This window comes from Mycolicibacterium austroafricanum (assembly GCF_902705885.1).
In the GTDB taxonomy this organism is placed as follows: Bacteria; Actinomycetota; Actinomycetes; order Mycobacteriales; family Mycobacteriaceae; genus Mycobacterium; species Mycobacterium vanbaalenii_A.
The window spans coordinates 1-86,361 of record NZ_CACSIP010000024.1; the positions used below are offsets into that span (position 1 = coordinate 1).

Annotated in this window: 91 protein-coding genes and 2 pseudogenes; 51 read left to right on the plus strand and 42 right to left on the minus strand. The window is 67.2% G+C overall.

Annotated elements, in window-relative coordinates; genetic code table 11:
- Window positions 1-124 precede the first annotated feature (124 nt).
- Window positions 125-895, plus strand: coding sequence for an SDR family NAD(P)-dependent oxidoreductase (locus tag BEMPMBAN_RS17010; RefSeq protein ID WP_159232149.1), 771 nt, complete (start codon window positions 125-127; stop codon window positions 893-895).
- On the opposite strand, the gene BEMPMBAN_RS17015 is transcribed toward BEMPMBAN_RS17010, so the two are convergent.
- From BEMPMBAN_RS17015 to BEMPMBAN_RS17035, 5 genes are all read right to left on the minus strand, one after another.
- Complete coding sequence (locus BEMPMBAN_RS17015; RefSeq protein ID WP_159232151.1) at window positions 892-1,704, minus strand: class I SAM-dependent methyltransferase; 813 nt, start codon at window positions 1,702-1,704, stop codon at window positions 892-894. The genes BEMPMBAN_RS17010 and BEMPMBAN_RS17015 overlap by 4 nt on opposite strands.
- Before the next feature lie 40 nt (window positions 1,705-1,744).
- A complete protein-coding gene (locus tag BEMPMBAN_RS17020) occupies window positions 1,745-3,271 on the minus strand; it encodes an amidase (RefSeq protein WP_159232153.1) in 1,527 nt (508 codons plus the stop codon).
- Window positions 3,271-3,987: a TetR/AcrR family transcriptional regulator gene (locus BEMPMBAN_RS17025; RefSeq protein WP_234897531.1), complete on the minus strand. Its 717-nt coding sequence runs from the start codon at window positions 3,985-3,987 to the stop codon at window positions 3,271-3,273. The genes BEMPMBAN_RS17020 and BEMPMBAN_RS17025 overlap by 1 nt, the downstream gene beginning before the upstream one ends.
- 84 nt (window positions 3,988-4,071) lie before the next feature.
- Window positions 4,072-4,716 (minus strand): TetR/AcrR family transcriptional regulator, encoded by a 645-nt coding sequence (locus BEMPMBAN_RS17030; RefSeq protein ID WP_159232155.1) that lies wholly within the window; start codon window positions 4,714-4,716, stop codon window positions 4,072-4,074.
- 114 nt (window positions 4,717-4,830) lie between these two features.
- Window positions 4,831-5,520, minus strand: coding sequence for a TetR family transcriptional regulator (locus BEMPMBAN_RS17035; RefSeq protein ID WP_159232157.1), 690 nt, complete (start codon window positions 5,518-5,520; stop codon window positions 4,831-4,833).
- A gap of 69 nt (window positions 5,521-5,589) precedes the next feature.
- On the opposite strand from BEMPMBAN_RS17035, the gene BEMPMBAN_RS17040 reads away from it, so the two are divergent.
- Both BEMPMBAN_RS17040 and BEMPMBAN_RS17045 read left to right on the plus strand, forming a co-directional pair.
- Entirely contained in the window at window positions 5,590-6,642 is a 1,053-nt protein-coding gene (locus BEMPMBAN_RS17040) for a ferredoxin reductase (RefSeq protein WP_159232159.1), read from the plus strand.
- Between the two features lie 105 nt (window positions 6,643-6,747).
- The gene (locus BEMPMBAN_RS17045; protein ID WP_159232161.1) at window positions 6,748-7,866 is read left to right on the plus strand and encodes a fatty acid desaturase family protein; all 1,119 of its coding nucleotides are present in this window, start codon (window positions 6,748-6,750) and stop codon (window positions 7,864-7,866) included.
- A 102-nt stretch (window positions 7,867-7,968) separates the two neighbouring features.
- Here the strand turns inward: BEMPMBAN_RS17045 and BEMPMBAN_RS17050 are convergent, their stop codons facing one another.
- The 4 genes from BEMPMBAN_RS17050 to BEMPMBAN_RS17065 are packed head-to-tail and all read right to left on the minus strand — an operon-like array spanning window position 7,969 to window position 12,090.
- Window positions 7,969-9,228 carry an MFS transporter gene (locus tag BEMPMBAN_RS17050; RefSeq protein WP_159232162.1) on the minus strand — a complete coding sequence of 420 codons (1,260 nt, stop codon included), beginning with the start codon at window positions 9,226-9,228 and terminating at the stop codon, window positions 7,969-7,971.
- The gene (locus BEMPMBAN_RS17055) at window positions 9,225-9,950 is read right to left on the minus strand and encodes a glucosamine-6-phosphate deaminase (RefSeq protein ID WP_159232164.1); all 726 of its coding nucleotides are present in this window, start codon (window positions 9,948-9,950) and stop codon (window positions 9,225-9,227) included. Before BEMPMBAN_RS17055 ends, BEMPMBAN_RS17050 begins: the two co-directional genes overlap by 4 nt.
- The gene (locus BEMPMBAN_RS17060) at window positions 9,947-11,317 is read right to left on the minus strand and encodes a 6-phospho-beta-glucosidase (RefSeq protein WP_159232166.1); all 1,371 of its coding nucleotides are present in this window, start codon (window positions 11,315-11,317) and stop codon (window positions 9,947-9,949) included. The genes BEMPMBAN_RS17055 and BEMPMBAN_RS17060 overlap by 4 nt, the downstream gene beginning before the upstream one ends.
- Window positions 11,314-12,090, minus strand: a complete 777-nt coding sequence (locus tag BEMPMBAN_RS17065) for a DeoR/GlpR family DNA-binding transcription regulator (protein WP_159232168.1) — start codon at window positions 12,088-12,090, stop codon at window positions 11,314-11,316. Before BEMPMBAN_RS17065 ends, BEMPMBAN_RS17060 begins: the two co-directional genes overlap by 4 nt.
- A gap of 175 nt (window positions 12,091-12,265) precedes the next feature.
- On the opposite strand from BEMPMBAN_RS17065, the gene BEMPMBAN_RS17070 reads away from it, so the two are divergent.
- The 6 genes from BEMPMBAN_RS17070 (at window position 12,266) to BEMPMBAN_RS17095 (ending at window position 18,082) form a co-directional block, all read left to right on the plus strand.
- Entirely contained in the window at window positions 12,266-13,228 is a 963-nt protein-coding gene (locus BEMPMBAN_RS17070; RefSeq protein WP_159232170.1) for a carbohydrate kinase family protein, read from the plus strand.
- Window positions 13,225-14,577 carry an extracellular solute-binding protein gene (locus BEMPMBAN_RS17075; protein WP_159232172.1) on the plus strand — a complete coding sequence of 451 codons (1,353 nt, stop codon included), beginning with the start codon at window positions 13,225-13,227 and terminating at the stop codon, window positions 14,575-14,577. The genes BEMPMBAN_RS17070 and BEMPMBAN_RS17075 overlap by 4 nt, the downstream gene beginning before the upstream one ends.
- Before the next feature lie 5 nt (window positions 14,578-14,582).
- Window positions 14,583-15,518: a carbohydrate ABC transporter permease gene (locus BEMPMBAN_RS17080; protein WP_234897532.1), complete on the plus strand. Its 936-nt coding sequence runs from the start codon at window positions 14,583-14,585 to the stop codon at window positions 15,516-15,518.
- A complete protein-coding gene (locus BEMPMBAN_RS17085; protein WP_159232176.1) occupies window positions 15,515-16,339 on the plus strand; it encodes a carbohydrate ABC transporter permease in 825 nt (274 codons plus the stop codon). Before BEMPMBAN_RS17080 ends, BEMPMBAN_RS17085 begins: the two co-directional genes overlap by 4 nt.
- Window positions 16,340-16,363: 24 nt before the next feature.
- Complete coding sequence (locus tag BEMPMBAN_RS17090; protein WP_159232178.1) at window positions 16,364-17,431, plus strand: ABC transporter ATP-binding protein; 1,068 nt, start codon at window positions 16,364-16,366, stop codon at window positions 17,429-17,431.
- A 228-nt stretch (window positions 17,432-17,659) separates the two neighbouring features.
- The gene (locus BEMPMBAN_RS17095) at window positions 17,660-18,082 is read left to right on the plus strand and encodes an MTB12 C-terminal domain-containing protein (protein ID WP_159232180.1); all 423 of its coding nucleotides are present in this window, start codon (window positions 17,660-17,662) and stop codon (window positions 18,080-18,082) included.
- A 36-nt stretch (window positions 18,083-18,118) separates the two neighbouring features.
- Here BEMPMBAN_RS17095 and BEMPMBAN_RS17100 read toward each other — a convergent pair whose 3' ends face one another.
- The 3 genes from BEMPMBAN_RS17100 to BEMPMBAN_RS17110 form a co-directional block, all read right to left on the minus strand.
- Window positions 18,119-19,039 carry a type IV toxin-antitoxin system AbiEi family antitoxin gene (locus BEMPMBAN_RS17100; protein ID WP_159232182.1) on the minus strand — a complete coding sequence of 307 codons (921 nt, stop codon included), beginning with the start codon at window positions 19,037-19,039 and terminating at the stop codon, window positions 18,119-18,121.
- A 111-nt stretch (window positions 19,040-19,150) separates the two neighbouring features.
- Window positions 19,151-19,903: an endonuclease VIII Nei2 gene (gene nei2, locus BEMPMBAN_RS17105; protein ID WP_159232184.1), complete on the minus strand. Its 753-nt coding sequence runs from the start codon at window positions 19,901-19,903 to the stop codon at window positions 19,151-19,153.
- On the minus strand, window positions 19,903-24,435 hold the full coding sequence (locus tag BEMPMBAN_RS17110) for an ATP-dependent helicase (RefSeq protein ID WP_159232186.1): 4,533 nt from the start codon (window positions 24,433-24,435) through the stop codon (window positions 19,903-19,905). The genes nei2 and BEMPMBAN_RS17110 overlap by 1 nt, the downstream gene beginning before the upstream one ends.
- A gap of 765 nt (window positions 24,436-25,200) precedes the next feature.
- Between BEMPMBAN_RS17110 and BEMPMBAN_RS17115 the strand changes: the two genes are divergently transcribed.
- The 4 genes from BEMPMBAN_RS17115 to BEMPMBAN_RS17130 all read left to right on the plus strand — a co-directional run bounded on the left by BEMPMBAN_RS17115 (window position 25,201) and on the right by BEMPMBAN_RS17130 (window position 26,615).
- Window positions 25,201-25,413, plus strand: a complete 213-nt coding sequence (locus BEMPMBAN_RS17115) for a hypothetical protein (protein ID WP_159232188.1) — start codon at window positions 25,201-25,203, stop codon at window positions 25,411-25,413.
- Window positions 25,414-25,475: 62 nt separating this feature from the next.
- Window positions 25,476-25,853, plus strand: coding sequence for a heme-binding protein (locus tag BEMPMBAN_RS17120; protein WP_159232190.1), 378 nt, complete (start codon window positions 25,476-25,478; stop codon window positions 25,851-25,853).
- Between the two features lie 50 nt (window positions 25,854-25,903).
- Entirely contained in the window at window positions 25,904-26,212 is a 309-nt protein-coding gene (locus BEMPMBAN_RS17125) for a hypothetical protein (RefSeq protein ID WP_159232192.1), read from the plus strand.
- Window positions 26,213-26,240: 28 nt separating this feature from the next.
- Window positions 26,241-26,615 carry a heme-binding protein gene (locus BEMPMBAN_RS17130; protein ID WP_159232201.1) on the plus strand — a complete coding sequence of 125 codons (375 nt, stop codon included), beginning with the start codon at window positions 26,241-26,243 and terminating at the stop codon, window positions 26,613-26,615.
- A 13-nt stretch (window positions 26,616-26,628) separates the two neighbouring features.
- Here BEMPMBAN_RS17130 and BEMPMBAN_RS17135 read toward each other — a convergent pair whose 3' ends face one another.
- Window positions 26,629-27,273 (minus strand): TetR/AcrR family transcriptional regulator, encoded by a 645-nt coding sequence (locus BEMPMBAN_RS17135; RefSeq protein WP_159232203.1) that lies wholly within the window; start codon window positions 27,271-27,273, stop codon window positions 26,629-26,631.
- A 48-nt stretch (window positions 27,274-27,321) separates the two neighbouring features.
- On the opposite strand from BEMPMBAN_RS17135, the gene BEMPMBAN_RS17140 reads away from it, so the two are divergent.
- The gene (locus BEMPMBAN_RS17140; protein ID WP_159232205.1) at window positions 27,322-28,698 is read left to right on the plus strand and encodes a cytochrome P450; all 1,377 of its coding nucleotides are present in this window, start codon (window positions 27,322-27,324) and stop codon (window positions 28,696-28,698) included.
- Between the two features lie 164 nt (window positions 28,699-28,862).
- Window positions 28,863-29,222, plus strand: a complete 360-nt coding sequence (locus tag BEMPMBAN_RS17145; RefSeq protein WP_159232207.1) for a carboxymuconolactone decarboxylase family protein — start codon at window positions 28,863-28,865, stop codon at window positions 29,220-29,222.
- A 70-nt stretch (window positions 29,223-29,292) separates the two neighbouring features.
- On the opposite strand, the gene BEMPMBAN_RS17150 is transcribed toward BEMPMBAN_RS17145, so the two are convergent.
- Together BEMPMBAN_RS17150 and amaB are read right to left on the minus strand one after the other, a co-directional pair.
- Window positions 29,293-30,102 carry an SDR family oxidoreductase gene (locus BEMPMBAN_RS17150; protein ID WP_159232209.1) on the minus strand — a complete coding sequence of 270 codons (810 nt, stop codon included), beginning with the start codon at window positions 30,100-30,102 and terminating at the stop codon, window positions 29,293-29,295.
- 98 nt (window positions 30,103-30,200) lie between these two features.
- Window positions 30,201-31,745, minus strand: a complete 1,545-nt coding sequence (amaB, locus tag BEMPMBAN_RS17155) for an L-piperidine-6-carboxylate dehydrogenase (protein WP_159232211.1) — start codon at window positions 31,743-31,745, stop codon at window positions 30,201-30,203.
- Between the two features lie 51 nt (window positions 31,746-31,796).
- Here amaB and BEMPMBAN_RS17160 point away from each other — a divergent pair, with 51 nt between their 5' ends.
- Window positions 31,797-32,288, plus strand: a complete 492-nt coding sequence (locus BEMPMBAN_RS17160; RefSeq protein ID WP_159232213.1) for an Lrp/AsnC family transcriptional regulator — start codon at window positions 31,797-31,799, stop codon at window positions 32,286-32,288.
- Between the two features lie 29 nt (window positions 32,289-32,317).
- The gene (gene lat / locus BEMPMBAN_RS17165; RefSeq protein WP_159232215.1) at window positions 32,318-33,667 is read left to right on the plus strand and encodes an L-lysine 6-transaminase; all 1,350 of its coding nucleotides are present in this window, start codon (window positions 32,318-32,320) and stop codon (window positions 33,665-33,667) included.
- Here lat and BEMPMBAN_RS17170 read toward each other — a convergent pair.
- The 7 genes from BEMPMBAN_RS17170 to BEMPMBAN_RS17200 form a co-directional block, all read right to left on the minus strand.
- Window positions 33,636-34,208, minus strand: a complete 573-nt coding sequence (locus BEMPMBAN_RS17170; RefSeq protein ID WP_159232217.1) for a restriction endonuclease — start codon at window positions 34,206-34,208, stop codon at window positions 33,636-33,638. The two genes, lat and BEMPMBAN_RS17170, sit on opposite strands and share 32 nt — an antisense overlap.
- A 187-nt stretch (window positions 34,209-34,395) precedes the next feature.
- Window positions 34,396-34,827, minus strand: coding sequence for a hypothetical protein (locus tag BEMPMBAN_RS17175; protein ID WP_159232219.1), 432 nt, complete (start codon window positions 34,825-34,827; stop codon window positions 34,396-34,398).
- Between the two features lie 84 nt (window positions 34,828-34,911).
- The gene (locus BEMPMBAN_RS17180; RefSeq protein WP_159232221.1) at window positions 34,912-35,175 is read right to left on the minus strand and encodes a hypothetical protein; all 264 of its coding nucleotides are present in this window, start codon (window positions 35,173-35,175) and stop codon (window positions 34,912-34,914) included.
- 79 nt (window positions 35,176-35,254) lie between these two features.
- Window positions 35,255-35,842: a carbonic anhydrase gene (locus BEMPMBAN_RS17185; RefSeq protein WP_159232223.1), complete on the minus strand. Its 588-nt coding sequence runs from the start codon at window positions 35,840-35,842 to the stop codon at window positions 35,255-35,257.
- A 24-nt stretch (window positions 35,843-35,866) separates the two neighbouring features.
- The gene (locus BEMPMBAN_RS17190; RefSeq protein WP_159232225.1) at window positions 35,867-36,187 is read right to left on the minus strand and encodes a P-II family nitrogen regulator; all 321 of its coding nucleotides are present in this window, start codon (window positions 36,185-36,187) and stop codon (window positions 35,867-35,869) included.
- On the minus strand, window positions 36,184-38,739 hold the full coding sequence (locus BEMPMBAN_RS17195; RefSeq protein ID WP_159232227.1) for a DUF2309 domain-containing protein: 2,556 nt from the start codon (window positions 38,737-38,739) through the stop codon (window positions 36,184-36,186). Before BEMPMBAN_RS17195 ends, BEMPMBAN_RS17190 begins: the two co-directional genes overlap by 4 nt.
- Complete coding sequence (locus BEMPMBAN_RS17200) at window positions 38,736-40,259, minus strand: proton-conducting transporter transmembrane domain-containing protein (RefSeq protein WP_159232229.1); 1,524 nt, start codon at window positions 40,257-40,259, stop codon at window positions 38,736-38,738. The genes BEMPMBAN_RS17195 and BEMPMBAN_RS17200 overlap by 4 nt, the downstream gene beginning before the upstream one ends.
- Window positions 40,260-40,512: 253 nt before the next feature.
- Between BEMPMBAN_RS17200 and BEMPMBAN_RS17205 the strand changes: the two genes are divergently transcribed.
- Window positions 40,513-41,472 (plus strand): TerC family protein, encoded by a 960-nt coding sequence (locus BEMPMBAN_RS17205; RefSeq protein WP_234897533.1) that lies wholly within the window; start codon window positions 40,513-40,515, stop codon window positions 41,470-41,472.
- Window positions 41,473-41,508: 36 nt separating this feature from the next.
- Complete coding sequence (locus tag BEMPMBAN_RS17210; protein ID WP_159232232.1) at window positions 41,509-41,892, plus strand: helix-turn-helix transcriptional regulator; 384 nt, start codon at window positions 41,509-41,511, stop codon at window positions 41,890-41,892.
- 63 nt (window positions 41,893-41,955) lie between these two features.
- On the opposite strand, the gene mbp1 is transcribed toward BEMPMBAN_RS17210, so the two are convergent.
- Window positions 41,956-42,195: a microaggregate-binding protein 1 gene (mbp1, locus tag BEMPMBAN_RS17215; RefSeq protein ID WP_159232234.1), complete on the minus strand. Its 240-nt coding sequence runs from the start codon at window positions 42,193-42,195 to the stop codon at window positions 41,956-41,958.
- 256 nt (window positions 42,196-42,451) lie between these two features.
- Entirely contained in the window at window positions 42,452-42,607 is a 156-nt protein-coding gene (locus tag BEMPMBAN_RS17220; protein ID WP_200846017.1) for a hypothetical protein, read from the minus strand.
- A 127-nt stretch (window positions 42,608-42,734) separates the two neighbouring features.
- On the opposite strand from BEMPMBAN_RS17220, the gene BEMPMBAN_RS17225 reads away from it, so the two are divergent.
- Window positions 42,735-43,169, plus strand: coding sequence for an ATP-binding protein (locus BEMPMBAN_RS17225; protein ID WP_159232235.1), 435 nt, complete (start codon window positions 42,735-42,737; stop codon window positions 43,167-43,169).
- Window positions 43,166-43,954, plus strand: a complete 789-nt coding sequence (locus BEMPMBAN_RS17230; protein WP_159232237.1) for an RNA polymerase sigma factor SigF — start codon at window positions 43,166-43,168, stop codon at window positions 43,952-43,954. The genes BEMPMBAN_RS17225 and BEMPMBAN_RS17230 overlap by 4 nt, the downstream gene beginning before the upstream one ends.
- Here the strand turns inward: BEMPMBAN_RS17230 and BEMPMBAN_RS17235 are convergent.
- Window positions 43,925-44,356 (minus strand): STAS domain-containing protein, encoded by a 432-nt coding sequence (locus BEMPMBAN_RS17235; RefSeq protein ID WP_159232239.1) that lies wholly within the window; start codon window positions 44,354-44,356, stop codon window positions 43,925-43,927. The genes BEMPMBAN_RS17230 and BEMPMBAN_RS17235 overlap by 30 nt on opposite strands.
- A 265-nt stretch (window positions 44,357-44,621) precedes the next feature.
- Between BEMPMBAN_RS17235 and BEMPMBAN_RS17240 the strand changes: the two genes are divergently transcribed.
- Window positions 44,622-45,158, plus strand: a complete 537-nt coding sequence (locus tag BEMPMBAN_RS17240; protein WP_200846018.1) for a nucleotidyltransferase family protein — start codon at window positions 44,622-44,624, stop codon at window positions 45,156-45,158.
- A gap of 61 nt (window positions 45,159-45,219) precedes the next feature.
- Here BEMPMBAN_RS17240 and BEMPMBAN_RS17245 read toward each other — a convergent pair whose 3' ends face one another.
- Window positions 45,220-45,540 (minus strand): hypothetical protein, encoded by a 321-nt coding sequence (locus BEMPMBAN_RS17245; RefSeq protein WP_159232244.1) that lies wholly within the window; start codon window positions 45,538-45,540, stop codon window positions 45,220-45,222.
- 264 nt (window positions 45,541-45,804) lie between these two features.
- On the opposite strand from BEMPMBAN_RS17245, the gene BEMPMBAN_RS17250 reads away from it, so the two are divergent.
- Complete coding sequence (locus tag BEMPMBAN_RS17250) at window positions 45,805-46,158, plus strand: VOC family protein (RefSeq protein ID WP_159232246.1); 354 nt, start codon at window positions 45,805-45,807, stop codon at window positions 46,156-46,158.
- Window positions 46,159-46,204: 46 nt separating this feature from the next.
- Window positions 46,205-47,194 carry an NAD-dependent epimerase/dehydratase family protein gene (locus tag BEMPMBAN_RS17255; protein WP_159232248.1) on the plus strand — a complete coding sequence of 330 codons (990 nt, stop codon included), beginning with the start codon at window positions 46,205-46,207 and terminating at the stop codon, window positions 47,192-47,194.
- Between the two features lie 83 nt (window positions 47,195-47,277).
- Here BEMPMBAN_RS17255 and BEMPMBAN_RS17260 read toward each other — a convergent pair whose 3' ends face one another.
- Both BEMPMBAN_RS17260 and BEMPMBAN_RS17265 read right to left on the minus strand, forming a co-directional pair.
- Window positions 47,278-49,080 carry an acetyl-CoA carboxylase biotin carboxylase subunit gene (locus tag BEMPMBAN_RS17260; RefSeq protein ID WP_159232250.1) on the minus strand — a complete coding sequence of 601 codons (1,803 nt, stop codon included), beginning with the start codon at window positions 49,078-49,080 and terminating at the stop codon, window positions 47,278-47,280.
- 126 nt (window positions 49,081-49,206) lie between these two features.
- A complete protein-coding gene (locus BEMPMBAN_RS17265) occupies window positions 49,207-50,055 on the minus strand; it encodes a DeoR/GlpR family DNA-binding transcription regulator (protein WP_234897534.1) in 849 nt (282 codons plus the stop codon).
- 110 nt (window positions 50,056-50,165) lie between these two features.
- On the opposite strand from BEMPMBAN_RS17265, the gene BEMPMBAN_RS17270 reads away from it, so the two are divergent.
- Genes BEMPMBAN_RS17270 through BEMPMBAN_RS17310 form a run of 9 tightly spaced genes read left to right on the plus strand, consistent with a single transcriptional unit; the run spans window position 50,166 to window position 60,081 of the window.
- Entirely contained in the window at window positions 50,166-51,053 is an 888-nt protein-coding gene (locus BEMPMBAN_RS17270) for a class II fructose-bisphosphate aldolase (protein ID WP_159232252.1), read from the plus strand.
- Window positions 51,050-52,375: a D-tagatose-bisphosphate aldolase, class II, non-catalytic subunit gene (locus BEMPMBAN_RS17275; protein ID WP_159232254.1), complete on the plus strand. Its 1,326-nt coding sequence runs from the start codon at window positions 51,050-51,052 to the stop codon at window positions 52,373-52,375. Before BEMPMBAN_RS17270 ends, BEMPMBAN_RS17275 begins: the two co-directional genes overlap by 4 nt.
- Window positions 52,372-53,508: an SIS domain-containing protein gene (locus BEMPMBAN_RS17280; RefSeq protein ID WP_159232256.1), complete on the plus strand. Its 1,137-nt coding sequence runs from the start codon at window positions 52,372-52,374 to the stop codon at window positions 53,506-53,508. Before BEMPMBAN_RS17275 ends, BEMPMBAN_RS17280 begins: the two co-directional genes overlap by 4 nt.
- On the plus strand, window positions 53,508-54,506 hold the full coding sequence (locus tag BEMPMBAN_RS17285; RefSeq protein ID WP_159232258.1) for an N-acetylglucosamine kinase: 999 nt from the start codon (window positions 53,508-53,510) through the stop codon (window positions 54,504-54,506). Before BEMPMBAN_RS17280 ends, BEMPMBAN_RS17285 begins: the two co-directional genes overlap by 1 nt.
- Before the next feature lie 58 nt (window positions 54,507-54,564).
- On the plus strand, window positions 54,565-55,893 hold the full coding sequence (melA, locus tag BEMPMBAN_RS17290; protein WP_159232260.1) for an alpha-galactosidase: 1,329 nt from the start codon (window positions 54,565-54,567) through the stop codon (window positions 55,891-55,893).
- Window positions 55,894-55,905: 12 nt separating this feature from the next.
- Window positions 55,906-57,183 (plus strand): ABC transporter substrate-binding protein, encoded by a 1,278-nt coding sequence (locus BEMPMBAN_RS17295; protein WP_159232262.1) that lies wholly within the window; start codon window positions 55,906-55,908, stop codon window positions 57,181-57,183.
- A gap of 9 nt (window positions 57,184-57,192) precedes the next feature.
- Window positions 57,193-58,071 carry a carbohydrate ABC transporter permease gene (locus BEMPMBAN_RS17300; RefSeq protein ID WP_234897535.1) on the plus strand — a complete coding sequence of 293 codons (879 nt, stop codon included), beginning with the start codon at window positions 57,193-57,195 and terminating at the stop codon, window positions 58,069-58,071.
- Window positions 58,068-58,970 (plus strand): carbohydrate ABC transporter permease, encoded by a 903-nt coding sequence (locus BEMPMBAN_RS17305; RefSeq protein WP_159232264.1) that lies wholly within the window; start codon window positions 58,068-58,070, stop codon window positions 58,968-58,970. The genes BEMPMBAN_RS17300 and BEMPMBAN_RS17305 overlap by 4 nt, the downstream gene beginning before the upstream one ends.
- A 4-nt stretch (window positions 58,971-58,974) precedes the next feature.
- Window positions 58,975-60,081: an ABC transporter ATP-binding protein gene (locus BEMPMBAN_RS17310; RefSeq protein WP_159232265.1), complete on the plus strand. Its 1,107-nt coding sequence runs from the start codon at window positions 58,975-58,977 to the stop codon at window positions 60,079-60,081.
- A gap of 6 nt (window positions 60,082-60,087) precedes the next feature.
- Here the strand turns inward: BEMPMBAN_RS17310 and BEMPMBAN_RS17315 are convergent, their stop codons facing one another.
- Entirely contained in the window at window positions 60,088-60,444 is a 357-nt protein-coding gene (locus tag BEMPMBAN_RS17315; protein ID WP_159232267.1) for a hypothetical protein, read from the minus strand.
- Window positions 60,445-60,594: 150 nt separating this feature from the next.
- Window positions 60,595-61,722 carry a GGDEF domain-containing protein gene (locus BEMPMBAN_RS17320; RefSeq protein WP_159232276.1) on the minus strand — a complete coding sequence of 376 codons (1,128 nt, stop codon included), beginning with the start codon at window positions 61,720-61,722 and terminating at the stop codon, window positions 60,595-60,597.
- A 165-nt stretch (window positions 61,723-61,887) separates the two neighbouring features.
- Here BEMPMBAN_RS17320 and BEMPMBAN_RS17325 point away from each other — a divergent pair, with 165 nt between their 5' ends.
- Window positions 61,888-63,669, plus strand: coding sequence for an SLC13 family permease (locus BEMPMBAN_RS17325; RefSeq protein WP_159232278.1), 1,782 nt, complete (start codon window positions 61,888-61,890; stop codon window positions 63,667-63,669).
- An 18-nt stretch (window positions 63,670-63,687) separates the two neighbouring features.
- Here BEMPMBAN_RS17325 and BEMPMBAN_RS17330 read toward each other — a convergent pair whose 3' ends face one another.
- Both BEMPMBAN_RS17330 and BEMPMBAN_RS17335 read right to left on the minus strand, forming a co-directional pair.
- Window positions 63,688-64,101, minus strand: coding sequence for a SufE family protein (locus BEMPMBAN_RS17330; RefSeq protein WP_200846020.1), 414 nt, complete (start codon window positions 64,099-64,101; stop codon window positions 63,688-63,690).
- Window positions 64,098-64,991, minus strand: a complete 894-nt coding sequence (locus tag BEMPMBAN_RS17335) for a sulfurtransferase (protein WP_159232280.1) — start codon at window positions 64,989-64,991, stop codon at window positions 64,098-64,100. The genes BEMPMBAN_RS17330 and BEMPMBAN_RS17335 overlap by 4 nt, the downstream gene beginning before the upstream one ends.
- Window positions 64,992-65,263: 272 nt before the next feature.
- Between BEMPMBAN_RS17335 and BEMPMBAN_RS17340 the strand changes: the two genes are divergently transcribed.
- The 3 genes from BEMPMBAN_RS17340 (at window position 65,264) to BEMPMBAN_RS17350 (ending at window position 69,117) form a co-directional block, all read left to right on the plus strand.
- On the plus strand, window positions 65,264-66,643 hold the full coding sequence (locus BEMPMBAN_RS17340; RefSeq protein WP_159232283.1) for an MFS transporter: 1,380 nt from the start codon (window positions 65,264-65,266) through the stop codon (window positions 66,641-66,643).
- Window positions 66,640-68,106 carry an NAD-dependent succinate-semialdehyde dehydrogenase gene (locus BEMPMBAN_RS17345; protein ID WP_159232284.1) on the plus strand — a complete coding sequence of 489 codons (1,467 nt, stop codon included), beginning with the start codon at window positions 66,640-66,642 and terminating at the stop codon, window positions 68,104-68,106. Before BEMPMBAN_RS17340 ends, BEMPMBAN_RS17345 begins: the two co-directional genes overlap by 4 nt.
- A 159-nt stretch (window positions 68,107-68,265) precedes the next feature.
- Entirely contained in the window at window positions 68,266-69,117 is an 852-nt protein-coding gene (locus BEMPMBAN_RS17350) for a type IV toxin-antitoxin system AbiEi family antitoxin (protein WP_159232287.1), read from the plus strand.
- Between the two features lie 7 nt (window positions 69,118-69,124).
- On the opposite strand, the gene BEMPMBAN_RS17355 is transcribed toward BEMPMBAN_RS17350, so the two are convergent.
- The 3 genes from BEMPMBAN_RS17355 to BEMPMBAN_RS17365 form a co-directional block, all read right to left on the minus strand.
- Entirely contained in the window at window positions 69,125-69,790 is a 666-nt protein-coding gene (locus tag BEMPMBAN_RS17355) for a GntR family transcriptional regulator (RefSeq protein WP_159232288.1), read from the minus strand.
- Entirely contained in the window at window positions 69,787-70,506 is a 720-nt protein-coding gene (locus tag BEMPMBAN_RS17360) for a maleate cis-trans isomerase family protein (RefSeq protein WP_200846021.1), read from the minus strand. The genes BEMPMBAN_RS17355 and BEMPMBAN_RS17360 overlap by 4 nt, the downstream gene beginning before the upstream one ends.
- A gap of 83 nt (window positions 70,507-70,589) precedes the next feature.
- Window positions 70,590-71,312, minus strand: a complete 723-nt coding sequence (locus tag BEMPMBAN_RS17365; RefSeq protein WP_234897536.1) for a maleate cis-trans isomerase family protein — start codon at window positions 71,310-71,312, stop codon at window positions 70,590-70,592.
- A gap of 81 nt (window positions 71,313-71,393) precedes the next feature.
- Here BEMPMBAN_RS17365 and BEMPMBAN_RS17370 point away from each other — a divergent pair, with 81 nt between their 5' ends.
- From BEMPMBAN_RS17370 to BEMPMBAN_RS17380, 3 genes are read left to right on the plus strand one after another with little or no spacing between them, the layout of a single operon-like run.
- Window positions 71,394-72,374, plus strand: a complete 981-nt coding sequence (locus tag BEMPMBAN_RS17370; RefSeq protein ID WP_234897537.1) for a D-2-hydroxyacid dehydrogenase — start codon at window positions 71,394-71,396, stop codon at window positions 72,372-72,374.
- The gene (locus BEMPMBAN_RS17375) at window positions 72,371-73,783 is read left to right on the plus strand and encodes an amidase (RefSeq protein WP_159232291.1); all 1,413 of its coding nucleotides are present in this window, start codon (window positions 72,371-72,373) and stop codon (window positions 73,781-73,783) included. The genes BEMPMBAN_RS17370 and BEMPMBAN_RS17375 overlap by 4 nt, the downstream gene beginning before the upstream one ends.
- Window positions 73,780-74,286 (plus strand): DUF3830 family protein, encoded by a 507-nt coding sequence (locus BEMPMBAN_RS17380; protein ID WP_159232293.1) that lies wholly within the window; start codon window positions 73,780-73,782, stop codon window positions 74,284-74,286. The genes BEMPMBAN_RS17375 and BEMPMBAN_RS17380 overlap by 4 nt, the downstream gene beginning before the upstream one ends.
- A 28-nt stretch (window positions 74,287-74,314) precedes the next feature.
- Here BEMPMBAN_RS17380 and BEMPMBAN_RS17385 read toward each other — a convergent pair whose 3' ends face one another.
- A complete protein-coding gene (locus BEMPMBAN_RS17385; RefSeq protein ID WP_234897538.1) occupies window positions 74,315-74,578 on the minus strand; it encodes a hypothetical protein in 264 nt (87 codons plus the stop codon).
- A gap of 78 nt (window positions 74,579-74,656) precedes the next feature.
- Entirely contained in the window at window positions 74,657-75,955 is a 1,299-nt protein-coding gene (locus BEMPMBAN_RS17390) for an acyltransferase family protein (RefSeq protein WP_159232298.1), read from the minus strand.
- 51 nt (window positions 75,956-76,006) lie between these two features.
- Between BEMPMBAN_RS17390 and BEMPMBAN_RS17395 the strand changes: the two genes are divergently transcribed.
- The 4 genes from BEMPMBAN_RS17395 (at window position 76,007) to BEMPMBAN_RS17410 (ending at window position 77,982) form a co-directional block, all read left to right on the plus strand.
- Complete coding sequence (locus BEMPMBAN_RS17395; RefSeq protein ID WP_234897540.1) at window positions 76,007-76,264, plus strand: hypothetical protein; 258 nt, start codon at window positions 76,007-76,009, stop codon at window positions 76,262-76,264.
- A 22-nt stretch (window positions 76,265-76,286) separates the two neighbouring features.
- The gene (locus tag BEMPMBAN_RS17400; protein WP_159232301.1) at window positions 76,287-76,652 is read left to right on the plus strand and encodes a hypothetical protein; all 366 of its coding nucleotides are present in this window, start codon (window positions 76,287-76,289) and stop codon (window positions 76,650-76,652) included.
- 363 nt (window positions 76,653-77,015) lie between these two features.
- The gene (locus BEMPMBAN_RS17405) at window positions 77,016-77,369 is read left to right on the plus strand and encodes a hypothetical protein (protein ID WP_159232303.1); all 354 of its coding nucleotides are present in this window, start codon (window positions 77,016-77,018) and stop codon (window positions 77,367-77,369) included.
- Between the two features lie 220 nt (window positions 77,370-77,589).
- Window positions 77,590-77,982: a PASTA domain-containing protein gene (locus BEMPMBAN_RS17410; protein ID WP_159232305.1), complete on the plus strand. Its 393-nt coding sequence runs from the start codon at window positions 77,590-77,592 to the stop codon at window positions 77,980-77,982.
- Window positions 77,983-78,013: 31 nt separating this feature from the next.
- Here BEMPMBAN_RS17410 and BEMPMBAN_RS17415 read toward each other — a convergent pair whose 3' ends face one another.
- The 5 genes from BEMPMBAN_RS17415 to BEMPMBAN_RS17435 all read right to left on the minus strand — a co-directional run bounded on the left by BEMPMBAN_RS17415 (window position 78,014) and on the right by BEMPMBAN_RS17435 (window position 81,215).
- A complete protein-coding gene (locus tag BEMPMBAN_RS17415) occupies window positions 78,014-78,259 on the minus strand; it encodes a hypothetical protein (protein WP_159232307.1) in 246 nt (81 codons plus the stop codon).
- 175 nt (window positions 78,260-78,434) lie between these two features.
- Complete coding sequence (locus tag BEMPMBAN_RS17420; RefSeq protein ID WP_159232309.1) at window positions 78,435-78,578, minus strand: hypothetical protein; 144 nt, start codon at window positions 78,576-78,578, stop codon at window positions 78,435-78,437.
- A complete protein-coding gene (locus tag BEMPMBAN_RS17425; RefSeq protein WP_159232312.1) occupies window positions 78,575-79,204 on the minus strand; it encodes a Maf family protein in 630 nt (209 codons plus the stop codon). Before BEMPMBAN_RS17425 ends, BEMPMBAN_RS17420 begins: the two co-directional genes overlap by 4 nt.
- Window positions 79,205-79,265: 61 nt before the next feature.
- Entirely contained in the window at window positions 79,266-79,547 is a 282-nt protein-coding gene (locus BEMPMBAN_RS17430; protein WP_159232314.1) for an acyl-CoA carboxylase subunit epsilon, read from the minus strand.
- A gap of 42 nt (window positions 79,548-79,589) precedes the next feature.
- The gene (locus BEMPMBAN_RS17435) at window positions 79,590-81,215 is read right to left on the minus strand and encodes an acyl-CoA carboxylase subunit beta (RefSeq protein WP_159232316.1); all 1,626 of its coding nucleotides are present in this window, start codon (window positions 81,213-81,215) and stop codon (window positions 79,590-79,592) included.
- Window positions 81,216-81,418: 203 nt separating this feature from the next.
- Between BEMPMBAN_RS17435 and BEMPMBAN_RS32695 the strand changes: the two genes are divergently transcribed.
- The 7 genes and pseudogenes from BEMPMBAN_RS32695 to BEMPMBAN_RS17460 all read left to right on the plus strand — a co-directional run.
- Entirely contained in the window at window positions 81,419-81,640 is a 222-nt protein-coding gene (locus tag BEMPMBAN_RS32695) for a hypothetical protein (RefSeq protein ID WP_234897541.1), read from the plus strand.
- Window positions 81,641-82,036 (plus strand): endonuclease/exonuclease/phosphatase family protein, encoded by a 396-nt coding sequence (locus BEMPMBAN_RS33180; protein ID WP_234897542.1) that lies wholly within the window; start codon window positions 81,641-81,643, stop codon window positions 82,034-82,036.
- Between the two features lie 30 nt (window positions 82,037-82,066).
- Window positions 82,067-82,411 carry a hypothetical protein gene (locus tag BEMPMBAN_RS33185; RefSeq protein ID WP_425294985.1) on the plus strand — a complete coding sequence of 115 codons (345 nt, stop codon included), beginning with the start codon at window positions 82,067-82,069 and terminating at the stop codon, window positions 82,409-82,411.
- A 212-nt stretch (window positions 82,412-82,623) separates the two neighbouring features.
- Window positions 82,624-83,049, plus strand: coding sequence for a hypothetical protein (locus BEMPMBAN_RS17445; protein WP_159232318.1), 426 nt, complete (start codon window positions 82,624-82,626; stop codon window positions 83,047-83,049).
- Between the two features lie 232 nt (window positions 83,050-83,281).
- Window positions 83,282-85,000 carry a DUF4012 domain-containing protein gene (locus BEMPMBAN_RS17450; RefSeq protein ID WP_159232339.1) on the plus strand — a complete coding sequence of 573 codons (1,719 nt, stop codon included), beginning with the start codon at window positions 83,282-83,284 and terminating at the stop codon, window positions 84,998-85,000.
- 130 nt (window positions 85,001-85,130) lie between these two features.
- Window positions 85,131-86,141 (plus strand): annotated as a pseudogene (locus BEMPMBAN_RS17455) (YveK family protein); the annotation flags it as partial.
- Between the two features lie 81 nt (window positions 86,142-86,222).
- Window positions 86,223-86,361: pseudogene (locus BEMPMBAN_RS17460) on the plus strand (IS3-like element ISMyma8 family transposase); the annotation flags it as partial.

An 86,361-nucleotide genomic window follows, 5' to 3' on the forward strand; every position in this document is an offset into this window, starting at 1 on the left:
GCCCCCGCCCCCGCCACCGGAGCCGGTCTACGTCCCGAGACCGAACGTCGAGGTCTGCGCCGACGTGGGCCGTCGGATCAGCGTGGGGGGCTGCATCTAGGTGGATATCTAGGTGGATATCTAGGTGGACCGATCCTCATTCGACCGGCTCTTCGACATGACAGGCCGGACGGTCATCGTCACCGGCGGCACCCGTGGCATCGGGCTGGCGCTGGCGCAGGGCTACGTGCTGGCCGGGGCGCGGGTCGTCGTTGCCAGCCGCAAGGCCGACGCCTGTGAGCAGGCGGCAGCGCAGCTGCGTGACCTGGGCGGGGAGGCGATCGGCGTGGCGACGCACCTGGGCGAGGTCGACGACCTCGCGGCGCTGGTCTCCCGCACGGTGTCCGAGTTCGGCGGGGTGGACGTGCTGGTCAACAACGCCGCCAACCCGCTGGCCCAGCCGCTGGGGCAGCTGACGGTCGATGCGCTGACGAAGTCGTTCGAGGTGAACCTTCGCGGGCCGGTGCTGCTGGTCCAGGAGGCGCTACCGCACCTGAAGACCAGCCCGCATGCCGCGGTGCTGAACATGGTGTCGGTCGGCGCGTTCATCTTCGCGCCGATGCTGTCGATCTATGCGGCGATGAAGTCGGCGCTGATGTCGTTCACCCGCTCGATGGCCGCCGAATTCGCCGGCGACGGTATCAGGGTCAACGCGTTGGCGCCGGGCCCGGTGGACACCGACATGATGCGCAAGAACCCGCAGGAGGCGATCGACGGCATGGTCGCCGGAACACTGATGGGACGGCTGGCCTCAGCCGACGAGATGGTCGGCGCCGCACTGCTGTTGACGTCGGAAGCGGGCAGCTACATCACCGGCCAGGTGATCATCGCCGACGGCGGCGGGACGCCCCGCTAGGAGGACCGCTCAAAGGTGTGAACACGGTACCCGTCCCGTAGCGTGCGCAGCGCGGTACGCATCGCGACGGCGGGGATGCGGAATGCCTTGAACTCGCGTGCCCGGTCCACGATCGACACCGGCGGGCGTGGTTGCCGGTATCCGAGGTGGACGAAGGTCTCCTCTGGCCGCTGTTCGACGAACTTGAATTCACTGCCCAGCGCCCGGATCTGCTCATACAGCTTGCCCATATGCCTGTCGAAGAACACCCGGTCCATCAGGTCGCAGATCAGCGTGTGGTCGGGGAAGATGTCCGACAGCGTCGTGAGCAGTTGGTGCACTTGGGTTTTGTCCAGATACATGAACACACCCTCGATCACGATGAGTGTTTCAGCGGTAGGGTCGCATTCGCGTAGCGCGGCGGGGAGTTCGCCGGCCGAGAAGTCGACGGCTATGCGCCGCAATACGTTCGGACACGACTCAGTCGCCAGGATGGTGTTCTTGTGTTCGATGATGGCCGCTTCATCGAACTCGAACCAGCGACCACCGGCCAATCGATAGGCGCGGCTGTCGAAGCCGGTGCCGATGTTGATGATCTGCAGGTCTTTGTTCGCCTTGAGGCGTCTGGCCATCTCGTCGTAGAAGATCCGCGCCCGCACGACGTTGCTGGCATTTCGCCGGGTGCTGCCGGAGAACGGGGCATAGACCGCCATGCCCTCACCGGTCATGAAGTCCTCGGCGTAGATGTCAGAACATATCGACGCTGGCGAGCGGGCGTCGTCGGCGCGAATCCCGCAGCAGAAGAAGGCGGTCTTGGATATCGGGTTCATCTGGGCTCCAGTGCATCTCGTCGCGGGTCGTGGATGTGCGCTACGCGTGGATCGGCGGCCGGCCGATCAGGGCCCCGGCCCCCTCGATCTGGGCGGCGACGCGGAGCAGCAGGTCCTCCCGTCCGTAGCCGGCGACGAGTTGCACGCCGATCGGCAGGCCGCTCTCGCTCAGGCCGACCGGCAGTGAGATGGCCGGTTGTCCGGTGATGTTGAACGGGATCGTGAACGCGAGCAATGAAGCGGTACGCATCCACGCGTCGAGGGGCTTGCCGGGGTCCGGGCGCAGCGCACCGAGTCGCGGCGGCAGGTCGGTGAGGGTGGGAGTGACGAGCAGGTCGAACCCGTTCTCCCACCACGCCGCCATGCTTCTCGTGAAGGTGTTCAAGCCGGAGAGGGCGGTGAGGTAGTCGCTGCCCATGGTGCGCTGGCCCACGTGCGTGATGAGCCAGTTGTCGGCGTCCATGTCGGCCTCACCGATCGGACGACCGAGTGTGACGCCCATTCGCTCGACGAAGTTGGCCTGGCTGCAGGCGAGGAGGGGAACCACGAAGACCCCGGCGCCTGCTACCACCGGCGCGGGGAAGGACGGCTCCACATCGTGGCCGAGCTCTTCGAGCAACTCGGCCGTGCGCATCACAGCGGTGCTGCACTCGGGGTGGACGGACGCGGTGGGGGTGTCGGGTACGAAGCCCAGGGCTTCGACGAATCGTCCGAGCATGGGCAGGGCCTCCGCCGGGAATTCGGCTTCTCCTGCGTTGGTGGGGAACTCGGCGACGAAGCCGATGCGCAGGCGTCCGGGATCGGCCCCGACCTCCTCGCGGTATGGCCGGGTGGGTGTGGGTGCGACGACGGTGTCACCCGGCATGGGTCCGGAGACGAGATCGAGCACCGCGGCCGTATCGCGCACGCTGCGGGTCACGGCTAGCTCCGCCGCCAGGCCGGCCCACATTGCGTCTGAGGACTCGGGGCCGACCGAGACCCTTCCGCGGGAGGGCTTGAGCCCGACGATGCCGCATTGACTCGCAGGGTTGCGGATGGAGCCGCCGCCGTCGCTGGCGTGCGCCAGCGGCACCATGCCGGAGGCGACGGCGGCCGCCGCGCCACCGCTGGAGCCGCCACTGGCGTACTCGGTGTTCCAGGGGTTGCGGGTCGGTCCGTAGGCATCCGGTTCCGTGGTCGCCCAGGCGCCGAGTTCGGGCACGTTGGTGCGTCCGATGTCGATGAATCCTGCGTCGAGGAACTTCTGCACAAGATGCGACGTGCCCGGCGCGCGGTAGTCGGCGTCGCGCAGAAACCGGGTGCCCCAGTGGTAGGGATCGCCGGCTCGATTCCCGGCTGCGATGTCCTTGAAGAGAATCGGTACGCCGCAAAACGGCGCTTCCGATCGCATGGACCGGGCCTCCCGACGCGCCCGCTCGAAATTCCGGTGGATGACCGCGTTCAGCTGCGGGTCGATCTGCTCCAGCCGTGTGATGGCCGCGTCGATGAGTTCATCGGCCGAGACCTTCCCCGCGCGCACCAGTTCCGCCTGGCCGACGGCGTCGAGTCCTGCAAGTTCGTCGGGCATTAGTTCTCCTGTGTCGGGTGTGTGGTGGGGTTCTGTCCGCCACCGGAGCGGGGTAGGAGCGTGGTGAGATCGAGGCCGGCGACGGCTTGGCCGAGGCAGACCGAACGGAGAACGCTGCTGGCGAACGCTTCGGTGTCTCCCCACGGCAGATACGGTCTGGTGACCAACAGGGAGGCGACGCCGTGCGCGGCGGCCCACAGTTGCAGCGCCGGCCCCAGGGAGTCGGTCGGCGGAAAGAAGGCTTCGTCGATGAGCTCCTGCACGGTGTGTTGCAGATGGACGAAGGCCGAGTTGACGAGCGTCTCGTCGAATTCACTGGGTTGCCGGGGGGCGGTGTCGGTGGCGACGCGGTACATCAACGGGGTCTGCACGGCAAAACGCACGTAGGCCATCCCCAGGGCGTGCAGCCGTTCCAGGGCGGTCGGCAGGCCGCGGGTGGCGTCGCGCATCGCCTGGCCGAGCTGCCGATAGTACTTTGCGCACACCGCATCCAGAAGCTGGTCCTTGTCCGCGAAATGTCGATAGAGCGAGGGCGCGGTGATGCCGAGCGCGCGGGTCACCTCCCGGGTCGAAGGCGCCTTGGCGTCCTGCGACGCCAAGATCAATTCGGTTGCGGCATCGATGATCTGGTCGCGGAGCAGGTCGCCGGATCCCTTGGGTAGCCGCGGGCGTGACGGCGTGCCGGGCACCGCTTTCTTCACACGCGACCGCTTCAACACCCCTCCTGACGTAGCAGCGCTACCGTAGCGTCGCTATCCTATGGGCGTCAAGACCAGAGCCGGCGCAGCGGTCGGGTAGTGCTAGGAGTCGTCGTCGAGGCCGATCAGCGGGCCCAGCAGCGGCGCGTGCCGCGGGTAGACGATCGCGGGCCCGATCCACCGGGACAGGAACTCGCGCAGTTCGGCGGCGGTGCGCTTGGGGTTGCCGGCGTCGATGAGGAACGAGTTCAGCACCCGCAGCGAGAATTCGTTCAATTCGTTGAGGGCGGGCTCGTCGAAACCGTGGGCCAGCCAGTCGACGTCGAGGCGGTGCAGCATTGAACGGCCGAAGGTGTAGGCGGTGTCGGAGGTGAAGGAGCCGCCGACGGAATGCGTGCCCCGCTGGCTGAGCAGGAAACCGATCTGGGGGTCGTCAGCGAGCGACTCGATGGTGAACGACATACCCTCGACCATCGCTCGGACGGGGTCGGTCTCGCCGCGGACCCGTCGTTCCAGTCGATTCAGGAACCCGTCGGCCTGCTGCATCGCGCAGGCGACCAGCAGCGCCTCGGTGCTGGGGAAGTAGCGGTAGACGGTCTGGCGGGTGACGCCGAGGTTGCGCGCCACGTCGGCGATGCGCATCGCGGATCCGCGTTCGGTGACGATCCGCTCTGCCGAGCCGAGGATGCGCGCAATCGCCTCCTCGTCCGACGCAGGAGGATTGCCTGACCAACCGTGGCTTCGCATCGCTCGTCCCCTTCCCCGCCGGAACTGTATTCCACGCGCTGTTTTTTGCGAGATCGACGCGTGGAATACCGTTCCGGCGGGGCTTCTTGCGCTGCGACGTCAACTGCAGCGACGTCAACTGCTGCGCCAGCCCGCCACGCCGACGGTGATCATCCGCAATTGTTTGATGGCGACCCGCCTGATCTCCTGGATCGTCGCCGGGTCGTTGGTGTCCTCGAGGGACTCGGCGATCACGATCATCGAGTTGACGAACACGCTTGCCAGGATGTTGAGGTCTTCGCTGCTCCAGGCGTTGAGGCCGGGGAAGCGGGCCAGGTCGATCGCGAGTTCTGAGGTGATGAGCCGGATCTCGGTGCGGATCGCGTACCTGAGCACAGCGACCCCGGTGTTGCGCTCGCGGCCGATGAAGCGCCAGTGTTCCCGGCGTTCCTGCACACCGTCGATGAGGATGTCGACCGAGGACTCGATGACGCGGTTCGGGTCGAGCTTGCCGGCGCGGGCTCCACGCAACATGTCGCGCAGGGCACGAAACGATTCGTCGATCAGCACCAGCCCGAGCGCTTCCATCGACTCGAAGTGCCGGTAGAACGCGGCGGGCACGATCCCTGCCTCCCGGGTCACCTCGCGCAGGCTCAGCGCGCCGAAGCTGCGCTCGTCGAGCAGGTGGAGGGCTGCGGCGACGATCGCCCGCCGGGTGGCTTCCTTGCGCTGGTCGCGCGACAGGGTCTCCCTGCTGCTGCTGCGGGAATCCCTCGAACGCCTGCTCGAAGAACTCGAGCGTGAGCTGGGCGTACGGTCGTTCACTGTGTGAAAACTACCACAGCCTGGTGATACCTCTTGACGTACTGGTCCGATCAGGCGCACGGTGTACACATGTTCACTGAAACGTTGACCAAGCGACGGCGAGGGTCCGCACTGCTGGACCTGCTCACCGGTCCTCATGGTGTCGACCGCTTCACCGAGCTGGTCGACCCCACCTGGACACGCGGCGACGCCCGCGCCCGAATCGTCGGGGTGCAGCGCAGCACCCCCCGCAGCGTCACGCTGACGCTGGAACCCAACCGTGCGTTCGCCGGATTTCGCGCCGGCCAGCACATCAACCTGTCGGTCGAGATCGACGGTCGTCGCCGCACCCGGCCGTACTCGCCGGCCAACGCCGAGAACGACCGGTACATCGAGCTGACCATCGGTCACCACGAGGGCGGCCTGGTGTCACCGTTCCTGTTCGAGCACGCCCGCAAGGGCATGGTCGTCGGCCTCGACTCCGTCGGCGGCGAGTTCACGCTGCCCGCTCGCCCGTCGGGACGCCTGCTGTTCGTCTCCGGCGGCAGCGGCATCACCCCGGTGATGTCGATGCTGCGCACACTGCGTGCACGGCGCTACCCCGGCGACGTCACCTTCATCCACTACGCCCGGTCCGCCGAGGAGGCGTGCTACCGCGCCGAGTTGGCCGACATCGCGCGAGCGATGCCGAACGTCACGGTGCTGCACGGCTACAGCCGCACGCCGCAGGGTTCGGACCTGCACGGCCGCTTCGCCGCCGCGCATGTGGAGACGGACCCGGACCACGTGTTCGTGTGCGGGCCGCCCGAGCTCGCCGACGCGGTCCGGTCGATCTACCCGGATGCGGCGGCGGAGAGCTTCGTGCCGCCGGTGTTCTCGGGTGAATCCTCGGGTGGCCGAGTGACTTTCGCCGACAGCGGCGTGGAGATCACCGACGACGGCCGACCGCTGCTGGACCAGGCCGAGTCCGCGGGCCTGACACCGGAGAGCGGTTGCCGGATGGGCATCTGCTTCTCCTGCACCCGACGCAAGACCAGCGGTGCAGTGCGCAACGTGATCACCGGTGCGATGTCGAGCACCGAGGAAGAGGATGTGCAGATCTGCGTGTCCGCCCCCGTCGGCGACGTCGACATCGCCCTGTAAAGACATCGCCCTGTAAACCCCCGTGCCGGAACGGTATTCCAGCAGCGGATATTCACCCAAACCCCGCTCTGAATGCAGTCTCGGCGATACCGAGAGGTGACAAACATGACCGACATTCTGGAAACCCCGACCACCACCCCCCAAGCCAAGACGCTCGAGAAGATGGTCGGCGGCCGCAAGGTCACCCTGACCCCCGAGCAGGCCGAGGAATTCGGCCGCGAGCTCGACGCGCTCAAGGACAGCATCATCGCCGACCTGGGCGAACGCGACGCCACCTACATCCGCAACATGATCAAGGCGCAGCGCACCCTCGAGGTCGGCGGTCGGGCCCTGCTGTTCGGTGGGATCTTCCCGCCGTTCTGGCTCGCCGGCACGGCGATGCTGGGCCTGAGCAAGATCATCGACAACATGGAGATCGGCCACAACGTCATGCACGGCCAGTACGACTGGATGGGCGATCCGGCGATCTCCAGCAAGGGCTTCGAGTGGGACAACGCCTGCCCGGGCGACCAGTGGCGCCACTCGCACAACTACATGCACCACACTTACACCAACATCGTCGGCCTGGACCGCGACATCGGCTACGGCATCCTGCGGATGAGCGAAGAGCAGAAGTGGCGGCCGTACTACCTGGGCAACCCGGTATACGCGTTCCTGCTGATGGTGCTGTTCCAGTACGGGGTGGCGCTGCACGAGATGGAGAGCGAGAAGATCACCACGGGTCAGATCTCGATCAAGGACAAGAAAGAGATCCTGGCGGGCATCTGGCAGAAGACCAAGCGTCAGACGCTCAAGGACTATGTGGCGTTCCCGTTGCTGGCCGGGCCGTTCGCGCCGTGGGTTTTCACCGGCAATCTGACCGCCAACCTGATGCGCAACGTGTGGTCGTACATGATCATCTTCTGCGGGCACTTCCCCGAAGATGTCCAGGAGTTCTCGATCGAGGAGACCAAGGCCGAGACGCGTGGGCAGTGGTACTTCCGCCAGATCCTCGGGTCGGCGAACCTCACCGGTGGAAAGCTGTTCCACATTCTGTCCGGCAACCTGTCGTTCCAGATCGAGCACCACCTGTTCCCGGACATCCCCGCCTTCCGGCACGCGGAGATCGCGCCCAAGGTTCAGGAGATCTGCGAGCGTTATGGCGTGCCGTACAACACCGGCCCGTTGCCGAAGCAGTTCGCGACCGTGGTGCGCAAGATCGTCAAGCTCGCCCTGCCGTTCTAGCCACGATTTTTCGTGGTTCCGGCAGCGCCGCATCCGACGTCAAGCCCGCGGACTACCCGCCTGTCGGCCGGTACGGAGCGCGACGAGACTGAGCAGTCCGCGCTAACCACGTGACAGCACGCTGTGCAGCTCAGGTGCCGGCGCCCGGGCGGCGCCGGCACGTCGCCCTTCTCGAATCACCATCGCCATCCCGAGAATCCAGAACGGCACCTGCACCAGCTCCGCGTACCGAAAGGCGTCCAGGGTGTATGCGTCACCGCCGTGGGAATGCAGCCGCAACGCCCAGCCCATGAGCAGGATGACGAGCACGCTGGACAGGAAACCGCCTCCGTTGACGATGCCGGTGGCCGTGCTCAACCGGTACGGCGGATTGTGGTCGCGGGCGATGTCGAAGGCGACCATCGATCCCGGGCCACCGATGCACAGGGCCGCCGCCAGCAGCACCAGTAGCGCGAGCGGTGCCGGCCCGGAACCGACGAGGACCGCCAACCACGCCGCGGCCTGCACGGCCACCACGACGCCGACCAGGGCCACTCGCCGTTGGGGCATTCGCGCTGACAACCCGCCGATCACCGGCGCGATCAGAATGCCCACCAGCACGTAGACGGTGAACAACCCCTGGGCGGTGGTCTGCGCCAGCCCGAGGCCACCGACCAGGAACGGGTACCCCCACAGCACCGCGAAGGTGTTGCCGGCAAACGGCGTCACGAAGTGAGCCCAGAATGCCAGCCGGGTTCCGCTTTCCGCCCACGCCTCGGACAACCGGGTGCGCATGGCGACCGCCTGAACTCGTTCGTGCCGGTTCTCCCTCACCACGACGAACACCAACACCGCCACCAATGCCGACGTGCCGGCGAGCGCCAGGAAGCCACTGACCCACCCCGCGACGTGCACCAGTGCCGCGAACGGGATGACGCTGATGAGTTGGCCGAACTGCCCCAACAGTCCGGTGGCCTGCACCGCGACCGGCGCGAGCCGGCGCGGGAAGCGGATCCCGATGACTCGTAGCACGCTGGGAAAGATCATCGCGTCGCCGGCGCCGAGTACGACGCGCGCCGCGATGCCGACGGCAACATTGGGCGCCAACGCCAACACCACCGACGAGCAGGCCAGCAGCGTCATCCCGACCGTCAGCACTGCCCGTGGCCCGAACCGGTCCAGCGCCAGGCCGGCCGGGATCTGCATCACCCCGTAGACGGCGAGTTGCAGGACCGCGAACAGCGACAGCGTCGCGGGGTCGACCGCGAAGTGCTCGGCGGTCTCCAGTCCCAGCGCGGCCAGTGAGGTGCGGTTGGTGATCGAGACGGTGTAGGCCGCGATCCCCGCGCACCAGACGGCCACGACGCCGGTCGTCTTGCTCACCGGCGTGCGGTGCTCAGTTTCGTGGCGGCCGTCGGATCGAGGGTGATGTGCACATCCGGGTGCCGCTGCAAGATGCTGGCCGGACAGGATTCGGTGACCTCACCCAGCATGGCGGCCACCGCCGCGGCCTTGCGCGTGCCGATGGCAACCAACTCGATCCGCGCGGCCCGCATGATCGTCGCGAGTCCCTGCGTCTGACATTCGGTGGGGACGTCTTCCAGTCGGGTGAAGAAGCGGGCGTTCGCGCGACGGGTGGATTCAGCGAGCGTGGCCCGGTGCGTGACGGCGGCGAACGACGTGCCCGGTTCGTTGAACCCGATGTGCCCGTTCTCCCCGATACCGAGAAGTTGGACGTCGACCCCAGCCGCGGTGATCGCTTCCTCGTAGTCCTGCACCGGGCCGTCGGGAACATGAAGAGTCGCCGGATCCGCGCCCAGCGGTTCGATGAGCACTCGTTCCAGCACCGATCGGTAGCACTGAGGATGCCCCGCCGGCAGGCCCAGGTACTCGTCGAGCGCATACCATTGCACCCCGGCCACATCCAGCCCCTCGCGGACCCGGCGGGCCAGCGCCCGGTAGACCGGTTCCGGCGATGAGCCGGTGGCCACACCGATCACCGCGTTCGGCTTGTCCTCGATGATCGCGGCGATCCGGGCGGCGACCTGTTCACCAACAGCCGCTGGGTCGGGCGCCACCTCGATCGTCGTGGTGGGACTGGTCATGCAGGGACCATCCCGAGCACCGTGGCGATGGCCGGGTTTGCGGCGGTGTATCCGTCGAGCAACTGACGGGCCACCGTCACCGAGTCCACCAGCGGATGGAGGGCGAACGCCTTGAGGGCCTCTGCCGGCGAACCGGTGACCGCCGCCGCGATCGCGTGCCGCTCGACCGCCTTGACCTGCTGCATGAGTCCGAGCTGGTGCAGGTCGGGCTGGCTGGCCAGCGACAGCGGGTGCACCCCGTTGGCGTCGACCATGGTGGGCACCTCGACGACGGCGTCGTCGGGCAGACCCGCGACGGTGCCGCGGTTGCGCACGTTGAGGATCATCGTGGCCCTCTCATTGCGGGCGATCGAGGTCATCACTCCGAGCGCGACACCGGCGTAACCGAGGTGGGCGGGATCGGCCTCGTGCTCACGTTCGGTCGACGGAGCACCTTGTACCCCGCCTTTCGCCTCGGCCATGTAGCTGGCGCCGCGTTCGTCGACGGCGGCCGACCACACCTGAGCGGCGCGCGGTCCGGCCGCGGCGGCCTCGGCGAAGAATCGGCTCTGCGAGTCCAACAGGAAGTCTCCGCGGGTCTGCGGCGACTCCAGGATGCGTCGCACCGCGTCCCGGTTGAAGTAGTAGTAGTACAGGTATTCGTTGGGGATCAGACCCAGTTCGCGGATCCAGTCTTTCCCGAAGACCAGCGCCTCTTCCATCCGGCTCAGCCGGGGTTCGTCGGCGAGGAGTTCGGGGAGCACATCGCGACCGCCCACCAGGACACGGCGCATCCAGCCCAGGTGGTTGAGGCCGACGTAGTCCATCTGCACCCGGGTGTGGTCGTGGCCGAGCGCATTGGCGACCCGGCGACCCAGCCCCGAGGGCGTGTCGCAGATGCCCAGCGCGCGGTCGCCGAGCACGCTCTGCAGCGCCTCGGTGATGATGCCGGCGGGGTTGGTGAAGTTCAGGAAGTACGCGTCCGGTGCGACGCGGCGCACCACCTCGGCGATGTCCAGCATCACCGGCACGGTGCGCAGCGCGTAGGCGATGCCGCCCGGGCCGGTGGTCTCCTGGCCGAGGACGTTGAGGTCCAGCGCAACGTGCTCGTCGCAGCAACGCCCTTCGACACCACCCACCCGGATCGCGGCGAAGACGAACTGCGCACCGGCAAGGGCGGGTTCGAGTTGAGTGTGCGTGCTCAGCACCGGCGCCTCGGCGAACCCCTCGGAGAGTTGATCGAGGATCGCCGTCATCGTGGTCAGGCGGGACTCGTCGACGTCGTAGAGCGCGACCTCGGTCACCCGCGGGAAACCTTGGTCGCGGACGAGTGCCTGCCACACGTAGGGGGTCCGGAATCCGCCACCGCCGAGGATCGTGAGCTTCATGCGATGATCACCTTTCTGCCGGCTTCGCGGCTGCCTTCGAGTTCGTGCTCGGGTGTTCCCGGTGTTGTGATCAGTACGTCGACTTCGTCGAGGGTGCACAGGCGCATGGCGCCGGTCCCGGGGAACTTGAGTTCGCTGGCCAACAGCACGATGCGTTGCGACGCCGCGATCAGCGCCTGTTTGATCGGCGCTTCCACCGCCATGTTGTCGACCACTCGTCCTCCGCGGACACCTGTGCAACTCAGGAACATGGTGTCGGCACTGAGTTGGCCGATGACCTGCTCGGCCAGCGGGCCGACCAACGACTGGTAGTTGCGCCGCAACACTCCGCCCAGCAGCACCAGTTCGACGGCGTCGTCGTCGCGGAGCTCGTCGAAGACCGCCAGGTTCGAGGTGATGACGGTGACCGGGCGGCCACGCAGTGCGCGGGCCACCAGCGGTGTGGTGGAACCGATGTCAAGCACCACCACCTCACCGTCGGACACCAGTTCCGCAGCCTGATGGGCCATCCGTTGCCGCAGATCGGCATCAGGGGACGCGTCGGTTCGCAACGGGTCCTCGATCACCCCCGAGTCGGTGATGTTGGCGCGGCTGCCGGTCGTCAGGATCGCGCCGCCGTACATCCGCTCCAGACGGCCCGCCCTGGCAAGGATGTCCAGGTCGCGGCGGATGGTCGACTCACTGACCCCCAGTGATTCGGCCAGCCTGCCAACCGTCTGACCACCGCCGGCCAGCGCGGCCAGGATTCGTTCGTGACGTTCGGCGAAGAACATGGCGTCGATCGTATACCGAACTTGCTCAACTTTGCACAACTCTGACTATCTCCGACCAATTTCGTCGAAATAACACGCGATTGACCGTCACGAAACATCATTGACATTCAACGGCTCCACAGTGACACTCCACAAACAATCAAACTCAGTCAATCCTGATAGGAGGTGAGCAAGTGTGACCGACGTCCTGGTGGTCGGGCGCATCTACAGCGACCTGATCTTCACCGGCGTCCACGCCCCCGCTCCCGGGGCCGAGGTGCTGGCCGACGGTTTCTCGATCTCTCCCGGCGGCGCCGCCAACCGGGCCGTCGCCGCCGCCCGCCTTGGCGCGGACACCGCACTGCTCAGCGAGTTCGGTGACGATCCCATCGGCTCCATCGTCCAGCGCAGCCTGCGCGACGAATGCGGCCTCGACCTGAGCGCCACCGCGACCCGTCCCGGCCATCAGATTTCCATTTCGGTCGCCATCACCGATGGCCACGACCGTGCTTTCGTCACCTACCAGGCCGATGGGGACCTCCCCGAATGGCCGGCGGACCGACCCTGCCGGGTCGCGCATCTGGGTCTGGCCGGAGACCTTCCCGACTGGGCCGTCAACCTCCGGCGCCGGGGCACCACCTTGGTCGGCGGGGTCGGTTGGGACGCTTCCGGCGAATGGTCGCAACGCCTGCTCGACCGGCTCGGCGATGTCGACGTCGTCATCGTCAACGACGCCGAGGCGCTCGGATACACCCGCGCCGAAACGGTCGACGACGCCCTGGGCATCCTCGCCCGGTACGTCGACATCGCGATCGTGACGCTGGGCCGCGCCGGTGCCATCGCCGCGCGGGGGAGCACCCGGGTACAGGTACCCGCGCTGGTGGTGCACGCCGTCGATCCGACCGGCGCGGGTGATTCCTTCGCCGCCGGGTTCATGGCCGCGACCGCATGGGGCTGGGATCTCGAACAGCGTCTGCGGCTGGCCGCGGCCAGTGCCGCCTGCACCGTCCGGTCCGCCGGCGGGGCCGCCAGCGCTCCCCGCCCCGAAGACATCGCCACCCTGCTCGACCAATGCCACGCCGACGAAGGCTGGGCATTCATCCGTCGGTGGACCCGCCGACACCACACTGCTGCACCAGAAGGAGTCCTGTCGTCATGAGAAGCTCACTACGCACCATTGCGGCCGCCGCCGCCGCGTTATTGGCGCTGAGCGCCTGCGCACCGGGGCCCTCCGGCTCACCGGAGGACACCGCGGCTCCCACCGGTGCGGTGTCCCAGGACGTCGCCGCCGCGGGCGACGTGACGCTGACGGTCTGGGACCAGAACACCGATGGCGGCATCGTGGCCGCCCAGGAGCAGCTCAACTCGGCGTTCGAGGAAAAGTACCCGAACGTCAAGATCGAGCGCACCGCCCAGTCGTTCAGCGATCTGAAGACCACGCTGAAACTCGCGCTGTCCAGCAACACCCCGCCCGACGTCGTCCAAGCCAACCAGGGTTACCCGGACATGGGCGCGTTCGTTTCCGCAGGAATGCTGCGCCCGATGACCGACTACGCCGAGCTCTACGACTGGAGCTCCTACTACCCGGAAAGCCTGCTCAAGCAGAACAGCTTCAGTTCCGATGGCAAGACCTGGCAGGGCGACACCCTGTTCGGGGTGTCGCAGACTGGTGAGATCGTCGGCGTCTACTACAACCGCGCCAAGCTCGAAGAACTCGGGCTGGCCGTCCCCACCACGCTGGCCGAACTGGACAGCGCGATGGACACCGCCCACGCCGAGGGCATGCTGCCGCTGGCTTTCGGCAACCTGGAGAAGAGCCCCGGCATCCACCTGTTCGGTGTCACCCAAGCTGCCATCGCCGGACCCGAAGCCGTCTCCGAGCTGGTCAGCGGTCAGGGCGGAGCCTGGACTGATGCGCCGACTGTGCAAGCGGCCCAACAGATCTCGGATTGGGCCAAGGGCGGGTATTTGACCCCGGGCGCCAACGGTGTGTCCCGCGACGATGCCATCGCCGCCTTCGCCAGGGGGGATGCACTCTTCACCATCACCGGCACCTGGAAGGAACAGGACCTGCGCAGCGCAATGGGCGACGACGTCGGCTTCACGACGTTGAGCACCGCCGACGCCACGCCGTCGACGACCGGCGGGCAGGGGCTCGCCTGGGCGATCACCTCGAAATCGGCTCACCCGGATGTGGCCGCGGCCTACATCGACTTCATCACCAACGCCGCCGCGGCCGAGGTTCTCATCGACACCGGCAACCTGCCGACCGTCCTACCTGACGATTACCAGCCGGCCGCGGGCACGCTGGCCGCTGACGTGGCCACCCAGTACCGCGACGTGCAGGACGCCGACGGCACCGTGCCCTACCTGGACTACTCGACGCCGACCTTCTACGACACACTCACCGCGGCGGTCCAGGAACTGGTCGGTGGGCAGTCCGATCCCGGACAGTTCACCTCGACGCTGCAGACCGACTACGCGGCGTTCCTGAACAGCCGAAAATGACGTCGGTGCTGTCGAGGGTAACGGTGCGTGGCGGCGATTCGGGGGCCGATTCAGGGGCCGCCCCGGGTCGCCGGCACCGCCGTCGCCTCATCCCGTACCTGTACGTGGCTCCGGCGTTGCTGGTGTCGGTGCTGTTCCTCGGGGTGCCGATGGTGCAGACCCTGCAGTACTCGTTCTTCAACTGGGACGGGTTGGGTGCGTCGACATCCGCGGGAATCACCAATTACCTCAGCATCTTTCGCGACGAACAGCTGCGGGATTCGTTCCTGCACGCCGGCGTGCTGATGCTGTTCTACGCGGCGGCCCCCGTCGTGCTCGCGCTGTTCCTGACAGCGCTGATCTCCCGGGCGCATGGGATGGCATCGATGTCGTTCTTCCGCACGGTGCTGTTCCTGCCGCAGGTGATCGCCTCGGTGGTGGTGGCCACCATCTGGGTGTCCATCTACTCGCAGAACGGGTTGCTCAACCAGATACTGGGCTCGGTCGGCCTGGAGTCGCTGACCCGGGTCTGGCTGGGCGACCACAGTACTGCGCTGATGGCCATCGGGCTGGTCGGCACCTGGGTGAACATCGGGCTGTGCCTGGTGCTGTTCCTGTCCGGTATCGGCAACATCGCGCCGGAGCTGTTCGAGGCCGCCCGCCTCGACGGCGCCGGTCGAACCCGGGAGTTCTTCGCGATCACACTCCCGGCGCTGCGTGGCCAGATCGCGGTAGCACTCACCTTGACTGTCGTCTCGGCGCTCAAGACCTTCGATCTCGTCTACATCACCACCCGCGGCGGCCCTGGCAACGCCACCACCGTGCCCGCGTTCGAGGCCTACAACCGGGCCTTCAACACCGGCCAGGTCGGACTGGCCGCAGCGGTGGCCGTCGTGCTGACTCTGGTCATCATCTCGGTCACCGTGTTGATCAACCGCATCGAACCCAGGGACGTCTCGTGACATTGTCCCGGCGCGAACGCATTCTCAACGAGATCATTCTCGGCGTGTTCGCGACCTTCGCGGTGGTGCCGCTGCTCGGTGTGCTGCTGTCCTCGGTGACACCGGCCAAGGAGAACACCGGCGGGTTCGCCATCCCGTCGCACCTCGCGTTCGGCAACTACGCGCAAGCTTGGACCCGAGGCAACTTCGCCACCTATCTGTCCTCCAGTGTGCTGGTGGCGGCCGCCGTCGTCGCGCTGACCGTGGTGTTGGCCATCCTTGCCGGATTCGCCTTCGCCCGAATGCAATTCGTCGGCTCGTCCGTCCTGTTCTATACGCTGCTGATCGGGCTGACCCTGCCGGCTGAGGCATTCATCATCCCGCTGTACTTCAACTTGCGCACAGCCGGGCTGACAGACTCCTATCTGGCCTTGATCCTGCCCCAAACCGCGCAGTCGCTGGCGTTCGCGACGTTCTGGATGCGCAATCAATTCCGCACGTTCCCCGGCGAGATCATCGAGGCGGCCCGCCTCGACGGTGCCCGCGACCTGAAAGTGCTTTGGCGGGTGATGGTCCCGGCCTGTATCGCGCCGATCATGACGATGGCCGTGTTGGTCACGATGTGGACGTGGAACGAGTTCTTGCTGCCGCTGGTGCTGATCGTCTCCGAGGATCGCCGGACCGCTCCCTTGGGCCTGGCGTTCTTCCAAGGTCAGCACCTCACTGAGTACTCACTGTTGTCCGCGGCCGGCGTCATGGTCGCGCTACCGATCGCCGTTCTGTATTTCGCGCTGCAGAAGCGCTTCATCAGCGGGATGGTCGGCGGTATCTCCAGCCGCTGACCCAACTAATCGAGGGAGATACCCATGGCCGCAGTCCGTTTCGAAAATGCACAGCGCCACTACCCCAAAGCCGACCGGCCGGCGGTGGCCGGCATCGACCTGTCGATCGCCGACGGTGAGTTCATGGTGCTGGTCGGTCCGTCCGGCTGCGGCAAGTCCACCACGCTGCGGATGCTGGCTGGGCTGGAAGAGGTGACCTCGGGCCGCATCTTCATCGGCGACCAAGAGATCACCGACACCGCCGCCAAGGACCGCGACATCGCGATGGTGTTCCAGAATTACGCCCTGTACCCGCACATGACGGTGGCCCAGAATATGGAGTTCTGCCTCAAGAACGCCAGGATGCCCAAAGCCGAGCGTCAGCGCAGGGTGCAGGTTGCCGCAGAGACTCTCGGACTCACCGAGTACCTCGGGCGCAAACCCAAAGCGCTGTCCGGCGGTCAGCGACAACGGGTCGCGATGGGCCGAGCCATCGTGCGCAACCCACAGGTGTTCTGTATGGACGAGCCGCTGTCCAACCTCGATGCCAAGATGCGGGTACGCACCCGCACCGACATCGCCAAACTGCAGCGCGAACTCGGTGTGACCACCGTCTACGTCACCCACGACCAGGTCGAGGCGATGACCATGGGTGACCGGGTCGCCGTCATGCGAGACGGTGCGCTGCAGCAGGTCGGTACCCCGATGGATCTCTACGACCGACCAGCCAACGTGTTCGTCGCGGGCTTCATCGGATCACCGGCCATGAATCTCTTCGAGAGTCGCTTGGCAGACCGCAGCGTGACCCTCGGCGACCACCTCCTGACGGTCGGGCCGGGCGTCGACCACGCCGGAGGACCGGTGACGATCGGCGTGCGCCCCGAGTCGTGGCGCCGTATCGGGCCCGGCGACGGCATGCCGGTGCGGGTCTCGGTGGTCGAGGAGCTGGGATCTGATGCCTTCGTGTACGGCACGGCGGTCTCTGGAGATCACGACGTGATTGTTCGGGTCAACGGCCGCGATCACGTCCGGATGGGCGACATCATCCACGTCACCGCGGCATCGCCGGACATCCATGTCTTCGATACCGCCTCCGGCGTGCGAGTCGGCTGAGCGCCGAGCCGGAACAACGGCAGAACATCACCCACACCGAGAAATGGAACGTCGGCTGACGCGGCGTTAGCCAAGCCGCCTAAGTGTTGCACTGACCCCTTTGCCATAGCCTCGAGGCTTCGCGCCTGGAATACCGTTCCGGCGCTGGTCCAGACGTAGGCCTTGTGGGGTTGAGGTGCGCGTGGTGGAGTCTGCTTCGGTCGGGCAATGTTCGGAAGGAATGTGTTGATGCGTGCTGCGTTCGCGGCGATGACGGTCTTGGCGGCAGGTGCTCTCAGCGGAGCGGGGGTCGCGCTGGCGCAGCCGGTGCCCAGCGCCGGCGAGTTGACGTCGGACCTGCAGCAGGTGCTGAACACCGGTGCGCCGGCCTCCGAGCGGGCCGCGCTGCTGGCCGGCGGCGAGGCCGCGGTGCCCACCGCCGACAACATCGCCAACCGGTTGAACACCTACGGCGGCATGGTCAACTGGCAGGTGCAGAACCCGGTGCTCAACGGCGACCGGCTGGACGCGCAGATCGCGGTCACCATCCCGATCTTCGGCACCAAGACCCACAACATCTACTGGGTCAACTCAGACGGCGCCTGGAAGCTGTCGAACCCCTCGGCGTGTGTGATCGCCACCGATGTCGCAGGCGTCGCCTGCACCGTCTGACCCCACTCCCCGCCGGAACGGTATTCCAGCAGGTTCCTACTCGAACTCAGGCTGCGTAGAAGCAATCTGGGTGCGCCAACGGCTGTAGGCATACGGCGGTATCTCAATGCGGCCGCGCCACCCGCGCGCGGTCATCGCATCGTGCAATCTGTGGATGACGTCCACAGGGTCGTCCTCCCGGACGACGCCGAGAACGTTCCAGCCGAGTCGCTCGAGCGCGGGCAGGACCCGTCGGTCCTTCAGATACTGGGCACGGTCTACCTGGTGCTGTTCACCGTCGTACTCGATCGCGACGTTGAAGTCCTCCCAGCCGAAGTCGAGCACGCGCACGGGCCGGCCGTCGGCGTCGACGACGGGGATCTGGGTGGCGGGTGCCGGGAATCCGCAGTCGATGACCAGCAACCGCCAGAACGTCTCCATCGGGGACATGGCACCACCGTCGACGAGCGGCAGCACTGCCTTCAGCCGCGCGACTCCGTGATGACCGCGGTAACGCTTCACCAGCATGAGCGGATCCTCCAAGGAATACGGACGCACCCGCATCAGCGCGTCGAGCTGGGCGACAGCATGGTCGCGACGTTGAAACCTGCCGAGGTCAAACGCCGTCCGGGCCGGAGTGGCGACCGGCAGGCCGTCGAGCATCTGCCATTCCTCTGACCCGATGTGCTCATTGCGGGTGATGATGCCGCCGGGTGATCGAGTGCAGTTGTAGATGAGCTCGATGTCGACGTCATCGTCGATCCAGCGTGACCCGTGCAGCGCGGCTGCAGCCAGGCCGGTGATGACGCCTGCGCGCTTGGACCACAGCCATGCGGCCACAGTGCGGTCGCGCAGTGTCAGCTCGGAGGTCCGCGGAGCGTGGACGTTCGGATAGACCCGGCGGTACCAGCGGCGCAACTGATGCCGGGTGACGACGCCGTTGGCCACGGCTTCGGTGCCGATGATGATGTTTCCCATGGCCGAAGACTGCTCACGTGGACCGACAAACCGCGGCGATGATCGCCCAGATTGCTTTCAGGCTGGGGATAACTCGCGATTCGCGTGCTGGAATACAGTTCCGGCGGGGGGTCAGCGTTGGCAGGTGGGGCACCAGTAGGTGACCCGCTCACCCGACTTGTCCGTTTCGATCGGCGTGCCACACCGCCGGCACCCCAGCCCGGCCCGCCCGTACACCCACATGTCCTGACCGGGCCGGGTGTTGCCGGTCGTGGTGCGGTTGACCCGCAGCCGGTTGGCCCACAACATCTGCTGCGCCCGGTTGGCCACCCGCAGTGGGTCGGACACCGCGCCGACGGCGGTGCCGGGCCGCAGACCGAAGACAAAACCCAACTCGTTGGCGAAGACGTTGCCCACCCCCGCCATCACCCGCTGATCCAGCAAGGCCTCGGCGAAAGCCCGCTCCGGGTCGGCCATCAGGTTCGCCGCGGCTGTCTCGGCTGACCAGTCCTCGCCGAGCAGATCCGGACCCAGGTGCGCGACGGCCTCCATGTCATCAGCGCGCTCCAGGACCTCCAGCACGCCGAGGTCGACGCCGCAGGCACGGGAATCTGCGGTCTCCAACACGATTCGAATCTTGTACGCCGGAGCCCGCACCCGGCCGATGATCCACGCGCCGTCCATCTTCAGGTGTGAGTGGATGCTGGCCGACCCCACCCGGATGAACAGGTGCTTGCCTCGGCTGACGACTTCGTCGACTATCTGCCCGGACAGATCGACCGCCGCGTAGCGGGGAACGCGGACGTCGCAGCGGGTCAACTGCTTGCCCGCCAATGCCTCCCGCAGTTTCGCGGCCGTGCGGAAGACGGTGTCGCCTTCGGGCATCAGCGCAGCCGAAGCCCGCGTGGTGTCCGGGCGAAACCGGCTTCGGTCAGTGCCACCGCCACCGCCGAGTCGCGGTCCTCGAGCACCCCCACTCCGTCGACCCGTTCGACCAGCAAGGCCGGAACCCGTTGGCGGGTCACCATTTCGGCCAGCGCGACCGCGGCGACATGGTGGGTCTCGTGGTCGGTGGTGAAGCTCAGCAGCGAACGGCCGCCCCGTTCGATGAACCAGGCCAGCTCGCCGTCGACGAGCACCACCAGCGCACCGGCCTTGCGCCCCGGCCGGTGAGCGGTATCGGTGTCCCCGCGCGTCGGCCATGACAGTGCCGCACCGAACGGATTGGCCGGGTCGGTCGCGGCCAGCGCCACCGTGCGCAGCGCGCCCTGCCGGTCGTCGATGCTGTCGGCGTGGGTGCGCAGCCGGTCGACGGTGCTGGCCGTGGCGAACTGGGCACCGCCGAGAGACTCGACGAAGTAACCGCGTTGACAACGGCCCGCCTCTTCCAGCGCGGTCAGCACCTTGTACAGCGAGGCGAAGCCGCCGGGGATGTTCCCGCGGATGTTCTCACCGGCCACTGCCCCCTTGGTGAGCACGCCGTGACGGGCCAGCAGTTGGTCGGCCTGGAAATGTGCGCGCACGGTGGTATCGGTCTCTGCGGCCGGCAGCAGCGACCAGCGGCCTGCGACCGTCGGGTCGGAGTCACGGTGCGCGCCTGAGCTGATGCTGTAGCGGCTCAGCCGCGGTGCCCGGCGATGACGGTGCGACGGTGCGGTGCTCCGCCGGGCGCCCCGGGTTCCGGCCAGCAGCGCCCGCACCGGCGCGAATGTGTCACCGCTGACGTGGCCGGACCAGATCAGTTGCCACAGAGCTTCTTTGAGGGCTGTGGCGCTCACGCCGTCGACGACGATCTGGCGGAAGAAGTAGGCGCCGCCGCCGCTCAACGCCTCCAGTACCTCGTGATGTAGGTCGGTGAGATCGGTGTCCGACGGCGGGACCAGCGACAACGGAGCGGTATCGGCGGAGTGGAACGCCACCCACCCGTCGGCCGCCGACAACGCGCCGACCCCGGACCACAGCACCTCGCCGGAGGCCAGCAGTTCGTCGAGCATGCCCGGCTGATAGTCACGCACCCGCTGGCCGAAGATCAGCGGCTCCACCGCTGAGGCGGGCACCGGCGCCCCGGCGAGCTGATCGATCACCGCGGCCAGCCCGTCGACACCCGACACCGCCTCGCTGCCCATCATCTGCCATGCCGGCAGGAAGCGGCCCAGCGCGGCGGTGCTCACCGGTTCGATCTGCGCGCGCAATGCGGCCAGCGAGCGCCGGCGCAGGATGCGCAACACCTCGGCGTCGCACCACTGCTCACCGGAATCAGCTGGTGCGTCGATGAACTCGCCGCGCATCAGCTTGCCGTCCGCGGCCAGCCGGCCCAGCACATCGGCGGCGACCCGCAATCCGAGGCCGAACCGGGTGGCCGCCTCGACCGTGGTGAACGGACCCCTGGTGCGCGCAAACCGCGACATCAGCTCACCGAGCGGGTCGACGACAGGTTCGAGGAACGCCATCGGCACGCCCACTGGCACCGCGACCCCGACACCGTCGCGCAGCCGGCCGATGTCCTCGACCGCCGCCCACCAGGCCTGCCCGGCGAACGACACGGTGACCACGCGCTTGGCTGTCAGCAGGCCCTCCAGCCACCCGCCGACGTCGTCCTCGGTGCACCGCGCGGCGATCTCGTCGGCGGTCAAGGGCCCCAGCAGCCGCAACAGATCCGCCACGCCCTCGGCGTCGCGGACCGCGCGCTCGGCGGTCAGATGCTGCAGCTGGCGGCTGGTGTTGGCGACGACGTCGGCGTCGAGCAGCTCCCGCAGTTCGACGCGGCCGAGCAGTTCGGCGAGCAGCTTGGGGTCCAGGGCGAGGGCGGCGGCGCGGCGTTCGGCCAGCGGGCTGTCGCCCTCGTACATGAACGCACCGACGTAGCCGAACAGCAGCGACGCGGCGAACGGCGACGGTGTCTGCGTCTCGACCTCGAGGATCCGCACCCGCCGCTGGGCGACCTGCGCCATCAGCGAGACCAGCGTGGGCACGTCGTAGACGTCCTGCAGGCACTCACGCACCGCCTCGAGCACGATCGGGAAGTCCGGGTAACCGCGGGCCACGTCCAGCAGCTGTGCCGCGCGTTGCCGCTGATGCCACAGCGGTGAGCGCTTGCCCGGGTTGCGACGAGGCAGCAGCAGCGCCCGGGCAGCGCACTCCCGAAAGCGCGACGCGAACAGCGCCGAACCGCTGACCTCGGTGGTGACCAGCGGTTCGATCTCGTCGGGGTCGAAGACGAAGATGTCGGCCCCCGGCGCCGTATCGTCGGTGTCGGGCAGTCGCACGATGATGCCGTCGTCGGAGGCGGTGGGCTTCTCGTCGATGCCGTAGCGCTCGTAGAGCCGTTTGCCGACCGCCAACGCCAGCGGTCCGTGCACCCGTAGGCCGTAGGGGGAGTGCAGGATCACCCGCCAGTCGCCCAGTTCGTCGCGGAAGCGTTCCACGATCAGCGTGGTGTCCGAGGGGACGGCGGCGGTGGCGCTGCGCTGCTCATCGATCAGCTGCCACAGGTTGTCGATCGCGAACCCGTCAAAACCGACTGTGTGGCAACGCTGTTCGAACGATTCTCGGTCCAGCCGCGCCAGCTCGCCGGTGAACGCGCCGATCGCCGCGCCCAACTCCGCCGGGCGGCCGACGCCGTCGCCGCGCCAGAACGGCAGCCGCGCCGGCTCGCCGGGAGCGGGGATGACGAGCACCCGGTCGTGGGTGATCTCGGTGATGCGCCAGCTCGTCGCACCCAGCGAGATGACGTCGCCCGGGCGGGACTCGTAGACCATCTCCTCGTCGAGTTCACCGACTCGCGAGGGCTTTTCGGAGTCGGCGTTGGAAGCGAGGTACACGGTGAACAGGCCGCGGTCGGGGATCGCGCCGCCTGAGGTGACCGCCAGCCGTTGCGCGCCGGGGCGGGAGGTGAGCGTGCCGGAGTCGCGGTCGTAGACGATCCGGGGCCGCAGTTCGGCGAACTCGGTGGACGGGTACTTGCCCGACAGCAGATCCAGCGTCGCCTCGAATGCGCTGCGGGGCAGGGTCGCAAACGGAGCGCTGCGGCGCACGGTGTCGAACCACCGGTCGGCGCTGATCGGTTCCAGCGCGCAGGCGGCGACGGTGTGCTGGGCCAGAACGTCGAGCGGGTTGGCGGGCACCCGCATGGTCTCGATCTGGCCGGCCAGCATCCGCTGCACGCTCACCGCGCATCCGATCAGATCGGTGCGATGCTTGGGGAACAACACGCCCTGGCTGATCTCGCCGACCTGGTGACCGGCCCGGCCGACGCGTTGCAGCCCACTGGCCACCGACGGCGGGGTCTCCACCTGGATCACCAGATCGACTGAGCCCATGTCGATCCCGAGTTCCAGGCTGGAGGTCGCGACGACAGCCTTGAGGCGTCCGGTCTTCAGCGCGTCCTCGACCTCGGCGCGGGCTTCCTTGCTGACCGACCCGTGGTGTGCGCGGGCGAGCACCGGCTCGGCGCCGTAGGTCTGTCCGCTTCCCATCAGGTGGGCGGGTGCACCGCCGGCCACACCCGGATTGGGTCCGCCCAGCTCAACTCCGGTGCGTTCGGCGTGGATCTCGTTGAGCCGGGCGGTCAGCCGTTCCGCGAGCCGCCGCGAGTTGGTGAACACGATCGAGCTGTTGTGCGCCTCGACCAGGTCGACGATGCGTTCCTCGACATCGGGCCAGATCGAGTTGTTCTCCAGATTCGCCATGTCGGGGACGGGAACCTGCACGGTCAGGTCGAATGTCTTGGCGGCCGGTGGCGCGACGACCGTCGTCGGGGCGGTGCCGGACAGGAAGCGCGCCACCTCCTCGGGTGGGCGAACCGTCGCCGACAGCCCGATCCGTTGCGCGGGTGTCTCCAACAGCTCGTCGAGACGTTCCAGCGACAGCGCCAGATGCGCGCCGCGCTTGGTGGCCGCGACGGCATGCACCTCGTCGACGATCACCGTCTGCACGTTGGCCAACGTCTCCCGGGCGGCGGAGGTCAGCATCAGGAAAAGCGACTCCGGGGTGGTGATCAGGATGTCGGGTGGCTTGGTGATCAGTTCGCGGCGCCCGCTGGGGGTGGTGTCTCCGGAACGCACGCCGACGCTGATAGATGGCGGCTCGACCCCGGTGCGCTCGGCGATGCGGGAGATCCCGGTCAACGGAGTGCGCAGGTTGCGTTCGACGTCCACGGCCAGCGCCTTGAGCGGGGAGACGTAGAGCACCCTGGTGCCCTTGCCGGCCTGCGGGGCCCTGGCCAGGCCGTCGATCGCCCACAGGAACGCCGCCAACGTCTTGCCCGAGCCCGTAGGGGCGATGACCAGCGTGTTCTCCCCGTCGGCGATCGCGTTCCAGGCCTGCGCCTGAGCGGGTGTGGGCTCCAGGAACGTGCCCGCGAACCACTCCCGCGTCAGCGGACTGAAGCGGGAGAGCGGATGGGCCTTCGCGGGCATCCCTCCATGGTGCCCCTACCCACCGACACCCCCGTTCCGCGAGCTCGCCGTCCCGCGAGCACCCCCGTCCCGCGAGCTCGCGTGTCTGCACGCCTGCGCGCGGCGTGTCGCGTACATCAGCGCGCGCTCGCGACCGTCGAGAGCGACACTTTCGTGCGACAGGGCCGGTGCGAACCATCCACGGCACGGTCCTCGACATCCTCGCGGTGGTGTCGCACCAGCCACATCAGCAACAACCCGGTAACTGAGGGCCCGCCGGTTGAGTCCGCAGCGGCAAAGCATCAGTTGACGATCGTGACGACCTGGCGCTCGCTCGGGGTCCGGCTCAGCGTGGGCGCAGGCCAGGGGTATTGCGTGGAACGTGGAAACCTGTCGCACGTGGTCCGTGCAACGACGCCCTGTGAAACGCGTCGCTGCACACAGCAACTGGCCGGAGTCCGGATGTGATGAGCCCGTCGCAAGGGGCATCGGTCCCATGCCCCCGGGCTGACCGACTGTGCCCCTTGACTGTCGAGCGCCGCGCTAGGCTGCGGCGGCCAGGCCGCTTGCGGCCCCGTCGTAGCAAATAGTCAGGATGTGTTGGCGCACTGCGGACCTCGCCAGAACAGTCGAGCCTGTTTCCAAGCCGTGGTGTCCGGCACGTTCAATTTCTCGTAAGCGTTCCCAGAATCCGGGTCCGATTGCTACGCTCCCAGCTGTGATGATGGACTCAAGTGTGGATCGTCATGGCCGCGTTCGTGATCAACTCGGTAAGGGAGTGCAGTGATGAAGCTATGGTGTTTGGTCGTCGCCCCTTTCCTGGTCATCGCAGGCCTCGCCGCCGCGCCAACCGCAGCAGCTGATTGCACGACCACCGGGAATCAGACGTTCTGTTCCTTCGGGGGGCCGGGTGACACCGGGCCCGTGGTGCCCTACGAGTGCGTCAACGCCTATGACTACTACTGCAATGACAGCTACGGCAGCTGGGATCTATTCTGAGCACCATTCGGGACCGTGGTGGTAGCGACAACGTTGATTCAACCAAGGCAGAGGAGTAACTAATGGTGTCTCACAAGAGTTTTGCGGGGCGGATGCTGGTGGCGACGGTAGGTTCCGGTGCTGTGTTGCTCGGCACCGCGGTCTCTGCCAGCGCGCAACCGGCACCGCCGAACTGTACGGCGGCAGATCTGGCGGGCATCATGTCGGGCGTCACCGCATCCACGTCTGCGTACTTGTTCACCCACCCGCCGGTGAACGACTTCTTCACCAATCTCGGCAAGGTGCCAAACGATCAGAAGCGCGAAGCGCTGGCCAGTTACCTGGATGCCAACCCGCAGGTGAAGGCTGATCTGAGCGGCATCCGTCAGCCCGCCAAGGACTTCCGTGCCCGCTGCGGTGGTGGCCCGGGCCCGCTGGCTGAAGTCGAGGGCGAGGGCTGAGCCCGGCCCGCAGCGTCCACATCGCCGAACGGCAGGCGCGGAGAACAACGATGCGAGTTCAATGCCTGCTAGTCGCGCCGGTCATCGCGCTCTCCGGCCTCCTGATGGCACCGACGGCAGCGGCCGACTGCACCAGTTCCGGCGGCACGACGATCTGCGCGCAGGGGGAGTCCCGCGGTGCGGACACCGGTGATGGTCCCAGCGGATCCGGTCCCTACGTGCCCTATCCGTGCGAATATGACTGGTACTGCAACGACTACTACGGGTGGGAATGGGATCTGGACCTCGATCCCGGTCCGGGTATCGGTTTGCCGGGCAGGCCCGGCAACCGGCCAGGGATCGGAATCGGCGGCGGATAGCGCCTTCACCCGGATCGAGGAGCGACCAATGACGTCCCACAAGACTCACGCGCGACGGTTGATGCTGGCTGCGGTCGGTACGGGCGCGGTGTTGCTCGGTACCAGCGCGCCCGTGTCTGCTCAGCCGCCGCCACCGAACTGCACGGCGGCAGATCTGGCGGGTGTCATGTCCGGAATCACCGCCGCGACGTCGGCGTATCTGTTCACCCATCCGCCGGTCAACGAGTTCTTCACCACGCTCAAGGACGTTCCTGCGGAGGAGAAGCGGGCGACGTTGCAGACCTATATGGATGCCAATCCGCAGGTGAAGGCCGACCTCACGGGTATCCGCCAGCCCGCGGTGGACTTCCGCAACCGTTGCGGCGGAGGCCCCGGCCCGGTGGGGCCCATGGGCGAGGGCTGATCCCAGTCGGTCCCTACCGGTTCCGCATCGCGTCAGCGAGCTCCGAGGGGAGTCCCGGCACCCGTCCGATGGCGTCGAGAAGCCCGTGCGCACACAGATCGGCGATGAGCTCGGCGTCCAGCGACGCGTCGATCAGCCGTTGCCGGCACAACTCGAACGTGAACGCCAGCCAGCCGTAGACGGTGGCCCGTAGGTCCCGTTCCACCTTCGAATCCAGTGCGCCACCGGTGGTCTCGGTGACGCGATCGATGATGCGGTTGGCCTGCCTGTCGTTGTCGATGTCCTCGATGCCGCGCAGCACCGGGTCCGAGCGCCCCATCCCCATGTACGCGGCCCAGGCGCCGTGCGGATGCTGTTCGTCGTACTGCAGATAGGCCAACACGCCCGCGCGGACTTGCCCGAACAGCGTCAGGCCGGGCTCGGGCGGGGTGTTGGTGGCCTGGAACAGGCGCTCGCCCTCGGCACGCACCACCGCGGCGAAGAACGCCCGTTTGTCGGGGAAGTAGTGGTACATCAACGCGCGGGAGACGCCGGCGCGTTCGGCGATCTCGTCGATGCGCACCTCGTCGTAGGGGCGCTGGCCGAAGACCTCGGCGCCGAGTGCGAGCAGTTCGTTGCGCCGATCCTCCGGTGAGAGACGGCGCCGGGATTCAGCCATGTGCCCATACTACTTGACACATGTATAACAGCTGCGGAGGCTGGAGGGATGACCGCTGTAGATCACCGGAGGTCCTATCCCGCGCTGCCGCATCCGCGCCGTCGGCTGCCACTGCTTGGTGACGTGCTGGGGTTCAGCGCGGACAGTCCGTCGCAGTCGACGATGGCGCTGGCCGACCTCGGTCCCCTCTTCGAGTTCCGGTTCCTGGGCGCGCGCTACGTCGTCGCCGCCGGCCCGGAGGTGGTCGCTGAACTCAGCGACGAAAGCCGGTTCTGCAAGCATGTCGGCCCCGACATCGACGCGCTGCGCATTCTCGGCGGTGACGGTCTGTTCACCGCGTACAACGACGAACCGAACTGGCAGAAAGCCCACGATGTGCTGATGCCGGCGTTCAGCCAGCAGGCGATGCGGCGCTACCACTCGATCATGTTCGACGTCGCCGACGAACTCACCGCCCGTTGGGATGGCCGGGCGGCCCGCGGAGTGACGGTCGACGTGTCCGTCGACGCCACCCGGGTGACGTTGGAGACCATCGGACGATGTGCGGCCGGGCATCCGTTCGGATGCTTCGAATCCGAGGCCGTGCACCCGTTCGTCGAGCACATGGTGGCTGGGCTGAAGGGGTCTGATCGGGTCGGGGTGCTGCGGCAGACGTTCCTGCCGGATTTTGTCGCACGGCGGGCCGAGCGCCCAGTGCGTCATCACGCCGCGAGATTGCACGCGATCGCCGACGAGATCATCGCCGAGCGGGTGCGCGGCGGTCTGGGGCGCCACGACGACCTGCTCGAGCTGATGCTGACCTCCGATCTGCAACTGGCCAACATCCGTTACCAGCTGATCAACTTTCTGGTCGCCGGCCATGAAACCACTTCGGGAGCATTGTCTTTCGCTCTGTACTATCTGTCGCAGCATCCCGAGGTGGTGAAGAAGGCGCGTGCGGAGATCGCCGAGGTGTGGGGCGACGAGGTGCGGCCGGGTTTCGAGAATATCGCCAAACTCCGTTATGTCCGGCGGGTTTTCGACGAGGCGTTGCGGCTGCAGCCCACAGTCCCCGGCTACTACCGGGAGGCCCGGGAGGATACGGTGCTCGCCGGTGTGCATCCGATGCGCAAGGGCGACTGGGTGCTTGCGCTCATCGGGAGCCTGCACCGCGATCCGCAGTGGGGGCCCGATCCCGACGCGTTCGACCCGGACCGGTTCGCTCCCGAGAAGGTCAGGGCGCGTCCGGCAGGCCTGTACAAGCCGTTCGGGACCGGCCCGCGCTCGTGCATCGGACGGCAGTTCGCGTTGCACGAGGCCGTGCTGCTGCTGGCAGTGCTGATTCGTCGCTACGACGTGATCGCCGACCCGGATTATCAGCTGCAGATCACCGAGCGGTTGACGTTGATGCCCAAGGACTTCCACCTGTCTCTGTCCCGCCGCTAGCCCCGTTTCGCCCCGCGAGCGCGCGGGTCTGTACGCCGACACGCCGCGCCGGGCGTACAACAGCGCGCACTCGTCGACGTTCACGACGCGCTCAACGCACACAGCCCCCGCGATGGTTACTTTCGACTCTTTCTGCGGGCGGAGCGCACGGTCAGACTCACAGGATGAACGGCGACCAGCACTACCACGACGTCCTGTCCGAACTGCGCCCTGAGCATCGAGCCCTGCGACAGAAGATCCCGGAGGTCTACAGCGCTTTCAACGCGATCAGCGCGGCCGCGTTGGCCGACGGGGCGCTCAGCGCACACGTCAAGGAGTTGATGGCGATGATGATCGGGATCGTGCAGGGCTGTGATGGCTGCATCGCCTCACACGCTCGGGGTGCGGCCCGGGCCGGCGCCACCGAGGACGAAGCCGCCGAGGCGATCGCGGTGAGCATCATGATGCACGGCGGCCCGGCCACCGTATATGGCGCGCGGGCGTTCTCGGCGTTCCGCGAGTTCAATCCCGCAGACGATCAGTAGTCCCGCGAGCGCGCGGGTCTGCACACCGACACGCCGCAACGGCCGTACCACAGCGCGCGCTCGTCGCCGCTCAGGTCGCGCGTAACGCCCGCTGGTACCGGCGCATCCCGGCGATCCAGCGGTCGTAGTCAGAGCCCTTGTGCCGGTACATCTCCAGCACCTGGGGGTGGGGCAGCACCAAGAACCGGTTGTCCTTGATCGCGTCGACGGTCGCCGACGCGACCTCCGACGGTGCGAGCACATCGCCTGACTGCAGGATCGACTGCGCACCGGCGCGTGCCCCCGGGTCGGTCTCCGCGCGGATCCCGTCGAGTAACGGGGTGTCCACACCCAGCGGGCACACGCAGCTGACGCCGATGCCGTCGTCGCCGTAGGTGATCGACAGCCACTCGGCGAACCCCACCGCCGCATGTTTGGTGACCGCATAGCCTGCCGCGCCGATCTGCGACAGCAACCCGGCCGCCGAAGCGATCGACACGAAGTAGCCCGAACCGCGTGACTGCCATTGCGGCACAAACAGTTCTGCAGCTCGCACGTGCGCGCGCAGGTTGACGGCCAGGATCCGGTCCCAGTCCGAGTCGGTGCCGATGCCTGACGCCCCGGTGATGCCGGCGTTGGCGACGTAGATGTCGACGGGCCCGAACTCGCCGGCGGCGAGGGTGTCGAGCGCATTGATGCCCTCTGTCGTCGCGGCATCGGCTTGCAGGGCGACGGCTGCGCCGCCGGCGGTGCCGATCGCCGCGGCCGCCGCATGGGCGCTGTGTTCGTCGACGTCCCCGATCACGACGCGCGCGCTGTGCTCCGCGAGTGCCGCTGCCAGCGCCTGCCCGATACCTGAGCCGCCGCCGGTGACGATGGCGACCTTGCCGTCCAGTTCCATGCACCGAGTGTGCCCTCGTCGCCCGCGAGCGCGCGGAAAATGTACGCGTGCCGCGGCGTGTCGACGTGCAAACGCGCGCACTCGCGGGGCGAGGGGGCTCAGCCGAACGTGACGCCCTGGGCCAGTGGCAACTCCGCGGAGTAGTTGACGGTGTTCGTGGCCCGCCGCATGTAGGCCTTCCACGAGTCCGAACCCGACTCGCGCCCGCCACCGGTCTCCTTCTCGCCGCCGAAGGCGCCACCGATCTCCGCTCCCGAGGTGCCGATGTTGACGTTGGCGATCCCGCAGTCCGACCCGTCGGCGCCCAGGAAGCGTTCCGCCTCGCGGATGTCCAGCGTGAAGATCGACGACGAAAGACCCTGCGGCACGGCATTGTTCATAGCAACAGCCTCGTCCAAGGTCTCGTAGGTCAACACGTAGAGGATCGGCGCGAACGTCTCGGTGTGCACGACGGCGCTCTGACCCGGCATCCGCACCACCGCCGGGGTGACGTAGAAGGCACCTTCGTCGCCGACGTCATGGCGCTCACCGCCGGTCACCTCGCCACCTTCGGCCTCGGCCTGCTGAAGTGCGCCGACCATGTCCCGGTAGGACCTCTCGTGGATCAGCGGCCCGACCAGGGTGCCCTCGGCGAACGGGTCACCGACCGGCAGCTGCCGGTAGGCCGCGACGATCTTCGCCACCAGTTCGTCGGCGATCGACGAGTGCACGATCAACCGGCGCAGCGTGGTGCACCGCTGCCCGGCGGTGCCGGCCGCCGAGAACACGATGCCCCGCACCGCCAGGTCGAGGTCGGCCGCCGGGGTCACGACCGCCGCGTTGTTGCCGCCGAGTTCGAGCAGCGCACGGCCGAACCGCGCTGCCACCCGCGGCCCGACCTGGCGACCCATCCGCACCGATCCGGTCGCCGACACCAGCGCCACCCGCGGGTCGTCGACCAGCTTCTCGCCGATCTCCCGCTCACCCAACACCAGCCGGCTCACCTCGACGGGCGCACCGACGTCGGCGCACGCGCGCTGCAGCAGCGCCTGGCATCCGAGTGCGGTCAGCGGCGTCAACTCGGAAGGCTTCCACACCACGGTGTCACCGCAGACCAGCGCGATGGCGGTGTTCCACGCCCACACCGCGACCGGGAAGTTGAACGCGGTGATGACGCCGACGACGCCGAGAGGATGCCAGGTCTCCATCAGCCGGTGCCCGGGCCGCTCGGAGGCGATGGTCTTTCCGTACAGCTGCCGCGACAGGCCGACCGCGAACTCGCAGACGTCGATCATCTCCTGCACCTCGCCGAGCGCCTCGGAGGTGATCTTGCCCGCCTCGATCGTGACCAGCGCGGCCAGTTCCGCCTTGTGCTCGACGAGCAGTTCACCGAGCCGGGCCACCAACGCACCGCGCACCGGCGCCGGCGTCAGCCGCCATGTCGTGTACGCGTGTGCGGCTTCGGCGATTGCGGCGTCAACGTCCCCGATCGACGACTCGCGGAGGGTGAACAGCACGTCGCCGTTGATCGGTGAGCTGGCGGTCAGCCCGCCGGCGCCGGGGTCGCCGAGCGTGACCGAAGAACCGACGGCAGTCAGGGCGTCGCGCACCCGGGAGCGCAGCGCGTCGGAGGTGGGCAGCGGTGTTTTCACGGTGGTGGTCATGAACAGGCCTCATCGAGCTTGTAGGGGTAGAGGTTCCGATACAGTGCGGCCATGAGCGGTCTCGACGAACCTGCGCAGCTCGACGAGATCGATCGGGTGCTGGCCCGGGAACTGGTTGCCGACGGCCGCGCGACGCTGGCGCATCTGGCTGCCGCCGCGGGCCTTTCGGTGTCGGCGGTGCAGTCGAGGGTGCGCCGGCTGGAGTCGCGCGGCGTGGTCGCCGGGTACACGGCCCGGATCAACCCGGAGGCCGTCGGCAGCATGCTGTCCGCGTTCGTCGCCATCACCCCTCTTGATCCTTCACAACCCGATGATGCACCCGCCCGGCTGGAACACATCCCCGAAATCGAGGCGTGCTATTCGGTGGCCGGGGAGGAAAGCTATGTGCTGCTGGTCCACGTCGAATCTGCGCGGGCGCTGGAGGGTCTGCTCCAACGGATCCGCACCGCAGCCGACGTGAAGACGCGCACGACGGTCATCTTACAGAAATTTTATGGCGAGAGACGCCACATACCGGAGACAACATCTGTGCAGGGGCAGTAAAACCACAAAATATCCTCTAGCATGGTGGTATGACTGATCTTCTTCCGGTCGCCAGCCATGCCCGACTTGCTCCTGCCGACGTGCGCGAGGTGCTGTCGCGCAGCATTCTCGCCGACGGCCTCGACCTCGTCCTCGACATCGAGCGCTCGCAGGGCTCGTATCTCGTTGATGCCCGCACCGGGCGCGGCTACCTCGACATGTTCACCTTCTTCGCGTCCTCGGCGCTGGGGATGAACCACCCCGGCCTGGCCGACGACGACGACTTCCGCGCCGAACTCACCGCGGCCGCGCTGAACAAGCCGAGCAACTCCGACGTCTACAGCGTCCCGATGGCCCGCTTCGTCGACACATTCGCACGGGTGCTCGGCGACCCGGCGCTGCCACACCTGTTCTTCGTCGACGGTGGGGCGCTGGCGGTGGAGAACGCACTGAAGGTCGCGTTCGACTGGAAGAGCCGCTTCAACGAGGCCCGCGGACTGGATCCGGCGCTGGGAACCAAGGTGTTGCACCTGCGCGGCGCCTTCCACGGACGCAGCGGATACACCATGTCGCTGACCAACACCGATCCCAACAAGGTGGCGCGCTTCCCGAAGTTCGACTGGCCCCGCATCGACGCGCCGTATCAGCGCCTCGGCGCGAACATGGATGCGCTGGAGGCAGAATCGATCCGGCAGGCGCGCGCGGCGTTCGAAGCCGCTCCACATGACATCGCGTGTTTCATCGCCGAACCGATCCAGGGGGAGGGCGGCGACCGGCACTTCCGTCCGCAGTTCTTCGCCGCGATGAGGCAATTGTGCGACGAGTTCGATGCGCTGCTGATCCTCGACGAGGTTCAGACCGGCTGCGGTATCACCGGAACCGCTTGGGCCTACCAGCAGTTGGGGGTGCTGCCCGACGTGCTGGCCTTCGGCAAGAAGACCCAGGTCTGCGGCGTCATGGCGGGGGGTCGGGTCGACGAGGTCCCCGACAACGTGTTCGCGGTCAGCTCGCGGATCAACTCGACGTGGGGCGGCAACCTCGTCGACATGGTCCGGTCGCGCCGGATCCTGGAGGTCATCGAGTCCGACGGGTTGTTCGAGCGGGCCGCGGTGAACGGGCGGTATCTGCGAGAGCGGCTGCAGGAGTTGGCTGTCGAGTTCCCCGCACTGGTGCGTGACGCGCGCGGCCGCGGCCTGATGTGCGCGTTCAGCATGCCGACAGCGGCGCAGCGGGACGCGCTGATCGCGCGGCTGTGGGACAGCGGAGTCGTCATGCTGGGCTCCGGCGCCGACAGCGTGCGGTTCCGGCCCGCGCTGACGGTTTCGCGAGACGAACTCGACGCCGCGGTGGACGCGGTGCGCGACGTGCTCACGGGGATGTCGGTTCGGCAGGCAGGGTGAGTCGGCGGATCGTCGAGCGCAGCCTCGGCAGATCCGCGCCCCCGACGAGTACACACCCGTGCAGCTCGGCGAGTTTGCGTGCGGCGGGCGTGAACTCGTTGTTGGTGACGACCATGGTCGCCGTGCAGTCCTGCATGGGCGCCCCGGCGACCACCTCCTGGACTGCGCTGGCTCCGACCGGGCGTGCGCGCCGTTTGCACTGAACCGCCAGCCGGTTGGGTCGGTGTCCGATGATCAGGTCGACGCCCCAGTCGCCGGTGAGCGAGGTCATGATCACCGGGACGCCGCAGGACCGTGCGATCCTGGCGACGTAGTCCTCGAAATCGGTGCCCGACATGTCTTCCCCGACGGCACGCTCCGCCGCCCCCGGGGTGGCCGCGCCGACGAGGGTGGCCAGAAAGAAGCGCGGAGCGGTGGTGACGACGAGGGGGACCAGCACCGCCAGCGCCACGCTGACGGTCAGGCCGGCGCCGATCAGGTAGGCAGTCACGCCGACCGCCACGCCCAGCACGGCGTACAGCTTCCACCGCAGCCTGGTCACGGACGAATGGTAAACACCCGCAGTGACAAGCCAGTCACAATGCCGTGGTAAGCACGGCTGATGATGCTCATCAACGGTCCGACCGGCAATGTCGGTCACGAGCTGGACGCCGCGGCGTCGACCCGCCTCCCCAACGCGAACCCGCCTGCGCCGGCGACCAGTGCGCCCACGGTCGCCGCCAGCGAGCTCAGGACGAACCGGCGTCGGTCGAGTCCGGTCGCCGGGGCCTCAGCGGGGGCGGCGCCAGTAACGCCAGCCGGCCGGTGGCCTGTTCGTGCACGGCCAGCACCCCGATGACCCCCAGCACGACGATCGCGGCGAGTCCCGGCGCCAGGCTGCGACGGGAGATCAGCCCGATCAGCAGTCCGGCGAGCGCGAGCACCACGGCCATGCCGACCAGCAGGGCGGGCTTGTCGTTGGTGCCGAAGTAGGTGATCGCGAAGTCCTTGACGGCCGCGGGCGTGCGATCGATCGTGGCGTTGCCGACGGCCAGAAACGGCGACCCGGCGGGGATGAGGATGAGCCCGGCGACCAGGTGACCCACGCCGAGAGCGGCGATCACTGCGGTCAGCCCGGTGAGTGCAGCGCGGACAGCGGGCACCCGGGTGGTCGACGTCATAGTGGTAGTTCGTTGCGGTCAGCCATCGGGATGGCAGAGACATCGCCGGGACCCTCCCGGGCAGAGCCCAGAAGCCCTCCGGGGTCAGTCGGTGCGGATATGCCGCACCGTGGCGCGGCACCACCGGTCGAACATCCGCACCGCTGCCGGCGCCCACCGCTGTCCCAACCTGTCGAGGACGGCGACGGTGACGAGCAGTGCGACCAGTAGCGTCATCAGCCCGAGAAGCGGATGCAGAGCTGCCGAGACGGCTGTCAGGTTGAACGCGGCCACGAGGGTGACCACCGCGACGGCAATGAGTTTGGCGCCACCGAAGTTCGGTTCGACAACAGGATGCGGGCTGGTCATCTGCTACTCCTCGGGACTCTGAGATTAACGAAATTGGATTCACGTGTCAAGGGCCGCCAAACAGCTTGCACGCCTGGGTTCATACGACCTCCGCGAGTGGGTCCGCATGATCGTCGACGGCACCGATGGTGGCGTGCACCCGGACCCGCAGATCGGTCGAAGCATATGTGGCGCAGATGATTCCGCATGTCCGCTGGTCCACACGCGTGGACAGCGCAGGGGAGCGTTGGGCCAGCGCGACACCGGTCTCGACGACGTGGGCGGCGGCCACCGACTGGACCGAGTCGGCGGCGGTGCCGCGCCGTACCACCGAGAGCAATGCGTGCTCGACGACCCGGCGCATCGACCCGCCCGGCAGCTCGGCGTGCTCCCAGGCCTTCAGCGCCGACTGCATGGCCGGGCAGTCGTCGTGGCCGAGCACAACGATGAGTGGAACCTCGAGTATCTCGACGGCGTACTCGAGGCTGCCCAGCACGCCGGCGTCCACGGCGTGGCCCCAGGTGCTGATGTCGAGCAGTGCGCCGGGAGCCTGGCCCAGCACAGCCTCATTGGTGAGCCGGGCGTCGGCACACCGGAAGACGGCGGCAACAGGCTGATCCGCTGACTGCACGCTGACGAGCCGGTTGCCGGCACGCAGTCGCTGCCAGATGGCGAGTGGGGTGTTCATCGACGACGTCCTTTCGTGGTGGGTTCAGCTGAAATAATCGGGTCTGCTGACGTAGGTCTCGGTCACGAACATCACGCCCGAGGACGCGTCCAGCATCGGCCGCAGTCCCGCGAGCAGTGCCTCGACCTTTGCGTCGGGCACCACGGTGATGATCAGTTCGAGGGTGGCCTGCTGGTTGAACAGCAGCCGGCCCTGGTGGTAGCCGTGATGGCCGAGTCCGGAGACCCCGGACAGGCTGGTGTACCCGGTGGCACCGACGCTGCCGATGAGCTCCCGGACCGCGGGCGCGTCCGTTCCGCTGACAACGACTTCGATCTTGGTCATCTTGGTCAGGGCGGGTGTCATGGAATCATCTCCTCGTCGTGAACGGGTTGTGGACAACGGATTTCGGCCCAGGGCTGCCAGCCGGCCCGGGTCCAGCGCTGCCATGGGTGGGTCGGGTGCTCGCGGGCGGCGACGGAGACCCAGTCGTTGCCGAACAGCTGTTGCAGAATCGGATTGCGCCCGATCACGGCGTCGATACGCGCCAGCGGGGCCTGGACGACGGCAAGAAGCCGTTGGGGCTCATGCAGCATCCCGTCGCGGTAGCTGACCGATTGCCACGGCAGCCCCAGACGAAGGTCGCCGACATGGCCGGTGATCACCCCGACATTTCCGACAACGTTGTGGACGGTCTTGGTTCCCGCGCCGAAGACATCCGGGGCCACGGTGGAGAAGTAGTACTGGCAGTTGATCCACTGGGCCACCACCAGGGGCGCGGTCAGGATGGTCTCCAGCGCGGTGCCATCGGAGTCGGCCCCGGCGTCGTAGGAGTGCAGGAATGTTCGGCGTTGCAGGTCGAGCCCGCGGGTGACGTCGCGCGGCGCGATCACGAACGCGGCGTTGCCGGCCAGTCCCCACTCGGGGTACACCTGCGCCCAGTCGACCGATCTGCGCCCGACGTGCCTGGCGGCGGCGCCCGGTGACCGGTGCCGCTGGGCGCCGGGCAGCACCGCGCACCGTTCGGCCGCCAGGGCGCGTCCGGCACGGGACAGGTCGGCTCGGAGGCGGTCGACGTCGGCGCGGTGGTCGGGAGGGATCAGGTGGGTGTCGAGAATGGTGACGCGGTCGGTGGCGGTGTCATGCAGGGCCGCGACGACGTGGGTGCCCTCCGGGATCGTGATGCCCGCCCTGCGCAACTCGTCGCGGACTTCGGTCTGGTTGAGGATGTGTGCCGCAGTGCGGGCATTGGGCCCGCCTCCCTGCCCGCCGCACGCGCCGCAGTCCAGCGACGCCTGATACGGGTTGTTCTCCGTGTCGCTGTGGTGGCCGCACAGGACGACCAACCTTCCGAATCCCGTTGTCAAACCGATGGTTTTGAGCATCACCTGCGCGAATAGGACCCGCTCTTCGAGTGGCATCGATTCCACGGTCAGCAGTGTCTGCGCGGCGGGGGCGATCGCGTCACGAAGCCTGCGGCGCACACCGGCCACGGCTGACGGGGTCAGGGTCTTGGCTGCCGACAGGGGTGCGGCGAAGCAGCCGGCGGCTTCGGCGAGGGCGAAGGGGGCGGTCGCAGACTCCTTGGCGGAGTGGAAGGCCGACTCGGCCCCGGCCAGGATGGTGGCGCCGCTCAGCCGACGCTCGGCGGCGCGACGGGCTTGGGGGGCAGGCTCTTCGGCGATGAGGTGGTTGGGTGAGATCAGCACCGGACACAGATCAGCGGGTGCCCCGGCCAGCAGATCGGTGAACCGGATCGCGACGGCGAAGAACCCGGCGAATCCCAGGGTCTGGTAGTCACCGCACGCCTCGAGGTGGCGCCGCAGTCCTTCCGAGCGGGTGTCGATGCACGTGATGAGCTGAGTGTGCGCGGGCCGGGCACCACACGGTGAGTGGGAAGCCAAGTCGGCGAGCAACTGGTCCTGGTAGTGGGCCTCGAAGGCGTTCTGCCAGATCATCAAGCGGGCCGGGGTGGGCAACGCGGCCAGGATCCTGGCCGCCCTCGCCAGGTCGCACCCGGCGTCGGCGATGCCCCACATCCGGAACAAGTGCGCGGCGCGGTCCCTCGCGGTGCACAGCGCAGGCAGGGGAGGCTCCGTGATCTGGCTCCCGTGGTCTCGCAGAAGCGCCGCTTCGTAACTCAGCCGCATCCCCAGGTACTGCAGCAGGTCGACACCGACGTCGCGGTCGGCACACCAGTTGACGTGTGCGGCCCAGCCCGGCAGCCGGGTCAGATGGGCCTGCAGATAGGTGACCCGTTCGTCGTCAGTGACGCCGAGAGCGTCCAGCGCCTGCAGAACGGCGTCGTCGGGTCGGTCGGCGACACCGCGAAGCCGGGTGCGCACGGTGCGCGGCAGAGTGCGGTCGGTCGGTGCGAGTGCCCGCCACGCCCGGTAGAAGCCGCGTTCGCGGCCGGGCATCGCCCAGCCCGCGTCGCCGAGGAACGCGGCCAGCCATTTCGCGGCCTGCGCGTCGACGGTGCCGGCCGCGGCAGCGGCCCGCTCTTCGGATCGAGTCCGGCGACGGCGCAGTGGTTCTGGGGCGGGCGCGCCATGCAGAAGGTCGGCGCGCAGCAGCGCGGTGGTGGTGACGCGGCGGTTCGCGAGCTGCAGATCCGGTTCTTCGGCGAGTATCGGGTCGCGGCGGATGAGTGCGCGGTCCAGGTCGTCATCGGTGATGCGGCCCTGGTGGTAGAGCGTGCGGAACACGCTCTCGGACAGGGTGCCGGGTGTGCCGTAGAGGTCGCCGGCGCGCCGGATGGCCTGCTCGAAGGGCATGGCTTGCAGACCTGCCAGCGGATTGACCGCGATGAAGGTGTCCAGCGGGTAGTGGGTGGGCAGTACCCGCGCGGAAAGCCGGATGTCGCTGCGCAGCCGGGCGCGGCTCGAGTCCGGTCGGGTTGATGTCGTCTCGGTCATCGGAGTGCCCCTGCGGTCGTCGGGTGGATGGTGCCGGCGCTGAGTGCGTGGGTGTAGACGGCGCGTCGCAGGGCCGCGGCGGCCGGCGACCAGCGCAGGCTCGCCAGCGCACCGAGTAGGAGCACCGCGGCGATGACGGTGACCCAGACGGCAGACGGGGCGGCCGTGGTATCGGGCAGCGCTGGCGTGAGAAAGGTGGTGGCGGCGCTGATCAGAGCGACGTAGCCCACCGCAGCCGGCAGCAGTACGGCCCCGGCAGTCAATGCGCCCGCGATGTCGGGCCGACGCTGCAACCAGCCCCAGGTGGCGGCCGCGCCGGTCACCCAGGCGAACAGCAGCAGCGCCTGCTCTGCGGCGTGGGTGTGCGTCCAGGTAGGGAACAACTCGGTAGCGGCGTACAGCGCGGCCAGGGGGAGTACCGCGGCGGTGAGCAGGCTGAACCGCCGGCGGCCCCCCGTCTGCTGCGGCGCGGCGGGCAGCGCGGTGGACCGGCGGTGGCGGGCGATCGCCGAGCCGGAGGACAGAAACAGCGTGGCCTTGTAGAAGCCGTGAGCCACCAGGTGGATCACCGTTGCGGCCCACAAGCCGAGTCCGCAGGTGAGGATCATGAAGCCCATCTGGGCCATGGTCGAATATGCAAGCGCGCCTTTGATATCCGGCTTGACGAGCATGACGGCTGCGCCGTAGACCATCGTGGTGGTGCCCGCGACGACGAGCAGCCCGGCAGCCAGCGCGGGGCTGGGCAGCGGGCTCAACCTGATCAGCAGGATCCCGCCGGCGTTCACCACCCCGGCGTGCAGCAACGCCGACACCGGGGTCGGTGCGGCCAGGGTGGCGGGCAGCCAGCGGTGGAAGGGCAGCTGCGCGGACCGGGACAACGCCGCGACCACGATCAGTACCGCCACCACCGGCGCCAAGGCGCCCTCGAGCCGTGCGGCCGGGAGGTCGGCCAGGTCGACGGTGCCCGTGCGGACGTTGATCAGACCCACGGCCACCCACAGGGCGCCGTCGCCGATCAGGAATGCCAGCCCGGCACGGCGCACCCCGTCCCGCGCGCTCGGCAGATGCCAGTAGGTGCCCAGCAGCAGGCACAACGCGATACCGGCGGTGGTCCAACCGGCAGCGATGCCGACCAGCGTGGTGGCGGTGACCATCACCGCTGACGCTGCGGTCAGAAGGCTGGCCCCGCCGGTGAACCACCAGGCCCGCGGGTCACCGGCGAGATAACGCACCGCGAACTCCTGTGCCACGGTGCTCACCCCGAAGATCAGCAGAAGCGCCGCCACCGCGAGCCGGTCGGCGGCGACGGCGAACACACCCGTTGCGGCGGTGGCCTCCTCGCCGCGGGCGGCGCCGGCCGTCAGCGCTGCGGCGAGGAGGAATCCTGCTCCAGCGGCTACAGAGCCGAGGCGCGACGTGAACACCGGGAACCTCGGGCCGATCGTCGCTGCCACCAGGGCGGCTGCCATCGGCGCCACGAGCAGTGCCACCAGGGTGGCTGTGTCGTCCCACACCAACATGCGAAGAAAAATACGTGTAATGCACTGCACATGTCAATCTGCAGTTTTCCGGAACGCCCGGACTCCAGACGTTCCACAACTAGTGAATAGTATTTCGTGTGTTAATGTTCGTGGCACCTGGTTTGGCCGAGAGGGCGACATGTTGTGTGGCGGAGATGTCTTGAGCTGCCTGTGGTCTCGGTGCGGCGCTCGACGCGGCCGTGTCCAGTGCGGCTGACTTGATTGCGACAGACACGAGACTCGAGGAGAAGTGGTGGCAGCCGACGCAATAGTCGTTCCGCTGTGGGGCTGGGTCGCACTGACGGCGGCCATCGCCGTCATGCTGGCGATCGACCTTTTCATGCACCGCGACAACCATGTCATCGGCTTCCGCGAAGCAGCGGTGTGGTCGTCGATCTGGATCGCGGCGGGACTGGGCTTCGGCGGAATCGTCTGGTGGGCCTATGGCGCCGAGGTCGCCGGCACCTACTACGCCGGCTACCTCATCGAGAAGGCCCTGTCGGTCGACAACGTCTTTGTCTTCGCGCTGATCTTCACCTACTTCGCGGTTCCGGATCGTTACCAGCACAAGGTCTTGTTCTGGGGCGTCGTCGGGGCGCTGTTGTTCCGGCTGGTGTTCATCTTCGTCGGCGCCGAACTGCTTGCGGCGTTCTTCTGGACGGCCTACCTCTTCGGGGCTTTCCTGATCTACACCGCCTACAAGATGGCCTTCCAGCACGACAAGGAGATCGAACCGGACAAGAACCTGGTGGTGCGGCTGGTGCAGCGGCTGATCCCGACCGATCCGCGCTACCACGGCGATCGGCTGTTCACCCGGGTCGACGGCAAGCGGGTGGCCACGTTGCTGTTTGTGGTGCTGGTCGCCATCGAGGCGACCGACCTGATCTTCGCGATCGATTCGGTGGCCGCGGTGCTGGCGATCACCACCAGTACTTTCATCGTCTGGACCGCCAACGCCTTCGCAGTTCTCGGGCTGCGCAGCCTGTACTTCTGTCTGGCCGGTCTGCTGCGCAGGTTCACTCACCTGCACTACGGTCTGGCGGTGCTGCTGGCCTTCGCCGGCGTCAAGCTCGTGCTGTCGGAGACGCCGGTCGGCAAACTGCCGATCTCGCTGACCCTGGGCGTCATCGTCGTCACCCTGACCGTCTCCATCGTGTGGAGTCTGTTCGCCACCCGCACCGACAAACCGGCGCGCGACCCGCTGGATTACTGAAACCCATCACACGAATGGGGCAGTACCATATCGGCGATGGTCGCCTCGAGACGAACGCCGAAGAAGTCGCCGTCGGCCCGCACGCCGGGATCCGGGGCGGCCGGCCGCGCGCGGCCGAAGAAGGCGCCGCAGGCGGCCGTCGAGCCCGGCCAGCCGCGCGGGTGGACATTTCTGACCAACCACGCCCACGTCCTGCTGTGCCTGGCGCAGGGTTCACGGACCGCGCGTGAGCTGAGCCTGCTCATCGGGATCACCGAGCGTTCGGTGCAGGCGATCCTGGCTGATCTGATCGCCGACGGCTACCTGGAGAAAACCAAGGTCGGCCGCCGCAACAGCTACTCGGTGAACCCGTCGGGCCGGTTGCGCCACCCGCTGGAATCGGCGCACACCGTCGGCGAACTGATCAACGCGCTGACCTGATCGAGCAGACACACGACAGTGGGCCCAGCCGGAGAACCGGCNGGGCCCACTGTCGTGAAGCTCTTACTGATTGGACTCCTGGCGCTGCTCGGCGGCCTTGGCGCCGGCCCGAGCCGATTCGGCCTCGGCTTCCTTCTCGGCCACGTCGCGCTGCGCGTCGGCCTTGTCCTGCTGGGCCTTGCCCTCGCGAACCATGTCATCGCGTCCGGCGACGGTGCCGACCGTTTCCTTGGCCTTGCCCTTCACGTCCTCGACGACGCCCTTGATGCCTTCTTCGGGTCCACTGTTGTTCTTGTCGCTCATGCTCTACCTTCCGCTCGTGGGATCAGGTCTCATACGCCCAACTTCTCGAGCTGGCGTACCCGCGATTCAGTCATCGCCGGACGCAGTGAGACTTCCCGGAACACCCGGCCGCTAAACGGGTGACATGGGTCTCAACCAACGCCACTCTGCGGCAACGCAATTGCCTGCGCCCCGCAGGTGGGTTTGGGCTGCACCGCAGACGGGGTATTGCACCCGAACCATGACGACATCCGGATCGGGTCGCAGTTGTTCGGGATCACTGCATCATCGGCGCGAGCGCGAGGAACGCGACCGCGTAGATCGCCGCCGCGGCGAGGACGAGGATCGCCAGCACCACGCCGGCAGTGACCAGCGTCCCGCGCAGCGGCTTGCGTTTCGGTCTGGTGCCGGTCGGCGGGATGTTTTGTTCCATGGCGGCTGGTTACCCGACCCGGGTCATCGCCTAACGTTGTCCACCGCTACCTTCAGCACCCTCAACGCCCATGAATAGCCAGGGCAACGGCTGGGGTAGTCTCGCTTGCAAGTTTCCGGGAGGTCAGATGGCCGATAGCGCGAGCCACAGCAACGGGCAGAGCCAGGGCGCCCAATCGGTGGAGCTTCGAGTTGCCGCCACGCTGGAGAATCTCGCGGTGCTGCGGACCCTGGTTGCCGCCATCGGCACTTTCGAGGATCTCGACTTCGACGCGGTCGCCGATCTGCGGCTGGCCGTCGACGAGGCGTGTACCCGGCTGATCAGGTCCGCCGTGCCTGACGCCACCCTGCTCCTGGTGGTCGAGCCGCAGCCCGAGGCCCTTGTGGTCCATGCGTCGACCACCTGCGACAGCACCGACATCCTTGCGCCGGGCAGCTTCAGCTGGCATGTGCTCAGTTCGCTGACCGACGAGGTGTCGACCTTCTCCAACGGCCAGTCGGCGGATCACGATCAGCAGTTCGGCATCTCGATGACAACGAGGCGAGCGAGTTCGCTGCGGTGACACGATCGCCTTCGCAGGGTTCGTCGAAACGGTCGAGCTCTGAATATGCGGACGTGGCCGACATGTTCCGCCAGCTCGCCGATCTCGACGAAGGGTCGGCGAAGTTTCAGCGGCAGCGTGATCGCATCGTCGAGCGCTGCCTGCCGCTGGCCGATCACATCGCCCGGCGTTTCGACGGTCGCGGCGAGCCCCGCGACGATCTGGTCCAGGTAGCCCGGGTAGGCCTGGTCAACGCGGTCATCCGGTTCGACGTCAACGCCGGGTCGGACTTCGTGTCGTTTGCGGTGCCCACCATCATGGGCGAGGTCCGCAGGCACTTTCGCGACAACAGTTGGTCGGTCAAGGTGCCTCGGCGGCTCAAGGAGCTGCATCTTCGGTTGGGCGGGGCGACCGCAGACCTGTCACAGCGGCTGGGCCGCGCCCCGACGGCCAGCGAACTGGCCGCCGAGTTGGAGATGGACCGCGACGAGGTGATCGAGGGCCTGGTCGCCGGCAGCTCGTACAACACGTTGTCGATCGACAGCGGCGGTAGCGGCAGCGAGGAAGCCCCCGCGATTGCCGACACGCTCGGCGACGTCGACACCAGCCTCGATCAGATCGAGAACCGGGAGGCGTTGCGGCCCCTGTTGGCGGCGTTGCCGGAGCGTGAGCGGACAGTCCTGGTGCTGCGCTTCTTCGAGTCGATGACGCAGACTCAGATCGCCGAGCGGGTCGGCATCTCGCAGATGCACGTGTCCCGCCTGCTGGCGAAGTCGCTAACTCGTCTCCGGGACCAGCTGCAGTAGCCGGGGCGGGTCGTTGTGCACCGCGGTCAGCGCGGCGGCGACGTCGTCGCAGATCGGCAGGGTCGAATCCGGGTCGCAGATCCGAAGCAGCCGGTCGACCGCGGGGCTGGCCACCAGTGCCCAGTGAATCTCTTCTGCCACGCACTCGACATTGAGCGTGTGCAGCGCGGTGAAGCCCGCGGTGGCGAAGAAGGTGAGCCCGGACAGGTCGATGACCACTCGGTCGGTGTCCGGGGCGTGGAGCATGGCGTACTCGACAAAACCGGCGACATTGGCCGCATCGAGTTCACCGTGCGCGGCGACCACCGCCGTGCGGGGTTGTGGCCAGGCGATCTCGAACTGCGCAGTGTGGCAGTCGACGCGCTCAGCGGGGGTGGGAGGGGTATCGATGATTTGGGACATTTTGTGACTCCATCAGTCGGAATGCGTGATTCGGACTTTGGTTCACGTCAAGGTGGGCCCTTGGTCTCAAAGCCTGCACGAACGATGTCCGTGTGACGATGACGCTTCCAGAGGCTGTTGATTTCAACCCGTGCTTTGAACCCTACGCCCTCGGGCCGATCTTGGACAATGGAACCCTTGCCTTCCTAACGATATCCTCAGGTGGAGAGTGACGGCTACGTCACAAACTCCCGTATTTAAGGCGAAACGCGCTGTGACACAAAGCATGTCGGTATCAGGAGTGCTGCTCGCGGCAGGCGCGGGCGCGCGATACGGGCAGCCGAAGGTGGACGCCGAGGGCGGGCGGTGGCTGCGGCTGGCGGTGTCGGCCCTGCACGACGGCGGCTGCGGCGACGTCGTCGTGGTTCTGGGCGCGGCCGTCGTCGACGTCCCCCAGCCGGCGCGCGCCGTGGTCGCCGAACGGTGGGCCGACGGGGTCAGCGCGTCGGTGCGCGCCGGACTGCTCGCGCTGCCCGCCACCACCGAATATGCGGTGCTGACCACCGTCGATACCCCCGACATCGGTGCCGCGGCGGTGCGCCGGGTGCTGGCCGCGGCCCGGTCGTCGGACTCGGGGTTGGCCCGGGCCCGCTACGGCCAGCGCCCCGGCCATCCGGTGGTGATCGCCCGCAGGCACTGGCCGCAGCTGCTCGAGGTGCTCAGCGGCGACGAGGGCGCCGGGCCGTTCTTACGGGCTCGTGACGACGTAATCGCGGTGGACTGCGGTGATCTGGGCTCGGGTATCGACTTCGACGAGCGCTGATCCGCGGTGATTTCGGCGCAGTTCGTCACGCAGGCGTTGACGAACTGCGCCCGATCCGCCGCTATCGGCCGAAGACGGCCTGCGCGAACCGCGCCACCGCGTCCGCCCCGGTCTGCGCGGCATTCTCATGGCCCGGGCGGGCCCGGGTGCCGATCGCTCCGGTCGCCGGATCCAGCGTCACCTCGGCGAGCAGCTCGCCGGTCGTCGGCTCGCACACCGCCCATGAGCACAAGGTCTCTGAATCCCACTGTGCGGCTTGCTTGTCCACGTAGTCGGGGGCGTGTTCGCCGAGGTCGGCGAGCGCGGGTCGGTCGTCGACGCGGTCATCGGCGCGTAGCGCACGCAGGTACCAGTTGCCGGCATTGATCTCGACGGGCTCCACCCGCTCAGCTTGCCATGAGAAGGGACAGGCCCCGTTCCCGCCACCTTCGCGACGAAAACGGGGCCACTCCACCCCTCAGCAAACCGGGCTACTGCCGTGAGCAAACCCTATAAGACGGCGGCGGCGCACGAAAGGGTTAATCACGCCAGAGGTCAATGGCATTCCCGGAGGCGCCGGCAAGCTCGATTGGCTAGCCAAGCGAACTATCGATGAGTTTTCGGTCCGTCGCCGGTCATAACAACGAGCGACGGAAAGGAACAGGCGATGGCGATCGACCATCTGTTGGCTGTGGTGGCGGTGTCCGACCTGCAGGCCGGCCGCGAGTGGTACAGCTCGCTGTTCGGCAGGGCGCCCGACAACGAACCCATGCCGACGCTGGCTGAATGGCAGGTGGTGCCTCAGGGCTGGCTGCAGGTGTTCCTCGACCCGGGCCGCGCCGGGTCGAGCCTGTTCAACCTCGCGGTCGACGACCTCGACGCGCACCTCGCCGCGGTGGCCGGCAGGGGGCTGGAACCCGACGCCGTCGTGGAGGCCAACAAGGGTGTGCGGTTGTCGACGTTGACCGATCCCGACGGCAATCTGATCCGGCTGATCGGCGGCTTCCGGGTCCGCTATTGACCCTCGGTACGGTTGCGGGCGACAGCGACCGCACCGGAGGGGCCAGATGAGGGTACTGATCACGGGGGGCACCGGCTTCGTGGGCGCGTGGACCGCAAAAGCCGTCCAGGACAGCGGCTACGACGTGCGGTTCCTGGTGCGCAGCGTCGAACGGCTGGCGGCCAGCGCGGGCAGCATCGGCGTCGACGTCGCCGACTCCGTCCTCGGCGACATCTCCGACGCCGACTCGGTCAGCGCCGCCCTGGACGGATGCAACGCGGTCATCCACTGCGCGGCAATGGTTTCCACCGATCCCAGCCGTGCCGACGAGATGCTGCACACCAACCTCGAGGGTGCCCGTCACGTGTTGGGGGGAGCGGCCGGCAAGGGACTGGACCCGATCGTCCACGTCTCGAGCTTCACCGCGCTGTTCCGCCCGGACCTGGAGGTGCTGCACGCCGATCTGCCGGTGGTCGGGGGCAGCGACGGTTACGGCAAGTCCAAGGCCGTCGTCGAGGCGTACGCCCGCGGCCTGCAGGACGGCGGGGCGCCGGTCGACATCACCTATCCGGGCATGGTGCTCGGGCCGCCGGCCGGTGAGCAGTTCGGCGAGGCGGCCGAGGGTGTCGAGGCGGCGATCAAGATGCACGGCGTGCCGGGGCGCAGCGCGGCGTGGATCGTCGTCGACGTCCGCGACCTGGCGGCGCTGCACGTCGCGCTGCTGGAGCCGGGGAAGGGCCCGCGCCGCTACATGGCCGGTGGTCGGCGGATCCCGGTCGACGAGCTGGCGTCGCTGATCGGCGCGGCCGCGGACCGCTCGCTGGCAGTGTTCCCGGTGCCCGACACCGCGTTGCGCGGGGTGGGCGCGCTGTTCGACACGATCGGCGCCTACCTGCCGTTCGAGACGCCGATCAACTCCGCGGCGATGCAGTACTACACCCAGATGCCGCCGTCAGACGACGGACCCAGCGAGCGCGAACTCGGCGTGACGCAGCGCGACCCGGCCGAGACACTGGCCGACACCGTGGCCGGACTGCGGCGGGTCGGACGGAGCTGACCCGCTCGCCGCCGACGAGCGCGACGTCTTGTACGCGACACGCCGCGTGAGGGCGTGCAAACCCGCGCGCTCGCGGGGCGAAGTTACTCGCTGCTCTTGATCTCGCAGAGCACGGTGCCCTGGGTGGTAGCCGCGCCGGGCTCGACGGACAGCCCGGTGATGACGCCGTCCTTGTGGGCGGTGACGGGGTTCTCCATCTTCATGGCCTCCAGCACCACCACCAGGTCACCGGCCGCGACGGTCTGGCCCTCCTCGACGGCGACCTTGACGACGGTGCCCTGCATCGGCGCGGTCACCGAGTCACCCGACGCCGCGGCGCCGCCGCCGCCACCACGCTTACGCGACTTGGGCTTCTTCCGGATGGCCCCGTGCGCCGGGGCGCCGCCGTTGCCGAGCGCGAGGTCGCCGGGCAGCGACACCTCGAGGCGACGGCCGCCGACCTCGACCACGACGGTCTGGCGCGGGATGGTGTCTTCCTCGTCGATCGGGTCACCGCCGGTGAACGGCTCGACGGTGTTGTTCCACTCGGTCTCGATCCAGCGGGTGTGCACGTCGAACTTGGTGCCGTCGCCGATGAAGGCGGGGTCGGCGGTCACGGCGCGGTGGAACGGGATGACGGTGGCCAGACCTTCGACGGTGAACTCGTCGAGGGCCCGGCGGGAGCGGGCCAGCGCCTCTTCGCGGGTGGCGCCGGTGACGATCAGCTTGGCCAGCATCGAGTCGAACTGACCGCCGATGACCGAGCCGGTCTCCACGCCGGAGTCCATCCGCACGCCGGGGCCGGTGGGCGGCTCGAACTTGCTGACCGGGCCGGGGGCGGGCAGGAAGCCGCGGCCGGCGTCCTCACCGTTGATCCGGAACTCGAAGGCGTGCCCGCGCGGCGTCGGATCCTCGGTGATGTCGAGGGGCTCGCCGTTGGCGATCTTGAACTGCTGCAGCACCAGGTCGATGCCGGAGGTCTCCTCGGTGACCGGATGCTCGACCTGCAGACGGGTGTTGACCTCGAGGAAGCTGATCAGACCGTCCTGGCCGACCAGGTACTCCACGGTGCCGGCGCCGTAGTAGCCGGCCTCCTTGCAGATCCGCTTGGCCGACTCGTGGATCTCCTTGCGCTGCGGGTCGGTCAGGAACGGCGCCGGCGCCTCCTCGACCAGCTTCTGGAAGCGGCGCTGCAGCGAGCAGTCTCGCGTGCCCGCGACGACGACGTTGCCGTGCGTGTCTGCGATGACCTGGGCCTCGACGTGGCGCGGCTTGTCCAGGTAGCGCTCGACGAAGCACTCACCGCGGCCGAAGGCGGCGACGGCCTCGCGGGTGGCCGAGTCGAACAGCTCGGGGATCTCTTCGATGGTGCGGGCGACCTTCATGCCGCGCCCGCCGCCGCCGAACGCCGCCTTGATCGCGATCGGGACGCCGAACTCCTTGGCGAACTCGACGACCTCGTTGGCGTCCTTGGCCGGCTCGGCGGTGCCGGGCACCAGCGGGGCCTCCGCGCGGGCCGCGATGTGGCGGGCGGTGACCTTGTCGCCGAGGTCGCGGATGGACTGCGGGCTGGGCCCGATCCAGATCAGCCCGGCGTCGAGGACGGCCTGGGCGAAGTCGGCGTTCTCGGACAGGAAGCCGTAGCCGGGGTGGATGGCGTTGGCGCCGGACTTCGCGGCGGCGTCGAGCAGCTTCTCGAACACCAGATAGGACTCCGCCGAGGTCTGGCCGCCGAGGGCGAACGCCTCGTCGGCGAGCCGGACGTGGGGAGCGTCGGCATCTGGTTCGGCATAGACCGCCACGCTCGCCAGTCCGGCGTCCCTGGCTGCTCGGATCACCCGGACCGCGATCTCCCCGCGGTTGGCGACGAGCACCTTGGAGATCTTTGAGCTGGCGTGACTGGCCACTGCGCCTCCTGATGGCATCGTTTTCTAAGAGCGTCTTTAAGAATGTATCTCGGGAAGTTTAAGCGGCCTAGCTGAGGCGTCGGCGAGCCGGTCCCTTACCCGTCGGTAACTCTGTGCGCGGCGGCTTCACTGCCCCGCTGCCCCGCCGTCCCCCGTGCCGTCCCCCGTGTCGACGACGTGAACGTGCACCCCGGCGGCCGCGATGCGCTCCAGTTGGGAAGCGTCGGCGGTGGAGTCGGTGACCAGATGGTGGATCTGTCCGAGGGAGACCATCTTGGCCAGCGTGACCTTGCCGATCTTGGAGCCGTCCACGGCGACGACGACGCGCTGGGCGTTGGCGGCCATCGCGATCGCCGTGCGGGCCTCTGCCTCGTCGAAGGTGGTCGCCCCGATCTCGGCGCTCATCCCGTCGGCGCCCAGCACCGCGGTCCCCACGGTGATCACCTGGAAGGCGTGTTCGGACATCGGGCCGACGGCTTCCAGAGAGTTGGCCCGTACCAGTCCGCCGGTGGCGATCACCTTCATGTGGGCGTCGACGGCGCAGTCGGCCGCGATGGTCAGCGAATTCGTGACGATGGTGATGTTCGGCCGCCCCTTGAGTGACCGGGCCACCTCGCCGGTGGTCACTCCACCGGTCAGCGCGACCGCCTGCGGGCCTGCGGGCACCAGCGCCGCGGCGTGCTGGGCGATGCGTCGCTTGATCGCGACCATCCGGTGATCGCGGAGCCGGACCGGGATCTCGCTGCCACTGGGGTCCAGGGCGCGGGCCCCGCCGTGGGTGCGCATCAGCAGGCCCTGCTCTTCGAGTTCGGCGAGGTCCCGGCGCAAGGTGGCCGCGGATACGCATAGCTCCGCACACAGCGCGTGGGACGCGATCTCGCCGCGCTCCCGCAGCAGCGAGAGCACGGCGCGCATCCGGTCGGTGCGCTTGATCGACACCTGCGGGACCTCCTTCGACGGGCTGCGGCGCGCCACCAACAATCAGTTTTACTGATCGTTTGTCCGTTTCGTATTGCGCGCTGTGAGCGAGCTTCTCATGCTCGACTGATGTTCCACACGTCACATCCCCGGCAGCGGATGACCCGATGACCCTGGCCGCCACCGCCGACATCGTCTCCTTGGCGACCGCGAGGGACACCGCCGTCCTCGCGTTCAACGCCATCACTGTCGAGCACGCCGAAGGCATTGCCGAGGGGGTGGAACGTGCCGGCGCCACCGCACTGATCCAGATCAGCGAGAACACGGTCCGCTTCCATGGCGGCCGGATCGCGCCACTGGCGACGGCGTGCGCGCGGATCGCGGCGCAGTCCAGCGTGGCTCTGGCGGTACACCTCGATCACCTCCAGGACGCCGCTCTGATCGACGAAGCGCTGGCGACCGCAGCCGATCTCGGCGTCAGCTCGATCATGATCGACGCGGCCCACCTGTCCTACCGCGACAACGTCGAGGCGACCCGGGCGTGCGCCGACCGCGCGCACACCGCCGGGTTGTGGGTGGAGGCCGAGCTCGGCGAGGTCGGCGGCAAGGGGGACAAGGCGCTCGGCGCCCATGCGCCGGGGGTGCGCACCCGCCCCGACGAAGCGGCTGCTTTCGTCGCGGCGACCGGGGTCGACGGACTCGCCGTGGCCGTCGGCAGCACGCATGCGATGACCACCCGGGACGCCCACCTCGACGTCGAGCTGATCCGCGACCTCGCCGCGATCATCCCGATTCCCCTTGTCCTGCACGGTTCCTCGGGGGTGCCCGACGACCAGCTCCAGGCCGCCGCGCGGGCGGGCATCCGCAAGATCAACGTCGGCACCGCGCTGAACCTGGCTTACACCGGCGCCGTCCGGACCGTCCTCGATGCCCACCTGGACGTGTCGGACCCCCGCAAGTACCTGGCCGCCGGGCGTGCGGCCATCGGCGACACCGTGGCCGGGTTGTGCCGGGTCGTGGCCATTGCCTCACCGGCTGCGATGGAGGCGCGATGACGTCCGCTGCGCCCGCCCTGCGACGGGTCGACCGGTTGGCCGACACGGTCGCCCGGCACAAGGCCGGCGAACCCGTCGGCGTCTACTCGGTGTGCTCGGCGCACCCCACGGTGCTGCAGGCGGCCATCACGCAGGCGGCCGCCGACGACGGCTACGTGTTGATCGAGGCCACCTCGAACCAGGTCGACCAGTTCGGTGGCTACACCGGGCTGCGGCCGGCGCAGTTCCGGGATCTGGTTCTCGGCATCGCCGACGAGAACGGGTTCGCGCGAGACCGCGTCGTGCTAGGTGGCGACCATCTCGGGCCCAACCGCTGGCAACACGAGCCATCAGATGTGGCGCTGAGGCACGCCGAGGATCTGATCGCCGCCTACGTCGAGGCGGGGTACACCAAGATCCATCTGGACTGCAGCATGCGCTGTGCGGACGACCCCGAGGTGCTGCCCGACGCGACGGTGGCGAGCCGCAGCGCCCGGCTGCTGCAGGTCGCCGAGAACGCCGCTCACCGCATCGGCGCCGACGGCCCGGCGTACGTCATCGGCACCGAGGTGCCCGTGCCCGGCGGCGCGCACGAGACGCTGGACCGTCTGACCCCGACACCGGCGGACCGCGCGCGGGCCACCATCGCCGCACACCGCGCGGCGTTCGCCGAGGTGGGTCTGGACCACGTCTGGCCGCGGGTGATGGCGCTGGTGGTGCAGCCCGGCGTGGAGTTCGACCATCTGCAGGTGATCGACTACGAGCACCACGCCACCGCCGAACTGCGCGGTGTTCTCGCCGCCGAGAACACCCTGGTCTTCGAAGCGCACTCCACCGACTACCAACGTCCGGCGCAGTTGCGCGAACTCGTCGAAGACCACTGGGCCGTGCTCAAGGTCGGACCGGGCTTGACGTTTGCGATGCGCGAGGCGCTGTTCGCGCTGGCGCTGATCGAGACCGAACTCGTCGCCCGACCCTCCCGGTCGAACCTGATCGAGGTCGTCGAGCGCAGGATGCTTGCCAAGCCACGGTACTGGCAGAGCTACTACGAAGGGGACCCTGTGGTGCAGCGCACCGCGCGCCGGTACAGCTACAGCGACCGGCTGCGCTACTACTGGGCCGACGACGAGGTCGACGCCGCCCGGCGGATGCTGCTGTCCAACCTGGACCGTGTCGGCATCCCGCTGCCGCTGATCAGCCAGTTCCTGCCGCTGCAGTACGAGCGCATCCGTGCCGGCGAACTCGACGCCGACGCGCAGGCCCTGGTGGTCGACCGCGTCCGTGACGCGCTGCGCCCGTACGCGACCGCGTGCCGCGCGCTGACCCCCGGAGGTGAACAGTGACCAGCAATACCACGGTGCCCGCCCAACAAGACGGTGGCGCAACGATTCTCGAGATCGGTCAGCAGCCCGACGCCTGGCGGGAGGTGGCCGGCCGCTCCGATGAGCAGGCCGCTGCGTTCCTGGGCGAGCTGCTCCGGCGCCCCGATCTGCGGGTCGTCCTGACCGGCGCGGGCAGTTCGGCTTTCGCGGGGGAGATCGCGGCCCCGGCGCTGCGCCGCCAGCTGCGCCGTCGGGTCGACGCGATCGCCACCACCAGCATCGTCGCCAACCCGCTCGACCATCTGCAGCGCGGTGTTCCGACGCTGCTGGTGTCCTTCGCCCGCTCCGGGAACAGCCCGGAGAGCCTGGCCGCCACCGCGCTCGCCGACTCGATCGTCGACGAGGTGTGGCATCTGGTGCTCACCTGCGACCCGGACGGCAAGCTGGGCCGGGCGCACAGCGGCCGCGCCGACTCGCTGGTCGTGTACATGCCCGAGCGCACCAACGACTCCGGCTTCGCGATGACCTCGAGCCTGACCTCGATGTTGTTGACGTGCCTGATGCTTCTGGGGCCGGCGGTGCCCGCCGACGCCGAGGCGCTCGCCGGCGCCGCGGAACACGTGGTGGGCTTGCAGTCCGACATCCGGGCGCTGGCGCAGACCAGCAGACAGCGCTTCGTGTACCTCGGCAGTGGGCCGTTGGAGGGGCTGGCACGCGAATCTGCGCTCAAACTGCTGGAATTGACCGCCGGTGAGGTGTTCACCTATTTCGAGTCCCCGCTGGGATTCCGGCACGGACCCAAGTCCGTGCTCGACGCGGACACCACGGTGGTGGTGTACGTCTCGACCGATCCGTACACCCGTCGCTACGACCTCGACATCATCGCCGAGCTTCGCGCACAGCTGGGCCGCGACGCGGTCACCGTCATCAGCGCCGAGCCGATCCCGGCGGAGCTGGGGCCGGCGGTGGTCATCCCCGGTCTGTACGGCCTGCCCGACGCCCTCGTAGCCCTCAGCTATCTGGTGTTCGCCCAGTATCTGGCGCTGTTCACCGCGCTGAAACACGGTAAGACACCGGACAACCCGTTCCCGTACGGTGAGGTCAGCCGCGTGGTGCGGGGCGTGACCATCTATCCGATGAACGGCGGTGTGTGATGCCCGCCCACTATCTCGGAGTCGACGGCGGCGGCTCGAAGACGGCGTTCGCCCTCCTCGATGACACCGGCCGGGTCCTGGCCCGCGTCACCACCAAGACGTCCTACTACTTCAACGAGGGCATCGAGGTCGTCGAAAACGTTCTGGCGCAGGGTGTCAGGGACATCTGCGGCCAGGCCGGACTCGCCACTTCCGACATCGACGCGGCGTTTTTCGGGCTCCCCGGGTACGGCGAGGCCAGCGCCGATATCGCGGCGCTCGACGCGGTGCCGGCGCGGGTCCTCGGGCACGATCGTTACAGCTGCGACAACGACATGGTCTGTGGCTGGGCCGGATCGCTGGCCGGACAGGACGGCATCAACGTCATCAGCGGCACCGGGTCGATGACCTACGGCGAACGCCGCGGCGTCGGGCACCGGGTCGGCGGCTGGGGTGAGCTCTTCGGCGACGAAGGATCGGCGTACTGGGTTGCCGCGCATGGTCTCAACGCGTTCAGCCGGATGAGCGACGGCAGGTCGGCCCGCGGCCCGCTGCACGGTCTGCTCAAGGAGCGGCTGAACATCGACAGCGACCTCGATGCCATCAGCCTGGTGATCGGGACCTGGGGCGGAAGCCGCGGCGCCATCGCCGCGCTGGCCACCACGGTGTGCGACGCCGCCCGAAGCGGCGACGAGACCGCTGCGCAGATCCTCGCCGATGCGGCCGCAGAACTCGTCGCGCTGGTCGAAACCACCCGGATCCTCGTCGGTTTCACCGACCGGGAAACGGTTCCGGTGTCGTACTCGGGCGGCATGTTTTCCGACGCGGACTTCCTGGAGCGCTTCCAGACAGCACTGCGCGACCTGCCCGCCACCTATGACCTCCGGCGACCCCTGCTGGATCCGGCTGTCGGGGCGGCGCTCTACGCCGCCAAACAGAGCGGCCATCCGTTGACCGATGACGCCGTGGCGCAACTCGCGAACGCCACAACAACATCCGAAGAGGTGAGAACACCATGACAGATGCGACGTCCACGGTGCTGGTACCCGGTGTCCCGGCTGTTGACGGGAACCGTCGGTGAAACCCACGATCGTCATCATCGGTGCGGGCAGCGTCGAGTTCACCCGCGAACTGCTCGGCGACATCCTGTCGTTCCCCGAACTCGGCGCGGTGCGGGTGGTGCTGCACGACATCGACGCCGAGCGACTCGAGACGGCCGAGGCGATCACCCGCGCCACCGCCCGCGCGGCCGGCGCACACCCTGAGGTTCTCGCCACCACCGACCGCCGCCGTGCCCTCGACGGCGCCGACTACGTGATCAACGTGATTCAGGTCGGCATGCACGACGCGACGGTGCGCGACTTCGAGATCCCCGCGAAGTACGGACTGAACCAGACCATCGGCGACACCATCGGTATCGGCGGGATCTTCCGCGGGCTGCGGACCTTCCCGGTGCTGGCCGGCATCGCGGCCGACATGGCGCAGGTCTGCCCGGACGCGTGGCTGCTGAACTACACCAACCCGATGGCGATGAACGTCAGCTACCTGCATCATGTGGCGCCCCGGCTCAAGGTGCTGGGGCTTTGCCATTCGGTGTACTGGACCATGGTCGGGCTGTGCGAGCTCATCGACGTTCCCTACGAAGACATTTCGTACTGGTCTGCCGGCGTCAACCATCAGGCCTGGGTGCTGCGCTGGGAGCGTGGCGGCCAGAACCTGTACCCGCTGCTTGACCAGCGCATCGCCGCCGACCCGGAGTTGCGCCGCCGGGTGCGGGTCGACATGTACCGGCGGCTGGGTTACTACCCCACCGAGACCAGCGAACACAGCAGCGAGTACGTGCCGTGGTATCTGCATGACCCCGACGAGGTGGCCCGGCTGCGGCTCAACATCGGGGAGTACGTGGCCATCAGCGAGGCGAACATGACCGAGTACGGCCGTGTGCGAGCGCAACTGGCCGACACCGAGTCGCTGCCCATCGACACCGGTTCCACCGAGTACGCGCCGCAGGTGATCCATTCGCTGGAGACCGGGACCAGGCGGGTCATCTCCGCCAACGTCGTCAACGACGGTCTGATCACGAATCTGCCCGACGGGGTGGCGGTCGAGGTTCCGACGGTGCTCGACGCGCTGGGCGCGCACCCGATGAAGGTGGGCGACCTGCCGCCGCAATGTGCCGCGCTCAACCGCGGTTTCCTCGGCCCGGTGGACCTGACGGTCCGCGCCGCGGTCAACGGTGATCCCCGCCTGGTGCGCGCGGCGGCCATGGTCGACCCGAACACCGCCGCCACGCTGAGCGTCGACCGGATCTGGGATCTGTGCGACGAGTTGACCGCCGCGCACGGCGACCTGCTGCCCGAACCGCTGCGCTCACCTGCCTCAGCCCACCCAGATGTCGTCAACTAAGGAGTGTCCACTGTGATTCGACGCCGGCTCTGCATCGTATTGGTTGCCGTCCTCGCGCTTGTGTTGTCCGCGTGTGGGGGTGGCGGTTCGTCGTCGGGCACCACCGAGATCGCGGTGTGGCACGGCTACCAGGACACCGAGGGGGAGGTGTTCACGAGCCTGATCGAGCAGTACAACGCCGAACACCCCGAGGTCAAGATCAACGACCTGTACTCCAGCAACGACCTGGTGCTGCAGAAGGTGCTGACCGCGGTGCGCGGCGGCAGCGCCCCCGACGTGGCCTACATGTTCGGATCGTGGTCACCGAACATCGCCCAGATCCCCCAGGTAGTCGACATGGCCGACGAAGTCTCCCAAGAGGATTGGAATTGGGACGACTTCTACCCGGCCGAGCGGCAGGCGGCCACCGTCGGGGACAAGATCGTCGGCGTGCCGGCGCTGGTGGACAACCTCGCGATCGTCTACAACAAGACGCTGTTCGCCGAGGCCGGGATCGCACCGCCCACCCCGGAGTGGACGTGGGACGACTTCCGGTCCGCAGCGGCGAAGCTGACCGATCCGTCGACGGGGCAGTACGGCTGGCTCATCCCCGCCGACGGCAGCGAAGACACGGTGTGGCACTACCTTCCGATGCTGTGGGAGGCCGGTGGTGACATCCTCTCGCCCGACAACAAGAGCGCGGTGTTCAATTCGGAGGCGGGTGTCGAGGCGCTGACGGTGCTGCAGCAGATGGCGGTCACCGACAAGTCGCTCTACCTCGACACCACCAACGAGAACGGTCCGAAACTGATGAACAGTGGCAAGGTGGCGATGCTGATCACCGGGCCATGGGATCTCAGCCAGCTCTCCGACATCGACTACGGCGTGCAGGTGATGCCCACCTTCGCAGGTTCCAGCGGCGGCCATCAGACGATCGCCGGTCCGGACAACTGGGTGATCTTCGACAACGGCGACGAAAAGAAGCAGGCGGCGATCGATTTCGTCAAGTGGCTCTCGGCACCCGAACAGGTCAAGACGTTCTCGCTGGGCACCGGCGACCTGCCCATCCGCGCCTCGGTCGGCAAGGACCAGGAGGTGCTGACCACGCTGAACGACAACGTGCCCGGCACTGCGACATTCGTCGAGAACCTGAGCAACGTCGAGAAGGTGCGGCCCACCGTCGAGCAGTACCCTGAGATCTCCGACGCGCTCGGACAGGCGATCGTCGCGGTCATGCTCGGCAAGGACGAACCCGCGGCGGCGCTGAACACCGCCGCAGAGGCCGCAGACGCCGCACTGGCCGGCAAATAGGGGATGCCGATGCGCGTCAGAGGCTCGGAAACCGCGGCGGGGTGGGCGCTGATCAGCCCCGCCGTGGTGCTGATCGGCATCTTCGGTCTGCTGCCGGTGCTGATGTCGCTGCAACTGTCGTTCCAGCAGTCCGACCTGCTGAGCCCTCAGACGCCGTGGGTGGGGCTGGAGAACTACCGGAAGATGGCCGACGATCCGGTCTTCGTCGACGCGATCAAGCACACCATCGTCTACACCGCGCTGTTCGTACCCGGGACCATGCTGGTCGGGTTGCTCGTCGCCGCGGCGTTGAACCGCTCGGTGCGGTTCATCTCCGTCTACCGCACCGCCGCGTACATCACCATGGCGGTGTCGACGATCTCGCAGGGCATCATCTTCCTGTGGCTGACCGACCGCGACTACGGTCTGGTCAACGCGGCGCTCAACGCCGTGGGGGCGCCGTCACAACCGTTCCTGTCGTCCCCGGGCCAAGCGCTGTACGTGATCGTGGCGATGACGGTCTGGGGCTGGACCGGCTTCTCGGTGATCGTGTACCTGGCGGCGCTGCAGGGAGTCCCCGCGGAACTGCACGAGGCGGCGGCGATCGACGGGGCGCGCCCGTTCACCCGCTTCCGCACTATCACCGTGCCGCTGCTGGGTCCGGCGAACATCTTCCTGCTGGTCTGGCTGACCATCAACGCGCTGCAGCTGTTCGACGAGGTGTACGCCACCACGCGCGGTGGGCCGCTGCGCGCCACCACCGTGATCGTCTACTACCTGTGGGATCAGGCGTTCGTGAAGTTCGACGCCGGCTACGCCGCCGCGATGGCCTACGCGTTGTTCGTGGTGATCCTGGTGATCACTGCTCTCCAGTTCCGGCTGGCCCGCCGATATGTGCACAACGCATGACCACCACCGAGTCGCCGCCCGTCACAACCGCGCCACCGCAGGCACCGCCACGGCGACGGGGCTGGCGGCTGCCCTTCAGCCCGTGGCACCTGCTGTTGATCCCGCTGACGTTCCTGCTCGTCGTCCCGCTGCTGTGGATGCTGATCACCTCGTTGTTGACAGAGGGGGAGGCCAACCGATTTCCGCCGGTGTTGTGGCCGGCGCAGCCGCGATTCGAGAACTACTCCGACGCGTGGGCCGCGGCGCCGTTCGGGCACTTCTTCCTCAACAGCACACTGGTGACGCTGGTGGTGCTGGTCAGCAATCTGGTCGTCTGCAGCCTGGCGGGCTACGCCTTCGCCCGCATCCGGTTCCTGGGCCGCACCGCGCTTTTCGTGACGCTGATGGCGACGCTGATGGTGCCGTTCCAGGTCACGATGATCCCGGTGTTCCTGATCGTGAAGTGGTTCGGTGACAACGTCTGGGAAGTGCTGGGTATCAACCACATCGGCGCGCTGATGTTGCCCAACCTGGCAACGGCGTTCGGGATCTTCTTTCTGCGCCAGTTCTTCCTGACCGTGCCCGTCGAACTCGAGGAGGCCGCCCGGGTGGACGGCACGTCGCGGATCGGCGTGCTGTTCAAGATCGTGCTGCCGCTGTCGCTGCCGGCGATGTCGACGTTGGCGGCTCTGACGGTGCTGACGTCCTGGAACGACTTCCTGTGGCCGCTGATCGTGATCACCTCGCAGGACCAGATGACGGTTCCGCTGGGCCTGAGTTATTTCCAGGGCGCACATCGGGTCAACTGGCCGTTGCTGATGGCGGCGAACGTCATGAGCCTGTTGCCGATGCTGCTCGTGTTCGTGGGCGCGCAGCGCTATTTTGTCCAGTCGGTGGCCAGCACCGGGATCAAGGGGTAATACGTTGGCAGAAGTAGAGTTCCGCGACGTCACCCGCCGCTACCCCGGCGGGGTCACCGCACTGAAGGGGCTGGATCTGACGGTGGCGGACGGGGAGTTCCTGATCCTGGTCGGTCCGTCGGGCTGCGGCAAGAGCACCGCGCTGCGGTTGCTGGCGGGCCTGGACAAGCCGACCTCCGGGGACATCCGCATCGGGGGCAGGGTGGTCACCGGGCTGGCGCCGGGGCAGCGTGACATTGCGATGGTGTTCCAGAACTATGCGCTCTATCCGCACATGACGGTGTTCCGCAACCTCGCCTACGGTCTGCGGCAGCGCCGCATCCCGCGCGCCGAGATCGACCGCCGGGTCCGCGAGACGGCCGCACTGCTGCAGATCGACGAACTGCTCGACCGTAAACCCGGGCAACTCTCCGGTGGCCAGCGTCAGCGGGTGGCCATGGGACGTGCGCTGGTGCGCAAACCGCAGGCGTTCCTGCTCGACGAGCCGCTGTCGAATCTGGATGCGAAACTGCGCAATCAGGTCCGCGGCGACCTCAAGCGCCTGCATCGCGAAACGCGGGTCACCTCGATCTACGTCACCCACGACCAGGTGGAGGCGATGACGCTGGGGGACCGGCTGTGTGTGATGGCCGGCGGTGAGGTGCAGCAGATCGGCACCACCGACGACGTCTACCACCGCCCGGCCAACACGTTCGTCGCCGCGTTCATGGGCAGTCCGCCGATGAACCTGCTGACCGCGGAGGTCCGCGCCGGGGTGCTGCACATCGGTGCCGCCGCGCTCACCGCGGCGCCGTGCGCGGACGGCCCCGTAACCGCGGGGGTGCGCCCGGAACATCTCCAACTGCGCGAGGTCTGCGCCGAGGGCATGCTGCCGGCGCGGGTCGACGTGGTGGAACCGCTGGGCAGCCACGTGCTGGTGACGGCGCTGGTGGACGTCGGCGGGGACTCGGCGGGCGCACCGACTGCGACGCCGGTCATCGTGCAGGCCCCCGCGGGCACCCAGTTGGAGTCCGGCGCCCGCATCGGTCTGGTGCTGCCGCCGGAGCGCACCTACTTCTTCGACAGCCAGTCGGGCGTCGCCCTGCCCAGCCGCGAGCGCATCTCGCTGTAGAAGGCGCTAGCGCAGGCCGCCGCGAATGCCGTGGTGCCAACCGCTACGGAAGTTGTCCGCACGCGGGACCCGAGGCCGGACCGGCACGGCCCGCATCGATTCCCTGACCTCGCCGTGGGCGTGCACGTCACCGATGTCGGTGCCGCGGACTTCACCCCACGTCGCGTCGTGCCGGACCCCGCCTGAGGTGGTCGATGAGGATTGGCGGCTGCTCACCCGGGGGTCTGCGCCGAAGTCGGTGACGTCGGCGTTGGCGGTCGCGCTGCCCAGGCCGATGAAGGCGGCCGAGGCCGCCGTGGCAATCGCGCCGACCCCACCCAACTTCTTCAGCATGCGATTGCGGTCCGCGGTGGTCTTGGCCATTTCTGGGAGTCTCCTGAATCGTCGCTGGCAGAATGCTTTGATCACCTGGTTGCTATGCACCGTAACAGCTCGGGCCGCCGTAGGTTTGTGTTCCCCACGAAAACGCTTGTCAGGACAGGTTTTTGACGCGGCTACCGCAGGCAGTGGCGTCTATTGAGGCGTTTCGCCGTGCATGCGCTCGACGTCGGGGGCGCGGCGCGGGGCTTCCAGCGGCCCGTGATGGTGCACCTGGTTGCCGCCGGCGCGTTTGGCGGTGTACATCGCGACGTCGGCTTCGACGGTGAGCCAGTGCAGTGAGTCGACGATGGTGCCGCTGTTCAGGGCGGCGGCTTCGACAGCGGCGGTGCCGACGCTTCCGGTCAGGCCGTAGCCCGTCGTCGTGATGGCCTCGCGGGCCTGCTCGCCGAGGCTCTCCGCGACCGGGGTGGCGATGATGTCGGCGGCCAGGAACTCCTCTCCACCCACCCGGCCCACGATCGCCGATTCCGGCAGCGTCGTGCACAGGGCGCGGCCGACGGCGACCAGGGCGTCGTCACCGGTGCTGTGGCCGTAGGCGTCGTTGAGCGCCTTGAACCGGTCGAGGTCGATCATCGCGAAGGCGAGGTAGCTGCCGGCGGGTTGGCCGTCGAGCACTGTCGCGACGACGGCGCGCTGGAACGAGCGCCGGTTGAACAGCCCGGTGAGCGGGTCGCGGTCGGACTTGATCAAGTCGATTCCCAGCGCGTGCACCATGACCTGGATGGCCAGCGGGACACCGGCATTGAGTTCGATGACGAGGAAAAACATGGTCAGCGCCAGCACCAGCTCGCCCTGGGTGGCCAGCTCCGCCACATGCACCGCGGCGACGACCAGTGCGACCGCCAGGTTGGCGGCGACCAGCGGTGCCGAGTGGAAGAACGCGAAGTATCCGCCGGATACCGCGAGCGCGGCGCAGGCCATCAAACCGATCTGCGGGTCGGCGGCGGCCCAGCTGCCGAGTCCGATGCTCAGGCAGATGAACGACGCGAAACCGATGGACTGGATGCGGGTGGGCCACCGGGTGAGCCAGAGCACGCAGTAGCTGAGCCCGGCCACTCCCGCGATCACCGCCACGGGAATCAGTAGCGCGAGATTCGCGGGGACTGGACTCCAGAACGCGTTGGCGGGGACGAGCGCTCCGGAGGCCGCGACCACTGCCATCAGGATCTGGGCCGACCGGGTGAAGCCACGGGCGTGCATGTAGCTCGACAGCCAGTCGTACTGGTCCGGGTGCCGCCACCAGCTCCGGATCGCCCCCATCAAGCCCCCGCTCGTCCCCTCAGCCGCGCCGCTGAGCGTGGTCAGAGCCTAACCGGGCGGCGGTCTCACGTCTGGCAGAGGCGAGAATGTGTGCTCTCGGGAGTACGGTGATGCCCCGAGCGGTGCTGGCTTCTGCTCGTTGGCGGCCCGAACAATAGGGGGATAGTGACCGTTGACGCGTGGGTGACGCTGGCCGTCGTCGGCGTCACCGTCGTTGTGCTGATTCTCGACCGATTCAATCCGTCGTTGGTGATGGGCGGCGCGGTCCTGGCGCTGTACGTCTCGGGGGTCATCGATTCCGGGCAGCTGTTGGCGGGCGTGGCGAACGAGTCCCTGGCCATCGTCGCCGCACTGTACGTGCTGGCCGGGGCGGCCGATATCACCGGCGCGTTCGACGGTGTGACGTCCAAACTCCTAGGTGGCGCCGACCGCGCCAAACCGCGGGCCGAGTTGCTGCGTGTGTGCGGCCCGTCGGCGGGAGTGTCGGCGTTCATCGCGAACACCCCGCTGGTGGCGATGCTCGCTCCTCGGGTGGTTCGTTGGTGTCGGCGCACGGGGCGCTCGCCATCGCTGTATTTGATGCCGCTGAGCTACGCGGTCATTCTCGGCGGCTCGATGACGATGATCGGCACGTCGGTCAACTTGTTCGTCAACGACCTCATCGACTCCGCCGGTCTGGGCCGCCTGGGGGTGTTCTCGATCATCGGGGTCGGACTTCCGTTGACGATCGGCTGCGTGCTTCTCATGGTGTTGTTGGGGCCGCGGCTGCTCAAAGACCGCAGCACGCCGGGTGAAGCCCTGGCCGGCAACGAGCGGGAGTTCACCGTGGAGATGACCATCGCCGCCGACAGCGCGCTTGCCGGTGCGACGGTCGCCGAGGCCGGGTTGCGCAACCTCGAGGGAGTGTTCCTCGTCGAGGTGGAACGTGCCGAGCGGGTGATCGCGGCGATCGGACCCGACGAACCTCTGGCGGTGGGCGACCGGTTGGTGTTCGTCGGGAATATCGCCCGCGTGCTGGACCTGCAGAACATGAACGGACTGACCTCGGCCGAGGCCCGCCATTTCGACGACCTGGCCCGCAATCCGCAGCGCCAGTTCGTCGAAGCTGTCATCGGTGTCAATTCACCGCTGGTCGGCTCGAGTTTGAAGGCGGCGGGGTTCCGCAGCCGGTACGGCTCGGCGGTGGTCGCGATTCATCGCGCCAGCCAACAGCTGTCCGGCAAGCTCGGTGATGTCCGGCTGCGAGCCGGTGACGTCCTGCTGGTGTTGGCCGGGCCCGATTTCGCTCAGCAGTACCGCGAGCACCGCGACTTCGCGGTGGTCGCGCCGCTGAACCAAGACAGGCCGATCCGGCGCGAACGCACCAGGGTGGTCGAGGTGAGTGTCGCTGCGCTGATCGTGCTGGCCGGAACCGGGTTGTTGGACCTGCTCAAAGCGTCGCTGCTCATCGCGTTCGCGCTCATCGTCACGCGAGTCGTGACCCTCGACGATGCGCGCCGCTTCATCAACACCAATGTCCTGCTGCTGATGGCGACCAGCTTCGCGCTGGGGCTGGCCGTGGATGAGAGCGGACTGGCCGCCACGCTGGCCAACCTGGTGGTGGGTGCGGCGGCACCGCTGGGCAGTTTCGGACTGTTGGCAGCGGTGCTGGCGGCCACCATGGTGGTGACCGAGGTGATCTCCAACCTGGCCGCGGCAGCGCTGATGTTCCCGATCGCGATCGCGGTCGCGGAGCAGGCCGACTTGAACGCCATGCCGTTCGCCGTGGTGGTGATCTTCGGTGCGAGTCTGTCGTTCCTCACCCCGATCGGCTACCAGACCAACACGATGGTGTGGGCGATGGGCGGCTACCGGTACACGGACTTCGCCCGGCTGGGCGTGCCGCTGACGCTGCTGGTCCTTGTGGCAACTCCGGCGTTGGTGCCGATCTTCTTCCCGTTTCACTGAGCTGGGCGGGTGACGCGGCTACCGCAGGTGGCGTTTGATCCGCGACAGCATCGCTGACATGCCGCGTAGCCGCAGCGGGCTGATCAGCGTCGCCAACCCCAGGTCGGTGTAGAAGTCGTCGGGCACGGCCAGGATGTCGGTGGCGGACTGCCCGTCGAGGCCGACGGCCAGGATCGAGGCGAAGCCCCGGGTGGTCGGCGCTTCGGCGGGCGCGCTGAAGAACAGCCGGACCCGGTCGCGGTCCTCGGCGTCGACGTGCAGGAACAGCGGTGACTGGCATTCGGGCACCGGCTCCATCGCCGCCTCTTCGAGATCGGCGGGCAGGTCGGGGAGGTCATTGGCGAACTCCAGCAGCATGGCCAACTTGTCCTGGCCTTCGACCTCTTTGAAGTCGGAGACCACCTCGGCCAGTGCCGCGGGCATCCCGCTCATGCCGTGGGGGCCTCGCCCGGTTCTTCCCCGACCGCGACGGGCACCCGCACGGCGTTGCCCCACTCGGTCCACGAACCGTCGTAGTTGCGCACGCCGGGCAGGCCGAGCAGATGGGTCAGCACGAACCAGGTGTGGCTGGAGCGTTCCCCGATGCGGCAGTACACGACCGTCTTGTTCTCGGGGCTGAGGAAGCCGTACAGCTCGTCGAGCTCGGCGCGGCTGCGGAACCTGCCGTTGTCCAGCGCGGCCTTCGCCCACGGGATCGACACCGCGGTCGGGATGTGGCCGCCGCGCAGCGCGCCCTCTTCGGGGTAGTCGGGCATGTGGGTGCGCTCGCCGGTGAACTCCTGCGGGGAGCGCACGTCGATCAGCGGCTGTTCACCGAGAACGCCGAGGACGTCGTCCTTGAAGGCGCGGATGGGGGCGTCGTCGCGTTCGACGACGGGGTAGCCGGTGCTCTGCTTGCTCGGCACGTCCAGCGTGGTGTCGCGGCCGTCGGAGATCCACAGGTTGCGCCCGCCGTCGAGCAGTCGGACGTCGGGGTGGCCGAACAGCGTGAACACCCACAGCGCGTAGGCGGCCCACCAGTTGCTCTTGTCGCCGTAGATGACGACGGTGTCGTCGCGGGCGATGCCTTTGCGGTCCATCAGCGCGGCGAACTGCTCGCCGTTGATGTAGTCGCGCACCTGGGCGTCGTTGAGGTCGGTGTGCCAGTCGATCTTGACCGCGCCGGGGATGTGGCCGGTGTCGTAGAGCAGCACGTCCTCGTCGGATTCGACGATGGCCAGGCCCGGCCGGCCCAGGTTTCCGGACAACCAGTCGGCGGTGACCAGCCGTTCCGGGTGGGCGTAGGACTGCAGGGCGGGGTTCGGATCTGGAGGTAGCGGCACGGATTCCAGCCTACCGTCGGGCCTGGTTGGCACGGACAGGTCATCGGACGGTTTCAAATGTGATCTTGTGGGTACGCGTCCGAAGTCCCGGTGGACTTGGGGCCGGGGAGTTAACAACCAAATAACAGGAATGCCTTGCTGTCACTCGTGGACGGTGATTAACGTCGGATTGTCAACAAAGCTACAAGTTCGCGAGTGTGCCCGAAAAGTTCGGTGGCAAACTGCTGCGCCGGTGCAGCCGTCCGACATCGTCCCTGACTTGAGGAGCCCCGATGAGCAGCCCCGACCAGCCCGCCACCGCTGAGCCCGCTGATCAACCTCCCGAGGTGTTGAAGAAGGCCATCGCGGCCTCGGCCATCGGCAACGCCACCGAATGGTTCGACTACGGGCTCTACGCCTACGGCGTCACCTACATCTCCGCGGCCATCTTCCCCGGCGACGCCGAGACCGCCACATTGTTCGCGCTGATGACGTTCGCGGTGTCGTTTCTGGTGCGTCCGCTGGGCGGGTTCGTGTGGGGCCCGCTCGGTGACCGCCTCGGCCGCCGGCAGATCCTGGCGATCACGATCGTGCTGATGGCCAGTGCCACCTTCTGCGTCGGCCTGGTGCCCACCTACGACATGGTCGGGTTCTGGGCCCCGACGCTGATGATCGTTCTGCGGATGATCCAGGGCTTCTCCACCGGCGGCGAGTATGGCGGCGCCGCGACGTTCATGGCCGAATACGCGCCGCCGCGCCGTCGCGGTTTTTTGGGCAGCTTCCTGGAATTCGGCACGCTGGCCGGTTTCTCCGCCGGCGCGCTGATGATGCTGGGCTTTTCGGCGGTGCTGTCCGACGAGCAGATGGGCAGCTGGGGCTGGCGGCTGCCGTTCCTGATCGCCGCCCCGCTCGGCCTGGTCGGCATCTACCTGAGGATGAAGCTCGAGGACACCCCGGTCTTCAAGGAGCTCGAGGAGCAGGGCAAGGAAGAGGAATCGGTCGGTTCGGAGTTCAAGGATCTGATCACCCGCTACTGGGCGCCGATCCTGAAGCTGGGTGGTCTCGTGGTGGCGCTCAACGTCGTCAACTACACGCTGCTGAGCTACATGCCGACCTATCTGGAGCTGTCCATCGGGCTGTCCACCAACTTCTCGCTGGTGGTGCCGATCATCGGCATGCTGGCGATGATGGTGTTCGTGCCGTTCGCCGGGCATCTGTCCGACCGGGTCGGCAGGAAACCGCTGTGGTGGGTGTCGTTGATCGGGTTGTTCGTGGCCGTGGTCCCGATGTTCATGTTGATGTCCACCGGTGTGGTGGGCGCGATCATCGGCTTCGCGGTGCTGGGTCTGCTGTATGTGCCTCAGCTGGCGACGATTTCGGCGATGTTCCCGGCCATGTTCCCCACCCAGGTGCGGTTCGCGGGTTTCGCGATCGCCTACAACGTGTCGACGTCGATCTTCGGCGGCACCGCACCGGCGGTCAACGAGTGGCTGGTCGGCGAGTCCGGCAACAACCTGTGGCCGGCGTTCTACATGATGGGCGCGGTGGTCGTCGGCGCGATCGCGTTGTCGCGGGTGCCCGAGACCACCCGCTGCCCGATCAACGGCACCGAGATCCCCGGCACGCCAGGAGCGCCGCCGCAGCTGGAGCTCGCCGGGGCGGGTAGCCGGTGACCGATCGCGATGAGGCCCGGCTTGTCGACGCCGTCGACAAGCGACTGTTCATCGACGGCAAGTGGGTCGACGCCACCGACGGGCGCACGTCCGACGTGCTGGACCCGGCGACGGGGGCGACGCTGTGCGCGGTCGCCGACGCTGCGCCGCAGGACGGGCGGGCGGCGCTGAACGCCGCGGTGGCCGCCCAGCCCGCGTTCGCCGCGATGGCGCCGCGGGAGCGCGCCGACATCCTGACCCGCGCGTTCGCGCTGCTGCACGAGCGTGTTGACGACCTGGCATTGTTGATGACGCTGGAGATGGGCAAGCCGCTGGCCGAGTCTCGCGGTGAAATCGCCTATGCCGCAGAGTTCTTCCGGCATTTCGCGGAAGAGGCGGTGCGCATCGACGGCGGCTATCAGACCGCACCGGCCGGCGGAGCGCGGTTCCTGGTGGCCCGGCAACCGGTCGGGCCGTGCCTGCTGATCACCCCGTGGAACTTCCCGATGGCGATGGGCACCCGCAAGCTGGGCCCGGCGATCGCCGCCGGGTGCACCAGCGTGATCAAGCCGGCGCCGCAGACGCCGTTGTCGATGCTGGCGCTGATGGACATTCTGGCCGAGGCCGGGTTGCCCGCCGGGGCGGTCAACTGCATCAGCACCACCGAGGCGGGCGCGGTGCTGGAGCCGATGATCCGGTCGGGGCTGGCGCGCAAGCTGTCGTTCACCGGGTCGACGCAGGTGGGCCGGATCCTGCTGGAGCAGTGCGCGGAGAAGGTGCTGCGGACGTCGATGGAACTCGGTGGCAACGCGCCGTTCCTGGTGTTCTCCGACGCCGATCTCGACGAGGCCGTCGAGGGCGCCATGGCCGCCAAGATGCGCAACATGGGGGAGGCGTGCACCGCGGCCAACCGGATCTACGTGCAGTCCTCGATCATCGACGAGTTCGGCCGTCGGTTGGCCGCCCGAATGGCGGAGTTGCCGGTCGGCCGGGGGACCGAGGACGGGGTGCGGGTCGGACCGCTGATCGACGACGCCGCCCTGCGCAAGGTGCAGACGCTGGTCGCCGACGCCGTGGAGCGCGGCGCCACCGTGCTGACGGGAGGTTCGGCGCCCGGTGGCCCGGGGTTCTTCTACCCGCCGACGGTGCTGACCGGCGTGGCCCGGGACGCGCAGATGAGCGATCAGGAGATCTTCGGCCCCGTCGCGCCGCTGTCGGCGTTCGACACCGAGGAGGAGGCGGTAGCAGCCGCCAACGACACCGAATTCGGTTTGGTCTCTTATGTTTTCACTAATGACCTGCGCCGGGCACTGCGGGTGGCCGAGGCGCTGGAGACCGGGATGGTGGGCTTGAACCAGGGCGTGGTGTCCAATCCGGCGGCGCCGTTCGGCGGGATGAAATCCTCTGGCCTCGGCCGCGAGGGCGGTTCGGTGGGCATCGACGAGTTCCTGGAGACGAAGTACATCGGCATCAAGATGAGCTGAGCGGGCGCCGGTGTCCCGCCTAGTGTCCGTTTGTGTTGTTGTGCGCAAAATCGACGTCACGGCTGCGGTTTCCCCAATCCGGTGTTGATTCACAGCCTTGAAGTAGATCTCGGCCACAGCACCGGAAACGTGTCTGTGGCACCGAACACCATGGCGCACATGCACAAACCGATCATCGGCAGCGAAGCCCTCGCGTCCGGCACGCTGACTCGCGGTGCGCTGCGCTGGAACTACACCGCGATACTCCCCGACGTCTACATCCACCGCGACGCGCAGATCGATTGGTACGCCAGGGCGATGGCCGCCTGGCTGTGGACCGGCCGCCGGGGAGTCCTGGCCGGCAGAACCGCTGCCACGCTGTACGGCGTGCGGCCGGTCGACGAGACCGCGCCGATCGAGGTCATCGCCCCGCCGCGACGGCGCAGGCCCGGTCTTGTGGTGCGGAACGAACGCATCGAGCCGGACGAGGTGAACCGTGACGGGCTGGCCCGGACAACGCCGGCGCGGACCGCGCTCGACCTCGCCCGGCGCCTGCCGCGCGACGAGGCCGTCGTCCTCCTCGACAAGCTCAGTGCGGTCACCGACGTCACGGCTGCCGACGTCGCCCCACTCCGAGCCCGCTACCGGCGCGCCCGCGGCATGGGGTCCGCAGCCGGGGAGGCGATCACGCTGATGGACGGCGGCTCCCGGTCGAAGGAGGAGACCCTGCTGCGGTTGACGCTGATGGACAGTTACCTGCCACCTCCGAGCACCAGCATCTTTGTCGAGGACGACTTCTGGAACGCGATCACCGGCGAAGAGACATGGGGCGTCGTCGTCGCCTTGGGCTGGCCCGACGCCAAGGTCGGGGTGGAGTGGGCCGCACACCGTCGCAGCCTCGTTCCCGATGTCCAGTTCCGTGAACTGCTCCGCCAAAAGGGTTGGGTGCTGATCGAAGTGATGCCGCAACACACCCGCGCCCACACGATCAACCGGTGTTGGGAAGCGCTGCGGCGTCGCGGCCGCGTCTGACCCGGCCCTAAGCCCCGACGGCCTCGTCCTGGTCGATCAGCCGGGCCAGCGCATCGTCCATGTGCGCCACCAGCAGCTCGTCGGTGCGGTCGCGGTCCCCGGAGCGGATCGCCGTCGCGAGAATGCGGTGCTCCTCTTCGCGGTAGTCGGACTTGGCGTAGCTCTCGGCCAGGGCGTGGATGCACATCCGGGTCTCGGTGATGAACGTCAGATGCATCCGGGCCAGCCGCGGACTCCCGGACAGTTCCACCAGCCGCTCGTGGAACGCGATGTCCAGCTCGCTGGCCTCGGCCGAGGTGATGGCCCGTCCCATCTGGTCCACGATCGCCAGCAGCGCGTCCCCGGCCTTGGTGTAACCGCCGTCGTCGAGGATCTTGCGGGCCGCGGCACGTTCGACGGCCCCGCGGGCCAGGTACATGTCGCTGACCTCCTCGGGGGTCATGTCGCTGACGAAGATGCCGCGGTTGCGGATCGCGACCAGCAGCCCCTCCTGGGTCAGGCGCTGCATGCCCTCGCGCAGCGGGCCACGGCTGNCCCCGAGCTGGCGGGCCAGTTCCGCCTCGCCCAGTTGGGCGCCCGGCTCCAGCTCGCCGTGGCCGATCGCGGCCCGCAGTCTGTCGGCGATGATGCTCGGCGTCGTCTCCTGCACCAGCGGGCCGATGTAGCTCGTCATCGGGCACCTCCGAACAGCGCGCCCAGCCCGGGTAAGGCCGGAACCGGCCCCAGCAGCTCCAGGCCTTTCCACACCGTCACCTGGTTGGCGGTCAGCACCGGTTTGCCGACCGCGGCCTCCAGCTCCTCGATGATCGCCAGCGTGTGCATCGCGGTGTCGGGCACCAGCACCGCCTCGGCATCGGGGTGATCGGCGGCGGTCACCATCGCGACCACCTGGGACGGTTCCAGCGTGCCGACCTCGGCCGCGGTCACGATGCCGTGGCTGCCCATCGACACCACAGTCACCCCGCCGTCGGACAGGAAGCCGACGAAGTGCTGGGCCACGTCGTCGGGGTAGGACGCCGCGATCGCGACCTTGCGAATGCCGAGGTGGCGCAGCGCGTCGACGAACGCAAAAGACGTGGACGACGCCGGCACCCCGGCCGCGGCGGCCACCGCCGACACCTGCTCGGCGGCGCCCTCCATGCCGAACACGAAGCTGCCCGACGTGCAGGCCCACATCACCGCGTCGGGCTTCTGCGGCGCCAGTTGCGCGGCGCCATCGGCCAGTCGGGTGTTGCTGCCGAGGTCGAGCAGCGCGTCGACGCGGTGGGCGTCCTCACCGACCGACGTGATCACCACCGGCAGGCGCACCGCGCCGGCGATCCGGTCCTCTAGTGCGGGGAAGTCGTCCTCGGCGCTGTGACCGGGATAGAGCAGACCGACCGTCGGCATGCGGCCCTCCTTGGCTGATACCGAAATGAGTGGATTGTCAACAATGTTAACGTCCGCGACATCGCCAGGGAACGCGACCCCGTTCAGCGCTCCATCAACTGCTGGCCCGGCCCGACAGCCTTGCGGCCGATCAGGCCCAGCGCCATCCACATCGTCACCTGGTTGGCGGTCAGCACGGGCTTGCGCAGTTCCCCCTCCAGGCGGGCGATCACGTCGTAGGTCGGCATGTTCGTGCAACTGATGAACACGGCCTCTGCCTGGTCGTTGTCGGTGTCGCGGACCAGTTGGGCGGTGACGTCGTGGGGCACCGTCCAGATGTCGGAGATCAGCCCCAGGCCGGTCGCGGCGGTGACCTCGATGCCCGCCTCGCCGAGGAAGGCCGTCAAGCCCACGGTCAGGTCCGCGGTGTACGGCGTGGCCGTCGCGATCCGGGTGATCCCCATGTAGCGCAGCGCCTCGAGCAGGGCGCCGCTGGTGGTCAGCGCCGCGGGCGAGCCGGCGGCCACCATGGAAGCCACCAGCGCCTGCTCGGCCATCGTGCCCCCGACGAAGCTGCCCGACGTACACGCATAGGCGGTGACCAGCGGCGATATCGCCGAAATGTCGATCACGCTCTGCGCGGCGGTCTCCGGATCGGAGATGTGCATCGCCATCTCCATCGTCGCCGCCATCGGGGCGAACGGCATCCGCGTCATGTGCAGGCTGACGTCGTCGGGCAACCATCGCCAAAGCTCCCGGTCAAGAGCGAAATCGTAGGGAACAACGACTCCGATCCCGGCCTGCTGCAGAGGTGGCGAGGGGTTCATTTGCACAGTGTGAGGCTGAGGTGCCTCCCCCGCAAGTCTGATTGTTGACAATCCGACGGTCGGGTTCCTAGCCTCGTCCCCGTGCCTGGAACTCGACCGGTGGTGGCGGTGCTGTGCGCAACGGCGGATGACCGACCCCCCGGGATCGAGGATCTGGACGTTGAGCTGCGGTTTTGTGCAGCCGACGGGCTCGCTGAGGCGGTCCGTGGAGCCCAAGGTCTGCTGCTGTGGGACTTCTTCTCGACCGCGGTCCGCGACGTCTGGTCCGAGGCGGGAAATTTACAGTGGATTCACATCACCGCCGCGGGTGTCGACACGTTGCTGTTCGACGAACTGCGGGCCTCCGACGTGGTGGTGACCAACGCCCGCGGGGTGTTCGACCGGCCGCTGGCCGAGTACGTGCTGGGCGCGGTGATCGCGCACGCCAAGGACAGCCGCACCAGCTTCGACTTGCAGCGCCGCCACCAGTGGCGCCACCGCGAGACGCGCAGCATCACCGGCGCCACCGCGCTGGTGGTCGGCACCGGCGGCATCGGCCGCGAGATCGCCAAGCTGCTGCGCGCGGCCGGGCTGACGGTGCGCGGCGCCGGACGCCGGCCCGTCGCCGACGATCCCGACTTCGGTGAGGTCGTCGACAGCGCCGACCTGGCCGTGCACGCCGGGTGGTGTGATCACCTGATCTTGGCCGCCCCGCTGACGGCGGCCACCCACGGCCTGGTGGAGGCGACGGTGCTGGCCGCGATGAAACCGGACGCGCATCTGGTGAACATCGCCCGGGGGCCGATGGTCGACGAGGCCGCGCTGCTGGCGGCGCTGACGCAACACCAGATCGGGGGAGCGACGCTCGACGTGTTCGACACCGAACCGCTGCCGGCCGATCACCCGCTGTGGGACGCGCCGAACGTGACGATCACCGCGCACATGTCCGCCGACGTCGTCGGCTGGCGTGACGAGTTGGCCGCCCAGTTCGCCGCCAACGCCCGCCGCTGGCTGGCCGGGGAGCCCCTGCACAATGTGGTGGACAAGCAACTGGGCTACATACCGGGCGGGGTGGGGAAATGATCTTCGAGGCCACCGAGCTGATCGAGGGCTATCGGGACAAGACCATCTCACCGGTAGAGGCCACGCTCGCCGCGTTCGACGCCATCGAGGCCTACAACCAGGACGTCAACGCGTTCGTCATGGTGGACGTCGAGGGGGCGCTGGCGGCGGCCGAGGCGTCGGCGGCCCGCTGGTACGCCGGGGAGCCGCTGGGCCCGGGCGACGGGGTGCCGACGTCGATCAAGGACGTGTTCCTGACGCGGGGCTGGCCGACGCTGCGGGGCAGCGCGCTGATCGACGCGGCGGGGCCGTGGGACGAGGACTCCCCGTGTGTGGCGCGGCTGCGCGAGACCGGGGCGGTCCTGCTGGGCAAGACGACGTCCCCGGAGTATGCGTGGAAGGGCGTCACCGACTCGCTGACGTTCGGGCCCACCGGCAATCCGTGGGATCCGGCGGTGACGGCGGGCGGGTCCAGTGGCGGCAGCGCGTCGGCGGTCGGGCTGGGGATGGGGCCGTGGTCGGTGGGCACCGACGGCGGCGGCTCGGTGCGGATCCCGGCGGCCTTCACCGGGACGGTCGCGCTGAAGCCGACGTTCGGGCTGATCCCGCACTATCCGGCCAGCCCGTTCGGCACGCTGGCGCATTCCGGTCCGATGACGCGGACGGTGCGCGACACCGCGGCGCTGCTCGACGTGATCACCGGGTTCGACGCCCGGGACTGGGCGGCGATGCCGACGCCGACAGGTTCGTTCCTGGACGGGCTCGACGGCGGGGTGGCCGGGCTGCGGGTCGGTTTCTCGTCGAACCTCGGCTTCGTCCGCAACGATCCGGAGGTCGACGCCGCGGTGCGTGCGGCGGTGGCGGTGCTGGCCGACGCCGGCGCGGTGGTCGAGGAGGTCGACCCGGGGTTCACCGACCCGGTGGACGCGTTCCATGTGCTGTGGTTCTCGGGGGAGGCCAAAGTGCTGGAGGTCTACGGTGAGTTGGCGGCGCTGGCGGGCCGGGCCGATCCTGGGCTGCTGCGCACCGCGCAGATCGGGGCGAGCCTCTCGGCGTCGGACTACCTGGACGCCATCGCGGTGCGAATGCAGTTGGGGCAGTTGATGGGTCGCTTCCACCAGAGCTACGACGTGCTGGTGACGCCGACGCTGCCGCTGCCGGCGTTCCCGGTCGGCCAGGATGTGCCCGACGGCTCGTCGTCGCCGGACTGGACGAGTTGGACGCCGTACACGTATCCGTTCAACATGACCCAGCAGCCCGCGCTGAGCGTGCCGTGCGGGTTCACCACCGCCGGGCTGCCGGTGGGCCTGCAGATCGTCGGGGCCCGGCACGCGGATGCGCTGGTGCTGCGGGTGGGGCAGGCTTACCAGTCGGCCACCGACTGGCACCGGCGCATGCCGACACTGATGACGCAGAAGGAGCACCGTTGAGCAGGTTGATCACCGTCTCGTTGGACAAGCGCGGCGTGACGTGCACGGCCCGGATGCTCGACGAGCAGGCGCCACGCACGTGCGCGGCGGTGTGGGATGCGCTGGCAGACGGGCCGTTGTCCTCGCAGGTGTTCCATGGCAAGTACGCCCGCAACGAGATCTACACGCTGTTGCCGGCGTTCACTGCGGCCGATCCGGGCAAAGAGAACACCACGGTGACGCCGATCCCCGGGGACCTGTGCTGGTTCTCGTTCGACTCCGACGACCTGGGCAACCCGGCCTACGGGTACGAGAACAGCACCGGCACCGGGACCACCGGCGCGATCGTCGACCTCGCGTTGTTCTACGGCCGCAACAACCTGCTGATCAACGGGGACCAGGGCTGGATCCCCGGCAACGTGTTCGGCGAGATCGTCGAGGGCCTCGAGGAGATGGCGGCCGCCTGCCAGGACCTGTGGATGGGCGGGGTGCGCGGGGAGACGCTGAGCTTTCAGCGGGCGTGAACCACTGTCGGCAGTTGGCGGGCGACCGTCACAGGTGCGGGGCCTGCTTGATCGGGGTGTCTTGATTGCCCGCCACCTGGCAGTAGGTGGTCACCGACAGTCGGGTTCCGCTGAGTTCGGCATTGCCGGGCTCGTTCTTGCCTTCGTCGGTGAGCATCTTGGTAATCGTCTCGTTCTGCTCCGCTTCGTCGAAGCCGACGAAGTCGCCACAGCTGGTGTCGCCACCCTCATTGGTGATTTCTTCGACTTGAGAACAGCCGCTGAGCACGGTCATGGCGGAAACAGCGGACACCAGAAGAATTTTCGCACGAGTCATGGACCCACTTGTTGCCCAGTCGTCACGTCGGCCAAACCTGGGGCGAGGGAACTGTCAGCGCGCCTGAACCAGCGCGGCGGGCAATTGGTGGGCGGCGGGTTCGTAGGCGTCGGGCCGCATCGCGTAGCTGATCAGTGCGACTGCCACCAGACCCAGTGCCGCCACGGCGGCCACCTTGGTGGACAACTCGGGCTTGAACAGGCCGTGGCGCATGGCGTCTCGGGCGTCGCGGATCGCTTCCGGACCGGCGTAGCGCATCGGGATCTCGACGAAGTGGTAGCACGCGATCGCCAACCCGAAGCTCAGCGCCAGCACGCAGACGTAGAAGTAGACGCTGGTCGCCATCATCGTCGTCAGGAAGATGATCACCGGCCAGTGCACCAGGTACAGCGCGAACGAGATGTTGCCGAGGTAGGTGCTGGCCGGGTTGCGCAGCGGCCACTGCAACTCGGGTTCGGTGCCGACGCCGGCCGCGACCACCATGGCGGCGCCGGCCACCGGCAGCAGCGCCCACGGGGCCGGGAACCCCGCGGTGTCGTCGCCGATCAGGAACATGCTCGCGACGATCACCGCCAGGCCCGCCCAGGACAGCAGCGGCCGCAGCAGGTCCGGCACCGTGGCCAGCCCCGCGACCGCGGTGGCCAACAGGGCGCCGACACCCAACTCCCACACCCGGGCGAAGGTCCCGTAAAACGCCCAGGACGGTGACGTCGCGGTGAGGTACAGCGCCCACGCCAGGGATGCGGCGACGACGACGCCCATGATGCCGCCGGCGAGCAGCATCCAGCGGGTCCGCGACCACGCCTTGCGGATGACGATCAGGGTGGCCACGAAGATCAGAGCGGGCCAGACGAGGTAGAACTGCTCTTCGATCGACAGCACCCAGAACTGCTGCACCGGCGAAACCGATTGGGCTGCTGAGAGGTAACCCGCGCCGTCGGCAGCAAAGTGCCAGTTCGCCACGAAGAAGAACGCGAACAGCGCGTCGATGCCGACTTCACGCGCGCCGGGCGGCGGCAGCACGTAGATCGACGCGACCCAGGTGGCGAGCAGGACTACCGTGGCCACCGGGACGATGCGACGCACCCGGTTCCAGTAGAAGTCCCGGAATGCCACCGCTCCGTTCTGCTCGGTGTGGCGCAGCAGGCTGTCGGTGACGAGGAACCCGGAGATGACGAAGAAGACGTCGATGCCGACGAACCCGCCCTGCGGCCAACCGGTCAGGTGGTAGGCGACGACCGCCAACACCGCGACCATCCGCAAACCCTGAATGTCGAGACGAATGTTTGCTCGTTCTGCACGGCGACGTCGGCGCAGCGACGATTCTCGATAACGGTCAATGACAGTAGTCATTTTTGAGCCCCCCGGCAGAAATGTTCTGGTGTGTCAGATCTTCGCTCGATCTTGACGATCGTGCACGCCGGCTACGCATTTGTGAGCTGTGTCACGTTGATTGAAGCTGGGGGTGACGACTGGGCACGCCCGATCCGCGGTGGCTGCGTGGTTCCTGCGTCGTTCCTGTTGATTCGCTGGGGATTTCAGCGCTTGGGCTGCTGCGGCCTTATCGTTACTGGCGATCAGTTGATTGCTCGGCGCACATCGAGGTCGCCGAAGGGCGCCGGCTCCGACCGCGGAAAACAGCAACTGCTGCAAGGCTTTTGAACTTCATCTCGAGGAGTGGGCGATGAACAAGCGAATCATCACGACGGTAGCGACGACATGCGCCGTGGCGGCCGCGACGATCGGGGCCGCAGGCCCCGCGGCGGCGGCGCGGGACGGCATGATCTACACGCCGGGGTCCAACGACATGTCCTGGGTGATGCCCGACGTCGACGGAATGGTGCTCAAGCACGCGATGATCACCGTGCAGCACGTCACCGAACCGGTGGTGCTCGACATCAGGACCGTGGCGAGAGGTTCGCAACCGGTGATCAACCAGGAGGACTGGGTGGTGTGCGGGCAGTCGCCGAAAGAGGGCGCCAAAATTTCGCACGAAACGCTGAAGGTCACCCTCGCCGTGCAGCGACCCCACGATGAGAGCTGCGCGTAGGTCGTTACATGTCTGAGGCAATCGCAGGATGACCAGGTAGAAGACAAGCGAATCGGACTGACGGCCCCCGGTAACGCGCATCTTCGCCCGCTTAACTGTTGGAGAAATCACTAGGCAATTGCCAGCCAGAGAATGCAACTTTGATATGAAGTCGTTTCAGGGCGTAGTTGCGTTGCTGACAAGACGCGGGAGTGGTTGACCGACATCGTGTCCGCCAGCATCATTGGCTTGACGGGAGCGTCAACCGGGAGCCAAGCTTCGGTATGCCGCGGTCTAGCAACGTGGCCTCTGTAAACGTCGCCGACGGACATCGAGGATGCGCTACAGTTCGGCCGGGGTCGGTTTTCGTTCGAGGGGGCAAAGATGCAGAAGAATTTGGGTGTCGCGGTCGCGAGCGTGTTCGCTACGTTCGTTATGATGGTCTTTTCTGCCGGGTTGGCGAGAGCGGCAAACGAGCCGGAGCCTGTCGGGGAGATGCCTGACGTCAAGGGAATGTTGCTGAATCAGGCGCTTGGCATGGTCTCCGAGATCACCGGTCCTTTGGACTTGGATGTCCAAACGGATGACACAAAAGGCAGCCGTGAGCAGATCAATGACGCCAACTGGACTGTCTGTTGGCAGTATCCAAAGCCGGAGGCAGACCTGCTGCTGTACCAGTCGAAGGTCACCGTTGCGTTCGGTGTGAGGCGCTCGACCGACCCCGATTGCTGGCAATAGCGGCCGTCAGCGATGGCCGCAACACGCAGCAAGTCACTGTTGCATTGGGCTGCATCTCCCGCCTGGTGGCGCGCGGTGGTGGGAGTTGCGTGTCTATTGCCTTTAGTGCACGAATATCCGGCGGGATTCAGCGATTTCGAAGCGTGTGAGTGACTGGCGGAGATCTCGGCGAGACTGCTTCGTGACCAAACCTGGCGAGTTACTACGCTATCCTGCAACCATGATTCACAATGGTGTGAAAGCGACCCCGGCGTGGACCCAGTTCTTTGTCTTGGTTGTCGCGACGTGCTCGACGTTTGCATCTGCTGTCGGGATCGCGGCACCGGCAGTGGCGGTGCCAGAAGCGCCAATGCCTCAAGCTCCTTCAGAAGTCTGGGTGATGCCAAACGTACGAAACATGGTGCTAAGTCAGGCCATGAAGGCCATACGGGACGTGACCGGACCCGCGGAGTTGAATCTCTCCGTGCTTGATAGAAAGAACGGCCAGGCGGTGATCAACCAGTCCAACTGGGAGGTGTGTGCGCAGGGTCCGTCCGCTGGAAATCAGATTTCCCAGAAGACCAAGAGGGTCATCCTCTACGTGAAGCGGTTCAACCAGCGCACTTGCACGTAGTCCGTCTAAGCGCTATGCCGAATCGTGATGGCTACAGGTGTGGTGCTTCCTTGATCGGGCTGTCGTGGTTGCCCACCACCTGGCAGTAGGTGGTGACCGACAGTCGAGTTCCGGAGTGTTCGGCGTTGCCGGGTTCGTTCTTGCCTTCGTCGGTGAGTATCTTCGTGATGGTCTCGTTCTGCTTTGCTTCGTCGAAGCCCACGAAGTCGCCGCAGCTGGTGTCATCGCCCTCGTTGGTCACTTCTTCGACCTGGGAGCAACCGCTGAGCACGGTCATTGCGGCAACGGCGGACACAGCACAATTACTTTGGCGCGGGTCACGCGTGACCTGTTGCTAGTCATCGCTTCCGCCAAACCTGGGCGTACGTCGGCAGTCGATTGATCAGGCTGCGGACGGCGGGGTCAGCAATCGCTGGTGGCACGCTGATTCGCGAATCTGTCTGCCAGCCAAGTCAATCGCCCGGTGTCATCGAAGTCGTGGTGGCCTTTGCCCGGGTCGAACTCTCGTACCACGGTTCCGCCCATAGCGCAGGCGCGGTCGAGGTCAGCAGCACAGCCAGCGTGGTGACGGGCGCACAGCCGAGTCGTGCGCTCATCGCGTCCACAACTGCGCCACTGACAACCCGGCGTTGCGCAGCATGCGCTGCAGCAACGGCAGGCTCAACCCGATGACGTTGGACGGGTCGCCTTCGATCCGTTCGATGAACCAACCGCCGAGACCGTCCAGCGTGAAGGCGCCGGCAACGTGGACAGGTTCGCCGCTGTCGACGTAGGCAGTCAGTTCCTCCTCGGAGGGACGGCCGAAATGCACGGTGGTGCTGCCGGTTTCGCTGTCGGTGTGGGTGATGACGCCCGCCGAGATCCGCAGCAACGCATGCCCGGTCAGCAGGTGACCGACGGAACCCGCCATCGACCGCCACTGCAGGCGCGCGGCAACGGCCGAGCCGGGCTTGCCGTACAGCTCGCCATCCCGGTAGAGCAGCGAATCGCAGCCGAGCACCACGCAATCAAAGGCCACGTCCTCGGGCAACTGCGCGGCGACGCTGACCGCCTTGGCGTTGGCGAGTTTGGCCACCACCGCCTCCGGCGGCGTGTCTGGTTCCAGCGAGGCGCGCAACGCATCCTCGTCGACGTCGGAGACGACAACCAGTGGATCGATGCCGGCCTGCCGCAGCACCCGCAGCCGGCCCGACGACGCCGAGCCCAGGACAACCGTGGTCATAGCTGATGTTCTTCGCGCAAGCGGCTCATCTCTGTCGTCTGCTCTTCGCGCAAGCGGCTCATCATCGCCGCATGTGGGTCCGTTCCAGCAGCGTGACCCGCTGCCAACTGGAGGTGTTGTAGCGCAGCTTGTCCACCGGGTGCCCCCACATGTTGAGCTCTTGGGGGCCGGCTTCGCCAGCGGAACCGCCACCGGCACCGGCCAGCACGGTCACCAGCGCGGCGATCTCCTCCACGGTGGGTGCGCCCTTGACCACCTGGAAGTGCGGGTCCGGGGCCGGCGGATCATCGATCGTCATGTCGCGCGGGTCGGAGACCTCGACGATGTCGGCGTTGTGTTCCATGAGGCAACGTCCTTATCTGGGAAGCAGATTCGAGCGGCGGGCTTACAGCGGGATGTTGCCGTGCTTCTTGGGCGGGGTCTGGACGACCTTGCGTTCCAGCAGCCGCAGCGCGGTGCCGATGTAGCCGCGGGTGTGCGAGGGCGGGATCACCGCGTCGACGTACCCGCGCTCAGCGGCGATGTACGGGTTCACCAAGGTGTCCTCGTAGGTCTGCTGCAGCTCCAAACGCAGCGCGTCGACGTCCTCGCCGTTCTTGGCCGCCTCCTTGAGCTGGCCGCGGTAGACGAAGCCCACCGCACCGGAGGCCCCCATTACCGCGATCTGAGCGGTCGGCCAGGCCACGTTGACGTCGCAGCCCATGTCCTTGGACCCCATCACGCAGTACGCGCCGCCGTAGGCCTTGCGGGTGATGACGGTGATCTTGGCGACGGTGGCCTCGCCGTAGGCATACAGCAGCTTCGCGCCGCGGCGGATGATGCCGTTGTATTCCTGCTCGGTGCCGGGCAGAAAGCCCGGCACGTCGACGAGCATGACGATCGGGATGTTGAAGCAGTCGCAGGTGCGCACGAAGCGCGCGGCCTTCTCCGAGGCGTTGATGTCCAGGCAGCCGGCGAACTGGGTGGGCTGGTTGGCCACGATGCCGACCGGGCGGCCGTCGACGCGGCCGAACCCGACGATGATGTTGCCGGCGTATCCGGCCTGGACCTCGAGGAACTCGTCGTCGTCGAGGATGCGGGTGATGACCTCGTGCATGTCGTAGGGCTGGTTCGGCGAATCCGGAATCAGCGTGTCCAGCTCGACGTCCTCGTCGGTGAGGCTCTCCTCGATCGGGCCGGGGTGCGGCGCGGGGTAGCGCGGCGGCTCGGCGTAGCTGTTGGGCGGCAGGTAGCCCAGCAGGTCGCGGACATAGTCCAGCGCGTCCTGCTCGCCGGAGGCGACGTAGTGCACGGTGCCGGATTTGGCCATGTGGGTGTGCGCGCCGCCGAGTTCCTCCATCGTGACGTCCTCACCGGTGACGGTCTTGATGACGTCGGGTCCGGTGATGAACATCTGGCTGGTCTGGTCGACCATGATCACGAAGTCGGTCAGTGCGGGGGAGTACACGTGCCCGCCGGCGGCGGCGCCCATGATCAGCGAGATCTGCGGGATGACGCCGGAGGCCAGGATGTTGTTGCGGAAGATGCGGCTGTAGAGGCCGAGGGAGACCACACCCTCCTGGATGCGGGCGCCGGCGCCGTCGTTGATGCCGATCAGCGGGCGGCCGGTCTTGAGGGCCAGCTCCTGGACCTTGACGATCTTCTCGCCGTACACCTCGCCGAGAGACCCGCCGAACACGGTGGCGTCCTGGCTGAAGATGCAGACGTCGCGGCCGTCGATGGTGCCGTAGCCGGTGACCACGCCGTCGCCGGTGGGCCGGTTCTTGTCCAGGCCGAAGTTCTTGCTGCGGTGCTTGGCCAGCGCGTCGAGTTCGACGAACGAATCCTCGTCGAGCAGCGCCAGGATGCGTTCGCGGGCGGTCAGCTTGCCCTTGGCGTGCACCTTCTCCACGGCGGTTTCGCCGACCGGGTGCAGCGCTTCCTCGGCGCGCTTGCGCAGGTCGGCGAGCTTCCCGGCGGTGGTGTGGATGTCGATCTCGTGCTCGGCTTCGGGCTCAGTCACGCTGGTCATAAGAGTCGATGTTATCGGCGCGGTATTGCGATGTCGCGGGTGGCCCTTAGAAGTCCCTTAGAGAATATCGGTCGATGTGTTTCGGAACCGCTCCCGGCACGCCGAGTTGATAGCCTGCCGTCACCGCAGGCGGCGACACATGGGGAGGGGCGCGCCTCATCTCTGGCAGGAATCGCAGGCCGCGCCGCAGGCGCGGCCACTGGTTGGCGGTACTGCTTCTGACCTATGCGACCGTCACCCTTGTCGACTGCGCGCTTCCGTTGACCAACAACATCGCGTTGCTTGTGGCAGTGAGCGCGCCGTACGCCGTGGTCCTCGCCGCGCTCGAGCTGGTGATATCGGTGCTCGGCCGGCGCGCCGTGACGTCAGTGCTGGCAGTGGTGGTGTTGGCCGCTACTCTCGGTGTCCAAATACGTTGGTACTAAATGGGACAACCGCAGCCGATGGTCTGCGAGCATGTCGAATTGCGCGTACTGTCATCGAACCTGCGTGAAGGGCGGGCCGATATTGCGTCGTTCACCGACCTGGCTCGAATCAGTGCAGATGTCATCACCCTGTCCGAGCTCACCCCGGACTGGGTCCAGCGGTTCTACGCCGCAGGCATGCGCGACGACTTTCCGTACTCGGTGTTGGTGCCAACACCCGGCGCCGGCGGATACGGACTGTGGAGTCGTTACCCGGTAGAGGTGATCGCGCCGCTGAGGGGTGGAAGCATGGTGGCGGCCAGGGTCGACATCGGTGCCGTGCAGATCGAACCCATCGTCGCCAGCGTGCACATCATGAACCCGTTGACCTTCTACGGCAGGGCTTTCGACGAGTGACGGGCCGGCATCAGCGCCGCGAAAGATCGGATGGAGAACCTCGCTGCAGAGGCGGGGAACGGTGCCGTCATCGTCGCGGGAGATTTCAACAGCACGCCCGACATGCACCAATTTCGACAACTGCTGACCAATGGGTACAGACGGGGTCGCGCAGACCGGCTCCGGGCTGGGGCCGACGTATCCCTCGTATCCGTTCACACTTCCTCTCATCACCATCGATCACGTCGTGACGCGCAACGCCTCGGTGTCCTCGTTGAGAACGTTTTCTCTTCGCGGCACCGATCACCGGGCACTGCTAGCCACTGTCCAGATCCCCGGGAAAAAGCCATCATGCTGAGCAAACGGTTGATCGGACTATTGCCAGCAAATACATGAGAGGAGTTTTCGGAAAGCCGTCCGGGGTGGGATAAAGGTGTCCCCGCGCGCACCCAGAAGGCAGTCGCTGACAAGGCAGACTCGCTGGTCGTAGGTTTTTCGGATATTGCGGAGAAAGTTGCGCGGATACGGCCATTTCGGTTGACAGGGTGCGGGGAGTCTGCGAAGCTCACAGCAACATCAAGGGAACACACCTTCTTGGGGGGAAACTAATGAATGCCATCGCCGCCAAATTTCAGGTCGGTGCCGCCGCCCTTGCGCTCGGGGCAAGTGCCGCTTTTGCACCTGTCGCTGCAAACGCCGCTCCCGTGGTGGAGGCCCCGGCTGCCCCCGTGCAGGTGATGGGCGACCTCGCGCAGGCGCCAGGAGATTTCATCTGGTTCTTCCAGGTCTCCTCGGTGCAGATCGCTGCCACCATGACCAGGAGCGCCACGTTCTGGACCGACACCACGATCGCCATCTACGAAGCAAAGTTGGCGAGGAACCCCGATTCGATCTTCGCGCCGTTCTACCAGAACAGGATTGCGCAGCTGAACGTGCAGCGGGCGGCATTCGGCGCCCTCTCTATCAGCGCTTGTAGGGATGGCGAAGGAATCTCGGCAGGACCCTATGGAACGGTGACTCGGGGCCCCTGCTAGCGGACCGCTGCCCGCTAGGAAAGTCATCTAATTCATGGTGTTGAAGCCTGCACGTCGCGCTGTCGATGTGCAGGCTTCAATCTGTCACAGGAAACTCTGAGTGCCACTTTTTCCGCGACGCCGACCTGATCAATATCCAGACTCCGATGAGACTGAAGCGGACTATGACGGGGGCCGAAAGCGGCTTCCTGGGTTCGTTCGTAGCCGCGGATTCCTCTGGGGACTCGGCGTGCTGGTACTCGTCGTCCTCGGTTTGGGTTGCTGGGTGGTGATTGGCGCATTCCAAGCGAAGTCGAATCTCGAGCAAGCTCGCGCGAGTGCCCAGGATGCCAAAAACGCACTCCTAGAAGGAAATACCGAAGCCGCGTCAGAGTCGGCCGACGATGCACTTGTGCAAGCGCAGGCGGCCCGCGATGCCACTCACTCCTTGGCGTGGAATGTCGTCTCTGCAGTGCCGTGGCTGGGCAGTCCCTTCAAAACTGGCCAGCAGGTCACCGATGTAGTCCTCGGCCTGGCATCTGACGTTCTCCGGCCCGCAGCCGACGTCGGCATTGCGATCTCCCCCGAGCGGCTGTACCGAGATGGCCGAGTCGATGTCGATCTACTTCGCAATGAAGAACCTCAACTCAGAGAACTGTCTGCGAATGCTACCCGTCTGAATGGCGAGGCCGCCGCGATCACCGATCCCCGGTATGTGTCTCTAATGAGCGACGCCCGTTCCGAACTCCAAGCCCAGATTTCCGACATCACTTCGGTGATCGAGAACGCCGCCTTGGCTGCGCGGCTGGCGCCGTCGATGATGGGCGCAGACGGGCCACGCACATATTTCATGGGCTTTCAGACCAATGCCGAAGCGCGCGGGACTGGAGGACTGCTGGGCGGCTATGGCATCCTCCGGTTCGACAACGGCGTACCGACCGTCGACACCTTGGCTCCCAACACCGACCTGGTTGATGCAGTTGCACCAGTCGAACTCGGGCTTGATTACGACAAGCAGTATGGGTATGCGCAACCCTTCACGGACTTCCGCAATAGCAACCTGAGTCCGCACTTCCCCTACGCCGCTCAGATATGGAAGGCGATGTGGGCTGAGCAGACCGGCATGGAAGTGGACGGCGTCGTTGCGATCGACCCAGTGGCGTTGAGTTATATCTTGGGTGCTGTCGGGCCGGTGACAATGCCGGACGGCGAGATTGTTTCCAGGGACAATGTTGTCGAACTGACTGAATCGACCGCCTACAGTAGGTTTCCGGCGGATCAGCAGGCGGAGCGCAAGCAGTACCTACAGGATATCGCCAGCGCGGTCGTCACAAAGATGACGGGACCGGTGCAGTCGCCTCGGCAATTGCTCGACGCGTTGGGTAAGGCGCTCAGTGAACGGCGCATAGCCATCTGGAGTGCAAATCCGGAAGAACAAGAGCTACTCGAACAGACACCTCTCGCGCACGTGATCCCCGAGGACCCGGCGCCGTACGCGGGCGTCGTGATCAACAATCTCGGCGGAAACAAGCTTGATTACTATCTGAAGACGCAGATTGAATACGCCGCTGACGAATGCGAAGGCGAAACACGTGCATCGACGGTGACTGTGAAATTGACTAACACAGCTCCCGAAGACTTGCCGGATTACGTAGCGGGCACCGAAGGTCTGTCCCCCGATCTACGGATTGCGGTTCCGAAGGGCACAAACATCACGTCGGTGCGTCTCTTCGCCACCGAAGGGGCGGAACTATCAAGTGCGATCCTCAATGGTGAGCGGGTGCCGGCAATCGTAAATACGGAGCGCGGGCATCCGGTCTTCGAGGTGCAGGTCATTATCCCGCCCGGGCAATCGGCCGATATCAGCTTTCAGCTGTCGGAGCCTACGACCCCAGGCTCACCCCAGGTTCCAGTTCAGCCCTTGGTAGACACAGTTAACCCCGTAGTATCGGTGCCCGTGTGTTCGAAATAGCCGAAAGGTGCCCGGTGACGGACACGTGCAAGAGATCCGCATTGCGTAGCCAGGTAAGTATGTGCGCGGTCGCATCATCGAATTGTCGAACCCTTGGGGCAGGTCGACGGGTGTTGAAGGGGTGGTGGCATTGAACTTGCAAGCCTTTGTGAAGGCGCTGCGGTCGCGGTGGATCACTGTTTGCGTGACGGTACTCGTTGCAGTCTTGGGCGCGGGCTTATTGACCCTCCTGACGACGCCGTTGTATCAGGCGTCTACGAGACTGTTCGTGTCGACTGCGTCGGGCACATCTGTAACGGATATCTATCAGGGCAACAGATTCTCTCAAGAGCGGGTTATTTCCTATACCGAACTTCTTATGGGGCAAACGCTCGCCCAGCGGACCGTGGATAAGCTGGGCCTAGAAATTAGCGCCCCCGCATTGCAGGACCGAGTTAATGCCACGTCGAAACTCGACACCGTTCTAATCGACGTGACAGTTCTAGATGAGTCCGCTATACGGGCGCGCGACATCGCGAATACTCTTTCGGACGAGTTTGTCGTCTTGGTACGTGAGTTGGAAACCCCAGAAGATGGGGACACTCCTGACGCGCGCGTGATTGTTGAACAACGTGCATCGATCCCTGATGATCCCGTGGTACCCCGAACAATCCCGAACCTTCTCACTGGGCTCGCATTAGGCGTGATATTAGGGATTGGACTTGCAGTCCTTCGTGATGTGTTGGACAACACCGTGAAGGATCGCGAAAGCCTCGAGGAAACGACTGGTACAGCCATCGTTGGGAGCATTCCTCTCGATAAAGACCGCCGTAAGCAAGCCGCTATATCGTTTGACAACGAAAATTCGCCAATCGCTGAGGCCTTTCGAAAACTTCGGACCAACTTGCAGTTTCTTGCGGTCGACAATCCGCCGCGCGTGATCGTCGTTACTAGCTCGGTACCCAGCGAGGGCAAATCCACAACAGCCATCAACGTGGCGTTGGCGTTGGCGGAAGCCGATCACAACGTAGTCCTTGTCGATGGTGATCTGCGGCGCCCAACGTTGCATAGGTATCTCGACTTGGTTGGAACAGTGGGATTCAGCACCGTCCTTAGTGGCGGCGCAACGCTTGACGAGGCATTGCAAAAGACACGGTTCCCAGTGAGGTGAGCCCGTCGTAGTGGTCCAGTTGTTGTGCGACTCTGTTGCCCAGGTGTTTGGGCAGGAAGAATCGACGACGACATGGCTACGAACAAACGCCGGCGGCATACGCCGGATCAGATCATCCGCAAGCTGGCCGAGGGCAATAAGCTCCTCGGAACCGGCCAGGAGCTGGCCGAGGTGTGCCGACACCTGGAGATCACTGAGTCGACGTGGCATC

Coding starts and splice junctions, on each gene's coding strand:
- BEMPMBAN_RS17415 (WP_159232307.1), bottom strand. CDS start 78,259: ATGACCGTGCTCAGCGGTTGCTCCCAGGTCGAAGAAGTGACCAACGAG.
- BEMPMBAN_RS17120 (WP_159232190.1), top strand. CDS start 25,476: ATGGTGTCTCACAAGAGTTTTGCGGGGCGGATGCTGGTGGCGACGGTA.
- BEMPMBAN_RS17100 (WP_159232182.1), bottom strand. CDS start 19,039: ATGGGAAACATCATCATCGGCACCGAAGCCGTGGCCAACGGCGTCGTC.
- BEMPMBAN_RS17075 (WP_159232172.1), top strand. CDS start 13,225: ATGAGAAGCTCACTACGCACCATTGCGGCCGCCGCCGCCGCGTTATTG.
- BEMPMBAN_RS17175 (WP_159232219.1), bottom strand. CDS start 34,827: ATGACGTCGACCACCCGGGTGCCCGCTGTCCGCGCTGCACTCACCGGG.
- BEMPMBAN_RS17425 (WP_159232312.1), bottom strand. CDS start 79,204: ATGACCACGGTTGTCCTGGGCTCGGCGTCGTCGGGCCGGCTGCGGGTG.
- BEMPMBAN_RS17445 (WP_159232318.1), top strand. CDS start 82,624: ATGAATGCCATCGCCGCCAAATTTCAGGTCGGTGCCGCCGCCCTTGCG.
- BEMPMBAN_RS17090 (WP_159232178.1), top strand. CDS start 16,364: ATGGCCGCAGTCCGTTTCGAAAATGCACAGCGCCACTACCCCAAAGCC.
- BEMPMBAN_RS17225 (WP_159232235.1), top strand. CDS start 42,735: ATGGCCGATAGCGCGAGCCACAGCAACGGGCAGAGCCAGGGCGCCCAA.
- BEMPMBAN_RS17360 (WP_200846021.1), bottom strand. CDS start 70,506: ATGCCGACGGTCGGTCTGCTCTATCCCGGTCACAGCGCCGAGGACGAC.
- BEMPMBAN_RS17390 (WP_159232298.1), bottom strand. CDS start 75,955: ATGACTACTGTCATTGACCGTTATCGAGAATCGTCGCTGCGCCGACGT.
- BEMPMBAN_RS17180 (WP_159232221.1), bottom strand. CDS start 35,175: ATGACCAGCCCGCATCCTGTTGTCGAACCGAACTTCGGTGGCGCCAAA.
- BEMPMBAN_RS17420 (WP_159232309.1), bottom strand. CDS start 78,578: ATGAGCGCACGACTCGGCTGTGCGCCCGTCACCACGCTGGCTGTGCTG.
- BEMPMBAN_RS33180 (WP_234897542.1), top strand. CDS start 81,641: ATGGGACAACCGCAGCCGATGGTCTGCGAGCATGTCGAATTGCGCGTA.
- BEMPMBAN_RS17300 (WP_234897535.1), top strand. CDS start 57,193: ATGCGCGTCAGAGGCTCGGAAACCGCGGCGGGGTGGGCGCTGATCAGC.
- BEMPMBAN_RS17040 (WP_159232159.1), top strand. CDS start 5,590: ATGTTCACTGAAACGTTGACCAAGCGACGGCGAGGGTCCGCACTGCTG.
- BEMPMBAN_RS17045 (WP_159232161.1), top strand. CDS start 6,748: ATGACCGACATTCTGGAAACCCCGACCACCACCCCCCAAGCCAAGACG.
- BEMPMBAN_RS17340 (WP_159232283.1), top strand. CDS start 65,264: ATGAGCAGCCCCGACCAGCCCGCCACCGCTGAGCCCGCTGATCAACCT.
- BEMPMBAN_RS17125 (WP_159232192.1), top strand. CDS start 25,904: ATGCGAGTTCAATGCCTGCTAGTCGCGCCGGTCATCGCGCTCTCCGGC.
- BEMPMBAN_RS17255 (WP_159232248.1), top strand. CDS start 46,205: ATGAGGGTACTGATCACGGGGGGCACCGGCTTCGTGGGCGCGTGGACC.
- BEMPMBAN_RS17020 (WP_159232153.1), bottom strand. CDS start 3,271: ATGCCCGACGAACTTGCAGGACTCGACGCCGTCGGCCAGGCGGAACTG.
- BEMPMBAN_RS17190 (WP_159232225.1), bottom strand. CDS start 36,187: ATGACACCCGCCCTGACCAAGATGACCAAGATCGAAGTCGTTGTCAGC.
- amaB (WP_159232211.1), bottom strand. CDS start 31,745: ATGACCACCACCGTGAAAACACCGCTGCCCACCTCCGACGCGCTGCGC.
- BEMPMBAN_RS17015 (WP_159232151.1), bottom strand. CDS start 1,704: ATGAACCCGATATCCAAGACCGCCTTCTTCTGCTGCGGGATTCGCGCC.
- BEMPMBAN_RS17275 (WP_159232254.1), top strand. CDS start 51,050: ATGACGTCCGCTGCGCCCGCCCTGCGACGGGTCGACCGGTTGGCCGAC.
- lat (WP_159232215.1), top strand. CDS start 32,318: ATGACTGATCTTCTTCCGGTCGCCAGCCATGCCCGACTTGCTCCTGCC.
- BEMPMBAN_RS17315 (WP_159232267.1), bottom strand. CDS start 60,444: ATGGCCAAGACCACCGCGGACCGCAATCGCATGCTGAAGAAGTTGGGT.
- mbp1 (WP_159232234.1), bottom strand. CDS start 42,195: ATGAGCGACAAGAACAACAGTGGACCCGAAGAAGGCATCAAGGGCGTC.
- BEMPMBAN_RS17365 (WP_234897536.1), bottom strand. CDS start 71,312: ATGAACCCCTCGCCACCTCTGCAGCAGGCCGGGATCGGAGTCGTTGTT.
- BEMPMBAN_RS17250 (WP_159232246.1), top strand. CDS start 45,805: ATGGCGATCGACCATCTGTTGGCTGTGGTGGCGGTGTCCGACCTGCAG.
- BEMPMBAN_RS17320 (WP_159232276.1), bottom strand. CDS start 61,722: ATGGGGGCGATCCGGAGCTGGTGGCGGCACCCGGACCAGTACGACTGG.
- BEMPMBAN_RS17305 (WP_159232264.1), top strand. CDS start 58,068: ATGACCACCACCGAGTCGCCGCCCGTCACAACCGCGCCACCGCAGGCA.
- BEMPMBAN_RS17435 (WP_159232316.1), bottom strand. CDS start 81,215: ATGACCAGCGTGACTGAGCCCGAAGCCGAGCACGAGATCGACATCCAC.
- nei2 (WP_159232184.1), bottom strand. CDS start 19,903: ATGCCCGAAGGCGACACCGTCTTCCGCACGGCCGCGAAACTGCGGGAG.
- BEMPMBAN_RS17330 (WP_200846020.1), bottom strand. CDS start 64,101: ATGAGCGGGATGCCCGCGGCACTGGCCGAGGTGGTCTCCGACTTCAAA.
- BEMPMBAN_RS17410 (WP_159232305.1), top strand. CDS start 77,590: ATGATTCACAATGGTGTGAAAGCGACCCCGGCGTGGACCCAGTTCTTT.
- BEMPMBAN_RS17375 (WP_159232291.1), top strand. CDS start 72,371: ATGATCTTCGAGGCCACCGAGCTGATCGAGGGCTATCGGGACAAGACC.
- BEMPMBAN_RS17110 (WP_159232186.1), bottom strand. CDS start 24,435: ATGCCCGCGAAGGCCCATCCGCTCTCCCGCTTCAGTCCGCTGACGCGG.
- BEMPMBAN_RS17160 (WP_159232213.1), top strand. CDS start 31,797: ATGAGCGGTCTCGACGAACCTGCGCAGCTCGACGAGATCGATCGGGTG.
- BEMPMBAN_RS17400 (WP_159232301.1), top strand. CDS start 76,287: ATGAACAAGCGAATCATCACGACGGTAGCGACGACATGCGCCGTGGCG.
- BEMPMBAN_RS17210 (WP_159232232.1), top strand. CDS start 41,509: ATGGTCGCCTCGAGACGAACGCCGAAGAAGTCGCCGTCGGCCCGCACG.
- BEMPMBAN_RS17065 (WP_159232168.1), bottom strand. CDS start 12,090: ATGTTCTTCGCCGAACGTCACGAACGAATCCTGGCCGCGCTGGCCGGC.
- BEMPMBAN_RS17235 (WP_159232239.1), bottom strand. CDS start 44,356: ATGTCCCAAATCATCGATACCCCTCCCACCCCCGCTGAGCGCGTCGAC.
- BEMPMBAN_RS17055 (WP_159232164.1), bottom strand. CDS start 9,950: ATGACCAGTCCCACCACGACGATCGAGGTGGCGCCCGACCCAGCGGCT.
- BEMPMBAN_RS17430 (WP_159232314.1), bottom strand. CDS start 79,547: ATGGAACACAACGCCGACATCGTCGAGGTCTCCGACCCGCGCGACATG.
- BEMPMBAN_RS17285 (WP_159232258.1), top strand. CDS start 53,508: ATGCCCGCCCACTATCTCGGAGTCGACGGCGGCGGCTCGAAGACGGCG.
- BEMPMBAN_RS17145 (WP_159232207.1), top strand. CDS start 28,863: ATGAACGGCGACCAGCACTACCACGACGTCCTGTCCGAACTGCGCCCT.
- BEMPMBAN_RS17220 (WP_200846017.1), bottom strand. CDS start 42,607: ATGGAACAAAACATCCCGCCGACCGGCACCAGACCGAAACGCAAGCCG.
- BEMPMBAN_RS17030 (WP_159232155.1), bottom strand. CDS start 4,716: ATGCGAAGCCACGGTTGGTCAGGCAATCCTCCTGCGTCGGACGAGGAG.
- BEMPMBAN_RS17140 (WP_159232205.1), top strand. CDS start 27,322: ATGACCGCTGTAGATCACCGGAGGTCCTATCCCGCGCTGCCGCATCCG.
- BEMPMBAN_RS17350 (WP_159232287.1), top strand. CDS start 68,266: ATGCACAAACCGATCATCGGCAGCGAAGCCCTCGCGTCCGGCACGCTG.
- BEMPMBAN_RS17405 (WP_159232303.1), top strand. CDS start 77,016: ATGCAGAAGAATTTGGGTGTCGCGGTCGCGAGCGTGTTCGCTACGTTC.
- BEMPMBAN_RS17115 (WP_159232188.1), top strand. CDS start 25,201: ATGAAGCTATGGTGTTTGGTCGTCGCCCCTTTCCTGGTCATCGCAGGC.
- BEMPMBAN_RS17270 (WP_159232252.1), top strand. CDS start 50,166: ATGACCCTGGCCGCCACCGCCGACATCGTCTCCTTGGCGACCGCGAGG.
- BEMPMBAN_RS17195 (WP_159232227.1), bottom strand. CDS start 38,739: ATGACCGAGACGACATCAACCCGACCGGACTCGAGCCGCGCCCGGCTG.
- BEMPMBAN_RS17200 (WP_159232229.1), bottom strand. CDS start 40,259: ATGTTGGTGTGGGACGACACAGCCACCCTGGTGGCACTGCTCGTGGCG.
- BEMPMBAN_RS17135 (WP_159232203.1), bottom strand. CDS start 27,273: ATGGCTGAATCCCGGCGCCGTCTCTCACCGGAGGATCGGCGCAACGAA.
- BEMPMBAN_RS17150 (WP_159232209.1), bottom strand. CDS start 30,102: ATGGAACTGGACGGCAAGGTCGCCATCGTCACCGGCGGCGGCTCAGGT.
- BEMPMBAN_RS17185 (WP_159232223.1), bottom strand. CDS start 35,842: ATGAACACCCCACTCGCCATCTGGCAGCGACTGCGTGCCGGCAACCGG.
- BEMPMBAN_RS17240 (WP_200846018.1), top strand. CDS start 44,622: ATGTCGGTATCAGGAGTGCTGCTCGCGGCAGGCGCGGGCGCGCGATAC.
- BEMPMBAN_RS17060 (WP_159232166.1), bottom strand. CDS start 11,317: ATGAAGCTCACGATCCTCGGCGGTGGCGGATTCCGGACCCCCTACGTG.
- BEMPMBAN_RS17130 (WP_159232201.1), top strand. CDS start 26,241: ATGACGTCCCACAAGACTCACGCGCGACGGTTGATGCTGGCTGCGGTC.
- BEMPMBAN_RS33185 (WP_425294985.1), top strand. CDS start 82,067: ATGGAGAACCTCGCTGCAGAGGCGGGGAACGGTGCCGTCATCGTCGCG.
- BEMPMBAN_RS17095 (WP_159232180.1), top strand. CDS start 17,660: ATGCGTGCTGCGTTCGCGGCGATGACGGTCTTGGCGGCAGGTGCTCTC.